General features: G+C 65.8%; 100 protein-coding genes, 1 tRNA gene and 3 pseudogenes (2 of these 104 only partly in view). 48 read left to right on the top strand and 56 right to left on the bottom strand.

The genetic code is table 11. From position 1 onward, the window contains the following. The 4 genes and pseudogenes from fdnG to ACSE4D_RS08555 all read left to right on the top strand — a co-directional run. Positions 1-898, top strand: a pseudogene (gene fdnG / locus ACSE4D_RS08540) (formate dehydrogenase-N subunit alpha) (its annotated part extends 2,270 nt beyond the left edge of the window); the annotation flags it as partial. A gap of 359 nt (positions 899-1,257) precedes the next feature. Then, positions 1,258-2,391 carry a 4Fe-4S dicluster domain-containing protein gene (locus ACSE4D_RS08545; RefSeq protein WP_205683295.1) on the top strand — a complete coding sequence of 378 codons (1,134 nt, stop codon included), beginning with the start codon at positions 1,258-1,260 and terminating at the stop codon, positions 2,389-2,391. Next, on the top strand, positions 2,388-3,632 hold the full coding sequence (nrfD, locus tag ACSE4D_RS08550) for an NrfD/PsrC family molybdoenzyme membrane anchor subunit (RefSeq protein WP_436327075.1): 1,245 nt from the start codon (positions 2,388-2,390) through the stop codon (positions 3,630-3,632). Before ACSE4D_RS08545 ends, nrfD begins: the two co-directional genes overlap by 4 nt. 257 nt (positions 3,633-3,889) lie before the next feature. Continuing rightward, positions 3,890-4,111, top strand: a complete 222-nt coding sequence (locus ACSE4D_RS08555) for a hypothetical protein (RefSeq protein WP_135537743.1) — start codon at positions 3,890-3,892, stop codon at positions 4,109-4,111. Between the two features lie 6 nt (positions 4,112-4,117). Here ACSE4D_RS08555 and selD read toward each other — a convergent pair whose 3' ends face one another. Both selD and ACSE4D_RS08565 read right to left on the bottom strand, forming a co-directional pair. Beyond that, the gene (selD, locus tag ACSE4D_RS08560) at positions 4,118-5,104 is read right to left on the bottom strand and encodes a selenide, water dikinase SelD (protein ID WP_426936911.1); all 987 of its coding nucleotides are present in this window, start codon (positions 5,102-5,104) and stop codon (positions 4,118-4,120) included. A gap of 81 nt (positions 5,105-5,185) precedes the next feature. Then, complete coding sequence (locus ACSE4D_RS08565; protein WP_426936912.1) at positions 5,186-8,980, bottom strand: phosphodiester glycosidase family protein; 3,795 nt, start codon at positions 8,978-8,980, stop codon at positions 5,186-5,188. 331 nt (positions 8,981-9,311) lie between these two features. Between ACSE4D_RS08565 and ACSE4D_RS08570 the strand changes: the two genes are divergently transcribed. The 8 genes from ACSE4D_RS08570 (at position 9,312) to ACSE4D_RS08605 (ending at position 17,345) form a co-directional block, all read left to right on the top strand. Continuing rightward, a tRNA-Sec gene (locus tag ACSE4D_RS08570) sits at positions 9,312-9,406 on the top strand. A gap of 92 nt (positions 9,407-9,498) precedes the next feature. After that, positions 9,499-10,896: an L-seryl-tRNA(Sec) selenium transferase gene (selA, locus tag ACSE4D_RS08575; protein WP_426936913.1), complete on the top strand. Its 1,398-nt coding sequence runs from the start codon at positions 9,499-9,501 to the stop codon at positions 10,894-10,896. Then, on the top strand, positions 10,889-12,793 hold the full coding sequence (selB, locus tag ACSE4D_RS08580) for a selenocysteine-specific translation elongation factor (protein ID WP_426936914.1): 1,905 nt from the start codon (positions 10,889-10,891) through the stop codon (positions 12,791-12,793). The genes selA and selB overlap by 8 nt, the downstream gene beginning before the upstream one ends. A gap of 203 nt (positions 12,794-12,996) precedes the next feature. Then, complete coding sequence (locus ACSE4D_RS08585) at positions 12,997-14,373, top strand: NAD-dependent succinate-semialdehyde dehydrogenase (protein ID WP_135537747.1); 1,377 nt, start codon at positions 12,997-12,999, stop codon at positions 14,371-14,373. Positions 14,374-14,499: 126 nt separating this feature from the next. Next, positions 14,500-15,279, top strand: a complete 780-nt coding sequence (locus tag ACSE4D_RS08590) for a helix-turn-helix domain-containing protein (RefSeq protein WP_436327076.1) — start codon at positions 14,500-14,502, stop codon at positions 15,277-15,279. Positions 15,280-15,400: 121 nt separating this feature from the next. Continuing rightward, a complete protein-coding gene (locus ACSE4D_RS08595) occupies positions 15,401-15,835 on the top strand; it encodes a PaaI family thioesterase (protein WP_167854337.1) in 435 nt (144 codons plus the stop codon). 439 nt (positions 15,836-16,274) lie between these two features. Continuing rightward, positions 16,275-16,712, top strand: a complete 438-nt coding sequence (locus tag ACSE4D_RS08600; RefSeq protein ID WP_135537750.1) for a helix-turn-helix domain-containing protein — start codon at positions 16,275-16,277, stop codon at positions 16,710-16,712. Positions 16,713-16,766: 54 nt separating this feature from the next. Next, the gene (locus ACSE4D_RS08605; protein ID WP_135537751.1) at positions 16,767-17,345 is read left to right on the top strand and encodes a PIN domain-containing protein; all 579 of its coding nucleotides are present in this window, start codon (positions 16,767-16,769) and stop codon (positions 17,343-17,345) included. Between the two features lie 38 nt (positions 17,346-17,383). On the opposite strand, the gene ACSE4D_RS08610 is transcribed toward ACSE4D_RS08605, so the two are convergent. After that, complete coding sequence (locus tag ACSE4D_RS08610; protein ID WP_426936915.1) at positions 17,384-18,256, bottom strand: aminoglycoside adenylyltransferase domain-containing protein; 873 nt, start codon at positions 18,254-18,256, stop codon at positions 17,384-17,386. Between the two features lie 15 nt (positions 18,257-18,271). Next, entirely contained in the window at positions 18,272-18,613 is a 342-nt protein-coding gene (locus ACSE4D_RS08615) for a cupin (RefSeq protein WP_135537753.1), read from the bottom strand. 190 nt (positions 18,614-18,803) lie between these two features. On the opposite strand from ACSE4D_RS08615, the gene ACSE4D_RS08620 reads away from it, so the two are divergent. Continuing rightward, the gene (locus tag ACSE4D_RS08620) at positions 18,804-20,177 is read left to right on the top strand and encodes a replication-associated recombination protein A (protein ID WP_436327077.1); all 1,374 of its coding nucleotides are present in this window, start codon (positions 18,804-18,806) and stop codon (positions 20,175-20,177) included. A gap of 259 nt (positions 20,178-20,436) precedes the next feature. Continuing rightward, positions 20,437-20,976, top strand: a complete 540-nt coding sequence (locus tag ACSE4D_RS08625) for a hypothetical protein (protein ID WP_436327078.1) — start codon at positions 20,437-20,439, stop codon at positions 20,974-20,976. A gap of 60 nt (positions 20,977-21,036) precedes the next feature. Here the strand turns inward: ACSE4D_RS08625 and ACSE4D_RS08630 are convergent, their stop codons facing one another. The 3 genes from ACSE4D_RS08630 to ACSE4D_RS08640 form a co-directional block, all read right to left on the bottom strand. After that, positions 21,037-22,302, bottom strand: coding sequence for a M20 family metallo-hydrolase (locus ACSE4D_RS08630; protein WP_436327079.1), 1,266 nt, complete (start codon positions 22,300-22,302; stop codon positions 21,037-21,039). A gap of 93 nt (positions 22,303-22,395) precedes the next feature. Continuing rightward, positions 22,396-24,090: a thiamine pyrophosphate-dependent enzyme gene (locus tag ACSE4D_RS08635; RefSeq protein WP_436327080.1), complete on the bottom strand. Its 1,695-nt coding sequence runs from the start codon at positions 24,088-24,090 to the stop codon at positions 22,396-22,398. A 74-nt stretch (positions 24,091-24,164) separates the two neighbouring features. Then, positions 24,165-25,496, bottom strand: a complete 1,332-nt coding sequence (locus ACSE4D_RS08640; protein ID WP_436327081.1) for an MFS transporter — start codon at positions 25,494-25,496, stop codon at positions 24,165-24,167. Between the two features lie 218 nt (positions 25,497-25,714). On the opposite strand from ACSE4D_RS08640, the gene ACSE4D_RS08645 reads away from it, so the two are divergent. Continuing rightward, positions 25,715-26,899: a PucR family transcriptional regulator gene (locus ACSE4D_RS08645; protein WP_436327082.1), complete on the top strand. Its 1,185-nt coding sequence runs from the start codon at positions 25,715-25,717 to the stop codon at positions 26,897-26,899. Between the two features lie 98 nt (positions 26,900-26,997). Here the strand turns inward: ACSE4D_RS08645 and ACSE4D_RS08650 are convergent, their stop codons facing one another. After that, positions 26,998-27,987, bottom strand: coding sequence for a DUF2332 domain-containing protein (locus tag ACSE4D_RS08650; RefSeq protein ID WP_240689578.1), 990 nt, complete (start codon positions 27,985-27,987; stop codon positions 26,998-27,000). Positions 27,988-28,182: 195 nt separating this feature from the next. Between ACSE4D_RS08650 and ACSE4D_RS08655 the strand changes: the two genes are divergently transcribed. Then, on the top strand, positions 28,183-29,547 hold the full coding sequence (locus ACSE4D_RS08655; RefSeq protein ID WP_135537759.1) for an MFS transporter: 1,365 nt from the start codon (positions 28,183-28,185) through the stop codon (positions 29,545-29,547). A gap of 97 nt (positions 29,548-29,644) precedes the next feature. Then, complete coding sequence (locus tag ACSE4D_RS08660) at positions 29,645-31,093, top strand: FAD-binding oxidoreductase (protein WP_135537760.1); 1,449 nt, start codon at positions 29,645-29,647, stop codon at positions 31,091-31,093. 28 nt (positions 31,094-31,121) lie between these two features. On the opposite strand, the gene ACSE4D_RS08665 is transcribed toward ACSE4D_RS08660, so the two are convergent. Further along, the gene (locus ACSE4D_RS08665) at positions 31,122-32,141 is read right to left on the bottom strand and encodes a siderophore-interacting protein (protein ID WP_436327083.1); all 1,020 of its coding nucleotides are present in this window, start codon (positions 32,139-32,141) and stop codon (positions 31,122-31,124) included. 236 nt (positions 32,142-32,377) lie between these two features. On the opposite strand from ACSE4D_RS08665, the gene ACSE4D_RS08670 reads away from it, so the two are divergent. Beyond that, on the top strand, positions 32,378-33,412 hold the full coding sequence (locus ACSE4D_RS08670) for an ABC transporter substrate-binding protein (RefSeq protein WP_135537762.1): 1,035 nt from the start codon (positions 32,378-32,380) through the stop codon (positions 33,410-33,412). Positions 33,413-33,444: 32 nt separating this feature from the next. Further along, entirely contained in the window at positions 33,445-34,797 is a 1,353-nt protein-coding gene (locus ACSE4D_RS08675; RefSeq protein WP_135537763.1) for a D-serine ammonia-lyase, read from the top strand. 10 nt (positions 34,798-34,807) lie between these two features. Here ACSE4D_RS08675 and ACSE4D_RS08680 read toward each other — a convergent pair whose 3' ends face one another. Beyond that, positions 34,808-37,996 (bottom strand): hypothetical protein, encoded by a 3,189-nt coding sequence (locus ACSE4D_RS08680; RefSeq protein ID WP_436327084.1) that lies wholly within the window; start codon positions 37,994-37,996, stop codon positions 34,808-34,810. Positions 37,997-38,169: 173 nt separating this feature from the next. Here ACSE4D_RS08680 and ACSE4D_RS08685 point away from each other — a divergent pair, with 173 nt between their 5' ends. Then, positions 38,170-39,057: a hypothetical protein gene (locus ACSE4D_RS08685; RefSeq protein ID WP_436327085.1), complete on the top strand. Its 888-nt coding sequence runs from the start codon at positions 38,170-38,172 to the stop codon at positions 39,055-39,057. 21 nt (positions 39,058-39,078) lie between these two features. Here ACSE4D_RS08685 and ACSE4D_RS08690 read toward each other — a convergent pair whose 3' ends face one another. Next, entirely contained in the window at positions 39,079-40,413 is a 1,335-nt protein-coding gene (locus tag ACSE4D_RS08690; RefSeq protein WP_135537764.1) for an APC family permease, read from the bottom strand. Positions 40,414-40,448: 35 nt separating this feature from the next. Then, positions 40,449-41,375 (bottom strand): LysR family transcriptional regulator, encoded by a 927-nt coding sequence (locus ACSE4D_RS08695; RefSeq protein ID WP_135537765.1) that lies wholly within the window; start codon positions 41,373-41,375, stop codon positions 40,449-40,451. A gap of 157 nt (positions 41,376-41,532) precedes the next feature. Between ACSE4D_RS08695 and ACSE4D_RS08700 the strand changes: the two genes are divergently transcribed. Together ACSE4D_RS08700 and ACSE4D_RS08705 are read left to right on the top strand one after the other, a co-directional pair. Continuing rightward, on the top strand, positions 41,533-42,882 hold the full coding sequence (locus tag ACSE4D_RS08700; RefSeq protein WP_346763069.1) for an aromatic ring-hydroxylating oxygenase subunit alpha: 1,350 nt from the start codon (positions 41,533-41,535) through the stop codon (positions 42,880-42,882). Positions 42,883-42,956: 74 nt separating this feature from the next. Continuing rightward, positions 42,957-44,180 (top strand): hybrid-cluster NAD(P)-dependent oxidoreductase, encoded by a 1,224-nt coding sequence (locus ACSE4D_RS08705; RefSeq protein ID WP_240689581.1) that lies wholly within the window; start codon positions 42,957-42,959, stop codon positions 44,178-44,180. A 383-nt stretch (positions 44,181-44,563) separates the two neighbouring features. On the opposite strand, the gene ACSE4D_RS08710 is transcribed toward ACSE4D_RS08705, so the two are convergent. Together ACSE4D_RS08710 and ACSE4D_RS08715 are read right to left on the bottom strand one after the other, a co-directional pair. Then, a complete protein-coding gene (locus ACSE4D_RS08710; RefSeq protein ID WP_135537767.1) occupies positions 44,564-44,821 on the bottom strand; it encodes a hypothetical protein in 258 nt (85 codons plus the stop codon). Between the two features lie 52 nt (positions 44,822-44,873). Further along, a complete protein-coding gene (locus ACSE4D_RS08715; protein ID WP_135537768.1) occupies positions 44,874-45,239 on the bottom strand; it encodes a hypothetical protein in 366 nt (121 codons plus the stop codon). Positions 45,240-45,276: 37 nt separating this feature from the next. Between ACSE4D_RS08715 and ACSE4D_RS08720 the strand changes: the two are divergent. Continuing rightward, positions 45,277-45,414, top strand: a pseudogene (locus tag ACSE4D_RS08720) (hybrid-cluster NAD(P)-dependent oxidoreductase); the annotation flags it as partial. Between the two features lie 502 nt (positions 45,415-45,916). Here ACSE4D_RS08720 and ACSE4D_RS08725 read toward each other — a convergent pair. Beyond that, positions 45,917-46,987, bottom strand: coding sequence for a proline racemase family protein (locus tag ACSE4D_RS08725; protein WP_240689582.1), 1,071 nt, complete (start codon positions 46,985-46,987; stop codon positions 45,917-45,919). Further along, on the bottom strand, positions 46,984-49,080 hold the full coding sequence (locus ACSE4D_RS08730; protein WP_135537769.1) for an FAD-dependent oxidoreductase: 2,097 nt from the start codon (positions 49,078-49,080) through the stop codon (positions 46,984-46,986). Before ACSE4D_RS08730 ends, ACSE4D_RS08725 begins: the two co-directional genes overlap by 4 nt. 163 nt (positions 49,081-49,243) lie before the next feature. On the opposite strand from ACSE4D_RS08730, the gene ACSE4D_RS08735 reads away from it, so the two are divergent. Then, entirely contained in the window at positions 49,244-49,921 is a 678-nt protein-coding gene (locus ACSE4D_RS08735) for a GntR family transcriptional regulator (protein ID WP_240689583.1), read from the top strand. An 84-nt stretch (positions 49,922-50,005) separates the two neighbouring features. Here ACSE4D_RS08735 and ACSE4D_RS08740 read toward each other — a convergent pair whose 3' ends face one another. After that, positions 50,006-51,337, bottom strand: a complete 1,332-nt coding sequence (locus tag ACSE4D_RS08740; protein ID WP_135537909.1) for an MFS transporter — start codon at positions 51,335-51,337, stop codon at positions 50,006-50,008. A gap of 405 nt (positions 51,338-51,742) precedes the next feature. After that, positions 51,743-52,684: a GlxA family transcriptional regulator gene (locus ACSE4D_RS08745; protein WP_135537772.1), complete on the bottom strand. Its 942-nt coding sequence runs from the start codon at positions 52,682-52,684 to the stop codon at positions 51,743-51,745. 107 nt (positions 52,685-52,791) lie between these two features. Here ACSE4D_RS08745 and ACSE4D_RS08750 point away from each other — a divergent pair, with 107 nt between their 5' ends. The 3 genes from ACSE4D_RS08750 (at position 52,792) to ACSE4D_RS08760 (ending at position 55,187) form a co-directional block, all read left to right on the top strand. Further along, positions 52,792-53,103 carry a putative quinol monooxygenase gene (locus tag ACSE4D_RS08750; protein WP_135537773.1) on the top strand — a complete coding sequence of 104 codons (312 nt, stop codon included), beginning with the start codon at positions 52,792-52,794 and terminating at the stop codon, positions 53,101-53,103. Between the two features lie 131 nt (positions 53,104-53,234). After that, positions 53,235-53,645 (top strand): GlcG/HbpS family heme-binding protein, encoded by a 411-nt coding sequence (locus ACSE4D_RS08755; RefSeq protein ID WP_135537774.1) that lies wholly within the window; start codon positions 53,235-53,237, stop codon positions 53,643-53,645. Positions 53,646-53,855: 210 nt separating this feature from the next. Further along, on the top strand, positions 53,856-55,187 hold the full coding sequence (locus tag ACSE4D_RS08760; RefSeq protein WP_135537775.1) for an ISL3 family transposase: 1,332 nt from the start codon (positions 53,856-53,858) through the stop codon (positions 55,185-55,187). Here ACSE4D_RS08760 and ACSE4D_RS08765 read toward each other — a convergent pair. Both ACSE4D_RS08765 and ACSE4D_RS08770 read right to left on the bottom strand, forming a co-directional pair. Then, positions 55,121-55,396 (bottom strand): hypothetical protein, encoded by a 276-nt coding sequence (locus ACSE4D_RS08765; RefSeq protein ID WP_135537776.1) that lies wholly within the window; start codon positions 55,394-55,396, stop codon positions 55,121-55,123. The genes ACSE4D_RS08760 and ACSE4D_RS08765 overlap by 67 nt on opposite strands. 312 nt (positions 55,397-55,708) lie before the next feature. Beyond that, positions 55,709-57,268 carry an aminotransferase class I/II-fold pyridoxal phosphate-dependent enzyme gene (locus ACSE4D_RS08770; RefSeq protein ID WP_135537777.1) on the bottom strand — a complete coding sequence of 520 codons (1,560 nt, stop codon included), beginning with the start codon at positions 57,266-57,268 and terminating at the stop codon, positions 55,709-55,711. A gap of 118 nt (positions 57,269-57,386) precedes the next feature. Here ACSE4D_RS08770 and ACSE4D_RS08775 point away from each other — a divergent pair, with 118 nt between their 5' ends. Then, on the top strand, positions 57,387-58,385 hold the full coding sequence (locus ACSE4D_RS08775; protein WP_240689584.1) for a LysR family transcriptional regulator: 999 nt from the start codon (positions 57,387-57,389) through the stop codon (positions 58,383-58,385). A 45-nt stretch (positions 58,386-58,430) separates the two neighbouring features. Here ACSE4D_RS08775 and ACSE4D_RS08780 read toward each other — a convergent pair whose 3' ends face one another. The 6 genes from ACSE4D_RS08780 to ACSE4D_RS08805 form a co-directional block, all read right to left on the bottom strand. After that, positions 58,431-59,816: a tripartite tricarboxylate transporter permease gene (locus ACSE4D_RS08780; protein WP_135537778.1), complete on the bottom strand. Its 1,386-nt coding sequence runs from the start codon at positions 59,814-59,816 to the stop codon at positions 58,431-58,433. After that, positions 59,813-60,235, bottom strand: a complete 423-nt coding sequence (locus ACSE4D_RS08785) for a hypothetical protein (protein ID WP_135537779.1) — start codon at positions 60,233-60,235, stop codon at positions 59,813-59,815. The genes ACSE4D_RS08780 and ACSE4D_RS08785 overlap by 4 nt, the downstream gene beginning before the upstream one ends. A gap of 48 nt (positions 60,236-60,283) precedes the next feature. Further along, on the bottom strand, positions 60,284-61,213 hold the full coding sequence (locus tag ACSE4D_RS08790; RefSeq protein ID WP_436327086.1) for a hydroxymethylglutaryl-CoA lyase: 930 nt from the start codon (positions 61,211-61,213) through the stop codon (positions 60,284-60,286). 2 nt (positions 61,214-61,215) lie between these two features. Further along, positions 61,216-62,490 carry a hydroxymethylglutaryl-CoA reductase, degradative gene (locus ACSE4D_RS08795; RefSeq protein ID WP_436327087.1) on the bottom strand — a complete coding sequence of 425 codons (1,275 nt, stop codon included), beginning with the start codon at positions 62,488-62,490 and terminating at the stop codon, positions 61,216-61,218. 216 nt (positions 62,491-62,706) lie between these two features. Continuing rightward, the gene (locus tag ACSE4D_RS08800) at positions 62,707-64,602 is read right to left on the bottom strand and encodes a helix-turn-helix domain-containing protein (protein WP_436327088.1); all 1,896 of its coding nucleotides are present in this window, start codon (positions 64,600-64,602) and stop codon (positions 62,707-62,709) included. Between the two features lie 117 nt (positions 64,603-64,719). Then, positions 64,720-66,018, bottom strand: a complete 1,299-nt coding sequence (locus ACSE4D_RS08805; protein WP_425120099.1) for a pyridoxal phosphate-dependent aminotransferase — start codon at positions 66,016-66,018, stop codon at positions 64,720-64,722. 269 nt (positions 66,019-66,287) lie between these two features. Between ACSE4D_RS08805 and ACSE4D_RS08810 the strand changes: the two genes are divergently transcribed. After that, the gene (locus ACSE4D_RS08810) at positions 66,288-67,112 is read left to right on the top strand and encodes an ABC transporter ATP-binding protein (RefSeq protein ID WP_436327089.1); all 825 of its coding nucleotides are present in this window, start codon (positions 66,288-66,290) and stop codon (positions 67,110-67,112) included. Beyond that, positions 67,109-67,843 (top strand): ABC transporter permease, encoded by a 735-nt coding sequence (locus ACSE4D_RS08815; protein WP_436327090.1) that lies wholly within the window; start codon positions 67,109-67,111, stop codon positions 67,841-67,843. Before ACSE4D_RS08810 ends, ACSE4D_RS08815 begins: the two co-directional genes overlap by 4 nt. Here ACSE4D_RS08815 and ACSE4D_RS08820 read toward each other — a convergent pair. The 8 genes from ACSE4D_RS08820 to ACSE4D_RS08855 all read right to left on the bottom strand — a co-directional run bounded on the left by ACSE4D_RS08820 (position 67,818) and on the right by ACSE4D_RS08855 (position 76,075). Further along, positions 67,818-69,296, bottom strand: a complete 1,479-nt coding sequence (locus ACSE4D_RS08820) for an amino acid permease (RefSeq protein WP_436327091.1) — start codon at positions 69,294-69,296, stop codon at positions 67,818-67,820. The genes ACSE4D_RS08815 and ACSE4D_RS08820 overlap by 26 nt on opposite strands. 206 nt (positions 69,297-69,502) lie before the next feature. Next, positions 69,503-70,078 (bottom strand): GNAT family N-acetyltransferase, encoded by a 576-nt coding sequence (locus tag ACSE4D_RS08825; RefSeq protein WP_436327092.1) that lies wholly within the window; start codon positions 70,076-70,078, stop codon positions 69,503-69,505. 82 nt (positions 70,079-70,160) lie between these two features. Then, complete coding sequence (gene phoA, locus ACSE4D_RS08830) at positions 70,161-71,954, bottom strand: alkaline phosphatase (protein ID WP_436327093.1); 1,794 nt, start codon at positions 71,952-71,954, stop codon at positions 70,161-70,163. A 165-nt stretch (positions 71,955-72,119) separates the two neighbouring features. Next, entirely contained in the window at positions 72,120-73,013 is an 894-nt protein-coding gene (locus ACSE4D_RS08835) for an LPXTG cell wall anchor domain-containing protein (protein WP_436327094.1), read from the bottom strand. After that, entirely contained in the window at positions 73,010-73,876 is an 867-nt protein-coding gene (locus tag ACSE4D_RS08840; RefSeq protein WP_436327095.1) for a hypothetical protein, read from the bottom strand. Before ACSE4D_RS08840 ends, ACSE4D_RS08835 begins: the two co-directional genes overlap by 4 nt. A 38-nt stretch (positions 73,877-73,914) precedes the next feature. Beyond that, the gene (locus tag ACSE4D_RS08845; protein WP_436327096.1) at positions 73,915-74,559 is read right to left on the bottom strand and encodes a SipW-dependent-type signal peptide-containing protein; all 645 of its coding nucleotides are present in this window, start codon (positions 74,557-74,559) and stop codon (positions 73,915-73,917) included. Between the two features lie 88 nt (positions 74,560-74,647). Beyond that, positions 74,648-75,238 (bottom strand): alternate-type signal peptide domain-containing protein, encoded by a 591-nt coding sequence (locus ACSE4D_RS08850; RefSeq protein ID WP_167854341.1) that lies wholly within the window; start codon positions 75,236-75,238, stop codon positions 74,648-74,650. 180 nt (positions 75,239-75,418) lie between these two features. Beyond that, complete coding sequence (locus ACSE4D_RS08855) at positions 75,419-76,075, bottom strand: signal peptidase I (protein ID WP_436327097.1); 657 nt, start codon at positions 76,073-76,075, stop codon at positions 75,419-75,421. Between the two features lie 149 nt (positions 76,076-76,224). Between ACSE4D_RS08855 and ACSE4D_RS08860 the strand changes: the two genes are divergently transcribed. From ACSE4D_RS08860 to ACSE4D_RS08875, 4 genes are all read left to right on the top strand, one after another. Continuing rightward, positions 76,225-77,205, top strand: a complete 981-nt coding sequence (locus tag ACSE4D_RS08860) for an ABC transporter ATP-binding protein (RefSeq protein WP_436327098.1) — start codon at positions 76,225-76,227, stop codon at positions 77,203-77,205. 1 nt (position 77,206) lies between these two features. Further along, the gene (locus ACSE4D_RS08865; protein ID WP_436327099.1) at positions 77,207-78,067 is read left to right on the top strand and encodes an ABC transporter permease; all 861 of its coding nucleotides are present in this window, start codon (positions 77,207-77,209) and stop codon (positions 78,065-78,067) included. Between the two features lie 61 nt (positions 78,068-78,128). After that, positions 78,129-79,355, top strand: coding sequence for a sensor histidine kinase (locus ACSE4D_RS08870; protein WP_436327100.1), 1,227 nt, complete (start codon positions 78,129-78,131; stop codon positions 79,353-79,355). Next, positions 79,333-79,938: a response regulator transcription factor gene (locus ACSE4D_RS08875; RefSeq protein ID WP_436327101.1), complete on the top strand. Its 606-nt coding sequence runs from the start codon at positions 79,333-79,335 to the stop codon at positions 79,936-79,938. The genes ACSE4D_RS08870 and ACSE4D_RS08875 overlap by 23 nt, the downstream gene beginning before the upstream one ends. Positions 79,939-79,941: 3 nt before the next feature. On the opposite strand, the gene ACSE4D_RS08880 is transcribed toward ACSE4D_RS08875, so the two are convergent. The 6 genes from ACSE4D_RS08880 to ACSE4D_RS08905 all read right to left on the bottom strand — a co-directional run bounded on the left by ACSE4D_RS08880 (position 79,942) and on the right by ACSE4D_RS08905 (position 85,360). Then, complete coding sequence (locus tag ACSE4D_RS08880) at positions 79,942-81,075, bottom strand: ABC transporter permease (protein ID WP_436327102.1); 1,134 nt, start codon at positions 81,073-81,075, stop codon at positions 79,942-79,944. Continuing rightward, on the bottom strand, positions 81,072-81,959 hold the full coding sequence (locus tag ACSE4D_RS08885) for an ABC transporter ATP-binding protein (protein ID WP_135537797.1): 888 nt from the start codon (positions 81,957-81,959) through the stop codon (positions 81,072-81,074). Before ACSE4D_RS08885 ends, ACSE4D_RS08880 begins: the two co-directional genes overlap by 4 nt. A 143-nt stretch (positions 81,960-82,102) precedes the next feature. Next, positions 82,103-82,771: a response regulator gene (locus ACSE4D_RS08890; RefSeq protein ID WP_135537798.1), complete on the bottom strand. Its 669-nt coding sequence runs from the start codon at positions 82,769-82,771 to the stop codon at positions 82,103-82,105. Beyond that, positions 82,768-84,132, bottom strand: a complete 1,365-nt coding sequence (locus ACSE4D_RS08895; protein WP_135537799.1) for a sensor histidine kinase — start codon at positions 84,130-84,132, stop codon at positions 82,768-82,770. The genes ACSE4D_RS08890 and ACSE4D_RS08895 overlap by 4 nt, the downstream gene beginning before the upstream one ends. A gap of 96 nt (positions 84,133-84,228) precedes the next feature. Continuing rightward, positions 84,229-84,651: a serine hydrolase gene (locus ACSE4D_RS08900; RefSeq protein WP_436327103.1), complete on the bottom strand. Its 423-nt coding sequence runs from the start codon at positions 84,649-84,651 to the stop codon at positions 84,229-84,231. Next, positions 84,632-85,360, bottom strand: coding sequence for a serine hydrolase domain-containing protein (locus ACSE4D_RS08905; protein WP_436327104.1), 729 nt, complete (start codon positions 85,358-85,360; stop codon positions 84,632-84,634). The genes ACSE4D_RS08900 and ACSE4D_RS08905 overlap by 20 nt, the downstream gene beginning before the upstream one ends. Positions 85,361-85,826: 466 nt before the next feature. Between ACSE4D_RS08905 and ACSE4D_RS08910 the strand changes: the two genes are divergently transcribed. Both ACSE4D_RS08910 and ACSE4D_RS08915 read left to right on the top strand, forming a co-directional pair. Continuing rightward, positions 85,827-86,498 carry a TetR/AcrR family transcriptional regulator C-terminal domain-containing protein gene (locus ACSE4D_RS08910; protein WP_167854343.1) on the top strand — a complete coding sequence of 224 codons (672 nt, stop codon included), beginning with the start codon at positions 85,827-85,829 and terminating at the stop codon, positions 86,496-86,498. Between the two features lie 87 nt (positions 86,499-86,585). After that, the gene (locus ACSE4D_RS08915; RefSeq protein WP_135537802.1) at positions 86,586-87,155 is read left to right on the top strand and encodes a TetR/AcrR family transcriptional regulator; all 570 of its coding nucleotides are present in this window, start codon (positions 86,586-86,588) and stop codon (positions 87,153-87,155) included. Positions 87,156-87,226: 71 nt separating this feature from the next. Here the strand turns inward: ACSE4D_RS08915 and ACSE4D_RS08920 are convergent, their stop codons facing one another. The 6 genes from ACSE4D_RS08920 to ACSE4D_RS08945 all read right to left on the bottom strand — a co-directional run bounded on the left by ACSE4D_RS08920 (position 87,227) and on the right by ACSE4D_RS08945 (position 93,345). Beyond that, a complete protein-coding gene (locus tag ACSE4D_RS08920; RefSeq protein ID WP_135537803.1) occupies positions 87,227-87,823 on the bottom strand; it encodes a class I SAM-dependent methyltransferase in 597 nt (198 codons plus the stop codon). After that, a complete protein-coding gene (locus ACSE4D_RS08925) occupies positions 87,820-89,073 on the bottom strand; it encodes an alpha/beta hydrolase (protein ID WP_425120084.1) in 1,254 nt (417 codons plus the stop codon). The genes ACSE4D_RS08920 and ACSE4D_RS08925 overlap by 4 nt, the downstream gene beginning before the upstream one ends. 76 nt (positions 89,074-89,149) lie before the next feature. Then, on the bottom strand, positions 89,150-90,091 hold the full coding sequence (locus tag ACSE4D_RS08930) for an anti-sigma factor domain-containing protein (protein ID WP_436327105.1): 942 nt from the start codon (positions 90,089-90,091) through the stop codon (positions 89,150-89,152). After that, on the bottom strand, positions 90,088-90,663 hold the full coding sequence (locus ACSE4D_RS08935) for a sigma-70 family RNA polymerase sigma factor (protein WP_135537806.1): 576 nt from the start codon (positions 90,661-90,663) through the stop codon (positions 90,088-90,090). Before ACSE4D_RS08935 ends, ACSE4D_RS08930 begins: the two co-directional genes overlap by 4 nt. Before the next feature lie 226 nt (positions 90,664-90,889). Next, positions 90,890-91,585, bottom strand: a complete 696-nt coding sequence (locus ACSE4D_RS08940; protein WP_425120081.1) for a fasciclin domain-containing protein — start codon at positions 91,583-91,585, stop codon at positions 90,890-90,892. A gap of 188 nt (positions 91,586-91,773) precedes the next feature. Then, positions 91,774-93,345: a molybdopterin-dependent oxidoreductase gene (locus tag ACSE4D_RS08945; protein ID WP_425120080.1), complete on the bottom strand. Its 1,572-nt coding sequence runs from the start codon at positions 93,343-93,345 to the stop codon at positions 91,774-91,776. Positions 93,346-93,454: 109 nt separating this feature from the next. Here ACSE4D_RS08945 and ACSE4D_RS08950 point away from each other — a divergent pair, with 109 nt between their 5' ends. The 3 genes and pseudogenes from ACSE4D_RS08950 to ACSE4D_RS08960 all read left to right on the top strand — a co-directional run bounded on the left by ACSE4D_RS08950 (position 93,455) and on the right by ACSE4D_RS08960 (position 95,563). Beyond that, positions 93,455-93,958 carry an OsmC family protein gene (locus ACSE4D_RS08950; protein WP_135537808.1) on the top strand — a complete coding sequence of 168 codons (504 nt, stop codon included), beginning with the start codon at positions 93,455-93,457 and terminating at the stop codon, positions 93,956-93,958. A gap of 21 nt (positions 93,959-93,979) precedes the next feature. Beyond that, entirely contained in the window at positions 93,980-94,672 is a 693-nt protein-coding gene (locus ACSE4D_RS08955; protein ID WP_240689586.1) for a trimeric intracellular cation channel family protein, read from the top strand. Between the two features lie 31 nt (positions 94,673-94,703). Beyond that, positions 94,704-95,563, top strand: a pseudogene (locus tag ACSE4D_RS08960) (PPK2 family polyphosphate kinase). A 64-nt stretch (positions 95,564-95,627) separates the two neighbouring features. On the opposite strand, the gene ACSE4D_RS08965 reads toward ACSE4D_RS08960, so the two are convergent. After that, positions 95,628-96,050 carry an OsmC family protein gene (locus ACSE4D_RS08965; RefSeq protein WP_135537809.1) on the bottom strand — a complete coding sequence of 141 codons (423 nt, stop codon included), beginning with the start codon at positions 96,048-96,050 and terminating at the stop codon, positions 95,628-95,630. Between the two features lie 26 nt (positions 96,051-96,076). Further along, complete coding sequence (locus tag ACSE4D_RS08970; protein ID WP_135537810.1) at positions 96,077-96,652, bottom strand: cysteine hydrolase family protein; 576 nt, start codon at positions 96,650-96,652, stop codon at positions 96,077-96,079. A 95-nt stretch (positions 96,653-96,747) separates the two neighbouring features. On the opposite strand from ACSE4D_RS08970, the gene ACSE4D_RS08975 reads away from it, so the two are divergent. Beyond that, positions 96,748-98,016, top strand: a complete 1,269-nt coding sequence (locus ACSE4D_RS08975; RefSeq protein WP_135537811.1) for an MFS transporter — start codon at positions 96,748-96,750, stop codon at positions 98,014-98,016. After that, positions 98,013-98,789 carry an MOSC domain-containing protein gene (locus tag ACSE4D_RS08980; protein ID WP_135537812.1) on the top strand — a complete coding sequence of 259 codons (777 nt, stop codon included), beginning with the start codon at positions 98,013-98,015 and terminating at the stop codon, positions 98,787-98,789. The genes ACSE4D_RS08975 and ACSE4D_RS08980 overlap by 4 nt, the downstream gene beginning before the upstream one ends. Here ACSE4D_RS08980 and kynU read toward each other — a convergent pair. Both kynU and ACSE4D_RS08990 read right to left on the bottom strand, forming a co-directional pair. Beyond that, positions 98,782-100,134 (bottom strand): kynureninase, encoded by a 1,353-nt coding sequence (kynU, locus tag ACSE4D_RS08985; RefSeq protein WP_135537813.1) that lies wholly within the window; start codon positions 100,132-100,134, stop codon positions 98,782-98,784. The two genes, ACSE4D_RS08980 and kynU, sit on opposite strands and share 8 nt — an antisense overlap. Next, positions 100,131-101,525 (bottom strand): APC family permease, encoded by a 1,395-nt coding sequence (locus ACSE4D_RS08990; protein WP_167854345.1) that lies wholly within the window; start codon positions 101,523-101,525, stop codon positions 100,131-100,133. Before ACSE4D_RS08990 ends, kynU begins: the two co-directional genes overlap by 4 nt. A gap of 150 nt (positions 101,526-101,675) precedes the next feature. Between ACSE4D_RS08990 and ACSE4D_RS08995 the strand changes: the two genes are divergently transcribed. Together ACSE4D_RS08995 and ACSE4D_RS09000 are read left to right on the top strand one after the other, a co-directional pair. Then, a complete protein-coding gene (locus tag ACSE4D_RS08995; RefSeq protein ID WP_240689587.1) occupies positions 101,676-102,161 on the top strand; it encodes an Lrp/AsnC family transcriptional regulator in 486 nt (161 codons plus the stop codon). 181 nt (positions 102,162-102,342) lie between these two features. Continuing rightward, positions 102,343-102,903: an OsmC family protein gene (locus tag ACSE4D_RS09000; RefSeq protein ID WP_135537818.1), complete on the top strand. Its 561-nt coding sequence runs from the start codon at positions 102,343-102,345 to the stop codon at positions 102,901-102,903. A gap of 88 nt (positions 102,904-102,991) precedes the next feature. On the opposite strand, the gene recQ is transcribed toward ACSE4D_RS09000, so the two are convergent. Then, positions 102,992-104,827, bottom strand: a complete 1,836-nt coding sequence (gene recQ / locus ACSE4D_RS09005; RefSeq protein WP_135537820.1) for a DNA helicase RecQ — start codon at positions 104,825-104,827, stop codon at positions 102,992-102,994. A 225-nt stretch (positions 104,828-105,052) separates the two neighbouring features. Continuing rightward, positions 105,053-106,276 carry an MFS transporter gene (locus ACSE4D_RS09010; protein WP_135537822.1) on the bottom strand — a complete coding sequence of 408 codons (1,224 nt, stop codon included), beginning with the start codon at positions 106,274-106,276 and terminating at the stop codon, positions 105,053-105,055. Between the two features lie 138 nt (positions 106,277-106,414). Between ACSE4D_RS09010 and ACSE4D_RS09015 the strand changes: the two genes are divergently transcribed. Beyond that, positions 106,415-106,876, top strand: coding sequence for a Rieske (2Fe-2S) protein (locus ACSE4D_RS09015; protein WP_167854346.1), 462 nt, complete (start codon positions 106,415-106,417; stop codon positions 106,874-106,876). Between the two features lie 80 nt (positions 106,877-106,956). Here the strand turns inward: ACSE4D_RS09015 and ACSE4D_RS09020 are convergent, their stop codons facing one another. From ACSE4D_RS09020 to ACSE4D_RS09030, 3 genes are all read right to left on the bottom strand, one after another. Further along, positions 106,957-107,331, bottom strand: a complete 375-nt coding sequence (locus ACSE4D_RS09020; RefSeq protein ID WP_135537826.1) for a hypothetical protein — start codon at positions 107,329-107,331, stop codon at positions 106,957-106,959. Beyond that, a complete protein-coding gene (locus ACSE4D_RS09025) occupies positions 107,328-108,488 on the bottom strand; it encodes a serine hydrolase domain-containing protein (RefSeq protein WP_167854347.1) in 1,161 nt (386 codons plus the stop codon). The genes ACSE4D_RS09020 and ACSE4D_RS09025 overlap by 4 nt, the downstream gene beginning before the upstream one ends. 68 nt (positions 108,489-108,556) lie before the next feature. After that, positions 108,557-109,165 (bottom strand): ArsR/SmtB family transcription factor, encoded by a 609-nt coding sequence (locus ACSE4D_RS09030; protein WP_436327106.1) that lies wholly within the window; start codon positions 109,163-109,165, stop codon positions 108,557-108,559. Positions 109,166-109,279: 114 nt separating this feature from the next. Here ACSE4D_RS09030 and ACSE4D_RS09035 point away from each other — a divergent pair, with 114 nt between their 5' ends. The 3 genes from ACSE4D_RS09035 to ACSE4D_RS09045 all read left to right on the top strand — a co-directional run bounded on the left by ACSE4D_RS09035 (position 109,280) and on the right by ACSE4D_RS09045 (position 114,113). Then, positions 109,280-109,999 carry an HdeD family acid-resistance protein gene (locus tag ACSE4D_RS09035; RefSeq protein ID WP_436327129.1) on the top strand — a complete coding sequence of 240 codons (720 nt, stop codon included), beginning with the start codon at positions 109,280-109,282 and terminating at the stop codon, positions 109,997-109,999. 27 nt (positions 110,000-110,026) lie between these two features. Beyond that, positions 110,027-112,672 (top strand): trehalose-phosphatase, encoded by a 2,646-nt coding sequence (gene otsB, locus ACSE4D_RS09040; protein WP_436327107.1) that lies wholly within the window; start codon positions 110,027-110,029, stop codon positions 112,670-112,672. Between the two features lie 382 nt (positions 112,673-113,054). Continuing rightward, positions 113,055-114,113: an endonuclease domain-containing protein gene (locus tag ACSE4D_RS09045; RefSeq protein ID WP_426936935.1), complete on the top strand. Its 1,059-nt coding sequence runs from the start codon at positions 113,055-113,057 to the stop codon at positions 114,111-114,113. Positions 114,114-114,265: 152 nt separating this feature from the next. On the opposite strand, the gene ACSE4D_RS09050 is transcribed toward ACSE4D_RS09045, so the two are convergent. Continuing rightward, a complete protein-coding gene (locus ACSE4D_RS09050) occupies positions 114,266-114,718 on the bottom strand; it encodes a MaoC family dehydratase (RefSeq protein ID WP_135537836.1) in 453 nt (150 codons plus the stop codon). Positions 114,719-115,154: 436 nt separating this feature from the next. On the opposite strand from ACSE4D_RS09050, the gene ACSE4D_RS09055 reads away from it, so the two are divergent. Continuing rightward, a protein-coding gene (locus tag ACSE4D_RS09055; RefSeq protein WP_135541717.1) for a DUF1990 family protein crosses the window boundary here: on the top strand, positions 115,155-115,343 show its 5' end (the start). 423 nt of this gene lie beyond the right edge of the window; 189 of the gene's 612 nt are visible here — the first part of the coding sequence; the start codon lies at positions 115,155-115,157; its stop codon lies off the right edge, out of view.

Consider the following 115,343-nt stretch of genomic DNA (forward strand, 5'->3'; position numbering starts at 1 on the left):
CTGGCCGGCGAACCGACGGATCCTCTACAACCGCGCCTCTGCAGCACCCGACGGCACACCTTGGTCGGAGCGGAAGAAGTTCGTGTGGTGGGACGAAGAGACCGGAAAGTGGACGGGCAAGGACGTCCCCGACTTCCCGATCGACCGGGCACCCTCGGCCCGCTCGGATCAGCCCTACGGCGGACCCGCCAACCTCGACGGGGACGATCCGTTCGTCATGCAGGCCGACGGCAAGGGCTGGCTGTTCGCGCCCAGCGGCATGGTCGACGGGCCGATGCCCACGCACTACGAGCCGCAGGAATCCTCGGTGGCCAACCCGCTCTACGAGCAGCAGTCGAGCCCGACACGACTGGTGATGCGCAGGGAGGACAACCTCTCGGCCCCGGCCGCAGGCAATCCCGGTTCCGAGGTCTACCCGTACGTGTTCACGACCTACCGCCTGACCGAGCACCACACCGCAGGAGGAATGTCGCGGTGGCTGCCCTACCTCTCGGAGCTGCAGCCGGAGATGTTCTGTGAGATCTCCCCGGAGCTCGCCGCCGAGGTGGGACTCGAGCCCTACGGATGGGCGACGCTGGTCTCCCCGCGCGCCGCCATCGAGGCCCGCGTGCTCGTGACCCGGAGGATGACGCCGTTGACGATCGGCGGGAAGACCATCCACCAGATCGGCCTGCCCTACCACTGGGGCGTCGGCGGAGACGCCACGGTCGAAGGTGACTCCGCGAATGATCTGCTGGGCGTGACGATGGACCCCAATGTGTTCATCCAGAACAGCAAGTACGTGGCCGGCACGATCATACCGGGACGCCGTCCACGGGGTCCGGAGCTCGTCGACTTCGTCGAGAAGTATCAGCGTGAGGCCGGTCTGAGCCCGGAATCGGGCAATCAGCTGGTCACGGTCTCCGAGGACGTCGTCGCCGAGTCCCTGGCCGCGGACTCTGCGGCCAGCAAGGGCGGGCATCCGCATCGCGGTGGGGACTCCGCCGTGGGTGTCACCCCTGGGCGCACCCTCGGAGACGAAGCCGTCGACAGTGCCGATGATCGCACGGGCCGGGTCGATCTTGGACCCACCGACAGCGTGGACCAGAACCCGACCGAGACCGTGGACGCGAACCGCGCGGACGATGGGGACCCGACCGATGGCGACCCCGACCGCGGTTACATCGGCAAGGATGCGGACAAGGCTCAGCAGGGCAACCTCGGCGAGGGTGCCCAGACGGATACGGTGGACAACACAGGAAACGAGGAGGAGGACTGATGTCGACATCGACCGTCGAGAACGATGCCGTTGCGGATGGGCACTGGCACGGTTCCGCGCACGAGCGCAAAGGGTTCTTCACCGATACGTCGATCTGCATCGGCTGCAAGGCCTGTGAGGTCGCCTGCAAGGAGTGGAACAACAATCCGCAGGACGGGACCTACGAACTCCTCGAATCCTCGTATGACAACACGGGCAGCCTCGGGGCGAACACCTGGCGACACGTCGCCTTCATCGAACAGGACTCCGAGCGGATCGAAGCCGCCCGCGAGTCGGGGCGGAAACTCGTCAACCTCGGCATGCCGACGATCCGTCCGCGCACGGATGAGTCGGCAGGTGCCCAGCCACTCGGCGGTGCCCTCGGTGCGGCAGCGGATGGGTCTGCCGGAAGCGGAGGACTGCCCTCGACCCCACCGATGGGCATCGATCTGCTGGCACCCGGCGCCCTGGAACCGAGCGATCCCGAGGACATCGCCAACCTCGATACGACGCCCCCGGACACGGCGGACTTCCGCTGGCTGATGTCCTCGGACGTGTGCAAGCACTGCACCCACGCCGGCTGCCTGGACGTGTGCCCCACGGGAGCGCTCTTCCGCACGGAATTCGACACCGTCGTCGTGCAGAACGACGTCTGCAACGGCTGCGGAACGTGCGTGGCCGGCTGTCCCTTCGGCGTCATCGAGCGCCGCGATGACGGCACGATCAACACACCCACCGACCGTGATCGCAGCGCCTCGGACATGGACGTGCCGGACAAGAACACGGCCAACAAGTGCACCCTGTGCTATGACCGCCTCGTCGATGGGCAGGAACCGGCGTGCGCGCAGACCTGCCCCACGGAATCGATCAAATTCGGCGACCATGACGACATGGTCGACAAGGCTCACGCCCGCGTGGCCGATCTCCATGCGAAGGGTCTGACCGAGGCTCGCCTCTACGGCGCGAACCCGAACGACGGGGTCGGTGGCACCGGATCGGTCTTCCTCATCCTCGACGAGCCCGAGGTCTACGGGCTGCCGCCGGATCCGCGTGTGCCGACGAAGGACCTGCCGAAGATGTACGCCAATGCCGGCATCGCGGCGCTCGGCATGGTCGCCGCCGTCGGACTCGCCTTCCTCGGGAGCCGCCGTTGAGCACGTCCGAATATGACTCCTACCGTCCACCCGAGCCGGAAGGCGGACGCAAGAAGCGCCGCCGAGGCGGTCGGCCCGGTGGCGGTCGTGGTGGACCGGGTGCCGGTGGTCGGCGAGGCGGTGGCTGGAAGAACCGCGGGGCTGACGGCAACCGTGAGATGCCGATGGTCGAGGACGTCGAATTCACCTCCTACTACGGTCGACCCATCGTCAAGGCTCCGCCCTGGGGCGATGAGATCGGGCTCTACCTGTTCCTCGGCGGTCTGGCCGGTGGCTCGGCCCTCTTGGGTCTGGGCGCACAGTTCAGCGACCGTCCCGGTCTGCGCATCGCTTCACGGATGACAGCGATCACCGCAACAGGAATCGGGGGAGCGGCGCTCGTGGCCGACCTCGGCCGGCCCGAACGGTTCCTCAACATGATGCGCGTGTTCAAGGTCAGCTCCCCGATGAGCCTGGGCACCTGGATCCTCTCCGGCTTCGGCGTCGGTTCGGGCGTGCTGACCGCCATCGAAGTCGATCGCCTGACCGGTGAGAAGCTGCTGCCGCTCGGCCCCCTGCGCCGCGTGCTCCACGCCCTCGAAACGCCTGCCGCCATCGAGTCAGCGCTCTTCGCCACACCTCTGGCCGCCTACACGGGCGCGCTGCTCGGCGATACCGCGGTTCCCACGTGGAACGCTGCCGGTCGCAACGGACTCTCATATGTGTTCGTGGCCTCGGCATCGATGGCCGCCGGGGGAGCGGGAATGGCGCTGGCTCCGATCCGCGAGACCGGTCCGGCTCGTCTTCTGGCGCTGACCGGTGCCGCCGGTGAGATGGTGGCGATGGATCAGATGAAGAAGGGCATGCACCCCGCCGAGGTCGATCCGATGGAAGACGGCGAACCCGGCCACAAACTCCACCGGGCCGAGAAGCTGCTCCTTGCCGGTGCCGCCGGTGCCGCCGCCGTCGAGGTGGGGGCACGAGTGTTCGCGAAGAAGCTCGCCGGTAAGACTGACGCATCGAGTGGTGCCTTCGGTGCCGGGGGCAAGCGGAGCTGGAAGACGAGGACGGCGCTGCGTGCGCTCTCGGTCGTCTCCGGTGCGGCACTCGCCGCCGCCTCGGCGTACACCCGCTTCGGGGTGCTCGAGGCCGGCATCGAATCGACGAAGGATCCGCGTCACGTCGTCGAACCCCAGCGCGCTCGCCTCGAGGAGCGTCGGGCCCGCGGCATCACCGACGACTCGATCACGACAGGGTGGTAGGGGCGCTGGCTGGCAGACGACGCTGAGGCCGATGCCGCCGGACCCCTCACCCGCAGCGACATAACCTCCCGGTGCACCGCTGCGCTGTGCCGCTAACGGTGTGTTGTGCCGCTATCGGTTCGCTGTGCGGTCAGCGGTGTGTCGTGTCGCTGACGGTGTGAGATGCTCCGGGTGTTGTGCGGGCAACAGCGTGGGATGCCTGCACGGCCGGCAAGACGGGTTGCAAAACACAGCATGTGCAGTAGCGTAGGAAATCTATGAAGAAGCTGCTCCAGGATCGTCAGAGCGTCAGACTCGGTGTGTTCATGGCGCTGCTTTTCCCGTTCATCTATTTCGGCATGAGCCTTTTGGGCTTGGGCAATGACGCCTTCTCCTGGTGGGAGGCACTGCTCGTCGGCCTCGGGAACGGTGTCCTCTTCTGGTTCTTCTTGTCCAGCTTCCGACAGTTCCGCGACGAGGACGTCACTCCACGCAGATGACCGGCGTCACCGCACGTGCACGCCCGAGCCGATGGTGATCTCGCCGATGATCGGGTGGCCGGGCAGTTCACCGACGACGAGCAGTCCGCCTGAAGTCTGCGCATCGGCGAGGAGGAACAGCTCGTCCTCGGTCACCGAGTCGTCGGCGGTGAGGTTCGGGCGCACCCAATCGAGATTGCGCCTGGTTCCGCCCGAGACATAACCATCGGCGATCGACTCATCGACTCCGTCGAGGCGGGGCACCGCGGCCGCGTCGATGACGGCACCGACCCCGGAGGCCCGAGCCATCTTGAACAGGTGTCCGAGCAGGCCGAACCCGGTGACGTCCGTGGCCGCTCGCACCCCGGCCGCGACAGCCGCCCGGGCAGCATCGGCATTGAGCGAGGTCATCGTGGCGATGGCTTCGTCGAAGTTCTCACCGGTGACTTTGTGCCGGTTGTTGAGGATGCCCACCCCGATCGGTTTGGTCAATGTCAGGGGAAGTCCCACCTCGGCGGCATCATTGCGCATGAGCTCATCGGGGTGGGCCACCCCGGTCACGGCCATTCCGTACTTCGGCTCGGGATCGTCGATCGAATGCCCGCCGGCGACGGGGCAGTTCGCCTGCGCCGCGACGTCGAGCCCACCGCGCAGGACCTCGGTGAGCAACTCCATCGGCAGCTTCTCACGCGGCCATCCCACGAGGTTGATCGCCGTGACCGGCGTCCCGCCCATTGCATAGATGTCCGAGAGTGCGTTCGCCGCAGCGATCCGACCCCAGTCGTAGGCGTCGTCGATGACCGGTGTGAAGAAGTCCGCTGTCGAAAGCACCGCGAGATCCTCGCGGATTCGCACCGCCGAGGCATCGTCACCGTCGTCGAGACCGACGAGAACATCCGGACCCGGCTGCCCGACCAACCCGCGCACCGCGTCCTCGAGCTCGCCCGGAGGAATCTTGCAGGCGCACCCTCCACCATGGGCGAATGAAGTCAGGCGGTCATGAATCGCAGTCATACCCGGAGACTAACACCGGTGGCGACGGGCGAGCACCTGCCGCCACCGTCTGAGGGCGTCGAGGTTGTCCCCGGCTGAGCCTCAGTGACTCCGGCTCGATCGGTTCGTTCTACGCGCCCGAGACATCCGGGCGATGAGGAGCCCGCCGATGACGAGCATGGCGCCGAGCCCGGCCGTCAGCAGGACCGGGCCACCGGTACGCGGAAGGTCGCCTCCGCCGCTGGCCTCCGAGCGGCCCCCGGACGTTCCGTCCTTCGCCGTGTCATCTGCGTCTGCGGAACCTGCGCCGGAGCCGCCATTGGCGGACGTGTTGTCGGAGCCATCGTCGTCAGAATCCTCGTCCGACCCGCTTGCAGTATCGTCGCCGTCCGCGTCTGCGCCGCTGACCTCGTCACCGCTGCCGTTCTCGGACCCATCGTCGTCTCCGGGACCGGGCGGCGGCTCCTCGCCGGCCACCTCGACTCTCGCCTTCGTTGTCTTGCCGTTGACGGTGACTTCGAGTACCGCGGTACCGGGGTTCTCTGCGGTGATCTCATGCGTGGCCGGGTTGACGCGGATGACAGCGGAAGCCGCCTCGGCGCCGGTGATCGACGTTCCCTTGGTCGCACTCTGCGCTGAAGCCGAGCCCGAGGAACTGCCCGTCGCCACCTGCATCGCCGTCTCTTCTCCGGAATCGATGACGACACCATCCCCGCCCCACTGGGCGGTGGCCGGCCAGCCGATGGGCACGGTGCGCTCGCCCTGTGTGAACTCGGCCGAAATGCCCGCGGACTGCCCGGGAGCCAAGGAGCCGGGGGCATCGAGGGAGATCTCATCGACGCGCGGTTTGGTCTCCGCGGCCAACCAGCCCACGCGATCGGCAGTGCTCGGGTTCTCGCCGACCTCGCCCGCACCGGGATCGATGCCGAGCATCGTCCAGCCGGTGAACCCACCGGTCGACGGAGTGCCTGCAGGACCCTTCCCGGAGTTGCCGTTGATGAGGTAGGAGACTCCTTCAACGGCAGAACCGTGGAAGGCGCCCACATGACCGTTGACCACCGCGGCGGACTTACCGCTGTCCCTGCGGAACTCGCCGAGCTTCTTCTCAAGCTCTGCGGCCTCGCGCCGATCGGCGAGCTGACTCGTCTTCGACGGCAGCGGATCCTGCGGCGGGTGGTGGAAGAACACGGAGATGCCGGTGAGGTAGTCACTGTCGGCCACCTCGTCGAGGGCGTCCTCCAGCTCCCTCAGCTGCGCATCATCACTGCCGTTGAGGGAGCCGGCAGACGAGTTGAGCGTGACCACCTTCGTCCGACCGAGGTTCCTCTGGGTCGTCGGTGCGCCGAATGCGGACTCGAAGTTCTCGATCTCACCGCCCATGATCTCGTGATTGCCGGGCACGTAGACGTAGGGGATCGAATCGTCCCACTCCGCATCGAGGATCGTCTCCGCCAGCTCGAAGTCGGCCGGCGAAGCTTCATCGACGAAGTCGCCGTTGATGACGAGCAGGTCGGGATCGGCCGCGCGAATCTCCTTCAGCGTGCGTCGGGCGCCCTCGACCGACTCCGAATCGGGGTCGGTGGCGACGAACTGCGCATCGCTCATCACGGCGACCTGCTGAGGGCGGCCTTCGACGGTGCCGCTGCTCAGCAGCGCCGGATCATGCGGGGCCTCGTCCGCAGGCTGCCGGCTCTCGGGAGTCGAGATCGCGCGCAGATCGGCGATGGAGATCTCGCCCTTGTACTTCTCGGCCGAGCGGGTCTCCATCAGCCGTATCCGCTCAAGAGTCAGCGGCTGAGACAGTCCTTCAGGGACCTCGAAGCGGATCTTCTGCCACCCCTCGAAGGTGATGTGGTCGCCGTCGATATTCGTGCTTGTTCCGTCGGCGGTGCTCACCTGCAGCCGGGGCCAGGGTCCTGTGCCATCGCCGCGGACCATCATCTCGAAGGCCACGGTGTCACCGTCGAGCTTCACCGGTTCCTTCGGGATGAGGTAATAGCCGCGAGTCGCCGAGGAGGTCGAGAAGTCATAGCTGAGATCGAGGCTCGGCTGACCGTCCTCGGTCGGCTCACCCACGGAGAACGAACCGGTCGCCCTGTCCACGCCATCAGTGAAGACCGAAGCTTCAGCGAAGTCGAGAGCCTGCTTCGACTCGGTGCCGACGGTGACGGGGATGGACGTGGAGACGTCCCCGACCGTTACCGTCACCGAGCCGGAAGCATTCGCGTCACGGCCGGAGATGACGAGTTCGCCCAGGCCATCGCTGTCGACCTCGATGCCCTCATCGGCGTCGACGTCGATGTCGGGGGTTTCGATGAGTGACCGTCGGCCTTCGGAGTCGTACCCGGTCAGGGACACCGAGGCGGAATCCTCGGTGTCCTGCAGGCTGATCGTGCGGGCACTCGGCCACAGTCCGACCGGATCGCCGAGCACGTCGAGATCGGTGCGTGCGGTGTGCCCGTCGACCGCGTAGCTCACCCGCCCGTTCCCGGTCTGATCTCCGGTGACGCGCGCAGAGGAGTCGTCCGATTCGGCGACAGAGACCCCGCCGTCGGCAGAGAAGCTGCCAGAGGCGGCGATGGGCTCGAGATTGGCGCCGAGTCCCGTGCCCTCCACGGTTCGGCCCAGGCCCTTGAGGACCGTGTTCTGACCTTCGAGGCTCGGCTCGATCTGCGCATCGCTGAGAGTCTGGGCGGGGGCATCGGAGTAGAAGACCAGCGCATTGCCGACGGTGCGCTGCTCTCCGTCTGAGGGCTCGTTCTGCACCACCGGTGCGTCCTTGCCTGCGGTGCGGGCCAGCATCGTCGTCGACCCGCCGCCGTCGAGGTTGACGGCATTGTGGGCGCCGATGTCGGCGAAGAACTCGCCCATGTCCTCGAGGCTCATTCCGCCGGAGTTCTCGGTGCGGCCGTCGATCGTGGTGACGAAGAGTTCGGAACCATCCTTGCTGATGCCCACGGCTGTGCGCGGGTGTGCGGTCTCCTCGAGGTCGCCTTCGCCGAGCTTCGGCACTTCGCCGTCCTCGAGAATCTGATGACTGCCGGCCAGGCCGAGGTCGACGTCCTCACTCGGGCTGATCTCCACATCGACCTCATCGCCGACCTCGAGTTCGGCCAGTTCCTTCGCTCCGGAATCTCGGCCCAGGAGCACCTGTCCGTCTTCGGGGATCTCGGGGTCGCCCGCCTCGTCGACGATTCCCGAGGTCTCCGTGACGGTGCCGTCGACGACGGTGACACGGGCGATCTCCGTCGCCATCGAATCGGGACCGCCCACAGGGCGGTCGAGCGTGTAGTCGCCCCAGGCTTCGTTGTAGACGCCGATCGCGTCCGGCGACAGATCCGGATTGTTGAGGCCGACGAGAGCCGTCTCTTCGCCGTCGTGGGTCAGTGTGCCCGCAGCCGACAGCATCTGCACGGCAGCTTTCTGCCCTTCGACGGTGAGCGCTGGCTGAGGTTCCTGAGACCCGATTCGCATTCCTTCCTTCGACACCGAGGTGTAGATGGGGGCATAGGAATGATTGATGTCGAAGAAGGTCCCGTTCACTGCCGCGACCGCCTTCTTCCCGTCCGGTCCCGTGCCCATGATCTCTCCGGTCGTGCCCTTGTCGGCCACGGTGCCGGGGTCGCGGACGTCGAGGGACAGCGAGTCGGTGGTGAGGTCGGCGGTGAGCACATTGCCGTTGTTCCAGCCCCCACTCTCAAGTCGCGAGAAATTCGTGAGCTCAAGCCCGGGTGCGACGCGTTTCGTCTCCGAGGAGCGCAGCGCCGAGTCGTCCCCGCCCAGGTCCTCGTCGCTGGGTGCTGCGGCGAATGCCGGCGCCGAGGCAGGGTCCGGCATTTCCGGAATCGCTGCCGTCGGAGCCACGAGAGCTGCGAGGATGACCAGAGTGGTCAGCATGCCCCGGATGGGGGAGAGGCGGGGGGCCTCTCGGAGTGGGGCGGGGGCCGTGCTGAAACGGGCGCAGTGACGCGATGAAGGCATGACGACTTTCCGGAAACGAGGTCGGGGACCTTGTCACCTTAAGTCGTTCATGACAACCGCTGAGCAAACCCTGAGTGAACTCAAGCCTAAGTTCCGCTCCTGGTCAGAGCGCTGCGGAAGGGGGTGTGCACCAGAAGCGGCGGACAGCGAGCGGTCGCGCCGGGAGGGCGACGTTCGCGGCGACCAGGCGGCCGTCAGCTCGCGACTCGGTGGGAGCGGGCGCACACCGCGGGGTAGGATTCTTCGTGGAGGCGTCCGTGTCCTGGTGGGCGCCCTGGTCTTCAAAACCAGTGAGACCGAGCATCTCGGTCTGGCGGGTTCGATTCCCGTCCGCCTCCGCCACAGTCCACCCGTTTCGCCGGCGGACGCGAAGGCAGGCGAGAGCAGCGCGCCACCGGTTCGCGCCCGTGCGTCGGCACACCCGAGGAGGCCCCATGGTCGAGTCCGACCCGCGTCGCAGCATACCGCGCACGGACCTCCTCCTCGCCTCACCGGACATCATCGCCGCAGGTGAACACCTCAATCAGGCGACGGTCAAGGCGATCATCACCGAAGTCCAGAACGCCGCCCGCAATGGTGAGATCCCCGTCGCCGAGGTGACCCCCACCCTCGTCTCCACGCTTCGTTCCCGTACGGCTTCCTCCCTGACTCCGGTGCTCAACGCCACCGGCATCCTCGTTCACACGAACCTCGGCCGCGCACCACTGTCACCTGCGGCAACGCAGGCCGTCACCGAAGCAGCCGGATACGTCGACGTCGAAATGAACCTGGCCGGCGGCAAACGCAGCAAACGCGGAACCGGGGCGAAGACCGCCCTGCTGCGAGCCTGCCCTGCAGCTGGGGACGCCCTCGTCGTCAACAACGGTGCCGCCGCCCTGCTGCTTGCGGTCACGGCACTGCGAGGCCGCGGCGCCGCATCCGGGACTGTCGGGTCGACTGCCACCGCCGGTTCAGCTGCCGGCAGTCCCGACGAGATCGTCATCAGCCGCGGTGAGCTCATCGAAATCGGTGCCGGCTTCCGTCTCACCGACCTCATGACCACCACCGGCGCCCGCCTGCGTGAAGTCGGCACGACGAACCGAACGCACCTCTCCGACTACGCCGAGGCGATCGACGCGACCACATCGAGTCTGCTCAAGGTGCATACGAGCAACTTTCGCGTCGAAGGATTCACCGCCTCCGTCGACGTCGCAGAACTGCGCACTCTCGCCGACGAACACGATCTGCCGCTCATCGTCGATCTCGGCTCGGGCCTCTTCACCCCCGATCCCTCACTCCCGGCAGAACCGGACATCGACACCGCTCTGCGTGCCGGTGCCGACCTCGTCATCGTCTCCGGCGACAAACTCCTCGGAGGACCTCAGGCCGGACTCATCCTCGGCCGCGCCGAAGCGGTGCGGGCGGTGGCGAAGCACCCCCTGGCCCGAGCGCTGCGGACCGACAAACTCACCCTCGCCGCGCTCGAAGCAACGATCACGCACACCGCGAACCCCGTCCACGACGCCCTCCACATCGACCCGGATCACCTGCGCAGACGCACCGATTCCCTCGCCGAGGCGGTCGGAGCGAAGGTCGTGGCCCACGACGGACGCGTCGGCGGCGGGGGAGCCCCCGGCGTACCGCTGCCTGGTTGGGCAGTGGAACTTCCCGAAGCCTGCGCCGCCGCACTGCGGACCGGAGACCCCGCGATCGTCGCTCGCACCCACCAGGGGCGCTGCCTCGTCGACCTGCGATGTGTGCCCGAGGCAGACGATGACCGCATCGCCGCCGTAGTCCGGCGGGTGCTGACCGCGGACCACCTCGGCGAAGAATCTCACGACAACGATGCCTGATCAGAATCCGCACCCCGACACCTTCGTCATCGCCACCGCCGGGCACGTCGACCACGGCAAGTCCACCCTGGTCAATGCCCTCACGGGAATGGAACCCGACCGGTGGGCCGAGGAGCGCAAACGCGGCCTGACGATCGACCTCGGCTTCGCGTGGACGACTCTGCCCTCGGGTCGGGAACTCGCGTTCGTCGACGTCCCCGGGCATGAGAAGTTCCTCGCGAACATGCTCGCCGGCCTCGGCCCGGCACCCATCGCCTGCTTCGTCATCGCCGCCGACAAGGGCTGGCAGGCCCAGTCGAGCGACCACCGTGACGCGATCGCCGCGCTCGGGATCACCCGCGGCCTCGTCGTCATCACCCGTGCCGACCTCGCCCCCGACACCATCGAGACCACGAAATCCCAGGTCAGCGCCCAACTGCGCGGCACTCCACTCGAGCACGCCCCCATCGTCACGGTCTCCGCCACGACCGGGGACGGTCTGCCCGAACTCATCTCCGTCCTCGACGAGGTCACGGCCGCGGCCGAGCCCGCGGACACCTCGGCGCGGGTGCGGCTGTGGGTCGACCGCGCGTTCACGATCAAGGGCGCGGGTACCGTCGTCACCGGTACGCTCACGGCCGGGACGCTGCGCACGGGCGACACCGTCGATCTGGTCGGTGAGACGATCGGCCGGACCGTGACCGTGCGCGGACTGCAGTCGAAGAACTCCACCACCACCGAGGCGGTCCCGCAGGCCCGCGTCGCCGTGAACCTGCGCGACACCCCCGCCGAGGATCTCCACCGCGGCGACGCCCTGCTCACCCCCGATGCGTGGCCGGTCGTCGACGTCATCGACGTCCGCCGCACCATGGGCGAGGACCTCGACGCGGGTGTCCGCGAACTCATGGCCCACATCGGCACGGCCGCCGTTCCCGCCCGACTGCGAGGCTTCGACGCCGACCACGCCAGGCTCACCCTGGAACGGCCTCTGCCGCTGCGGCTCGGTGACCGGATCGTGCTGCGCGCGCCGGGCAGCCGCAACGTCTTCGCCGGCCTCGTCGTCCTCGACGCCGACCCGCCCGAACTCTCACGCCGGGGCGCCGGTGCCCGCCGCGGACGTCAGTTGGCCGAGCGTCCGGTCGAGGGGGACATCCTCGCCGAGGTGGCCCGCCGCGGGGCCGTCGAACGCACCGTCCTCGTCCGATTCGGTCTGGAAGTGTCGAGTGATTCCCGGCCCGAGGAGGTCGAAGCCGTGGGCGGATGGCTCGTCCACACTCCCGCGCTCGCCGCCTGGGTCGAAACCGCGAGGACCCTGGTCGGCCGCGAACTCACAGCCCGACCGATGGCCGCTGGAGTCCCCGTCAAAGCCGTTGCCGAAGCACTGCGGCGAGGCGTCGAGACAGCCGACAGCGCTCGCAGCGCCGCAGCGAAGACACCGACGAAAGCACGCCTGCCCCTGCCCGAAGGCGCGGCCGCGGCGACTCGCACCCTGCTCGGCGAGATCATCTCCCGCGCCGGCCTCGAAACCGTTGACGGCATGGTCCGGCCGCCCGGCCACGCGGCGGATCTCGGACCCGCCGAAGCCGGACTCGTCGAACTCGAACGACGTCTCGCCGCCGATCCGTTCTCCGCCCCGGAAGCCGATGACCTGCGCGAACTCGGTCTGGGAGCGCGGGAGCTCGCGGTCGCCGAGAAGGCCGGACGGGTGCTGCGCCTCGGCGACGGAATCGTCGTCTCCCCACGCACCCCCGCCCAGGCGATGCGTGAACTCGCCGGTCTTGAGCAGCCGTTCACAACGAGTCAGGCCAGACAGGCGCTGGGCACGACGCGGAGGACGGTCATTCCGCTGCTCGAACACCTCGACTCGCGCGGGTGGACGCGTCGTCTCGACACCACTCACCGCGAGGTCGTGCGCTGAACCCGTGACCCATGCGGTGGTGGGCCGCCTCGGTGAAAGTCTGCGATCTGTACTACGATCATTTCGGAATGATCGTTCGCGTCCCTTCGGGCGCTTCTGTCGATGGTATGGGTGATAACAGACCGCGGTGATGGAGCCGCGGTGCCGCTTGATCTTGCCTTGACCCCACCATGCCACCATTCGAAACCACCACAGGAGCAACCATGTCGAACTATCGCGTCCAGAATCCCGCCACCGGTCAGACCGTCGAAACCTTCGCCGAGGCGACCGACACCGACATCGACAACACCGTCGCTGCCGCCCACGCCACCTACCTGACCTGGAAGGACACCGACATCCAGGAGAGGGCGGGAATCGTCCGCCGCGCGGCCGAGATCTTCCACGAACGCAAAGACGAACTTGCGCGCACGATCTCGACGGAGATGGGCAAGTCCTATGAGGAGTCCGTCGACGAGGTCGAGTTCGCCGCCGACATCATCGAGTACTACGGCGTCCACGGCCCCAGCCTGGCCACGGACTACCAGATCCCGAGCACGATCCCCGGAACCGCCCGCATCGAGGCCCTGCCCATCGGCGCGCTGCTCGGCGTCATGCCCTGGAACTTCCCGTACTACCAGGTGGCCCGCTTCGCGGCCCCGAACCTCGTGCTCGGCAACACGATCATGCTCAAGCATGCCGATATCTGCGGCCGTTCGGCTCTGCTCATCGAGGAGATCTTCCTCGCGGCGGGTGTGCCCGAAGGCGGCTACTCGCACCTGTTCGCCAACCACGACCAGATCGCTTCGATCATCGCCGACCCCCGCGTCCAGGGCGTGTCACTGACCGGTTCCGAGCGGGCCGGAGCGATCATCGGCGCGCAGGCGGGACAGAACCTCAAGAAGGCCGTGCTCGAACTCGGCGGCATCGACCCGATGGTCGTCCTCGACGCTTCGGATGTCGCCGCGGTGGCTCGTGAAGCCTGGGAATTCCGCACCTACAACGCCGGCCAGGTGTGCAACTCGAACAAACGGCTCATCGTCATGGACGACATCTATGAGGAATTCGTCGACGAACTCGTCAAGCTCGGCACCGGTCTCAAGCCCGGAGACCCGGCGAAGCTCGGTGACGACGAGTACGTGCCGCTGTCATCGCGGACGGCGGCCGAGACGGTCGACGCCCAGGTGAAGAAGGCCGTGTCCGAGGGCGCCCGGGCCCTCGTCGGCGGGGAGCTGGGCGAAGGACCGGCCGCCTACTATTCGCCGACGGTGCTCGTCGACGTGCCCCGGGACTCCGAATCCTATGGCGAGGAGATCTTCGGACCGGTGGCCACCGTGTACAGGGTCTCCAGCGATGAGGAGGCCCTCGAGCTGGCCAATGACTGCGCACTCGGGCTCGGCGGATCGGTCTTCTCCACCGACGAGGCGCGCGCCGATCGGGTCGCTGCAGGTCTCGAGGTCGGCATGACGCATGTCAACACCATCGCCGCCGAGGCCGCCGAGATCCCCTTCGGCGGGGTCAAACGCTCCGGCTTCGGCCGTGAGATGGGCCCGATCGGCATGGGCGAATTCGTCAACAAGCGCCTCCACTTCGTCGCGAAGTAGGCCGCGGCCGATTCTCCGCGGTCTCCTAACTGTGGTCACCTATGCCCTAGGTGCCTACAGTTAGGAGACCGCCATGCTTGTCATCACACCTCGGTAGAATGATGGGCGTGACGGCGACGGGGGCGGGTGACGGCCATCAATTCGATATCATTCGGTGAGCTTCTGCGAGAGTGGCGAACCAGACGGCAGCTCAGCCAACTCCAGCTGGCCACGCGCGCCAGTGTGTCAACGCGCCACCTCAGCTACCTCGAGACGGGACGGTCACAGCCGTCGCGCACCATGATCGAACGTCTCGCAGGCTATTTGGATGTTCCGCTGCGCGAACGCAATCAGCTGATGCATGCCGCAGGCCTGGCACCGACGTACCCCGAGCGTGGACTCGACGCGCCCGAATCGCTGGCAGTCAGCAGAGCACTGCAGTCGATCATGGATGCGCACTTGCCCTTTCCCGCACTCCTCCTGGACCGCTGGGGGGATGTCGTCGACCGCAACGCTGCGACCGACTTCCTGCTCCATGGCTGTGCGGCTCACCTGGTTGAACCCCCGATCAACGCGTTGCGGCTGACCCTGCATCCTGACGGTCTGGCCCCTCGTATCACCAACCTCGGCCAGTGGCGCTCGCACCTGCTCACCCAGGTACAGAGCAGGTCCGAACGTGATGGTGATGCCCGGCTCCATGAGCTTGCGGCGGAAGTGGCCGCCTACCCAGGTGATGACGTCGGTCGTCCAGTGCTCACCGATGTCGTCGTCCCACTCGAACTCAGAGTCGGTGGCGCAGAGCTGCGCTTCTTCAGCATCTCCGCCGCGGTGGAGTCAGCAATGGATGTCACCGTCGACGAACTGCGCATCGAGGCCTTCTACCCGGCCGACGAGACCACCAGAAATGCCATTCTCGGCATGTCATAAAGGCAGAGGCCCCTGTTGGCTCCTGGATAAATGACCTGTGAGGTTATCGACAACGGCCGCTAGAGGGACAACGCTTAGATGACCAAGGCGGCCATCGCCTCAACCATCAAGGATGTCCACCATGCACTCGCTTGCACAGCACTGGATCACGAATGTCATCCTCCACTCACCCGTCGCACAGACCCTCGCAATCTCGGTGCAATCGGCGGAGATCGATCACGTCACTCTCGCGATGCCGTATTCCGAAGAACTGACGACTACACCCCAAGTCCTTCACGGAGGCGTCATCGCGACTCTGATCGATACCGCAGGAGCCGCCGCCTTGGCATCCGGAATCTCACCCGATGACAACGCTTCCGGTGGCGCTACAGCAAATCTCACGGTGAACTATCTCGGCGCGGCCAAAACTGACCTCACTGCGACGGGAAAGGTTGTGCACCGGACTCGTTCGGCGACTCTCACCGAAGTGCACGTCACAGATGCGCAAGGGACTCTGGTGGCAACCGGACAGGTCAACAGTCGGGTCTTTCGGGATCGGTCCGCAGCGTCTCGGTGATAATGTCCTCCATCGCCGAGGCGGTCAGTTCCCTCCACTGCCGATGTGGCGGTGCGGACGGGATTCGCGCTCCGCGGACCTTGGCCAGGGCCAACTCGGTGATGGGAGAATGCTGAGGGAACGTGTCGAGGGCTCGGAGCCGACGGATGAGGTCCGGACTGCGACACCATTCGTCGGCGATGATCGCCACGGAGACCCCGGCGGGCGGCGTTGCGATCATCAAGGATGCGCAGGTCATCATCTGATTCGGCGGAGTCAAGCGCTCGCGCTTCGGCCGCGAGATCGGCCTGATCGGCATGGGCGAATTCGGCAACAAGCGCCTCCACTTCGTCGCGAAGTGGACAGGCTAGTGCGTCACTGATCGCCTAGTTGCACTTATAAGTGAAACGTTGGTATCGTTGTTCTCTAGATATAGAAGTGAACCCGGGAAGGGGTGACTATGTCAGCACTAGCTTCTTCCGAGCGAATTGCAATCAGCGATCAGACTGTGAAGGATGCCCAAGATACTGTCATACCCAGTGAAGCGTCGCTTGTGCTTCGTTTCGCAGGTGGAGAAGAGGCGGAACTTCCGGCCAGTATCCAGAGGACACTATTGCATGCTCTGAAGCTGATCGCGCAACAGGGCTCCGTTTCTATTGGGCAGCTTCCGACGGAGCTGACCAGTACAGTAGCAGCGGATCTGCTCAGCATTTCACGGCCGACCCTGATGAAATGGGTCGGTGAAGGCCGAATCAGTTCGTTTAAGAAAGGCTCACATACGCGTTTCAGCAGAGACGAGGTATTGGATCTTCGAGAGCGTAACGTGGCTGCTCGCCGGTCTGCTTTCGACGAACTGCGTCAGCTGGATGAGGAGCACGAAGAGTTCCTCACTGACTGAGACGAATCACTGACTAGCTGGAGGGGGAGTATCCACTCCAGCTAGTCTGTTTCTATGCCCCAGCGAGTGTTTGTCGATGCCAACATCTTCTTTAGTAAGACCCTCCTTGATTGGATGTTTCATTTGAGGCAGGCCAACGAAGGTATGTTTCAACTTCATTCGACCGAGGATGTTTTTGCCGAGGTGCTGGCAAATATGCGCAAAGAACAGCCCGAAGCGCCTGGGCATCGGACTCGTCACCGTCTCGAACTCATACGAGCTTGTGTCGACGAGGTGGTACAAGACTTTCCGGGCAATGTTGAGTTCACAGGTGAAGACCCAAATGATTACCATGTTCATGCGGCGGCGCTGGCAGCCCGCTCTGACCTTGTAGTCACGTCCGACCGTCCGACCGGAATCACGACTACACCGGATTCCCAGCCATATGAGGTCATTTCTCCGGATGATTTCTTCATGCTCGTGGTCGACTCTGCGCCTTCATGCCTTCGCCCGATAGTCCGTGACCAGTTCGAGTACTGGAAATCCAAGCCGAAATTCCGACAGCTGGACGAGGCTCTTGACAGGGCTGGATGTCAGCAGTTTGCACTGCGCGTTCGTGAAGCATTGAGCAACATAGCGCAAACCGCCTATTGAATCTCGTCAGTGCAGAACGACATCATCACGTAAATGGATCAGTTCTTGCCCGCGGTCTGTGCGTTCATGAGTATGTCCTCCATTGCTGAGGCGGTCAGTTCCCTCCACTGCCGATGTGGCGGTGCGGACGGGATCCGCGCTCCGCGGACCTTGGCCAGGGCCACCTCGGTGATGGGGGAATGCTGAGGGAACGTGTCGAGGGCTCGGCGACCTGCCTCCTCCTTGCCGATGATTTCGCCGGTCATCAGCGTGTGGTGCATGCGGGCGGGGCCGAGCACGCACCACACGACGGTGCTGGCGGCGAGTCCCCGCGGGGACGTGAGAATGCGGCGGACCAGAGCCCGAACACTCCGTAGCGGCCGAGCGCGGAGCCGAGCCGCCAGGGGAGACCAGTACTCTCGCAGATTGTCCGTGACCCATGGACGCAGTCGATCCGGTTCCGGGTTGAGGCACCACTCGGTGAACGCGCGGCCGCGGACGACGATGCCGCCGTCGACGAGTTCCTTCCAGACGACAGGGTTGACGTCGAACGCCCGGTTCGCCTCGAAGATCTCACCCGTATGCGAAGCGATCGGACGGATGCCGGTGACGGGCCGCGTGAGGTCGGACTTCCAGATGAACGAGACGTTGCAGCAGGCGCTGAATCCCCGACCACGTGCTGCGCGCAGAGCCAGTCGCGGAAGCTGCGAGAGGTGGAGAAGCCGCAGCCGGACGATGAGATCACGCCGATCCCGCCAGTCATCACCGATCACGGCGACGATGTCGATATCACTGCGATTCGGTCGATAGGCCCCCAGGGCAACCGACCCGGCCACTGCGGCCGCGATGACCGCGCCGGGAAGCAGACGGTCGGCCACCCCGAGATACGACTCGATCGCGCGGGAGACCTCGGTGGGCAACGTCATCGCCATGGGGCAACGGTGCTGTCAGGAATAGGAGGGTTTGTCGACGCTGGTCACCGTGGTCAGCAGGAAGGCGCAGTCCTCCAGCGCCAGCACCGAGTGGCGCTCATGGGTGAGGATCCACAGTTCGCCGGCCCCGAACTCCCCCTGCATCTCCTCGCCGAGTTCGACCCGGATGCGTCCGCTCAGCACCTGGATGCTGGCGGCAGGAGGCGAGTTGTGAGCGGGAAGTCGCACTCCGTCTGCCAGAGCGATCACTGTCTGGCGCAGCTCGCCATCGTGAGCGACGAGTTCGGCACTGCGCCCGTTCTCGTTGTCCCGTGCCTGGGCCACATGGGTGTCGGTGAGCTTCTTGAGATCAGCCACGTCAGTCCTCCGCGTCATCAGAATGTGATCCACGATACCCGACCGACCCGTCAGGGCACCTGAGAGCAGCGCAATCGTCACTCGGTGGTCTGTTCGACCGCGAGGGGAATGTGTACGGTGGGACGCATCGGCGAGGGACATCCGCTCACCGAGCATCTGGTCTCCATCGGGTTGGGAAGGAGATGAGCTGATGAGTGAGGATTCGCCCGCACTGTTCGGGGCCGATGAGTCCACGCGCCCCCTGGCCGACAGGCTGCGGCCGACGACTCTCGCCGAGGTGGTCGGCCAGGAGCATCTGCTCGCCCCGGAGAGCCCGATCGGACGGATGGTCTCCGAACACCGACTCGCCTCTATGGTGCTGTGGGGGCCTCCCGGGTGCGGGAAGACGACGATCGCCCGCCTCCTCGCCGAAGGAACCGATCTCGTCTTCGAGCCGCTGTCGGCCACCTTCTCCGGAGTCGCCGATCTGCGGAAGGTGTTCCTCGCCGCGCAGAAGCGGCGCGAAGTCGGACAGGGCACGCTGCTGTTCGTCGACGAGATCCACCGATTCAACCGCGCCCAGCAGGATTCCTTCCTCCCGTATGTCGAAGACGGGACGATCGTGCTCGTCGGGGCGACGACCGAGAACCCGAGCTTCGAGCTCAACGGCGCACTGCTCTCCCGCTGCCAGGTGTTCGTGCTCAAGAGGCTCGATGAGACCGCCCTGACGACGGTCTTCGAACGAGCCGAAGAGGCGATCGGCAACGCACTGCCGCTGGATGCGCAGGCGCGGCAGTCCCTCCTCGCCATGGCCGACGGAGATGGACGCTATCTGCTCAACCTCATCGAGATGCTGTCGACCGTGCACGAGCCCCTCGATCCGGCGGGCCTGGCTCAGCTCGTGCAGCAGCGCGCCCCGCAGTACGACAAGTCCCAAGAGGGGCATTACAACCTCATCTCCGCCCTGCACAAGTCGATGCGCGGTTCCGACCCCGACGCAGCCCTGTACTGGTTGGCGCGGATGCTCGACGGGGGAGAGGACCCGCTCTTCATCGCCCGGCGCCTCGTCCGCTTCGCCAACGAGGACATCGCCATCGCCGACCCGCAGGCCGTCCACCAGGCACTGGCCGCATGGGACGTCTATGAACGCCTCGGCTCACCCGAAGGGGAACTCGCGATCGCCCAATGCGTCGTCTACCTGGCCACCGCACCGAAGTCCATCGCCGTCTATCGCGGGATGAACCGGGCGATGCGCGCGGCCAAGCAGTCCGGCTCGCTCATGCCCCCGGCCCACATCCTCAACGCTCCGACGAAGCTGATGAAGGACTTGGGATACGGGGAGGGGTACGAATACGACCCGCACACCGAGGCGGGCTTCTCCGGCCAGAACTACTTCCCCGACGACATGCCGCGACAGACCTTCTACGAACCGACCGACAGCGGTGAGGAACGGCTCATCGCCGAACGGATGCGCCGCTGGGCCCGACTGCGCCACGACTCCGCAGGTGATGGTCCCGACCCTGGCGATGACGGTCCGCGCTCGACGGACGGTTCACGCTCGACAGGCGGATCCAACGGGGACTGAGCGCGGTGCCGCGTCGAGAACACCGGCTTGGCACTCATCGAATTCGGCGCACATGTTCACTCCTCACTGACGTTTCGTTGCAGGGAGACTGAGCCACCTATGAGTCTCTATGCATTGAACCGGCGCGGTGCGTCCGACAGGGTTGTGATGGGCCATTTCCAGCCCCTTCTGTGCCGAACGCAGCAGGCGCGGCTGTGCCCATCACAGTGAGGACGGTCTTTCAGGCTGCCGGCCCACACCTACAGGAAAGTGAGAACAGATGAATCGTGTACGCACACTTGCGGTGACCGCACTCTCCGCTGCCGTCATCGCGGGAGGCGTCTCCCTGTCGACGGCGACCTCGGCTGCCGCCGACCCGACCGGAGGCATCGACGACCCCGACGAGCTGACCTCCGAACAGATCGACAATGCGCGCACGATCATCGGCGTCGGAAAGGGCGCGGACCTGTCGAAGGACGCGCAGACGATCGCCGTGATGACGGCACTGCAGGAATCGAGCCTGCAGAACCTCGACGGTGGAGACAGGGACTCCGCCGGAGCGTTCCAGCAGCGGCCCTCCGTGGACTGGGGATCGACCGATGAGGTCACCGACCCGGTCTACTCCTCGAAGGCCTTCTACGGAATCAACCCTGAAAGCCCCAATCCGGGTCTCACCGAGATCGACGGCTGGGAGAGCAAGGATCCGGGTGCCGCCGCGCAGGACGTGCAGGCCTCGGCCTACCCCGACGCCTACGCGAAATGGGAACCGCTGGCCGAACAGCTCGTCGACGAGAACCAAGACGTCGACGACATCGAGTGAGGCCCGCACCCGGCCCGTGTCCGGACCCGGCACGCATCCGGGCCACTCCCGGACCCGGCCTCAGGCCAGCGCGCCGGCGGCGAGGCGCCGGACCACCTCGGTGAGGTGATGCAGTCCGGAGACGAGGTCCTCGTCCTTGGTGAACTCGGACAGACTGTGTGAGATCCCGTCGACGCTGGGGATGAAGAGCATGACTGTCGGCACTGCATCCTTCATGTTCGTCGAGTCATGCCCGGCCACCGTCATCACCCGCGCCGAGGTGAGCCCCAGGTCATCCGCGACCGTGCGGGCCAGCTCGACCCCGTCCTCGGAGTACGGGTTCTGATCCCAACTGTGCTCGGCGACGATCTCGATATCGACCCGATCCTCCTCGCACACCGTGGCGATCGTGGCCATGAGGGACTCATGGGCGGCGGCGATCACCTCGGCGCTGGGAGAGCGCAGGTCGAGCAGCAGGCGAACCTCGCTGGCGACGACGACCGGGGAATTCGGATAGACGGTGAGCTGACCGCACGCGGTGTGCAGGGCTCCGGGCTCGAATTCCTCGGTGAGCTCACGGGCGGTCACGACGAGACGCGCCGCACCGAGCAGAGCATCCTGACGGTCGTCCATGAGCGTCGACCCGCTGTGGGCCTGTGCACCGGTGACGACGAATTCGTACTTGTGCGCCGCCCACGTGGCACCCACCAGCCCGATCGTCACCCCGTCCTCCTCCATGCTGCGGCCCTGCTGAACGTGGATCTCCGCATAGGAGGCGATCTCGGGGAAGGTGAAGTCCCCGCGCTCGCCGAGGGCATCGAGCGCCTCGGCGACGGTGATTCCCTGCGCATCGGTTGTCGCCAGGGCGGACTCGAGTTCGGCCTTGCCGGTGAAGATATTGCTGCCCATCATCGAGGGCTTGAACCGCGATCCCTCTTCGTTGAACCAGTTGACGACGGCAAGATTGAACCTCGCCTTCGAGGGGTCCGCGCGCAGTTCATCGGCGACGGCGAAGCAGGCATGCGCCGAGGCCATCACCCCGTAGGCACCGTCGAAGCGACCGGCCGTGGGTTGGGAATCCATATGCGAACCCGTGAGCACATAGGGGGCACCGGGCACGAGTTCGAGCAGCCCGAACTGGTTGCCGATCGCATCCCGATGCACGCCGAAGCCGTGCTCGACCAGCAGCTCTTCGAACCATTTCCGCTGCTGCCCATCGGCCGCGCTGGCCGCCTGCCGGTCGACACCGTTCGTGCCCTCCACCGCGCCGAAGCGTGAGTGGACGGCCCAGTCGGCGAGGAATTCGGCCTCACGATCCGCGCTGATCAGAGAGGGTGTGACGGTCATGATGGGTCCTTTCGAGATGGTTCGGCCACGGGTGGGCCCCGCGGAGTCGCGGTAAGGATGCGGAAGAGGGCTGCGGTGTCGGCAGGGTCGGTGTCAGGAGGTCTCGTCGGCCGCCGGCGGCATCGTCGCCGGATCGATGAGCACGTGGATGAGCGCGGGGCCCTCCGCTGCCAGGGCTCGGTCGAGCGCGGGCCCGAAATCCTCGGTCGTCTCGACGCGTTCGCCGTGCCCGGTCAGCCCGGACACCGAAGCATCAGCCCCCGGCGAGGCGGCCCCGGAGCTGCTCATATCGAACGCCGTCATCCACTCTGCGAAGTTCGGGTTGACCATCCGTGTGCCCGAGGGCCTGCCTGGATAGTGGTTCTCCTGGTGGGAGACGATCGTTCCGTACACGCCGTTGTCGACGACGATGATGAGCGGTCGGGCCCCATGAGCGAAGGCCGTGGCGATCTCTTGGCCATTCATGAGGAAATCCCCATCGCCGCAGATCGCGACCGCGCGCCGGTCCGGGAACGCCAGGGACGCGGCGACCGCGCCGGGCACGGCGCTTCCCATCGCCCCGTTGCGGGCACCGACGAGACTGGCCGGCCGATTGTGACGGATGAACCGGTGTCCCCAGATCGTCGCATTTCCCGCCCCGTAGGTGAGGATCGCCTCCCCGCCGAGGCGGTCGTCGAGGATTCCGAATGCCACCCCGAGATCGACCCCGGGAACCGCCGCTGCGTCGGCGCGGTGAGCGGCGAACCGGGACTGCACCTCCGTGCAGCCTCGCATCCACTCATCCGAACGTTCGCCGCGTGCACCGTCGGCATCGAAGCCGGTCAGCGCCTCGGTGAAGGACTGCGGTGAGGCGAGGATCTGCTGGTCGATACGTCCGGCATGCTGGGTGGCCTCCGGGTCGAGGGACACGAGCACGGTTTCGGCATCGAACCCGATCGTGTACCCGTCGCTGGCCACATCGGAGCGGGTGCAGCCGACGAAGACGAGCAGGTCGGCCTCGGCGAAACCGGCGGCCACGGCATCGGCGCGACCATAGCCGAGCCACCCGGCCCACGCCGGGCAGCTGTGCGGCAGCGCATCGTAGGCTCGCCAGTCGCAGAAGATCGGAATCCCCGCCGAGGCGGCGAACGCCGCAAGGTCGGCACCGCAGCCCGAGTGCCAACCGTCTCCGCCGAGGACGAACGCGGGACGCTTCGCTGCGGCGAGACGGGCCCTCAAGGATTCGATCTCAGCGGTCGCCGGGGCCGGTGGGGCCGCCTCGGCGAGGGTCGGGGCGGTCGATTCGGTGAGGCGGACGAGGATGTCTTCGGGCAGGCCGACGACGACGGGTCCGGGCCGGCCGGCCGCGGCGATGCGCAGGGCATCGGCGGTGAGTTCGCCGGCGCGGTGCTCGTCGTCGATGGTGATGACACGTTTGGCCGTCGAGGAGAACCACTCGGGCAGACTGAACTCCTGGAAGGACTCGCGGGCTCGGTCGGTGAGCGGGACGAGGCCGACGAAGAGGACGAGTGCGGTCGCATCCTGCCATGCGGTGTGGATGGCGATCATCGCGTTCGCCGCCCCGGGCCCGCGGGTGACCATGGCGATTCCGGGGCGGCCTGTCAGTCGAGCCTCGGTGAGGGCCATGAACCCGGCCCCGCCCTCCTGGCGGCACACGATGGTCTCGACCGAGGAATCGTAGAGGCCGTCGAGGACGTCGAGGTAGGACTCGCCGGGGACCGCGTAGACGCGTTCGATCCCCGCGTTCTCCAAGGTGTCGACGATGAGGTGGCCGGCCGAGTGCGACATGGTGTTCGTCCTTTCGAGGGGTGCTACCTGACCCCGGCGGGCAGGGGTGCGGTTGCGCGGGTCCGGAGACGGGCTCAGTGTTTGAAGCCCGGCAGGTCGACGCTCAGCTTCGGGGCGATGATCCCGGCGAAGGCGGTGAACAGCGACAGGAAGGCGAGCATCGCGGCGGCCGGCCACCAGTGATCTCCCGCCGAGGCGATGAAGCCGGTGGCCAGCAGCGGAATGAATCCGGAGAGCATACCGGCGGCGTTCTGCGACATTCCCACGCCTGTATAGCGGGTGTTGGCCGGGAACAGGCCGGTCATCACGGTCCCCGAGGCGGCGTAGGGCAGCGACAGGGTGCCCACCGCCAGGGTCATGGCCAGGATGATGAGCACCGGCTGACCGGTCACGAACAGCAGGAACGCTGGGACCGAGACCAGCGCCGAGGCGACTCCGCCCCAGAGGACGACTTTGCTGGCACCGTACTTCGCCCCCAATGCTCCGCCCCAGATGAGGACGAAGATCTCGACGAAGGCCGCGACCATGCTGCCCAGCAGCAGGAGCGAATCGTCATAGCCGAGGATGTTGACGCCGTACCAGACGCAGAACGCGGTGACGAGGTAGAAGCCGCCGACGCCGAGGAGAGCTGCGGCCATACCGACGATGACCTGCTTCCAGCTGTCACGCAGAGTCGTGCTGATCGGGCTCTTCTCGACCTCGCCGGACTCCTCGAGCTGACGGAAGACCGGCGACTCCTCGAGTCGAGAACGGAGGTAGACGGCGACGATGAGCAGGGGCAGGGCGATGAGGAAGGGGATCCTCCAGCCGAAGGAATTGAAGTTGTCCTGCGAGAAGACGAGCGTCATGATGAAGAAGCCGCCGGAGGACAGGATGGTGCCGATCGGGGAACCGATCTGCGGGATCGCCGCGTAGCGGGCGCGCAGGTGCAGGGGTGCGTTCTCGACGACGAGGGTCATCGCGCCCGACCATTCGCCACCGACGAAGAGGCCCTGGAGGATGCGCAGGAGCACGAGCAGGGCGGGGGCGGCGAAGCCGATGGCGGCGTAGGTCGGCAGCAGGCCGATGAGACCGGTGACGACGCCGATGCCGATGATCGTGATGAGCAGGACCCGGCGGCGACCGAGCTTGTCGCCCATGCGGCCGAAGACCAGCCCGCCGATGGGGCGGGCTGCGAGTCCGACGCCGAAGGTGGCGAAGGACGCGAGAGCGGCGGCGGTGGCGTTCTCGTTCGTGAAGTACTGGACATTGAAGATCAGGGCGGCCGCGGCGCTGAACAGGAAGAAGTCGTACCACTCGAGGGCGGTGCCGATCAGCGCCCCGGCGGCGACCTTGTTCGCATCCTTGATGCTCAGCTCAGTGGTGGCGTTGAACTCGGCGGCCGCCGTGGTGTTCTGCTCGCTCATGGTTCTCTCCGTTGAGTCCGGGGGATGCGGCCCGGTTCGGCCGCATCTGTGTGCGGGTGAGGCACCGGGTGCTGCGTGCGCATGCAGGAGGAGTGCCCCGGCATACGCTGCGTTGGCCCGGCAGGTACCGACCTTACAGAGTGCCACATGCCATGCTCCAGGCGCATTTGCCGCCGAATATCGGTCACAACTTGTGCATATGCACATATCCTTGAGGGATGGTGAATGAGCAGAAGGGCAATGTCGACGACCGGCAGCTGCGGGACCGGCCGGCGCCCGGGGACGAGCAGCGATGGCTCGAACTTCTCGACGCGCTCGACCTCGATGAGTTGACCGAGAGGTTCATGTCCCGCGTTGTCACCGTCTCCGGATACGACCCCGCGCCGATCCCCGTCTCCGAGCTGCGCCGGACCGGACGGCTCTCCTTCAGCACCTTGATCGAGGGACTGCGGGCCGGCGGCTTCGATGGACCGGTGGCGATCTCGACGGAGGTCGGCGTCTCGCGAGCCCGGGCGGGCATTCCCCTGGAGGCGCTGATGACCGCAATCCGCCACGACTTCAATGTGCTCTGGGAGGTGCTCACCCGGGTGGCGAGTCAGGACGATGCGGAGCTCGTCATCCGCCACACGGGCATCGTGCTCAGCACCGTCGACGAATACGTCTCCCAGGTCCAGCAGGCCTACACGGCGGAGCTGGCGCGGATGCGCGCCGAAGAGTATTCGGTGCAGACGGGACTGATCGCCAGCCTCTTCGACGACCCCGACCCGACCAGTGAGCGCCTGTCGACGATTGCGTCCGGTCTCGGCCTCGAGGCGGACTCACCGCTGCTGGTCATCGCCGCGGCCGGGGAGGATCTGCGAGCGCTGCGCGTGCTCATCTCCGATTACGCCCGCGCGGGCGGGACCATGTTCACGCACCACCTCGGCGAGGTGCTCATTGCGTTCACCCGCGATTCGGAATCTCGCGGTCGCCCCGGCGAGGCGTTCGAACGCCGGGTCGCTGAGGCGCGGGTGGGATACGTGCGGGCCGCGGGTATCGGTGCCCTGCGGAGGTCGGCACTGACGGCTCGCGATCTTGCCGAAGTCATCGCCCCTGATGAGACCTCGGCGATGACATGGCGACGCGGGTGGGCGCGCCTGGCAGCCCGGTCGCTCAACGCTGCCGGCAACCCGATCCTCGGCGATGTCGATTCGGCGCTCGCCGACTGCGGCCGGGTCGAACGCGAACGCCTCATCGAAGCGGTGCGGGCCTACCTGGCCTCGGGAAGCATCGGCGCCAGTGCGACCGAACTGTTCTGCCACCGCAACACCGTGGCCAATCGTCTGCGCCGTTTCGCCGAACTCACCGGGGTCGACCCGACGGTCCCCGCCGAGGCGGCCCGCCTCGTCGTCGGCTGGGCGTGAGGACAGCCGGCCATCACCGATGACGGACTCAACGAGGTGGGAAAGTGCGCTGAGGAATGCATCAGGGTGCCTTCCGAAGGCAGTGCACGGGCTCTGCCCTACATCAGCCCCTCATAGCTCTGCCCGTGTGGACCGGTCAGTGCCGTGGCCCTGCCGTCGACGGCAAGGACGAAGCGACCGTCCGGCTGGACGCCCAGGTCGCTGACCTGCGCGAGAACGTCAGGCAGCACCCCACCGCCCTCATTGCTGATCCACACGATGTCCTCGCGCTCGCGCATGAGGGCGGCGAACCGCTCGCGTACGGCGGGCTCGACATAGGCGAGCACGGCGCTGTGGAACACGACGGTCTGCGTGTTCGCAGGAGCCTCGGCCGCCAGCGACTCGACGGTGTCGAGCAGATCCCCGGGGACCAGCCTCGGCGGATCCGCCCCGACGAGCTCTGCGGCGGCACTCAGCCGAGCGCGTCGTCCGTCGTGCTCGGGCCAGATCAGCGACTGCAGCCATTTCTGCTGGTCAGTATCGGCGATGTCGATCGGATTGAGGTCGATCCCGGCGCGCCAGGCGACTTCGGGGACACGCGTCGGGGGCGCGGCATGTCTGAGCTCGCAGTCCAAGGTGACGCTGCTCGGACCGGTGACTGGGTCGCACCGGGTGATGCCTGACTCGCTGCGATACGTGTAGCTGTACCGATCGGGATACAGGCACAGCCCGGCCGAGGCGCCGACCTCGATGAGCGACAGCGGGCCGGAGAGCTGAGCCAGGGCCGGTAAGAGCACAGCGCAGCGACCTGCCTCGTTCGTCTGAGTCGAACGCGCAAGCATGAGTTCGCGGGTTGGCCCCCAGTTCTTCAGCAGCCATTCCCTCAGGCTCGAATAGTCACCATTTCCGGCGCCGAGGTGGCGGGCCGCCGCGAAGAGCAGGTTCGCCTGACGTTTCGGTGTAGGAAGCTCGAGGAGCCGAGCGATGATGACCTCATCCTCGGCCACGCCCCGAGCCCACTGAGTGTAGATCGGAGAGCTCTCGGCGGCCTCCAGGAGAGCGAACTTCCTGTAGTACTCACGCAGGCTCGCGGCATCGAGTTCGGTCATCGGCTGCATGGTGTCCCCCTTGTCGCTCTGCTCCAATCGTAGTAGTCCGCAGTCGTCCCGGTATTCGGCACTTCCGCCGCGAACGCTAGGCGAGGCGGGCGAGCTGTCGTAATGTGTTGCCGTAGTGCGCAGAGAGCCGTCATCGCGGCGAATCCCGAGCCACCACCGTGGCCGGACCAGATCGAAGGAGATCCTATGTCATCCGAGGTGAGCCCGTCCGCAGCCGGACAGTCACCGTCCGGCACCGTGTTGGAGAAGCGGACCATGCGCAAGGTCCTCATCCGGCTCATTCCGTTCATCATCGCGATGTACTTCATCAACTACCTCGACCGCACGAACCTCGGCATCGCCGGCCCCGGCGGAATGAATGAGGACCTCGCGATGAACGCCACCCAGTACGGGTTCGCCGCGGGCGTGTTCTTCTTCGGCTACCTCATCCTCGAGGTGCCCTCGAACCTCGCGCTGCACAGATTCGGGGCGCGCATCTGGCTCGCCCGCATCCTCATCAGCTGGGGGATCATCGCCGCCGCAATGGCGTTCGTGCCGAACCACGGCTGGCTCTATGTGCTGCGGTTCCTCCTCGGAATCGCCGAGGCGGGATTCTTCCCCGGTGTCATCCTCTACCTCACCTACTGGTTCCCGACCACGATGCGTGCCCGGGCGACTGCGCTGTTCATGCTCGCGATCCCCCTGTCCAGCGTCGTCGGATCGCCGCTGTCGTCCTGGCTGATCTCGAGCGGCAATGCCATGTTCGACAGCTTCGCCGGTTGGCGCTTCATGTTCATCATCGAAGGCGTCCCGGCGGTGCTGTTGGGCATCATGTGCATCGTCTACCTCACCGATCGTCCCCGCGATGCCAAATGGCTGACTGTCGAAGAGCGCAACTGGCTGCAGGCGACCATGGACGCCGAGGAGAAGGACAAAGAGCAGACCTTCCACTACCCGGTCCGCCGCTCCCTCCTCCAACCGCGTGTGTGGGCCCTGTCCTTCGTCTACTTCGGCATGGTCTACGGCCTCTATGCGATGAGCTTCTTCCTGCCGACGATCATCTCCGGGTTCCAGGCGACCTTCGGCGTCGAATACTCGATCGTTGAGATCGGCTTGATCACCGCCATCCCCTATATCTTCGGTGCACTGGCCATGTACTTCTGGTCCCGCCACGGCGACCGCAGCGGCGAACGGGTCTGGCACGTGGCCCTCCCGCTCTTCATCGGCGGTGTGACGATCCCGATCGCGCTCTACCTGTCCTCACCGTTCACCACGATGATCGCAGTGACGATCACGTGCATGGCGATCTGTGCGGCCCTGCCGACGTTCTGGCCGCTGCCGCAGACCTTCCTCGCTGGTGCCGGAGCCGCCGCCGGTCTTGCGCTCATCAACTCACTGGGCAACTCGGCCGGATTCTTCGCCCCCTACATCACGGGCTGGCTCGCCGACCTCACCGGGACCCAGAACGCGGGGATGTGGGTCGTCGGCGCCGCGATGGTCACCGCCGGCATTGTGACCCTCATCCTCAAGGCGGCACCGGCGCCCGATAGCCTGGAGGCGAAGCTCAAGTAGAAGGCTGCACGACCGTCGACACCCATCGCCGAGGCGGACGACCGCGACGTTGCGACGCCGACCTTCGCTGCCGCCACCGATGAACCGAGGAGCACGCATGTCGACCCTTCCGACCGCAGCCGCGAACCCGACCACCGACTTCCCCACTCTTGATCCGGCCGTGCTCGCTGACCTCGCCGCCCGTCTGAGCCCGGGCGCACTGACGACCGACCCCGACGTCATCGACGCCCACTCCAGTGACGAAGCCCTGTTCTGTCCACGCGAGGGTGCGATCGCCCTGGTCAGGGCCGCCTCGGCGGGGGATGTCCAGGAAGTCATGCGCTTCGCCGGCGAACATCGGGTCCCCGTCGTCCCGCAGGGCGCACGGTCCGGAATCTCCGGCGGAGCGAACGCCTCACCCGGGGCGATCCTGCTCAACGTATCGAAGATGAAGGACGTCGTGGCCGTCAACGAGGCCGAACGACTCGTCACCGTCCAGCCGGGCATCATCAACCAGGACCTCAAGGATCACCTGGCCCCGTACGGGCTGTCCTACCCGCCCGATCCCGGATCGGTCGCGCTGTCGTCGATCGGTGGGAACATCGCCACGAACGCAGGCGGCCTGTGCTGCGTGAAATACGGTGTGACCAGGGATTACGTCCGGTCGCTCAAGGTCGTTCTCGCCGACGGGAGCATCACGACGCTCGGCCCGCAGACGGCGAAGGGCGTGGCCGGACTCGATATGCGCCACCTCTTCATCGGCTCCGAAGGCACCTTGGGCATCGTCGTCGAGGCGACCCTGCGCCTGGTGCCCGCTCTGCCTGATCCGTTCACCGCGATTGCGACATTCCCCGATGAGCGCAGCGGACTGCAGACCGTCGCCGACTTCGTGGCCGGAGGAGGGGTGCCGAGTCTGTTCGAGTTCCTCGACGGGGCAAGCCTGCGCATGCTCAACGACTACGGCGACTTCGGTCTCGACGGCGATGCCGGGGCGATGCTCATCATGCAGGTCGACGACAACCCGACGGATGCGGAAGCCGCGATGTCGACCTTCACCGAGGTGGCTCAGCGCTGCGGTGCCCTCGACGTCGCGTACTCCGACGACCCGACGGACTCCGCGGCCCTCATCACCGCCAGGCGGATGATCCAGCCGGCCTACGAGAAGTTCGCGAACGCCCACGGCGGTGGGCAGCTGCTCGACGATGTGTGCCTGCCGCGCACGGCCGTTCCCGAATTCTGCGACCGGCTGGCCGAGCTGCGGGCATCCTCCGGACTCGAGATCGCGCTCGTCGCTCATGCCGGTGACGGCAATATGCACCCGTCGGTGTTCTTCGACTCTGCGGATGCGGCCGAGACGGCGAAGGCCGAAGAGGTGTTCGAAGAGATCATGCGCGTCGGCCTCGAGCTCGGTGGAACGATCACCGGAGAGCACGGGGTCGGCTTCCTCAAACGCGCGTGGCTGCCGAACGAACTCGACGAAGGATCACGACGGATCCAGCTGGCCGTGAAGAACGCCCTCGACCCGCAGGGCATCCTCAACCCCGGAAAGATGCTCGCCGAGATCTGAGCGCGCTGTCTGCTGAGGGGCCGAGTGCTCAGCCCTCGGCCTTGCCCTGCCGCCAGTAGCCCATGAAGGCGATCTGCTTGCGGTCGACCCCGACCTCCTGGACGAGGTAGCGGCGCAGACGCTTGACCGGCCCGGCCTCTCCGGCGATCCAGGCATAGAAGGGACGGGCGTCCTTGTCCGTCGCACTCGAACTGTCCTGGGCCGCCTCGGTGAGGGCCGCGGGAACATCCCAGAGGATCTCCTCGTCGATGTTGACATCATCGAGTTCCCGCACCTGGCCAAGTGGCCCGCCGGCCGACACTGCCGATCCGGCCCCCATTTCGGCGGGGATCCGGGTCTCCGAACGCACCGCCTCACGGACGGCGGGTTCGAGCAGCTGTCCGAAATCGGCGTTGCCGCGCGGCAGCCATTCGATCTCGAAGCCGGCGGGAGCAGTCATGTCGATGATGTCTTCGGCTCTCGGGACCTCGAGCACGGCCTTGCCTTGGGCCTGACTGTCCTTGAGCGAATCGAGGATCGAGGCGATCGCGGGCACGGCGGTCTCGTCGCCGGCGAGCAGGATCTGGTGGGCATCGCCGGGGGCGAACTCGATCCCGGCGCACGGGGTCTCCGAGGCACGGGAGGGGCCGATGATGTGGAGACTGTGCCCCACCTCGGCGGATTCGGCCCACTGAGCCGCCGGGCCCGAATGACCGTGTTCATCGGTGTGGAGGACCATGTCGATGACGAGTCTGCGGTCGGCATCGTTCCAGTCCCGCACCGTGTAGGTGCGCATCGCGCCGCGAACCTCGGGATCGACTTGCAGCCAGGCCCGGTACCAGGACACCCCGGCGGCTTCCTGCTCGGTGAGGAACGCGGGCAGGTCGAACTGCGGTGTGGCCGCTCCGGCCGGAGGGATGACGAGTTTGATCCGCAGGTCACGAGGGTGCGTGTTCGGACCGAATTCCTCGAGTCCCGCACCCCCGAATGTCACCCGACGGAAAGACGGGCTGAGGTCTTCGACGGCGACGACCTCTGCTTCGAAAGCACCGATGGGGGCTCGTGACACTGATTCTCCTTCGCATCCCACGACCACAGGGTCTTGGGTGCGTCCCCGCGGGGACGCGTTCCGTTCGTGTGTGCAGCTGTCGAGGACGTGCGAACATCCACAACACTGCTCTACTCTAATTCAGTAAGGCTAGCCTTTCCAAATAGTGTTACGGTGGTCCCGGCGTCGCCAGGCCTTATCAACAAGGCCGGCTGAGCAGCGCGCTGACCAGCACTTCCACCGTTCCACCTCGTCCAATGTCCCCGCGGGGACGTGCCCGATCCGTCCTCGCCGGGACGCTCACCGAAAGGCTCTCGATGCGTCGTCGTCAGCTTCTTGCCCTCTCCGTTCTCGCCCCGTTCGCCCTCGTCGCCTGCGACGGTTCGACGACCGATGACGCGCCGTCTGCGGCCTCCGGAGGCGGCGGCACGGAACAGAACTTCCGCTACTCGCCCGAGGGCTATGACGGGCTGACGATCGAACTCGACCGTCCGGCCAAGCGCATCGCCGCGGACTTCTACTCCGCGGCCGGTCTGGCACAGTACGGGATCACCCCGGTCGCGGTCTTCGGATTCGGGCAGAACGAATCACCGGGGAAGGCCTTCGACTCCACCGGGGTCGAGGTCGTCGGCACCGAGATGGAACTCGATATCGAAGCCCTTGCGCTGACCGAGCCGGACATCCTCGTTGCTTACGGCAATGACGAGGGCGACGGCTGGACCTGGTGGGACGACAAGGTCAAAGACCAGGTCAACGACCTCGTCGACTTCGTTCCCGTCAAGCTGAGCGAGCAGAGTCCGGATGCGATGTTCGCCCAATACGCCGCGATCGCAGAGGCACTGGGCAAAGACACGGAATCCGGTGCCGTCGCCGAGGACCGCAAGGCCTTCGAAAAGGCGCGCAAACGCATCCGCACCGTCGCCGAGGACAATGATTCGCTGACCGTGCTGCTCGCGAACTTCAGCGCCGAGATCAACTACGCCTCAACCTCGCTGGGGATCGCGCAGATGCTCAGCGAGGACGGACTCACCCTCGTCGGGCCCGAATCCCCGGCCGACAGCGCCTGGGCTGAAGTGTCCTGGGAGAAGATCTCCGACTACCCGGCCGACGTCCTCCTCGTCCACGACGCGTCGGCCGACTACGAGGACAATCCCGTCTACCGACGGCTGCCTGCCGTCAAGGCCGGACAGCTGGGCACCTGGGACGACAAACGCGCCTACACCTATGACGGCTACGCAACCTGGCTGAACGAACTCGCCGACGTGCTCGAGGATGCGAAGAAGATCGTCTGATCCTTGCCCGAAAGTCCGGCTACGATCGGGGCATGACTCAACTTCCCACCGATCTTCGCGACGACGACGTCATCCGATCCTTGGCATCAGCCCAGGCGACCACATGGGTCCGGCGAACTCCCGCCGAGGCGGCCCTGCCCGATCTCGCCGACGTCATGGATTCCGCGGCGGCCCGGTTCGACCGCTTCGCCCCTTGGTTCGCCGAGACCTTCCCGGAAACGGCAACGGTCCCCGTCGAACTCGCATCGGCCTTCCCCGAGGCCCGCGGCGGACTGATCGAATCGCCGCTCGTGCGGGCCGCCTCGGCGCAGGAGCGACTCGACGCGCTCTTCGGAACCGAACTCTCCGGTCAGCTGTGGCTCAAGCGTGATGACTCTCTGCCGGTGAGCGGGTCGATCAAGGCGCGTGGCGGTTTCCACGAGGTGCTCGAATTCGCCGAGGCGGTCGCCGCCGATCACGGCCTCGACGCTCATGATCCCGCCACCTACTCGAGCCCGCAGTTCCGGGAGATCGCTGCAGACCACCGGATCGTCGTCGGCTCGACGGGCAACCTCGGACTGTCGATCGGAATCCTCAGCGCACGGCTGGGATTCGCCGCCTCCGTGCACATGTCCGCCGACGCCCGCGAATGGAAGAAGACGACGCTGCGCGACCACGGAGTCGACGTCATCGAACACGCCGGTGACTTCGTCGAAGCCGTGGAGGCCGGACGCGCCTCGGCGGAAGCCGCCGCGAACACCCACTTCGTCGACGACGAGGACTCGGTGAGCCTCTTCGCCGGGTACTCGGTGGCCGCACTGCGGATCAGACGCCAGTTCGACGCCGCCGGAGTGACCATCGATGAGCAGAATCCGCTCACCGTCTACCTGCCGTGCGGAATCGGCGGAGGGCCCGGGGGAGTGACGTTCGGGCTCAAGCGCGTCTTCGGAACTGCGGTGCACTGTGTCTTCGTCGAACCGAGCCAGGCACCGGCGATGTTCCTCGGTGTGCGCACCGGTCGGCACAGCGACATCTCCGTTCAGGACATCGGACTCTCCGGAGCCACCGCCGCCGACGGACTGGCCGTCGCCCGGCCCTCACGATTCATCGGACCGACGATCGGGCCGCTGATCTCCGGTTTCGCCGCGGTCCCCGACGAAGTCATCCGGGCCGGAGTCGGTGTGCTCCACGAGACCGAAGACATCGACGTCGAACCCTCGGCAACCGCCGGGCTGACCATTCCGTGGCGGATGGGTGATGCGGCGGCTGAGTCTCCGGCGGGCGTCCACCTGGTGTGGCTCACCGGCGGGGCGATGGTTCCCGAGGGAGAGCGGGCTGCCTACGTCGAGGAAGGACGAGGGCTGGTGGAGAGGATCGGCGACACCTCGGCGATATTCGTCGACTGAGGTTCGTCGGTCACCAGTCCCAGGGGTCGTCGGTGACGGTGATGACGACCTTGTCGTCGACGATCTCAGCCGTGCCGGTGAGGTCGAAGGTCACGGTGTCATCGAAGGGTTCGGACTCATCGAACATGTCGTAGCTGCCGGTCACAAGCGCCTCACCGGAGGTGTCCGAGGAGATCAGCCACGCAGGTCCGCCGTTCGGACCGGTCGCATCCGCGGGATCCGAATACTGGTCGGCGCCCATGGAGTCATCGGCGACGGTCACCGTCGGATACGACGAGATCGACCACTTGAGGCCGGTGGCATCGTAGCTCTCCGCCAGCGAGGAGCCGAACGGGCACCCGTCAGGCTGCGCGACGGTCTTCTTCGCGCAGCTGTCGATGAGGGTCTTGACCTGCTTGTCGACCTCACTGCGGAACGCGTCCGAGGGGTGGGCGGCGAGCATCGGTGTCTCCTCACCCTCCATGTCCGCGTCATCACCGAGGAACGCTCGCACCTCGACCTCGTCGGCAGTGATGAGGTCGGACTTCTCAGCCACATCGATCGTGTAGAGACCGGGGAAGGCCGGCAGGGACAGCGTCGACCCGTCGCTGTCGACGTCGATTCCGTTGACCTTGACCTTCTTGAGGCCCGGAGTGTCGACGGTGAGGGTGAGCAGATCCGGACTCTTGAGCGTCCAGTCGTCGAAGAACAGAGCCTTCTTCCCGGCCCGGTGCAAGGTCAGGGTGCTGTGGCCCTTGGACCCTCCGACGTCATAGGTGACCGCGACCGTCGCCGTGTCGCCTGAGATCTCGGCATCGTCGACGGTGACATCGTCGGGCAGCGCCTTGGATCCGCCGAGCACATCGTTCGTCAGCAGGGTCCGTGACTCCTGTGGAACATCGACGTCGGCGACCTTGAGCGCCCCTTCGGCGTCTCCGTCGGAGAGTTCCGCGAAGTACTTCTCCACTGTCGCTTCAGGACCGAACATGTGCCCATTGACCTGGGTGACGACGATGAGCGCGGCGACGAGGAGGAGGACGGCCCCTCCGGCCACGACCGATACGAGAGTCGTCTTCTTCTTGTCGAAGGGTCTGGCCGGACCTGCAGACGGCTGCGCGGCGTACATTCCCTGCGGCACCGGGTGCGACTGCTGCCCGGCCGAACCCTGTGGCGCCGAATAGGCCTGCTGGCCGACCGAACCCTGCGGGTAGGCGTAAGGCTGCTGGTCTGACGGTGTCGGATGCTGCTGCGGGCCGACCGGGGCGGAGAACTGCTGCGGACCCTGCAGGTGGCCCCGCGAGCCGAACGCTTCAGGCGATGCGGGCTGACCCTGATATCCGCCGGGCCCCTGTGGCCCGACTTCGCCGGGTCCGGGGGCGACCGGCGGCGGCGTCGGAGCGATTGTCTGAGCCAGATCGGGATGAACGAAGGCGAAACGCGGTTCGCTCATGCCCAGGTGCGGTCCCCAGTGCGGATGCACGGTCCGTCCGGCGGCGATCCGGGCCAGGGCCGGGAAGGTGAGAGCGAGTCGTGGACCGAGGGTGCGGGAGAGCACCTCGATGATCCCACCCCAGACGGCGAAGATGAGGAACGTCCAGGCCAGGGGGCCGATTCCGGCACGGGCAGCACCGGAACCGCCGAAGTACATGGCCGCCTCGGCGGATCCGGACATCGACAGGTGCGCAGGAATCGCCAGCAGCGACAGCAGACCCCACACGAGGCAGAACGCCACCGGCAGCTTCCAGGCACTCGACCACTGCTGCTTGTCCTGCTCGACGACGGTCCAGGCCGGACGTCGGGTGACGGTGGCGACGACCGTCGCGATCAGCACCGCGACCGCAACGACGAGCAGTCCCAGCCACAGCAGGCCGGGGGCGTCGCGGCTGAACAGGGTGAGGCTTTCGCTGAAGGTGTCCGAGTAGACGCCGAAGTCACCTTGGGCGGTGGCGCTGATTCCGCCGAGGTGGGTCAGCGAGGTGAGGATGAGACCCATGTTGATGAATGTCAGCGGTACCAGCTGGCCCGGCATCTCGACGGACAGCGGCAGGACGAAGAGCGCGACGATCGAGAACACGGCGGTGCAGAGGGCAAGGTGGACCCAGGTCACCAGCAGCGGTGGGACCGCCCAGCGCAGAAACGGTGCGCCGATCGCCTCGGTGCCTTTGAAATGTCCGGCGATCCGGCCGGCGATGCTCGTGATGAGGATGACGAGCAGGGGCAGGAAGAACGACCGGACGGTAACCGCCGAGTAGGAGAAGGTGAGCGCACCGTCTTCTTCGAACGAGGAGAAGCGCGCGGCGAAGATGACCTGGAGGAGGAAGAGCACGAGCGTCATCGCCAGGGTCGAGACCCCGATGCGGATCCACGTGGACACCCGGTTGGGTGCAGGGGAGCGGCGTTCGCTGATCTTCGTCATCGACCACAGCAGGCCGACAATGATGATCGTCACGACCAAGGGCGCCCCGGTCGTGAAGATGCTCAGCTGGGCGTTGAAGCTGTCAGGAGCATTGATATCGAGACGCAGCGCCGCCGAACCGAACAGGGACAGTGCCATGAGGACGAAGGGCAGAGCGTAGCTGAGGCTGTCGAGGTTGAAGCCGGTCTCCTCGGTCAGAGCGCTGAATTCTGACATCGACGTGAGGATGACGGTGAGGATGATGGAGACGATGATGCCGCCGAGGAGGGCGATCCCCGGCGGGATCAGGGCCGTTCTCCACGTGGAACCCTTCGCCAGCGCCGAGGCGAACTTCGACTTCGGGACATGTGCTGGGTAGCCAGGCGGTGCGGGATACGGCACGGGACCGGATTGGTAGGGTCCTTGCTGATACGGCCCCTGCTGATACGGCCCCTGCTGATACGGCCCCTGCTGATAGGGGTCTTGCCGATAGGGATCGTGCTGATAGCGACCCGAGCCTTGAGGGTGGGCGCCCTGCTGGTGGGAAGCGGACCCTTGAGCCTGCGGCCCACCGGCGTGCGGAGGGGCACCGGGGGCTGGAGGGTACGGTCCGGCTGCTTGCTGATAGGGGTCGACTGTCTGCGGGGAGGCGGGCATCCCGTCTTCCGGCGGCGCCCAGCGAGCAGTCTCTTCGGTGGAATCGGGCCGATCGTCGGCCGTGGGCTCGGGCTCGGGCCCGGGCTCGGGACTCTCCTGGTCCTCGATATCCCGATCCTTCGGATCCTCGGCGGCGGTCGGTGTCGTCTCGTCGGATTCCTCGTCCATACCCAGTCCTCAAGTGCAGTTGCTCGACAGCTCCGCGATGTAGTTCAAACCGAAACAATCAACTGATCAGGTCAAGCATGTGTAGTTCACAACTTATATTAGGCTGTTAATGCAAGAGAAGTTCTCTATCGGGACTTTTTCTGAAATACGGCGTGATCGATCTGGAGTTGCGGATGAGTACGAACCCTCCCGGGCGCGGGGATGAGAACGAATGGGACGTCAACGACCAGTCCGACAGTCAGTGGACGTCGCAGCCCCGTCCCCAGGGGAACACCGGCTGGGGCGCGCCTCCGCAAGGGCAGCCACCCTATCCGCCGCACCCGCCGGCCCAACCCCCTCACCAGCAGAGCGGTCCGGCCCACCCGCAGGCCGGGCCGCAGCATCCGCACGGTCAACAGGCCTACTCGCAGAATCAGTACCCCTATCCGCAGGGACCGGGCCCTTATCAGCAGCCGGCGGCAGCACCGAAGAAGCGCGGGCCAATGATCGCCCTCTTCGCCGTGATCGTCATCGTCCTCGGCGTGGGCATCGGCTGGGGTGCTGCGACGCTGTTCCCACGCGATTCCGATGAACAGTCCACCGTCGCCGCAAGTGAGGAACCGACGGCCGACGAGACCGGCAGTGACGGTTCGGCCAGCGCTGAACCAGAACCCACCGAGGAAGAGACGCAGCTGCCCGACGACCCGAAGAAGGCACTCAAGCAGCTCGCGGATGCGGACGGCAAGGAGGCCACAGACGACCTCAACGGCAAATGGGTGCCCCAGCTGAGCTCGAAGAAGGTCGGGCTCAAAGCCGAAGGCAGAACCTGGGACGAACAGGCGATCCTCGACGAGCATCAAGAGCTGCGTGAGGAGTTTCCTCGCGTCAAACTCGTCTGGAGCGGTGACTTCACAAGCTTCAAGGAAGGCAATTTCTGGGTCACGGTCGTCGGAATCGGCTACAACGACCCTGATGATGCCCTGTCCTGGTGCTCGTCGAACGGACTCGGCCCCGACAGCTGCTACGCCAAGCAGCTGAACACCTCAGGCGGCCACGAAGGCACGACTCGTCTGCAAGACTGACGGTCCACTCCCCGAGGCGGCTCAGCCGCGGATTCGCCGCCGGTTATTCACCGCGAACACCGCAATGCCGATGAGCAGCCAGATTCCTCCGATGAGGAGCGCCAGAGGATTCGCGCTCACGAGCACGGCGATGAGCAGTCCGGCACCGATGATCGGAACAACACCGTGTTTGAATCGATCCGGTGCCTCGCTGCCCTGTTTCCTGATGAGGAAGAAGCCGACCACCGAGGCCTGAAGAAGCACGAACGCGCTCAGCGCTCCGACGTTGACGATCGAGGTGAGCTGGTCGAGGCCATCGGCACGGGTCGCCGCCCACCCGGCCACGATGACATTTCCGCCCGCAGCCACGAGGATGCCCTTCCATGGCACACCGGTCCTCGGGGCCACCTCGGCGAGGAATTTCGGGACCTGCCGAGCCCGGCCCATGTCCATGAGGATGCGGGAGCCGGCCGCCTGACCGATCATCGCGGAGAACGCCGCGCCGACGGCCTTGGCCAAGGCGAGCAGCCAGTGCAGCCACGGACCGACCGTCGCATCGACCGCGTTGTAGTACGCGGCGCCTTCCAGCGAGGGATCGGCCTGCAGATCCGCCGGTGACAGCGGTGACAGGAGACTGCCCACCCAGGTCTGGGCAACGAAGAGGACTCCCGCCAGGATCAGGCAGATGAGAGTGGCACGTCCGACGATGCGCGGTCCGCCCTTCGCCTCCTCGGAGAAGGTCGCGAGCGAATCGAAGCCGAGATAGGACAGCACCGCCACGGACACAGCCGCGAGCACCGCCGTCATCGAGAAGGCGTCGACCCCGGTCAACGGGGTCAGCCACCCGCGGGTCGGACCATGCGAGACCAGATAGGCGATGCCGAGGACGAGGACCAGCGCGAGGACGGCCACCTCGGCGAGGACGACCCCGGTGATCACGCGCGAGGCGATCTTGACCCCGGCGAGGTTGAGGCCGGTGGTGAGGACGACGGCCACGGCCACGAACACCCAGACGGGCAATGCCGGGAAGATCGAGTTCAGCGCGATTCCGGTGAACAGGTAGGCGACCGAGGGGATGAAGAGATAGTCGAGGAGGATCATCCACCCGGCGATGAAGCCGGCCGGCTTCCCGATGCCCGCCGAGGCGTAGGCGAAGACCGTGCCCGCGCGCGGGACCTCGCGTGACATGCGCATATAGCTGACCGCGGTGAAGGCCATGACGACCGTGGCGACGATGTAGACGAGCGCGACAGCACCTCCGGAGCGGGCGTCGAGGGTGCCGAAGACCCCGACGGCGGCCGCCGGTCCGATGAAGACGAGACCGAAGAAGACGAGTTCGCTCAGTCCGATCGTCCGCCGCAGCTGCCCAGTTTCCATGATTCTCCTCGTATCCGATGCGCCTGGTCAGTATGTCATTTCGCCCGTTGGACCACGTCGGCGGACACCGACTCGAGGGTGGCCAGTGCCGCGGCGATGATCGGCTGCGTGCCAGAGCCGGATCGGATGCCGGTGAGGATCTTTCGCGAGGGGACGGGGTCACCGCGCAGCGGGACCCGCACGACGTCGAATCCGTCGGGCAGCCTGGCCAGACGCGGGATGAGTGCGACGCCGAGCCCCGCCGAGACCAGGGCCGCGCCGGTCTCCCACTCCCGCGATTGGTGGGCGTGATCCGGCTGGAAGCCCGCCGCCGCGCAGGCCGTGCGCACCAAGCGGTGATACGGCGAGCCGGGGCGGTCGAGGATCCACGATTCTTCGGCGGCTTCACTCAGCGGCACCGCTGCCCGGTTCGCCAGGCGATGACCCGAGGGGACGAGGAGATCGAGCTGATCGCTGAAGAGCGCGGACTGTTCGAAGCGAGAGTCACCGCGGGGCGGCAGCGGGTCGGTGGCCACGACGACGGCGACATCGGCATGATCGGCAACGAGCAGATCGAAGCACTCCTGGGGTTCGGCTTCGCTGATCGTCACCTCGGCGCCGGGGAACCGTTCCAGCACCGCCAGGGCGGTCGGCGGCAGCAGGGTCGCCGCGGCAGTGGAGAACCCGCACAGACGCAGCCGCCTGCTCCGCGTGTCGAGCCCGGAATCGAGACCGTCGAGTTCGCCGCGGATCTCCTCCCACCGGGTGAAGAGTTCCTGCGAACGCTCGAGCAGAACTTGGCCGGCGCGGGTGAGGACGAGGCCCCTGCCGCGAGGTTCGACGACGCGTACGCCGAGATCTTTCGACAGGGACTTCAGCTGGTGGGACACGGCCGAGGGCGTGTACCCGAGGCGGTGCGCCGCCTCGGTGAGGGTGCCGACTTCGGCGAGGACCCGAAGGACGTGGAGACGCGGATCGATCATGCAATAGTATTGCACGTTTCGGATGAAGAAGATTCGCTTTTCTTCAGCAAACCTCTGGCGGACACTGGGGGCAAGGAGCACAGACTCCGGGGCCGCGGCCGGCGAAGGGGCCGGCAGGAGAAACGGCCGAGACGATCACGACGAGGTGGTGGACGAATTGACTCTGGCCCCAGAGCAGAAGAGAACCGATTCCGGAGTGAGCGGCCCGGGCATGGCCGCTGGATCGGGCGGGCACGGCAGGACCGACATCGACCGACTCATCGACGAACGCGTACCCGGCTACTCCTTGGCGGCGCCGTTCTACATCAGCCCGGAGTTCTTCGCACGCGACATCGAGGCGATCTTCGCTTCGACCTGGATCTTCGTCGCCTCGACCGCCGAAGTGCCCGAAGCCGGTGACTACCTCACGATCGACATCGGCACCTACTCGGTCATCGTCATCCGCGATGACGATGAGGAGATCCGCGCCCACCACAATGTCTGCCGTCACCGGGGCACTCGGCTGCTGGGCGACCTGTCCGGTTCGGTGGGCAACATCGTGTGCGGCTACCACCAGTGGACCTACACCCCGGCAGGCGAGCTCATCTCCGCGGGCGTCCAGGCTCCTGGTTTCGATCGGACGTGCTTCTCGCTGCGCTCGGTGAACGTTCGCGTCATCGGCGGGCTGATCTTCATCTGCCTCAGCCCCACCCCTCCCGATGACATCGACGAGGTGGCCAATGTCATCGAACCCTATCTGGCAGGGCATGACATCGCCGCGACGAAGGTGGCCGCGCAGAGCGACCTCATCGAGGACTCGAACTGGAAGCTCGTCATGGAGAACAACCGCGAGTGCTACCACTGCGAAGCCGGCCACCCGGAGCTGACCTGCACATTCTTTCCCACCTACGGTTACGAACCCGAGGAGATCCCCAAGCGTCTGCAGCCGGCCTACCAACGCTACCTCGATGCCGAGGAGCAGCTGCGTGCCAACTGCGACCGCAATGGACTGCCCTATGCCCTCGTCGAGGAACTCAGCGGACGGCCGACGGGCTTCCGGATCGAACGGGCCGCTCTCGACGGGTTGGGCGAGTCGTACACGATGGACGGTTCGGCCGCCTCGGCGAAATTATTAGGTGACCTCGACACCTTCGTCCTCGGTCGGGCCTCGCTGCACGTGCAGCCGAACATGTGGTTCCACGCGATGGGCGACCATGTCGTGACGTTCAGCCTGCTGCCGCTGGCCGAGGACAAGACGCTGGTGCGCACGACCTGGCTCGTCCATGCCGATGCGGAAGAAGGCGTCGACTACGATCTCGACAACCTCACGAAGGTGTGGATCAAGACAAACGAACAGGACGCGACCTTCTGCGAACGCGGGCATCTGGGAATCTCGTCGCCGGCGTATGAACCCGGCCCGTACGCACCGACCGAATCGCAGGTGGATGACTTCGTCACCTGGTACATCGAACGACTCAAGGTGCATAAGGAGCTCAAGGCGCACAAGGAGAAGGGGGCGCAGCGATGAGGTACCGTCACTCGACGCTTGCCTCCAGGCTCGTCGACGCAGCATCTGCGGCGGTCACTTCGGCAGGGGGTCCGGTGGCAGAATCACCGGCAGGCAAGGCGACCTTCCGTGTGCCCGCGAGGACCGGGCGGGCATGGGCCGACTGGCCCGTGCAGGCGGGACTGGCCGCTCCGGCGGTCCCGCCCGCCCAGACCGGCCAGCTGGCCGTCGTGGCGGAGCCGCTCGATCCGGAACTGCTCACTGGACCCGTCGAGGTCACCGGCATCACTCAGGTCACCCATGACGTGAAGACCTTCGAGCTGCGGGCGGGGTGGATGTCCGCTGTCGACTTCGCCCCCGGACAGTACGTGACGATGCGCTTCCCCGAGCTCGGATGTGAGCGCTGCTATTCGATCTCCTCGGCACCCTTCGGCACGAACATCTTCACCATCACGGTCAAGCGCGTGCCCGGGGGAGTGGTCTCGACTTACCTGCACGACAGCGTTCAGCTCGGCGATCATCTCCACGTCGACGGGCCCTACGGGCTTTTCAGCACGAGGTTCCACCAGGCCGAACGCCACCTCTTCCTCTCCGCGGGCTCCGGGATCACCCCGATCATGTCGATGGTGCGCAGCCTGCTGGCCCGCCAGGGAGGGTTCGGCACCGACATCGTCTTCGTCCACAGTGCCTCGACGCCGGCCGACATCATCTTCCGTGCCGAACTCGAACAGCTCGCCGAGGTCGCCGGGGTCAGCGTGACCATCCTCTGCTCCCGGGACGCAGGGACGGAGACGTGGACGGGTCGGCGCGGGCGGATCGATGCGGCCGCCCTCGCAGAGGTCGTCCCCGACGCGGCCGAGCGTGAGACCTTCGTCTGCGGCCCAGGTCCGTACATGGACGCGGTGCGTCCCCTCCTCGCCGAGGCGGGAGTGCTGCAGGCTCGGACGCATGAGGAGTCGTTCGTCTTCGCCACCTCACCGGCCGATCGTTTGGCCGGGGCCGAAGCGAGGGCGAGGGCCGCGGGAGCCGGGGCCGGCGCATGCGGGCCCACCGGTGTGAGCCATGCGGTCGAATTCGCGGTCTCGGGGCGCGTGGTCGACTGCGATGAGTCCACGACCGTCCTTGACTCCGCTTTGGACGCTGGACTGTCGGTGCCCTCATCCTGCTCGGAAGGCGCCTGCGGAACCTGCAAGTCCGTGCTGGTCAGCGGTGAGGTCGAGATGAAGCATGCCGGAGGGATCCGCCCCAAGGAGATCGCGGCCGGAAAGTTCCTGCCCTGCTGTTCGACTCCCTTGACCGACCTCGTCGTCGAGAGGTGAGTGAGTCCGTCGTTCAGTGCTTGAGCTTCGTCTCCTTGAGGCCGTAGGTGCCGCGCACATAGGGTCGGAAGCCGACGACGTCCTTGCTCACCCCGTCCAGCGCCTTCTGGTAGGCGACGGGGACGATGGGGGCGTCGTCGGCGACCTGCTGCTGGATCTTCGCGTACAGCGCGTTCTTCGATCCATCGCCGCGGCGGGCGCATACGCGGAGAGTGCTGGTGTCGGTAGTGGGTTCGACGGTGATGGAGTGGAGCGTGCCGCGTCGGCATCGACAGAGCGCTGCAAGGGTCGGCAGGGTGTCGATCTTGCTGAGGTCGCTTACGTTGAGGTTCGCTGTATTCGGGCGCGCACTGACTGTGCACTAACGGTGACGCACCATATCGTCAGTCAACGACGAAGTTGCTCAGTCTGGCGAGTTTGAGGATGAACGGTGCGATCGACATCAATACTAGGAGCGAAGCGACGACCCAGAGCCACACCATTTTCGTTCTGTGCGTCCTGACGCTCGTGCTCAAAGCGAACAATGGGCTAAGCAGCGGAAGGCCATAAAAGATAGGAGTCAGCAAGAAAGCGAGAACGAGGAAGCCAATGAATTTCCACTCTGACGCCGACATGAATCGCTCACGCTGTTCGGTCGCCATGTCTTTCACCTGCATCCGTCTCGTCCTGACTGCCTCCAAAAGTGATTCAATCTTAGCCGCCGACCTGCCATGAGCCTTCTGAGTGGCAAGTGTGGTACCCAGTCTTACCTTTATATTTCTTCACCCAAGCCTGAGAACCGTTCCAGTATGTTCTGCCAGCATGCTTCTCGTAATTGGAGCCACCCCAGTAGGCATGCTTCCATTTCCGGCTCTTGATCTTTCCAGCTTTGGCCGCTTCGACGACTTGAGCAGTTTCGTGCTTGCTCATGTCTTGGGTAGCAGCGAGTGCTTTGGCCTCTCCGACATCGACTGTCTCAGTAGATCCTTCTTCGACGGTCACATTCCCTTTACAGATCTCGAGGTCGTCAGCACTCGCCTCTTGCCCGACCTTCTCGTAAGCCTGCTTGACTTCTTTCACGCAGGATTTGTCAACGAAGCTCGTGCTAGAAACCTTGTGCAAAGTGGTAGGCACATCTGCTTGCGCTGAGGTCGAGATGAAGCATGCCGGAAGGATCCGCCCCAAGGAGATCGCGGCCGGAAAGTTCCTGCCCTGCTGTTCGACTCCCTTGACCGACCTCGTCGTCGAGCGGTGATCGACGGCGCCAGTTGACATGTGCCCATGCAAGATGCCGGAGATGCCGAGCACGGCGGCTGCATCGACGGTAAGGTTGCTGACGATCGAGATCTTTGGTCAGAAGAGCGGCTTCTGCAGCGTGCGGATACGCGAACGTGGGCGGTGAGTCCGTGACGACGGCAGGCAGCTTCAACTGGGGGTGAGGGTGATATGTCGAAGCCATATGCACTGGCTGGTCTCATATTCGGTTTGGCAGTGTTTTCAGGAATCTTCATACTGCTGCTGCCCGGTCTGTTCGACAATGCTTCTTCTGGACGAGTCTGGGTCACCTGGGTGATATTCGGCATTGCCGTGACGTTCGGGTCAGGATTGGTCTTGGCACGGCGGCGGTTCGAATAACTCGGTCAGCGATTCTGCAACGGGTCAAGCAGGCATTGTTTTGAGCGCAGAGGTCGCGAGGAGATTCAGATCGGGGCGCTGGATGTTCTCAACTTCGAATCGACGAAGTAGTCCAGGACGGCTCACCGCAGCACGAACCCGGGCACGAGGTCATCGAGCGGGTCGATCTCGAAGGTCGCGGTGCCCACGCGGTGAGCACTGCCGCTGACGACCGGAACGACGCCGTCAGCGGTCTCCTCGAGCACTCTCGCCCGAAAACGCGTGCCGACGATCGACTCATGGACCAGCGTCTGCCCGGGTCGAAGCTCACCGGTGGCATGGAGAGCGGCCAAACGAGCCGCTGTTCCCGAACCGCAGGGAGAGCGGTCCACCTGACCATCGGCGAAGATCGTGACATTGCGCTGGTGCAGCGCCCCGTCGGGCACGGTCCCGAATCGGTCGACGAAGATCGTGCCGTAGACGCCGGAGAGGCGATCGTCGTCCGGATGCACGGTCTGCGGGCGACCGGCCAGACCCGCCTTGATCTCACGGCCGAGCCCGATGAGCGCGGTGAGATTCTCCGACAGAACCACACCGCTGCTCCCGCCGCCTGTTCCGCTGTCATCTGAGCCTCCCGGTGGCGCCATACCGAGCTGCGCGCCGTCAACGAGGGCATAGATCGCCCCACCCCAGGCGAGGTCGATGCTCACCGGTCCTCGGCTCGTGGGAACCGAAATGTCCGTGCCGATGAGCCTGCTGGGCACATTGACGAAATCCACCGCGGCGGCCCGTCCCTTGCCGTCCGTGTGCACATGAGCCTGCACCCTCCCCGAGGGCACATCAATCGTCACTGTTGTAGTCCCGGACGGGTTGACCGCAACGAGCCCAGTCGACACCGCCCACGCCCCGAGCGCCATCGTCCCGTGGCCGCAGGCCGTGGAGAACCCGTCCTTGTGCCAGAAGAGGACCCCGAAATCGGCACCGTCATCATCGGGGGCGGTGATGAAGCCGCCGTACATGTCCGCATGACCGCGAGGTTCGAAGCACAGCAGCCTGCGCAGATCATCGACCTCCGAGCCCGGCACGGCCAGTTCCCGCCGCTCGGCCACGCTCCCGCCGGGGGCTTCGACCGGAGGTTCGGCGACGATCCGGAACGGTTCGCCGGCAGTATGGAAATCGATGCTTGTGCAGATCGTCGTCACTGGGCCACTCACAGCCCCATTCCCACTCTCAGTCCTTCCAGCACGGCCGCATGCACATTGCGGGAGGCGACGGCGTCACCGATCCGGTAGAGCGCGAACTTCGGCCCCGCCTCGGAGCCGGTGGATGTGCTCTGCGGGTCGGCGCCGGAATCCGGCTGCGGCTGTCCCCGCACCCACGCCTCAAGGTCCGTCGCCCCGTGATTCGACGACTGTGATTTGAGCTCGAAGTAGACCTCATCGTTCGGTGTCGTCCCGAAATCGACGACCACGGCATCGGTGATGACCTCGGTCTCCCGATCCGAATAGTCGTTGCGCAGCCTCGCCACGATCTCCTTTCCCTCGATCCGCGGTTTCTCCGTCAGGCGCTCGCCGAGGCGGACCTCGACTCCGAATTCGGAGAACACCTGAAGATAGGCGGGGGAGTTCATCGACCCCACATCGATGCCGATCGTGCGTTCGGGGCTGACGTAGGTGACCTGCTGACCTCCCCGAGCCAATCGTTCGACGGCGTCGAGGGCAGGGTAGAACCCGTGGTCGTCGAAGACGAGCACCCGCTGCTTCGATTTGAGCCGGTCGTCCATGACATCCCAGACGTCGAAGCTTGGGCCCTGCTCACGGAAGGGATACCCGGCGTCAGGAACCCCTCCGGTGGCGACGATGACGACGTCGGGGTCGAGCGCGAGGATGTCGTCCGCCTCGGCGAAGGTGTTCAGCCGCAGATCGACCCCGTGCTTCTTACACTGCTGGACGCGCCAGTCGATGATGCCGATGAGGTCGCGGCGTCGCTGCGAACGAGCGGCGATGCGCACCTGCCCGCCGGGTGCGTCATCGGCCTCGAGCAGCGTCACCCGGTGCCCGCGGACGGCAGCGACACGGGCGGCTTCGAGCCCGGCCGGGCCGGCACCGAGGATGACGACATGCTTCGGAGCCGCCTCAGCGTCGTGGGGGACCTCTTGCGGCAGTTCGGCTTCGCGACCGGTGGCGGGATTATGGATGCAGGTCGCCGAGCCTGAGGTGTAGATCGAGTCGAGGCACATGTTCGCGCCCACGCAGGGGCGGATGTCGTCCTCCCGCCCCTCGGCGATCTTGCGTGCGAGATGCGGATCGGCCAGCTGCGCGCGGGTCATACCGACGAGGTCGAGGCACCCGTCCTCGAGGGCGAACCGGGCGGTCGCGGCATCGGCGATGCGGGCGGCGTGGAGGACCGGGATGTCGATCGCGGCCCGGATGCGGCGGCAGGTGTCGAGCCACGGTGCCGCGGGTGTGCCCATGCCCGGGATTGCCTCGGCGAGTTCCCGGTCGGAGCTGATCAGCCCGACGTTGAGGCTGAGGAAGTCGATGCCATGCGCGGTGTAGGTCTGGAGGACCTCGGTGGCCCGGGCCTCGTCCATGCCATCGTCGCGGCGTTCGTCGACGGCCATGCGGATGCCGACCTGGAAGTCTTCGGGCACGGCCGCCCGGACCGCGTCGATGACGCGCAGCGGGAACCGCATCAGGTTCTCGAGTTCACCGGAGTACTCGTCGTCGCGGTCGTTGAGCCACGGAGCGAGGAACGCGTCGAGCAGGTGCCCGGCGTGCATGACCTCGAGGCCGTCGAGACCGGCGGCGGCGACGCGGGCGGCCGCGGCGGCGAAGTCGGCGACGATGCGATCCATGTCGAAGTCTTCCATGGCCTTCGTGAACGAACGGTGCGCTGCCTCTTTCGTTCGCGAAGTCGAAACCAGGGGCAGCCAGTCACCCGCGAAGTTCGAAGAGCGATGCCCCAAGTGGGTCGTCTGAATCATGACCGCTGCGCCCTCGTCGTGGCAGTCTTCGGCGATCGCTGAGAGCCAGGGCACCACCTCGTCGGTGGACAGATCGATGTTGCCGAAGGCGGCCGGGGAATCCTTGGACACGACGGCCGAGCCGCCGATCATCGTCAGCCCGACTCCGCCGCGAGCCTTCTCCCGGTGATAGAGCCGGTAACGGTCCTTCGGCATGCCGAGCTCGGTGTAAGCGGGCTCATGCGAAGTCGAGACGATGCGGTTGCGCAGGGTCAGGCCTCCGAGGTCGAAGGGCTGGAGCAGCGGATCGGCGGACGTGCCGAGCTGGGGATCGGCGGTCATGGGTTCCTCCTTCGTTGCAGGAACGGCTCCGACAGGGGAGCGACACTGGGTAATCGGTTACCGATTACCTGCCTCTATCGTGCGATCTCGCGGTTATGCTGTCAATAGCCGATGGAAGCCGATTGTGCACAGTGAGGTGAGGGAGGGAAACGTGATGGAGCGAATGAGACCGCAGACCGAGTCGCTGCGCGAGCAGGCGCTGGCGATCATTCGCGATGCCATCATCTCCGGTGAGCTCGCCGAAGACCGGATCTATTCGGCCGCCCGGCTGGCCAAGCAGCTTGGCATCTCTCTCAGTCCCGTTCGTGAGGCGATGATGGCGCTCGTGACCGAAGGAACGGTCGAGGCTGTGCCCAATCGGGGCTTCCGTCTCGTCCCCGTCACCGAGGCGGACCTTGAGGAGATCATCCGCATCCGTGTCCTCCTCGCTGTTCCGGCCGCCCGCGAGCTCGCCGAATCAACGGCGAAAGCCGGCGCGGTCAACCGTCTGCGCGAACTCGCCGAGGCGACCGTGGCGGCGGCCGAGAGCGGTGAGATCGCCGAGTTCTACACCCAGGATCGCCGATTCCACGAAGCTCTGCTCGAACACGGGCTCGGTGCGCGCGCAGCCGCGATCAGCCTGCGACTGCGTGATCAGTCGCGCCTCTACCGACACCAGGACCAGATCGGGACCATTACCGTCGACTCCGCCCGTGAGCTGCCGAGGATCGTCGACCTCATCGAGGCGGGCGATTCCGCCGAGGCGGCCGAACTCGTGACGTCGAACCTCTACTTCTTCAAGCGCTTCCCCGCTCACCCGGACTCTACCTTGCCGTGTCAGGTGGAATCGGCACGGGAGTAAAGCGACACCGGGTCGCCCCTGTCGGGACGGCCCGGTGTCGCTGTCTGTGATCAGATCGAGTACCCGATCGCGTGTGGATCTCGATCAGGCAGGTGCCTTGTCGGGGTCGATGTCGACGATCGGCATCGCCTCGATGTCCATATCCGGGTTCTCCGCCTGGGTCCGAGCCAGCTCTTCGGCCTCCTCATGGGTGGAGACGGTCGGGAACGACCCCGGCAGCGGTTTGTGCGCGGATTCCTTCATGAGGAGCACGGCGACGAGCGCGACGACCGAGAAGAACAGGATGTAGAACGCGGGCATGAACGAGTTGCCGGTGGCGTCGATGAGTGCCTGGGCGACCAGCGGCGTGGTGCCGCCGAACAGGGAGACACCGAGGTTGAACGTCAGGCCCATCGCGCCGTAGCGAGATGCGGTCGGGAAAAGGGCGGGCAGCGTCGAGGCCAGGCAGGCGATGTAGAACCCGGCTGGCAGGGCGACCATGAACAGAGCGACCATCACCGCCCACATCTCACCGATCTGCATGACGGCGAAGGCGGGAATGATGAGGATGATCGTCATGATCGCGGCCGCCATGAAGACGAACTTGCGTCCCAGTCTGTCTGAGAGCTTGCCGATGAGCGGCAGGCAGGCAGACATGACGACGAGGACCGGGATCGTGGCCGCAGCTGCCTGGACGTTCGAGACCTTGACGGTCTCTTCCAAGTAGGTGGGCATGAAGCTCGTGAGCGCATAGCCGACAGTCTGCGATCCTGCGACGACGGCGATGCCGATGAGGATCTCTTTCCAGAAGTGGCGAACGACGCCGATGAGCCCGTGGCGAGCGTACTTGTCGTCCTTGACCTTGATGTCGCGGCCGGCTTCTTCGCTCGACTCGAAGCTTGGGGTCTCGGGGATCTTCAGGCGGAACCAGATGGCGACGGCGCCGAGCGGGATGGCGATGAGGAACGGGATCCTCCAGCCGCCGTCGAGCATGGCGTTCTCGCCGTTGATGGACGTGGTGACGACGGTCGTGATGGCCACGGTGCCGGCGCCGGCGGCGAATCCGAGGTAGGAGCCGACATCGAGCCACGACGCCCAGTAGCCGCGAGACTTGTCCGGGGCGAACTCGGAGACGTAGGTGGTGGCACCGGCGTATTCGCCGCCGGTGGAGAAGCCCTGGATCATCTTGAGCAGGTAGAGCGGGATGATGACCCATAGACCGACCTGGGCCGCGGTGGGCAGCGCGCCGATCAGTGCCGTGGCGGTGGCCATCGTGGCCATCGTGAAGAAGAGGACCTTCTGGCGACCGATCTTGTCGCCGAGTGGTCCGAGCACCATGCCGCCAAGAGGACGAACGAGGAACGAGACCGCGAAGCCGAACAAAGTGACGAGCAGGCCCATCTGCTCGTCCATGCCTTCGGTGAAGACGGTCCTCATAGTCAAAGCGGCTCTTCCCAGATGAGGGTGTAGGTCGGCCGGGCGCGTCGGTCCGCAGATAGACGTCGAGGTCTCCCGACGATGGAGGTTCCTACGCCATCCATCCGAAAGACCTCGACGTGACCGACGCTACCCCGCCGGCCGGCTTCGGCCGCCCTGACCTGACCGCCTTCGCGTCTCATCCCAATCGACCCTGATCGAGTCTGCTGACCCCCTCGACGAGAACGCAGCGACACATCACAGCCACCCGACCCCGACCGTCCGGGAAGCCGGGACACGTCACATGGCCTGTGCTGCGGGCGTGTCGAGTGGGTCGTCCAGGGGCGACGCAGTAGCGTCGACGCGACGTGCTGAGAGGTGGTTCCAGTCGAGCACTAGCACACCGGCTACAGGCATGGCGATAGGTCAGGAACGGCGTCGCTCCCTACGCAGGAGGGAGCGCAGAGTCTCGGCGTTCGCGTAGCCGACCCGTAGCGCGATCTCGGCGGAGGTGAGATCCGTGGTTGCTGAGAGGTGCCGAGCTCGTTCGATGCGAAGCCGTTGGACGAACCCGAGCGGAGTGAGGTTGAGCGCCGCACGGACTCGTCGTTCGAGGGTGCGCCGGCTGGTGCCGAGCGACTGCGCGACGAAGGCGACGTTGAACGGTTCGTCCAGTCGGGCGCGCACGAAGCGTTCGAACTCGACGACGATCGAGTCCTCGTGCCGGAGATTTTCGTAGGCGACGAAGGCCGCCTGCGACGGACGCTCGTCGATGATGAGGAGCTTGGCGACATGTTGGGCCAGGTCGGGGCTGATCGATCGCACGAGTGAGAGCGCGAGGTCGATGTGGGCGAACGCGGCGCCGGCGGTGACGAGGTTCCCGTCGACCACGACCATGGTGTCGAGATCGAGGGCGACGCTCGGATAGCGCTTCAGGAACTCCGGCCCCAGGAACCAGCTGGTCGTCGCCCGCCGATGATGCATCCGTCCGGTCTCGGCGACAGCGAACACGCCGGTGCACGCCGCGGCGATCCGGGTGGTCGCCTCGTCGAGGCGCCCGAGCGAGGCGATGACCGAACGAGCATCTCGGCTCTGGAGGGCGTCGTTGGTAGCGGCGGCCGTAAGGGTTCCAAGCGCAGGGACGACGACCACGTCGAACTCTGCGGACTCCGACAGCGGGTGGTCCACCGACAGGGTCATCGATGCCGTCGTGGTCACTCGCCGTTTCGGTCCGAGGATGGCGAGTTCGATCGGGTCGATCCGCGGGTCGACATCACCGCGGGCTCCGTCGGCTACCCGCACGATGTCGATGATCGACGCGATAGCCGAACCGAAGCAGCCGTCGATCGCGATCAGTCCGATACGCATGACGTAAACAATAGCAATACTGCCGTATACGCCACTACCCACCGGCCCTCGCTCGTCATACGCTGAACTCGTCACACGAAGAATCACGACTTCAAGGAGAGTCCCTCATGTCAACACCCGCATCACTTCCGTATGCCTTCGTCGCCAAGATCGTCGCGGCCGATGGACAGCACGACGCGCTCGCCGATCTGCTCGCCGGCGCTGTCGCACTCGCCAACGAAGAAGTAGGAACGATTGTCTGGTTCGCGGTCAGGACCCACGCCGACACCTTCTGGATCTTCGATGCATTCCACGACGAGGCCGCTCGCGACGCCCACGCCAACGGCGCCATCGTCGCAGCCCTGACGGCCAACCAGCACCTCCTCAGCGCAGCACCCGAGATCCTGCCGGCCGACGTCCTCGCGTCCAAGCTCCCGTAGTCCGCTCACGCACGTTCGCAACGCGAACCACAACACGAGCGCTGTCGGTCACAAACTCAACAGGCAAACCAACGGGCGGCTCTGGAGCGGCTCGAGCCACAAAGCGCACGCCACATTCGAAGGAGCAATTGATGCTATCAATTCCTACATTGTCGTTGGACGACGCCAAACGTGTCATCGCGGCAGCAGAAGCTGAATCCAGCACGCAGGGTCAGCCCAGTAACATCGCCGTCGTCGATGCCGGCGGCAATCTCGTCGCTCACGTACGGATGGACGGAGCGTGGCTGGGCAGCATCGACATCTCGATCAACAAAGCCTTCACGGCCCGCGCGTTCGACACAGCCACCAAAGACCTCGGCGACCTCGCCCAACCCGGTGAGCAGTTCTACGGCATCCACGCCTCCAACGACGGTCGGGTGATGATCTTCGCCGGTGGCATCCCGCTCGAGCGCGACGGCCAGGTCGTCGGCGCCGTCGGCGTCAGCGGAGGAACCGGTGACCAAGACCAGGCCGTCGCCGAAGCCGCCGCCAGCGCCTTCTGAGACCGACCCGCACCGAACCCGGCCCCCGGCCGGCAGCCCACCCACCGAAGGAGCCGCACCATGCGTGCTCTCGTGTACCACGGTTGTGAAGCGCCATAGGGGCTCATCCCGGTTGTGGGTGTAGCAGGCGTTGGCGTGGCGGTCCCGGGATAGACGTCGAGGTCTCCCGAGGATGAAGGCTCCTACACGCTCATCCTGAAAGACCTCGACGTGCCCGACGCTACCGCCGGCGACCGCTCACGCGCGTTCGCCCACCCAGATCTGACCACCTTCTGCCGACTCGACGAGCTCGGCCTCGTCGTCACCGGCCAACGCCTCGAGTCCGACCGTGCGGTCGTCGCGTGCCGGGTCGCCGAAGCCGACCAGTGGTGCCGCCGATGCGGCTGCGAAGGAACCCCGCGGGACACGGTCACCAGGCAGCTGGCCCACGAACCACTCGGCTGGCGACCTACCACGCTGCTGCTCACCATCCGCCGCTACCGATGCGCTGGCTGCGGGCACGTGTGGCGCCAAGACACCTCCCGGGCGGCCGAACCTCGGGCGAAGCTCTCGCGTCGCGGGCTGCGGTGGGCACTTGAGGGGATCGTGATCGCTCACCTCACCGTCGCCCGGGTCGCCGAGGGTCTCGGGGTTGCCTGGGACACCGCTAACGACGCCGTCGTGGCCGAGGGCAAGCGGGTCCTGATCGACGACCCGGCACGGTTCGAGGGTGTCCGAGTCGTTGGCGTCGATGAACACGTGTGGCGCCACACCAGGCGTGGCGACAAGTACGTCACCGTGATCATCGACCTCACCCCGATCCGTGATGGCACCGGCCCGGCACGGCTCCTAGACATGGTCGAGGGTCGCTCGAAGCAGGTGTTCAAGACCTGGCTCGCCACCCGGAGCGACACCTGGCGTGACGGCGTGGAAGTCGTCGCGATGGACGGGTTCAGCGGCTTCAAGACCGCCACCACCGAGGAGCTCCCCGACGCTGTCGCGGTCATGGATCCCTTCCACGTGGTCCGGTTGGCCGGCGACGCGTTGGACCGGTGTCGACGCCGGGTCCAGCAGGCCATCCACGGTCACCGCGGCCACAAGGGTGACCCGCTCTACTCCGCACGGCGAACGCTGCACACCGGTGCTGGGCTGCTCACTGACAAGCAGGCCAGCCGACTACGGGCACTGTTCGCCGGTGATGAGCACGTGCAGGTCGAGGCGACCTGGGGGATCTATCAGCGGATGATCGCGGCCTACCGCCACGAGGACCGACGCCAGGGCCGCGAGCTCATGACCAAGCTGATCGAGTCGGTCAGCGACGGCGTCCCGGCCGCGCTGATCGAGGTCATCACGCTGGGCCGGACGTTGAAGAAGCGGGCCGCCGACGTGCTGGCCTACTTCGACCGCCCCGGCACCAGCAACGGGCCTACGGAGGCGATCAACGGCCGGCTCGAACACCTCCGCGGCTCAGCCCTCGGGTTCCGCAACCTCACCAACTACATCGCCAGGTCCCTGCTCGAGACCGGCGGCTTCAGACCGCGACTACACCCTGGAATCGGATGAGCCGTCAAAGCGAGGTAGCCGTAGACGCCGAAGTCGAACCATTCCATGAAGTTGCCGACCGTGGTCCCGCCGATGGCGGTGCGGATCGATTTGGTTTCGACGACGATGCAGTCATCGGCTTCGAACCGTCTCTGCTTCTTGATTGCACGCCGTTCCTTGCGCGACGGCTTCTTGTCCTTCTGCGCGAATCTGTCGTGGCCTTCTGGCATCAGAGGTTCCTCGTTTCAGCTGCTGCTAGGCAAGTTGCAGGGCCGAGTCGCCGGAATGGTGCGAACTCTGCGCGGCAGTTGCTGTCGGATTTCGACAATGCAGAACATCCTTACGCGGCACGAAAGGCATGTCAATAAAAATTGTGACACAGTTCACGGCAGATGTGTCCGATGGCAGAAGTGTTCGTTGAAATCTGTCCAGTGGTCCAGAAAATACGCAAAAAAGATATAACTTAATTCGCAGGGTCAATTGTCCAGTGGCGTTGTCGGCTGAGGCCGACGAGCACGGTGCGGACGGTGACTGCGCGCAGATCAGTTCCTGATGACGCGATAGGTCTCGAGACCGGGGTCGACGGCACCGCGGACGTGACCGGAGGGGCTCGCTGCCACGGCCTGGAGGAAGCCGATGGTCTCGACGGTGATCTCCTCGCCGGGCAGGACATTCGGAATGCCGGGAGGATAGGCAGCCAGCGAACTCACACTCACTCGTCCGACGGCTTCGGCGGCTGAGACGAGTTCGGAGTCAGCGAAGAATGCTTCACGCGGCGTCATCGCCAACCGGCCGGCTGTCGGCAGCGGAGGCAGTGCCGTGCGCACGGAGACTCGTCCGTCGCCGACGGCCGTGCCGGCGTCCGCGGTTTCGATGCGCAGTGTCTCCAGGGCATCGATGAGGCGGCCGATGTTCGGGGACTTGCCGATGCCGATGAGAGCGACGAGAGTCGTCGCTGTCGACATCTCGGGGAAGATGTCGAACTCTTCGGCCAGGCGTTTGCGGACGGTGTGTCCGTCGAGGCCGGTGGCGGTGATGTCGATGGGCAGGCGGAACGGGTCGATGTCGACGACGTCGGGGTGGCCGAGGAACTCGCCGGACAGCAGGTGATAGCGGTCGGTCGCCTCGATCTGCGCGCGGATGTGGCGGATGTTCTCCAGCGACTCCGTGATCGCCTCGGTCGAGGTCATGAGCTCACGGCGCGCCAGGTCGATCGAGGCCATCAGATGCGCGTTCTCGCTCGTCGAAGCGGTCATCATGAACGCTCGGGCCAGCGCCGGTTCGAGCCGATCGGCGAATTCGGTGTCGCCGAGGTGAAGGAGCGCGGATTGGGTGAGTGAACCGGCGAGCTTGTGAGTGCTCATGATGACGATATCGGCACCAAGGGTCACCGGGGACGCCGGCAGGTCCGAGTGGAACCCGAAGTGGGCGCCCCACGCGGCATCGACGATGAGTGCGGCACCGGCTTCATGGGCCACCTCGGCGAGGGATTCGACATCGGCCACGGCACCGAAGTAGCTCGGGGTCACGAGGTAGACGGCGCTGACCTCATCGGGGTGGTTGCGGATCGCCCGGCGCAGCGAATCGGGGGTCACGCCATGGGCGATGCCGTTGACCTCGTCGACATTGGGGTAGACGAAACCGGGATTGAGGCCGGCCAGCACGATGCCGTCGATGAAGCTCGAATGCGCACTGCGCTGGGTGATGACTCCGCGGCCGAGGGTGCCGATGGCCAGTGCGGCCATCCGGTTGCCCTGCGAGGAGCCGTTGGTGAGGAACCAGGTGCGCTTGGCGCCCCAGGCCTCGGCAGCCAGGGCGAGAGCTTCGTCCTTCGGGGTGTCGGCACCGAGGTCGATGCCGTCGAAGAGTGGGGGGATGTCCAGGGAGAGGGTGTGCTCGCCGAAGAATTCGGCTTGACCGGCAGAGATTCCCGTTCGGGTGCCACCGTGTCCGGGGGTGGACAGGAACAGCGAATCGCGATTCGCTGCCTGTGCCAGGGCCTCGGCGTAGGGCGCGCGGGCCTGTTCCGGGTTCGCTGGGCCGATGGGGGTCGACGACGCTTCCGGAGCCGGGGACATGGGGGAATCATGTTGGACGGTCATAGTCCCAGAGTAGGAAGCCGACCCTTGCCGGGAGAATAGCAACTTTCCTAAACTGCTCTATACACACTATTGAGCTGTTTGCGGGAGAATGATGGATCCACTGGATACAAGAGGACTCGTGGCTCTCCGTGCCATCGCCGATTCCGGCTCAGTGGCGGCTGCGGCCGCTGCCCTGGCCTGGAGCCAACCGACGGTCAACCATCACCTGCGCAATCTCGAGCGGACGTTGGGATCGACGCTCATCGTGCGCAGTCCCCGCGGTTCGCATCCGACCGCAGTGGGCAGCCTCGTCGTGGCGCGGGCGACGGAGATCCTCGGACTGTGCGATCGCCTCGGCACCGAAGTGGCCCTGTGGAGGGAGTCCCAAGCAGTGCCGGTCAAGATCGGGGCGGTGCCCACAGTCGGCGCCAGGCTGATCCCGCCGCTCTACCATGACCTGCAGAAACGGCCTCGTTGGCAGACCCGCGACGAGGCGGTGGCCGGAGCCGACGGAGGAACCCAGGGCACTCACCCCGAGGCTCCGACCGCGGCTCTGGACGTGACGATGGACGAGCACGCGGAACTCGTCTCGCGGCTCGAGGCCGGTGACCTCGACCTCGCGCTGCTGGTCTCCACCGACATCGACAAGACGTGGATCCCCGTATCGCTCTCCGCCCGTCCCCTCTATTCGGAGCAGCTGAGCCTGTGCGTGCCGAAATCCATCGGTGCCATCGCCGTCGATGACAACGGTCTGCCCGATCTCACGGCCCTGGTGTCCCAGACCTGGGCCTTCAGCATCGACCCGGGTGACGCCATCGACGAGGTGGTCCGCTCCTTCTGCGTCGCTGCCGGGTTCGAACCCCGGGTGGGGATGCGTATGGACGACTATGCGGCCATCAATCGGATGATCTCAGCCGGACTGGCGGTGGCGATGATCCCCGAATCCTCACTCTCGACCGACCCGGACATCGAGATCATCCCGATGCCCCTGAGCGCCTGCCGTCGCGACGTGCTTCTCGTGTCCCGGGCCGCCCAACCGCGGACGACGTCCCGCCGTGATCCGATCGTCGCCGCTCACGATTCCGCCATCGCCGAGGTGGTCGCCGTCATTCGTCGGGTCACCGCCCAATATCGGTGACCGGTGGACCCGCCTCGGTGAGGGAAGGAGAGGAAGGCGCGGTCTTCACAGCGCCAGCAGGGCGGGCACGGTGAGGGCGGCGACGTAGTAGCCCATGAATTGGACTCCTGCGTGCATGCCGATGAATCGGTTGAATAGGCCCCCGACGAGTCCGACCGTGAGCGTCACTCCCAGGGCCAGCAGTCCGCCCTCATAGAGGCAGATGACGCAGATGAGCGAGGCGAAGCCGGCGATGATCGCTTCGTGGGAGACGGATCGCATCACCCAGGTCGCTGCCCGGTGGGCGTTTGTCATGACGAAGGGGTAGGCGATGACGATGGCGATGATCGCCGCGATCACGGCGAAGAGTGCGAACTGCCCGGTCGTGAGCAGGTCGTGGAGATTGTTCGTCTCTCCCGTCTCGGCGTCGAGCGTGTACACCGGCGGAGCGTTGAACAGCGGCGCAGCCGGACCGGCGGCCATCGGCGAAAGCGGCAGACCGATTGCGATGAGCGGAATGAGGGTCTCCGCGATGTAGGTCGACTCCGTAGTTCCATTCCTGACAGTGACGACAGTCGTCAGACGTTCGTAGCCGTTCTTGATTCGGCTGCCGACGATCTCGCCCATGAGCACGGCCATCGCCACAGGTGAGAACACGAAGGTGGCACTGGTGATCGCCGCTGAGCCGCTGGTGTAAGCGAGCTGCTTCCCACTCAGCGTCTTGAAGGGGTTGGGCAGACGCTTGCCGTCTCTCGAGCGCACGTCGGGAGCGAGGTTGAACTCCCGCTTTCCCTCCTGTCGCATTGCCCGGCGGCCAACAGGCGAAAGCGCTGAGAGGAGGTCGAAGATGAGCGGGCCGGTGGCAATGCCGAGGAAGAACGAAGTCGTGAAAGTCGCTTCCTTCTGCTCCATGATGAACGCCTGCAGGCCGACGATGATCAGAACGAAGGGAATGAGGGCGACGACCGCGGCCAGCTTTCCCTTCGAGGTGTAGGCGACTAGGACTGCAGCGGCGATGAAGATCCATGGGGCGGCGGCACCGATCGCGTCGGCGAAGGGGGTGAGCACGAGCGCAAAGACGATCGAGAGCGGAACTGCTATCGCAACCGAGATGACACCACCGGAGATCGCTTTTCGCAATGCGATATGAGGGACACCCAGGGACCGCAGAAGTTGAGCTTCGCGCAGCATCGGCACGGCGGTGGTATCCCCCGGTATGCCGAGCAGCGTCGTGGGCACGGCGTGGGAGATGTGTTTGGCGATGATCGCCGCGAGGAAGAACGCGATGACGCCGGCCGGAGGAACGCCGATGAGTATCACCAGCAGCGCCAGTGGGGCAACGATCGCGGTTTCATCTGTGCCGGAAATCAACCCGATGCCGGTGAAGAGCACTCCGGCGAGGACCGCCATCCCGATTGCCCACAGAATGGGCTCGATGAGTTCTGCGCTCACTTGTGCCCGCCCTTCTCCTGAGCTCGCGTCTCGTGGTTTTCGACAAGAGCGTCGAAGAGGCCGAGGGCACGGACTTCTTCCTGGACCGAAGGGCCGAGTTCTCGTGGGTCACCGAGATCCCCGTATTCGTCGACGATCTCGTTGATGATCTCCTGGCGATTCCGAGTGTCGGCGCCGGCAGTCGTGATCACGCGCTTCGGTTTGAATAGGAACCCGGCGATCACTGCACCGACGATGCAGCCGACGATGCCGACGAGCAGCGCATACGAGTGCCCCAGAGTTCCATCACCTCTGGAAGCAAAGATCTGATCAGCGATTAGGTAGGCCGGGACAGCGATCCCGACTCCGATGGCTATTCCACCGGTGAGGTGTTTGGGATCGACGGTGTCATTCCACACCTCGAGCAATTGCGGCATCATTGCCTGCCTTCTGTCGGCCGACGGTTGTCGGGAACGTGAACGGTGGGACTACCGGCTGAGGACAGCCGAGGGCGTGGCAGATGGGAGCGGGGTGCCGAGTTCGTCGCTCAGCCACTGACTGATGGCCGCCACGGCTTCGATATCGACTCCGGTCGAGATGCCGAGCCCGTTGAGCATCCAGAGGAGGTCTTCGGTGGCGAGATTGCCGGACGCACTGCGTGCGAATGGACATCCTCCGATTCCTCCTGCCGATGCATCGAACTGTCGTACTCCGGCCTGGAGCGCAGCGTAGACATTCGCGAGCGCCTGGCCATAGGTGTTGTGGGTATGCAGGGCAACCCGGTCGATCGGAATCCCGGCGTCGATCAGGCTATCAAGGACGGCGGTCACATGACCGGGAGTAGCGGTCCCGATGGTGTCGCCCAGGCAGATCGTTGAGCAGCCCGCGTCGACCAGCCGTCGAGCGGCGGCGGCGACATCTGCCGGGTCGACCGACCCCTCCCAGGGATCGCCGAACACCATCGAGAGGTACCCCCGCACGCGAAGACCCGCGGAAGTCGCGGCTCTGGCTGTTTCGAGACTGCGATCGGTGGTCACCTGAAGCGAATCGCCCAGATTGGCTCTCGAGAACGAATCCGTGACGCTGATGAATACCGCGACATCTTTGGCTCCGGCCGCCACGGCATCATCGAGACCCCTCCGGTTCGGGACGAGAACCGGGAAAGCGAGGTCGGAATCCACATCCAACCCGTCGAGAACCGATCGAGTATCAGCCATCTGGGGAACGGCTCGAGGAGAAACGAAGCTTCCGGCTTCGATGACCTTCAGGCCCGCACAGGCAAGACGCTGTATCAGCTCGAGACGGACCGTTGCAGGAAGTATGCGTGATTGCGACTGCAACCCATCTCGGGGGCTGACTTCGCAGATGCTGACTTCGGGCGGCAGGTCCGATTGGGTGATCTGCTGTGGAAGCTCCATCGTCACCGCGAACCACCCGATCGGAGTTCTTCGAGGATGGACTGGACCCGGTCGAAGCGGAATGCCTTCTCCTCGATGAGCCGATCCACGATGATCGCGGCTTCTTCGGCGTTCGCTCCGGCAGAGGCGGCGAGGTTCTTGGCGTGCAGCGACATATGTCCGCGCTGAACTCCTTCGGTGGCGAGCACTCGCAGTGCGGCAAGGTTCTGAGCCAAACCGGTGGCGACGATCATCTCGGCGAGTTCTTGGGCCGTCGAGACTTCGGCGATCTGCAGAGCCGTGCGTGCAGCGGGGTGCACCTTGGTGGCTCCTCCGACGAGCCCAACGGGCATCGGCATCTCGAGAGTCCCGACCAGGTCGCCGTCAGCGTTCTTCTCGAAGGTCGAAAGGGATGTGTAACGGCCGTCGACGACCGCGTGGGAATGGGCGCCGGCCTCGACTGCACGAGTATCGTTCCCGGTTGCAAGCACGACGGCGGAGATGCCGTTCATGATGCCCTTGTTATGCGTGGCGGCACGATAGGAATCGGCTGCGGCGAGTTCGTAGGCGTGGAGGATGTTGTCGATGACGCCTTCACCGCCGAGCAGCTCCTTGTCGAAGACCGCGCGGGCGCGTGACAGTCGACGGTCGGCTTTGTTGGTGAGGATGCGCAGAAGTGCCTCGCCTTCGGCGATGGCTGCGACGGAGCCGGAAACCGCTTCGGCCATGGTGTTCACAGCATTCGCCCCCATCGCATCTCGCACATCAACGAGAAGATGGACGAGCACGTAGGTCGAAGTCCGTGCTTCGACGAGACGAACCGTGAGGCCCTTGACCCCGCCACCAACTTCGACGAGCTTGGGGTCCTGAGCATTGGCCAGGTCGATGATCTCCGATTCCCGTTCAAGGATTCGGGTGCGCGCGGCGTGCGGATCCGACACATTGATGAGCTGGATCTGCGCCTGCATGATGGGCTCACTCGAACTCGTGAAGAAGCCGCCCTGCGGGCGTGCCATTCGTGCAGCATTGCTGGCAGCGGCGATCACCGATGCCTCTTCGGTCGCCATGGGGACGAGCGCGTCGGTGCCGTTGATCGTGAAGTTGGTGGCCACGCCGAGAGGAAGCGAGAACACTCCGAAGATGTTCTCACTGAGATCGGCCGCATCCTCGGGGCCGAAGGAATTCGCATCGAGCTGCTGGAACAGTTCAGTGTCGAGCCCGGTTGTCTCTGCGACGGCCGTCCTGCGTTCGCCGACCGACATGTTTCGGAAATCGGCAATTCGGCTGTTCTCTGCCATCGTATGTCTCCAGTCAGGTCGTCATTGGCCGACAACGGCTGTCGGTCGGAGTTCCTCCGCAGAGAACAGTCAAGCATCGCAGCACGACAGTGACCATGGCCGTTTCGGCCCGAATCCAGGACTGTCCATGTCTGTTTCGGACAGGGTGCTGCTGTGCTCGCATCGTGTGGAGTCCGCTCCCGCCGCGTGGAGTCCCTCCCGCCGCGCGAAGCGCGCTCACCTCGGATGTGCGAGTCGGTCCAGACGCAGCGCCACTTGCAGACGGAAGGCGAACTCCGGGGCTCTCCACCCCTCGCCGAGGACCTGATCGACGCGCTCGAGGCGCTGCTTGACGGTGTTGATGTGCACCGACAGTGCGGCAGCGGTCCTGCTGATGCTCCCGTTGCTCTCGAAGTACACGCGGACTGTGTCGGTGAGCTCGGCGGAGTGCTTGCGATCCCAATCGCGGAGGGGCCCGAGCAGACGGTCGATGAATCTGCCCACCTGTTCCGGGGCCGTGCCGAACATCGCGGTATAGGGAGCGAAGTCCGCGGCCGGATGGATCCCCTCGTCGATGCCCAGAGAGTTGAGGATCCGCACACACGACCACAGCTCGTCTTCGACCACGGCCAGCTGCGAGCGGTCGCAGTCGGAGTCGGAGGCGACGACGAGGCACCCGCCCAGGACGTCCGGCTCTGCGCTGAGCCGCTTCAGGGACAGGCGAGAATCCGCGACAGAGCTGGGAATGAGGACGGTGAGGCCGGGGGAGCGCTGGGTGAGCAGGATGCGCGGTTCGATCCGGGCCAAGCGTGCACCGAGGTGCTCGTCGACTCCGGGACCCGCCTGGATCGTCATCATCCGCCACGGCCCGGCGAGACTGAAGTCGTTGAGCCGAGCACGGGCCTCGAGCTCGTCGAGGGACCGGGTCCCGGCGATGAGATCGACGGCGAGCTCCCCTCTGACCCGGTTCTCGGCGTCGGCCCGTGCCTGCGCGTTCATGTGGATGAGGGCCAGCGACTGCGCGGCCTGAGCGACGATGTTCGCATCGCCGGCGGCGGGGGCGGTGTGGAAGCGGACGAAGAGCCCGCTGTGCTGACGTCGGTGTGAGGCCACCGAGGCGACGAGCAGGTTCTCGGCTCTCGGCACCTCGGCGCTGCGCCCGGTCTCCCTGCTGGTCTCCAGCGCAGTGAGCATGTCGGTCCTGTCCGCCTCGAGGTCGGCGAAGAAGCTCGCCTCGTCGGAGAAGACGTGCTCGTGATCGGGGAAGTCGGGGGACTTCAGACGCGCGCTGTCGATGACGAGCACCTCCGCGCAGAGCATCGTGGCGACGGCGTCGGTGACCGCGGAGCCTCCCCGACCCTGGAGGACCAGTCGAGTCAGATGCTCCTCGACCTCGACGAGGCGTCCCAGCGTCGCGGCCTGAGCGGCGGCCGATTCCTCGGCCTCTGCGGAGCTCCGGGCGGCCTCGGCGAGCTCTCCCATGAGTCGCGCCGTCTTGAGCACCACCGAGGCGTGGTCGGCGAGGGCCGAGAGCAGAGTGATCTCATCTGTGGTGAATTCGTGCGCATAGCGGTTGGCGGCGAAGAGGGCACCGAGGACCTCCCCGTCGACGACCATCGGCACCCCGAGGAGCGACTCCATGCCTTCGGCTCTGACCGCGGAGTCGACCTGTCGCTCGTGCGGCAGCTGGGTGACATCGTAGTTCGAGGTCCACTGGGCGGCCCGGTCGCGCACGACCCGACCGGCCAGGCCGATTCCAGGAGGGACGTGCAGGGTCGTGAGCTGGGAGGAGATGGCTCCTCGACTGGCCTTGACGCGCAGCTCATCGGTATCCGGATAGTACTGGGAGAGATAGGCGATATCGCATCCGATGAGCGATCGGGCTCGGTCGACGAGCTTCTGGAGCAGCCGTGTCGTGTCGCGAACCCGGATGAGCTCTGAGGCGCTTTCGAGCAGGGCCGCTCGTTCGCGGTCCTTCTGCTTCCACCGGGTCATCGTGGCCGACAGGTCGACGAGGGCCTCGATGAGCTCAGGCGACTCACCGCACTGCTGTTCGAGGGCACGCCGGTCGATGGGATTGCCGCGGGACAGCCGGCCGATGACCTCGGCGACGGAATCTGCGGAAACGGTCACTCGCCCACCTGTGTCCTCCACCATGGGCTCATTGTCTCAGTGCCTCTCAGTTCACTCGCAGCTCGTCGAGATCGGCGGTGGTGACCATGACAGTGCTGACTGAGCTTGGTCGCGGCCTCAACCCGCCGCGGCCGAGGTCGTGCGCATCGAGTGACCGGCTTCCGTCCGTTCCCGCACGATCGGCAGCTCACACGTCGAATTCGCGACCTGACGGTAACCGGACAGGAACGTGTCGAGCCGTTCGATCGCCTCGCTGAGCACCTCGACCGAAGGCAGGGTGACCAGACGGAAGTGGTCGGGCTTCGGCCAGTTGAAGGCCGTGCCGTGGGAGACGAGGATCTTCTGCTCGCGCAGCAGATCGAGGGCGAACTGCTCATCGTCGGTGATGCCGAACTTCTCGACATCGAGCTTCGCGAACATATACAGAGCACCGTCGGCCCGGTGAGCTGAGACCCCGTCGATCGAGTTGAGCCCTTCGTGGGCGACCTGCATCTGCGCACCGAGGCGACCGGTCGGCAGGACGAGATCGTCGATCGACTGCTTCCCGCCCAGTGCCGCCTGGATGGCATGCTGGGCAGGCACGTTCGAGCACATGCGCATATTCGCCAGCAGCTTGATCCCCTCGAGGTAGCTGTGTGCCTCCTCCAGCGGTCCGGTGATCGCGAGCCAGCCGGAGCGGTACCCTGCGACTCGGTAGGCCTTCGACAGTCCCGAGAAGGTCAGGCACAGCACATCGTCACCGGTCAGTGTGGCCATGTTGACCAGCTCGACGCCGTCGTAGGTGATCTTCTCGTAGATCTCATCGGCGAAGATCATGAGCCCGTGACGGCGGGCGATGTCCGCGATCTTCTTCAGCGTCTCCTTCGAGTACACCGCACCGGTCGGATTGTTCGGGTTGATGACGACGATGCCGCGGGTGCGTTCGGTGATGCGGGATTCGAGGTCGGCCAGATCCGGCTGCCAGGCGTCCTCCTCGGCGCACCGGTAGTGGACCGGTGTGCCGCCGGACAGTGCCACCGAGGCGGTCCACAGCGGGTAGTCGGGTCCGGGCACGAGGATCTCGTCCTCGGGATTGCATAGAGCCTGCAGGCTCAGAGTGATGAGCTCGCTGACGCCGTTGCCGAGGAAGACCTCATCGGTGCTGAGATTGTGGATGCCGCGGGTCTCGTAGTACTGGACGACAGCGCGGCGGGCGGAGAGGATTCCCCGCGAATCCGAATAGCCCTGCGTGACCGGAAGGTTCGCTGAGATGTCCTGGACGATCGCCTCGGGGGCTTCGAAGCCGAACGGAGCGGGGTTGCCGATGTTGAGCTTGAGGATCGTGTGACCGGCGGCTTCCATCGCCTGGGCCTCTTCGAGAACGGGTCCCCGAATGTCATAGAGGACATTGGCCAACTTCGACGACTGCCTGAACATGTGAATCGTGGAACCTTTCATCCGATTGCTGCTACACCCACGCTAGGCCCCTCGCCGAGGCGGTTCTGACCACACAGAGGCCCGTTTCCCAGACCTTTGCCGGTGCCGGCGGATCGTTGTGCAGACCTTTCGGGGCTCGGTCTCACGATACTCCGGGGCACGTCGTGGATTCGGGCCCGGTGTCCCCTGCGCCAGACGCACCCCGGGTGCGGCACCAGTGACTGTTCGAACTGTTGACCTCAGACGGCTCCGGGTGTCTCATTCAACAGATGATGAACAATTCGGTCGAGGTGCGCAGTCTCACGGTCCGCCGCGGTCGCAAGACCGTCATCGACGCCCTTGACCTTGACGTGCCCCGCGGAGCGATCGTCGGGCTCCTCGGACCCAGCGGCAGCGGGAAGACGACGCTCATGCGCGCCATCGTCGGTGTCCAGATCGTCTCCGGCGGGAAGATGGACGTGCTGGGCCGTCCGGCCGGGTCCGCTGCGCTGCGCCACCGGGTCGGCTACATGACTCAGGCGGCCAGCATCTACGACGATCTGAGTGTGCGGGCGAACCTGCGCTACTTCGCACGTGTGCAGGGAGCGCCGAAATCCGAGGTCGATCGCGTGCTCGAACGCACCGACCTCACCGGCCAGGCCGATCAGATCGCCCGCACGCTGTCGGGCGGGCAGGCCAACCGGGTGTCTCTGGCCGCGGCGATGCTCGGTTCTCCGGATCTGCTCGTTCTCGACGAACCGACCGTGGGACTCGATCCGCTGCTGCGCGCCGATCTGTGGGAGCTCTTCCGTAGGCTCGCCGAGGAAGGGACGACGCTGCTGGTCTCGAGTCATGTCATGGACGAGGCGACGCGCTGCGATCGACTGCTGCTCATGCGGGAGGGCGCGATCATCGCCGATACGACTCCGCACGATCTGCTCGCCGGCACGGGGGCCGCCTCGGCGGAGGACGCCTTCCTCCGCATCATCGACAAGGACATATCGGCACCGGGTGCCTCTGGGCGCGGGGGCGGTTCCGGCACTCGTCTGCTCTCGCGAGAGGGCCGAGGTCGCACCGGCCGGGGACATGGCGCGAAGGCAGGAGGGCGGCGATGAACCCGCTGCGCACCCTGGCGACGACGGGACGCGTCCTCGTCCAGATCCGCAACGACCCGCGCACGATCGCTCTGCTGCTCATCGTGCCCAGCCTGCTCATCGGTCTCGTGGCCTGGATCTTCGACGAGACCGAGGTGTTCTCAACGATCGGGCCGGCGATGCTTGCGCTCTTCCCGTTCATCGTCATGTTCCTCGTGACGAGCATCGCGACCCTGCGCGAACGCCGCAGCGGAACCCTTGAACGGCTTCTGTCGATGCCTTTGGGCCGCGGGGACTTCATCCTCGGCTACACTCTGGCGTTCGGTCTGCTCGCCATTGTGCAGACGGCAGTGGCCGTCGGATATGCGACCATGATCTGCGGACTCGAGATCGAAGGTTCGGTCGGGCTGCTCTTCGTCGTCGCGATCGCCGATGCTCTGCTGGGGACGGCCTTGGGACTGTTGGCCAACGCGTTCGCCCGCACGGAGTTCCAGGTCGTGCAGTTCATGCCCGTCTTCGTCTTCCCGCAGATCCTGCTCGGCGGGATCTTCCTCCCGCGCGACCAGCTGCCCGAGGTGCTCGAGACCATCGGTGACTGGCTGCCGCTGTCGCACGCGATCGATGCGCTGAATGCGGTTTCGACCGGCGGTGAGGATGATGCCTACATCTGGCTGCGGGTGCTCTTCATCGCCTGCTGGATCGTCGGTGCGATCATCGTCGGGTCGCTCACTCTGCGCCGTCGGACGCCGTGATCGGTTCGGTGCGGTCGCTGAGTTCGTAGTGTCGGCGACCCTCGCCGCGGATGAAGGCGAGGTAGCACAGCCCCAGCGCAGCCACCCACAGCAGGCCGACCCAGAGGGCCGGACGTGAGTCGGGGACGATGCCGACCATGACGACGACGAAGACGATGAACGCCACGGTGATCCACGAGCCGAGCGGCCACAGGGGGATGGGAAATTCGCTGGGCAGGCGGTTCTCCTGGGCGATCACGCGCTTCATCCGCAGGTGAGCGGCGAGGATGATCAGCCACACCAGCAGCGTCGCGAAGGTGGCCAGTGCTCCGAGCAGGAACAGTGCCTGGTCGGGATAGAGGTAGTTGAGGGCCACGCCGACCAGCAGTGCGACGATCATCGTGATCACCGTCATCACGGGCACGCCGTTGCGAGAGGTGCGGGCGAACGATCGCGGTGCCTGACCTTGTTCGGCCAGACCGTGGAGCATCCGACCGGCACCGAAGACATCGGCATTGATGGCCGACAGGGCGGCAGTGATGAGAACGACCTGGAGGATGGCCGCCGCTGCTGTGAAACCGACGGAGTCGAAGATCGCGACGAAGGGACTGGTCTCCGACGTGATCTGGTTCCACGGCAGGATGCACATGATCACGCCGAGGGTGAGCACGTAGAAGAGGAGAATGCGCACCGGCACCGAGTTGATGGCGGCGGGGATCACCCGCTTCGGGTTCTGCGCCTCACCGGCGGTGACTCCGATGATCTCGACGCCTCCGAAAGCGAACATCACGATGGTGAATGATGAGAGCAGCCCCCAGAACCCGTGCGGGAGGAAACCGCCATGATCGACCAGTGCCTGCGGTCCCATCTGGTCGTGGTCGGCGATGCCGAAGCCGAAGACGATGATGGCCACGCCGGCGGCGATGAGGACGATGATCGCGATGATCTTGATCAGCGCGAACCAGAATTCCAGCTCACCGAAGATCTTGACGCCGATCATGTTGATCGCGGCGATGAAGAAGACGACGGCCAGCACCCAGATCCACCGCGGCACGTCGGGGTACCAGAACCCCATGTACACGCCGATCGCTGTGGCGTCGAAGACGGCGACGAGGATCATCTCGAAGGCGAAGGTCCACCCGACGAGGAAGCCGGCGAAGGGGTGAAGATAGTGAGAGGCATACTGGCCGAAGGAGCCCGAGACGGGGTGCCGGACGACCAATTCGCCGAGGGCGCGCATCACCATGAAGACGGCGGCGCCGCCGATGATGTAGGCGAGGAGCACTGCCGGGCCGGCGGACTGGATCGACTCCGAGGAGCCCATGAAGAGCCCCGTGCCGATGGCTGAGCCGAGGGCCATGAATCTGATGTGGCGGGCAGTCAGGCCTCTGCGCAGACCGACGTTCTCTCTGCCGCCGTCGGTGTGTTCATCCGTGGGCACTGCCTCGCTGCGATCCTTGTCGGCTGGAGCCATCGGTGTCTGCTGTCCTCTTCTCTCGACTGCCCGTGGCCACCTGCCCGTTCGATCGACGGGCCAGGCTTCACGGCCACCTCAGATTCTCACACCGAGAGGGCCGCAGAGTACGCGCCCTGGAGCAAAGAGTCAGAGATCTCAGAAACTCGAGTCGGACAGCCGGTGCCGGCGAAGTCCTCGGACCGGAGGTGACGCTCTCGGTGCACTCAGGCCGTCTGCCGATCGCTTGAGAGCATTCCGAAGACGAGGGTGTCGGTCCATTCGCCTTTCGACCACCAGTCCCTGCGCAGGTGCGCTTCCTGTCGCATGCCGATCCTCTGAGCCAGTTTCGCCGAGGCGGTGTTTCGGGCATCCATCTGCGCGAACACCCGGTGGAGTCCGTAATGGTCGAAGGCGAGGTTGAGGACCGCGATGGCCGCTTCGGTGGCGAAGCCGTGACCGGCGGCGGCCGGATCGAGGATCCACCCGACCTCGGCCTTCTCCTCGCTGTCGTCGGCGAGCCAGATCGCGATATCGCCGATGACTCGTGACCCCTCGAGCGAATCGAGGCCGTCGGCGGTCTCGATGACCAGGGCCAGGGCACGCGAATCTGTCTCGAGCCCCGTGCGGGGGAGGCGTTTGTCGATCTCGGTCTCGGCCACCTCGGCGGTCCAAGGCTCCTGGAGGAGGAACCGGGAGACATCCTCGCGGGAGTAGATGGGAAGGTGCGTCCTGGCATCGGACTCGCGATACGCGCGCAGAACCAGTCGGTCGGTGGTCAGGGGCAGATCCAGCGGGTCCATGAGCTCACTGTGCCAGGCGAACCTGTGAGTGGGACGGACGATGCCGGACGCTTCGCTGGGAGCGTCCGGCCTCGTGCGCGGTTCAGGCGGGGAGGATCCCACGGCGCTTGGCCATGCGGATCAGAGCCGATCCGCCGATGATCGCGGCCACGCCGAAGAAGACCGCGGCACCGATCTCGACGCCGGTGCGCGGCAGGGTTCCGCCGCCACCGCCGGCCAGCCCCGGGCCTTCGCCTCCGCTGCCGGAGCCGGCATTGCCTTCGCCGCCTTCGGAGCTGCCATTCGCGCCGGTTCCGCCACCGGCGGCATCGTTCGAGCCGTTGGAGTCCTCGGATGCGTTCGAGTCCTGAGAGCCTGCCGAACTGTCATCGCCGCCGGTATCGGACGAACCTGAGGCAGTGGCAGAACCGTTCGCGTCATCCGTGCCCGCCGAGTCGTCATCGCCGTTCGCATCGTCGCCCGGGTCGCCGGGCACTTCGGCCTCGGGGTCGAGTCCCAGGCCGTCGGCGATCGTAAAGTGCATGTCCGTCTGATCGGTCAGTCCGACGACGTTGGCGGCACCCGGTCCGTAGGCGGCGATGCGCAGCTGCGTGCCCGTGTGGCCCTGCGACTCCTCTTCGTCCGCGGTCGCGTAGTTCATCGTCATATCGGTGCCGTCGGCGGTGGTCAGTGTCCGGGTCAGACCCGGAGTGTCCGAACCGGCGGAGACGATCTGGCTCGTGTGGGCGTGGTCGGCGGTCGTGATGACGAGAGTCTCGCCGTCCTCCTTCGCGAAGTCGAGGGCGGCCTTGACCGCTTCGTCGAGGTCGACGGTCTCACCGATCTGACCGCACGGGTTCGCGGCGTGATCCTCCTTGTCGATGCTTGCTCCCTCGACCTGGAGGAAGAATCCATCGTCGTTGTCGAGCAGGTCGACGGCCTTGTTCGTCAGCTGATCGAGCTTCGGCACATTCGAGGTGCGCTCGGGGTTGTTCTTGCATTTCACGGCCGGTTCGGTGCCGCCTCCGTGGGTGGCCTTCGGGCCCTCCCAGCGAACGGGGAAATTGCCCTCTGTGAAGAGTCCGAGCACCGGCGAATCCTGGTTCGCCTCGGTGAGGGAATCGAGTGAGTCGGAATCATCGACGAGCTGATAGCCGCGATCTTCGGCCTGCTCGAGCAGCGTCTGGTCCTTCCAGTCACCGGCGGTGGCATTCTGTTCGAAGGAGGCCGAGCCGCCGCCGAGGGTGACATCGGCACGAGCGTTGATGATCTGCTCGCTGATTGAACCGAGCCCACCGTTCTCCAGCGCCTCATCCGAGCAGTCCTCGCTTGTCTCTTCCGGCCCGTAGCAGCCGCGGAGGCTGATGTGGGTCAGCTGCGCGGCCGGTGTCGCGTCCTGGATCTCCGCGGTCGAGACGTCGCCGGTCTTCATTCCCTTCGCACGGGCCATTTCGATGAGGGTCTTGTGCGGGTTGCCCTTGCGGTCGATACCGAGCGCCCCGTTGTAGGTCTTCGTACCCGAGGACCAGCCGGTGGCGCTCGCAGCGGAGTCGGTGACGTAGTCCGGCTTGCCGGTGTCCTTGTCCACCGCATAGGTGGTGTACTGCCCGGTCATCGGCAGTGCGTCGAGACCGTCGAAGCGTCCGTGGGCGCCTTTCGCATAGTTGCGGGCGGCGGTGATCTCGGAATCGCCCATGCCGTCGCCGATGAGGAGGATGACGTTCTTCGCGCCGGAGTCCTCGACCGCGTCGCGGATGGCGTCGGTGTTGTCACCGTCGAGCTGGCGGGCTCCGCCGGGTTCGTCGATTCCCGAAGCCTGGGCGGGGCTTGCGACTCCGAAGAGCGCGAAGCTGAGAGCGCCGGTCGCCGCAGCGATTCGCAGGGTTCTCCTGGCCATGTGCCGTCCTTTCGTAGAGAAGCACACAGACGTTCACCGAAGATGCGGTCCGAGCCGTACCGACGGCAGGGCTCGGACGAGCGCGTGAGCGTCTGTGTGCGAGCAGACGGCTTCCAACTTACTCAGCTTTCTCACAAAGTGAGTGGAGGGAATGTGAAGCCTGAGTTAACTCGCAGTTCTGTGTCGGCGACGCCGAACAATGGCGATCACGATGACGCCGAGGAGCAGCAGACCGGCGCCGGCGAACAGCATTGACAGTGATCCGAGTCCCGTCCGCGGAAGCGACCCGTCGGCATCGGACCCCGCATCTGCTGTTGTGTCTGACGTTCCGAGATTCGTGCCGCCGGAGTCCGATTTGCTGCTGACGTCCGAACCGGCGCCGGATTCCGAGCTGCCGTCGGCTGCGGTGTTCTCCTCACCTTTCGACTTCGATCCTGAGGCGGCAGTGGTTCCGCTGCTGCTGTCTGCAGAGGAGTCGTCATCCTGATCTGAGGCAGAGGCATCCGCTTCGCTCGATGCACTGTCGTCGGAATCCGCCGCGGAGTCCTTCGGGGGATCGGTCGGCGGAGAAGTGGGGCCGACACCGTCACCTTGGGCTGTGACGATGACGCGGAATCGCGCCCGTTCTCGCTTGGTGTCGTTCCCGGCCGAAGCGGGCAGGCGGACGGATACGGTGATCGATTCCTTGTCCTCCGGACTCAATGTTCCGAGCCAATAAGGGGAATCGGCATCGAGTGCTTCGCCGAGGGGAGCAGATACCGAATTGCCGAAGCCGCTGATGGTGACCTCAGCCGAATCATGGAGTGGGCCGTGTGGGGAGGTGGCCTCGAAGCGAATACCGGTCGAGACGTCCTCATCTGTCGTCTGTGTGACGACGAGTTTCTCCGTCTTCGTATCGCCGGGCACGAAGGTGAGGTCGGTGAAGAGCTTGCCGGGTGGGCTGCCGTCGGGTCGGGTGACGACGATCTGACCTTCGGCGCTCGCCGCTGCGGGTGCGACGATCACCAGGGCCAGGCCGAGGACTGCGGCCAATACCGAGACGACAAAACGGCGGGTCATCGCACGAACACCTCAAGGACCATGTCATCACTCGGTGCGGTCGCGCCCCACCATTCGATGACGACCCACTGGACCTGGCGCCCGTCGGTGCTGGTGATGTCATTTTTGTAGGAAACGAGATTGACCGGCTGGGCAGTGGGCGGTGAGAGGAGCCCACCAGACCATTCCCCGGATCCTTTCCAAAATGCCGTCGCGAGGTACTCCACCGAGTTGCTGACCGTTCGAGTTCCTGAATCGTCGGATTTGAACCCACTTGAGAACGTCGGATGAGGATCAATATTGAAGTTGTGAACGAGGAGGGAATACGACGGCGAGGCGTTCGTCGCAGTCTTAGTACGCCCCGACGACATGATCCAGGCATATTTTGCGCGATCATCTCCGCCGAGTCGAGCACCGACGAGCCCAGATGTACCTTCGCGATGGAGCTTCGTGAGCTCCTGTCCCAAACCGCTCGACGGGTTGAGCCGACGAGAGGGGAGGCCGCTTCCATTGACTGGCTGGAGCCAGTTGAGCGCCGGAGAAGCGGAAGTGTTTCGCCACGAGGTGACTTTGATGTTGGAGCCAGTCGTCAGCGAGCTGCTGCTGCATGCCCAGGCTCGGACTCCGAGTCGACCGTCTCCGCCTCCGGATCCGAACTCACCATTGCGGACAGCAGGGACGATGATCATCGACGAACCGCTTGATGAATAGGTGGGAAAGTCCTTCAGTCGATACACGTTCGGCTGCTCGGCGGGGTTCGGGACCGAGCACCAGCGGCCGACGCCGCCTATGGTTTGGCTGGCAGTGCTCTTACTGGTCAAGTATGCCGTCGTAGCGCCCACCGGGACGAGCAGGAAAAGTGCAGCGAGGATGGCGGTGATCATCCACGCCTTGCGTGTCGCAGGTTTCGAGAAGCGGCGGGTCACGGCTTCCCCGCTTGCTTGAGTTGAGCCGAATTCTTCATCGTGAAAATTGACTGCACGTCCAGGTTCGCGCTGCGACGATTGAGGAGCTCGACGGCGACGTCGACTTTCTTTCCAGCCGAATTTGTCGCAGTCGCCGGCATGGACAGGTCAAGAATGATGTCCAGGGAATCGCCCGGCTTGAGTGTCTTGCCCAGATCCACTGAATAAGAGAATCCGCTGGACGAGAAAGCGGAATCGGGAATGTTCTTCTTCGTGCCGTTGATTGTGGTTGAGGCACGGAGATAGGGGCGCATGACGGCGTAGTCGTCGGTGCTCGACGGCGTTCCGGCGATGTCGAGCGTGCCGGTGGCTGCGGTCGCCGAATTCGCTGAGTTCGTCACCGTGTACGTCCACCGTTGTGCCTGTGCGCCCGGGATGATTCCGTTGCTGCCTGAAGTCACGACGATGCTCGGATTCGACCCGATCGATTCGTTTGTCGGACCCTTTTGGGCGATCGTTGCGGTCAGTGTCCCCGCCTGGACCGTCGTGGATTCCGATTCCGCGGAATCGGACCATGCCGCATAAGTCACGCCGCCGCCGATCAGCAGCGCGCCGGCCGCAGCAGAAACTGCGGCAGCGAACACTGCGCGACGGAGAGACATTCTCGTGCTCCTCATGTGGAGGCGGGGATTGAGGACGAGCCGGAGGGTGGGTTCGAGTCAGTCGAACCCACCCTGAAAACGAAAGGGGTCAGTTCCCGGGGACCTGAGTGAGGGTGTAGTCCACGGCGAAATTGAGCGAGCCGAGCTTGGCGTCGTTGTACTGCCCCTCGGTTCCCCAGGGGAAGGTGATGGTGGTCGTCACTTCGACCGAGCCGTCACCTTCACCGGCGAGCGTCTCTCCGTCGAGGGAGAGGTCGCCTGTTGCGCCGGTCAGACCGGTGGCGGCGAGATCCTCGGATTCGATGGCCTCAGACAGGGCCGTATCCGCGGTGCCATCGGTTGAGGGAGTCACGTCAATGCTGCCGTTGAACTCCGCCTTGATGTTCTCGCCTTCGAGGGTGACGGGAATGGACTGTGTGTAAGAGAGCACGTCTCCGGGAACGATCTGGTCCGCGCTGGGGTCGAATGCCACCGGTTCGGTGGCTGTTCCGCTGCCGTCGCCTTCGTGGCTGATCTCCCAGCCGCCGCCTGCGGGAGAGCCGAGATCGAGTGTTCCAGCCGAGATCACTCCGTCGCCGCCTTCAGCTTCGTCCGTCCAGAACGAAACGGTGCCGGCTCCGCCGACGAGGAGAGCGACGCCGATGCCGCCGGCGATGAGTGCCTTCGTTGATTTCTTCACGTGTGATCCTGTTTTTACTGGAGAGGGGTGGTTGTCGACGAGCGAAGTCATGAAAAAATCACATATTCAACTTCAGCCATGTCATATGCAGATAATCTGCATTCACAATTAATGATAACTGCAAATATTACAACAGGCAATGTTGATTATTCGATAGAGAGGTGATCTTCAACTCAGAGATCATTCTGCGGAGTCGTGCGTGGATGAAAGCCGTCTTTTTCGGCGCTGGTCAACGAGGCTTCGGGTCAACATGATGACGGCATAGCCGATGAGCCCGATGCCGATGACGGTTGCGATCGTCTGTCTGTTGCCCATCGGGACCAGTTGCCCCAGATATCCGACGAACGGTATGTGATAGATGACCACTCCGCGGATCTGCTCAGGGCGGACCGGAAGCGGATCCTCAGCGTTGTTCGCATCTCCTTGAGTCCGATAACGAGTCTGACCTTCGACGATGTCGACACCGACGACTCGGTGCGTGACAGTCAAGGGCTCTCCCGACTTCAGTTGGTAGGTGATGACATCACCGAAGGCGACGTCATCGGCTCCGACGTGTTGGGACACGACGATCGAGCCCGTCGGAATGGTCGGTTCCATCGATCCCGAGATGACGGTGTAGGGCTCGGCCCCGATGACTCGCGGAACCAGCACGGTGAGCACGATGATCAGGGCGAAAAGTCCCGCAAGCGTCCAAGCGATCACCTGCAGAGCGATGCTCAGCCCCCGCTTCCACGGTAAGCGTGGTTGTCCGGACTCTTCCTCTCGGCGCTGCCGTCTGCTGACATACGAGGAGACGGCCTCCTCGGCCTGAAATTCATCGGAAGAATTTTCGGACATATCTGACAGTTTGCCAGTTTGCGGCAGATACAGTTGCCAGCACGGTGGAATTTCCATTCTTTCGTCGTGAGATCCAGTGACAAATGGCACCCCGCACTCGGTGACAAATGGCATCAGCGCACGCGAGCACTGATTTCTAGTGTGTGAACATGACTTCACAGACAACGTCCCACACACCCGCTTCGGCCGTTCCGGTCCACCGCGGAGCCGTCACCGCCTCCGCGGTCGCCCTCAACCATCTGACGAAGAGCTTCGGCGGCATCACAGCCGTCGACGATCTCGACCTGACGATCCGCCCCGGCGAGGTCGTCGCCTTCCTCGGACCCAACGGAGCAGGCAAGACGACGACGATCGACATGCTGCTCGGCCTCAGCCGACCCGATGCAGGAGACGTCGAGATCTTCGGCATGCCGCCTCGGCGAGCCGTGTCTCTCGGCTACGTCAGCTCGGTCATGCAGACCGGCGGCCCGCTCGATGACCTCACCGTCCGCGAAACCGTCGAATACACATCCGCGATCTTCGCCTCTTCCCTCGACACCGATCTCGTTCTCAAACGTGCAGGAATCGCCGAAATCGCGAACTCGGTCGTGAAGAAGTGCTCGGGCGGGCAGAAGCAGCGTCTGCGCTTCGCCATGGCGCTCCTGCCCGACCCTGCCCTCATCGTCCTCGACGAACCGACGACCGGGATGGATGTCACCGGCCGCCGCGACTTCTGGCACCAGATGCGCGCTGATGCGCTGACCGGCAAGACGATCCTCTTCGCCACCCACTACCTCGAGGAGGCCGACGAATTCGCCGACCGCGTCATCCTCATCGCAGACGGGAAGGTCGTCGCCGACGGTTCGGCCCATGAGATCCGCGGCATGGCCGCAGCGAAGACTGTGAGCGCGACCCTGCCGCTGACCGACGGCGAGCCCACCGCCGAGGCGGGCGTGGCCGAACTGGTCGACCTCCTCGGCGGCCTGGCCGGAGTCGAATCCATCGACGTGCAGGCCAGGCGCCTGAGAATGCGCACCACCGACTCCGATGCGGCCGCGAAGATGCTGTTCGACAACGCCTGCACCGACCTCGAGATCACCTCTCACTCCCTCGAAGACGCCTTCATCAGTCTCACAGCGAAAGGGGCATGACATGTCCACCCAGCCATCGACTCAACCGCCATCGACCCAACCGGCCGGATCCTCGAAGGTGCGCACGGCACCAGGGGCCGCCTCGGCGAGGTTCCTCTCCTCTCTTGACGACCGCAGGATCCCCCGCTTCGGCGGATTCTCGGCCACCCTGCTCCGGCTCGAGCTGCTGCGGAAGCTGCGCAACCGGCGCACGCTCATCTTCACGATGATCATGCCTGCGGTCTTCTATCTCATCTTCGGCCTGACGAACAAGGACGAGATGCTCGGCAGCACGAATGCCGCGCTCTACATCTCCGTGTCCCTGGCGACGTACGGAGCGATGATCGCCACGACCACCGGCGGCGCCCAAGTCGCGATCGAACGGGCCCTCGGATGGAGTCGCCAGCTGGCGCTGACGCCGCTGCGCCCGGCGGCGTACATCCTCATCAAGGTGATCGTGTCCATGGTCCTCGGCGCGGTGTCCGTCATCGTCGTCTTCGTCCTCACCGCGATCACCGGCGTCCATGCGCCCCTGACAACGCTCGTCTCCTCCGGACTTCTCGTCATCCTCACGTCCTGTGTCTTCGCGGCCTTCGGCGTCATGCTCGGTTATCTGCTGCCCGCCGAGAACGCGATCCAGGTGGCCAGCATGGTCCTCGGCATCCTCTCCCTCATCGGCGGACTCTTCGTCCCGCTGGAGATCTGGCCGGACACCCTGCAGACCATCGCCCGCTTCACTCCGGCCTACGGAGTCGGCGAAATCGCCCGCGCACCGCTGGGCGGGGGTTACGATCATTGGGCGATCGTCAGTGTCCTCGTCTGGCTTGCGATCTTCGTCGCAGGATCGGCCCTGGCCCTGCGCCGGGACACCTCGCGGGTGTGACGGCCGACCACGTCACGGCCTGCAGGGGACGCGCGAACCCAACGATCACGTCAGGAGCACAGTGACCGCGAACGACACCACCGGCGGGGCGAGGGCAGGGTCCTCGCCCGCCGGGCTGCGCCCGCTGAACTTCATGAGCTGGTTCTTCCCGTTCTTCTGGCTCGTCTTCCTCTCCTATCCGCTGGCCGCCTCGCTGCGGCTCGATGGGGCACAGCGGTTCTGGGGCGTGAGCCTCACGGTCGCCTTCGCAGTCGTGTTCTACCTCGGCATGATCGCCGGCGGCATCGGTCTGGGCACCTTCGTCCGGACGATGCGCGACCCCCGCGCTCACCGCACACGACAGGCCCTGATCGTCGTCAATGCGGCGCTCATCATCATGATCGCCATCACCGTCGTGGCCGTTCCCCTCGTCGGCGAGGCGGCACTGTCGTATCTGGCCTATATCTCTGTGATCGCTGTGGTGTCCGTGCGGCGGGTGATCCCCGGACTCGTCATCGCGGCCTCGACGCTCATCGTCGCCGAGGTGGCCCAACGTCTCGTCCCCGGGTGGAGTCACGACTGGTCGGCCACCTTCGGGATCTCGATCTCCGGGTTCGCCATGGTGATGGCACTCATGGCCGGTGACCGGTCCAGAGCGGCCCGGCAGGCGGAGGAGGAGAACCGCCGTCTGGAACGCGAGACCGAACGACTGCGCGTGTCCCAGGTCGTCCACGATGTGCTCGGCCACTCCCTGACCGTCATCGCGCTCAAAGCGCAGCTGGCGGCGAAACTCGAAGCCGCAGGGTCCCCCGATGCGGCCCGGCACATCGCCGAGATCGAAGAGCTCGCCCGTGGTGCGCTCGCCGACGTTCGCACCACGGTGCAGGGAACGCGCACGATCTCCTTGGCCGAGGAACTCGTCGAAGCAACCCGGGCGCTGCGGGCCGCCGACATCACGGTGGAGGCTCCGACCTCGGTCGATGTCGTCGATCCCCGCCTGCGGGAACTGTTCGCGTGGAGTCTGCGCGAAGGCAGCACGAACATCCTCCGGCATGCCCGAGCGCAGCGGGCGACGATCACCCTCGAAAGGCACCGTCTCATCATCAGCAACGACACCGCCGGCCGCGGCGACCCCACTCACCCAGCCACGACGCTCGACCTCGGCGAAGTGGGGGCCGGAACCGGGCTGCGGGGCCTGCGGGAGAGAGCTGCGGGCGTGGGGGCGCGAGTGCGCACTCGGAAGACCGATGCCGGATTCGACCTTGACGTCGACGGAGGTGAGGCCCGTGACGACGCTGCTCATCGCTGACGACCAGACCATGGTCCGCGAAGCGCTCGCCGCCCTGCTCGGCATGGAATCCGACTTCGAAGTCGTCGCGCAGTGCGCCCGCGGCGACGAAGTCCTGCCGGCGATTTCGAAGACCCGTCCGGACGTGGCGCTGCTCGACGTCGATATGCCCGAACCCGACGGACTGAGTGTCGCCACCACGTTGCACAAGGAGTTTCCCCGGGTCAAAGTCATCATCGTCACGACCTACGGACGTCCCGGATGGGTCAAACGGGCCTTGGACGCCGGGGTCAGCGGGTTCATGGTCAAGGACGCTCCGGTCGACCACCTCGCCGACGGCATCCGCCGCGTCATGTCCGGAATGTCGGTCATCGACCCCGAACTCGTCGTCGAATCGACGATGCATGGGTCCTCCCCGCTGACCGCCAGGGAGACCGATGTGCTGCGCACGGCCGCGGACGGGGCCAGCGTCGACGAAGTGGCCGCGACGCTCCACCTCTCGACCGGCACCGTGCGCAATCGTCTGTCCTCGGCGATCGGGAAGACGAATGCCCGCAACCGTGCCGATGCCGCGCGGATCGCCGAGGAGAACGGTTGGCTGTAGGCCTCAGCCCCGTGGACGGCGCAGCGCCTGCCCCCAGGACAGCTTCGGGCCCGACTGCAGGATCGAGCGTTCGAAGATCCGGGTCGCCAGCAGCAGCGCCAACAGCGTGGTGATGACGAGGATGAGCAGGGAGACCAGCGGCTCCCACCAGGCGATCGTGCCGAGGAAAACGCGCATCGGCACGGCCACTGCCGCCGAGAACGGAATGTAGGACAGCACCGCCATCACCGTTTCGTTCGACGAGAAGATGATGACGCCCATGTAGGGCAGGAAAATGAGCATCATGATCGGCATACTCGTCGACGGCAGATCCTCGGTGCGCGAGACCAGTGAGGCGGCGGCCGCATAGAGGGCGGCGACCATGACGAAGCCGATGATGAAGAGGGGGACGAACCAGGCGATCGGTTCGGCCACCGATCCGAGCACGAGGTCGTTTCCGCTGATCGCGGCCCCGGTGAGAACCGCGACGGCAGTGAGGCCGATCTGGGCGAAGGCGAGGATCGTGCACGCGATGACCTTGCCGAACATGAGCACCCGCGCCGAGGTGGACGCGAGCAGAATCTCGACGATCCGTGACTGCTTCTCCTCGACCACGGACGAGGCGATCGTGTTTCCGAACGTCATCGCGGCCATGAAGAACACGAGCCCGAGGCCGAGCCCGATGAGGTACGTGAGCGTGGGATCCGGGGCATCGGGGTCGAGGAGCTCGACCTCGGGGGTGAGGCTGAGTGCGCCGATGAGCGACTCGGGTGCCGAGCGCAGAGACAGGACCGCGACCCCGGTCGGCGAGTCCTTCGACTCGACGACGGCCGCGTCGACCTTCTCGGAGGTGACCAGGGCCTTCGCCTCATCCGCGTCATCGACTGAGACCGTTTCGATGCCCTCGATTCCGTCCACGGCCTTCGCCCCCGCCGAGGTGACCGCCACCTCGTCGGTGGAGGAGAAGAGAGAGGGCAGCGCCCCGGAGACCCCGACGAGGACACCGAGGATGACGATGCTCAAGATCGTCGAGACCATGAAGGCCTTGGACTTGAGGCGGACCATGATCTCGCGTTCGATGACGAGTCCGATGGCGGTGGTGAAACCTGCGCGGTGCGAGCGGGCGCTGGCGGCGGTGTTCGTGTCTGTCGTGCTCATGCCTGTGTGACCTCCTGGAACAGACGGTTGAGGGCGACTTCGTGCGGCCCGAACGACGTCACCGAGGACACGGTGAGCGCGTGGCGCAGAACCGCCTCGGCGGTGTCGGAACTCGGGGCGGTGAAGCGGGCCCAGCTGCCGTCGAGTTCGACGACGGAGACATCGGGCATTCCGCGCACCCAGCCGAGGTCGGAGTCGGTCTGCAGGGTCCATTCGGGCAGGCTGCGCTGGCGGCGCAGCTCTTCGGTGGTGCCGGCGGCGACAAGGTGGCCGTCGTTGATGATGACGATGTCGTCGACGAGTCGTTCGACGAGGTCGAGTTGGTGGCTGGAGAACAGCACCGGGGCGCCGGAGGCGGCGAAAGAAGTGAGCACGTCGAGGGTGCGTTCGACGGCGGCGGGATCGAGGCCGGAGAACGGTTCGTCGAGGACGAGCGCCTGCGGATTGTGGATGAGGGCGGCCGCGATCTGGACCTTCTGCTGGTTGCCCAGGCTCACTGATTCGAGGGTGTCGGTGGGTTCACCCTTGAGGTCGAGCTGGTCGAGGAGCTCGAGACCGCGCTTCTTCGCCGCTTGGCGGGTCAGGCCGTGGAAGCGGGCGAGATAGATGAGCTGATCGATGATCGGCATCTTCGGGTAGAGGCCGCGCTCTTCGGGCATGTACCCGATCGCACTGCGATGGCTCGGGGTGATCGGGGCGCCGTCGACGGTGATGTGACCGGAATCGGCGGCGAGGACTCCGAGGAGGATTCGCATGGTCGTCGTCTTGCCGGAGCCGTTCGAGCCGACGAAGCCGGTCATCCGACCGTCGCCGATGTCGAAGCTGAGATCGTGCAGCACCTGCTTGCTGCCGAAACTGCGGTTGATGTTCTCCAGGGTGATCATGCCACAACGCTATACGGAGACCAGCCGCCTGAGATCCGCCGTGAGGGTGAGTTCGAGCCCCTGCCTGCGGGGGAGATTCGACGCACTTCTCAGCGATTCGACACCGATCACATTACTGCCGTTGTCGCTTCGGTGGTCTCATCTCAGCCCTTGTCGTGCTGACCGATCGCCACGACCCCGTTCTCATAAGCCCAGATCACTGCGTGGATGCGGTCGCGGATGCCGAGCTTGGACAGCAGATTCGACACGTGGGTCTTCACGGTGGCTTCGCCGACGAAGAGGTCACCGGCGATTTCGGAATTGCTCGATCCCGTCGCGACCAGTCTGAGCACTTCGAGTTCTCGTTCGGTGAGCTGGTCGAGCTCCGGTGCCGCGGGGGTCGTCGGTTCGGGGGTGGACACCGAGCGTTCGATGACGCGCCGGGTCACCTCGGGGGAGAGGAGCCCGTCCCCGTGTGCCAGAGCCGTGACGGCATCGATGAGCTGTTCGGCCTTGGCGGTCTTGAGGAGGAAGCCGCTGGCCCCGGCGGCCAGCGCCTGGAACAGGAAGTCATCGCGGTCGAAGGTCGTGAGCATGAGGACCGCTCCGGCCGCGCCTCGGCGGACGATCTGGGCGGTCGATTCGAGGCCGTTCATCACCGGCATCTGCACGTCCATGCAGATGACGTCGGGGGAGAGCTCGAGGGCACGATCGATGGCGATCTGACCGTTCTCGGCCTCTCCGACGACGGCGATGCCGTCCTCGCTCTCGAGGATCGTGCGGAAACCGGTGCGGACCATCGACTGGTCGTCGACGAGGAGAACTCGAATCATCTGGTTGCCTTCACTGAGTTGTCGGGCCCGGGGGAGTCGGAAGCCGATGCGGTCGCCACTGGGTCGGTCGCGGCGGCCGGGTCGTCGGCCGCGGGTTCGGCGTCGCTGTGAGGATAGGGGAGGCGGGCGCGGACGAGCCAGCCGCCGCGGGACTTCGGCCCCGCTTCCAGGCTGCCGCTGAGTGCGTTCATACGCTCTCGCATACCGATGATGCCCAGGCCCAGGCCTTCCCCGGCCGACCGGTCGGCCGCAGCGCCGGAGCGGGCAGACCCTTCGCCGGTCGGGCGGGAGTCGCTGACTTCGACCTCGAGACCGGTGGTGCCGTATCGCAGCCGCACATCCACCTCGGCGCCGGCACCCGCGTAGCGGGAGCAGTTGGTCAGGGATTCCTGGATCACGCGATAGATCGACAGTTCGGTGATCGGGGTCAGTGGTCGGGGGCTGCCGATCGTCGTGAACTCGACGGTCTGCCCGGACCGCTGTGCGGATTCGATGAGTTCGGGCACATCGCCGAGGCCGGGGTTGCCCTGCGCAGGCGCTCCTTCGGTGCTCGATTCGTCCGAATCGCGCAGGGTGTAGACGAGCGCGCGGAGTTCCTCGACGGTCTCCCTTGTCGAGGATTCGATCGTCGCCAGCGATTCGGCCGCCTTGTCCGGATTCTTCGTCAGACTGCGTCGGGCCGCCGCTGCGTGGATGCCGACTCCGGCGATGTGGTGGGCAACACCGTCGTGGAGTTCGCGGGCGATACGCACCCGGTCGAGTTCGAGAGCCTGCTGGGTCAGACGCTTCTCCTGTGAGCGGACCTCGTCATTGGCAGCCCGAAGTTCGGCCAGCAGCTGCCGCTGCTTCCACGCCCGATCGCCGAATACCCAGGCACCGCCGAAGTAGGCGACGTTCGTCAGCAGATTGACGCCGAAGCTTGCCGCGACCTGCATTGCGGTCATATCGGACAGATCGTTGAACTGGAGGCCCAGCGCGAGGACTAGGTAGACGAGGATGCCGAGGCAGTAGAGTGCGCGGGAGATGAAGGCGGCTCGGCGGTTGCTCTGCCAAGCTCCCACCGAGTAGAGACCCATGAACAGGATGATCTGGGTGACGCCGGGCTCCATGGCACTGGACACCTGTGCTCCGACGAATATGATCACTTGGATCCAGGCGACCTGGCTGGGGTAGCGTCGCCGCCAGATCAGTGGCAGGGCGACCGCCGTCGAGGCCAAACACAGCACCCAGAGCGGCGCCTCGAATGGCCAATATCCACCAGCCGTGTACAGCACCGCGAAGATCATCGAAGCGACCGCTAGGGCGACGACCAGATAGACATCACCCCGCGTGGGTCTCAAAGACGTCGCGTTCTCTGCCATTCCTCCAGCTTAGTCAGTCCGCTGATGCCGCGGTATCCGTCCGAGTGGGGAACCGTCCGGGCCCGCCTCCGGCACAGGGCGGAGACGGGCCCGGCATCAGCCCAATGCCAAGCTGTACAGGTGCTCGAGAGCTCCGTCGATGGCATGCGGCACGGGACGGCCCGAATCATCCAGCTCATTCCACCGCTGCCGATTCACCAGGATCGTCATCTGACGTCGGCCGTCGGCACGTGTCATGGTGATGGCGCCGCCTCCCCACACCGAACCGTCGTGGCCCCAGAACGTTCCTCCCGCCTCATTGCGGCGATGCAGTCCCAATCCGTAGTCGATCATCGTTCCCTCGAAGGAGCGGACGGGGGCCGTGCGCTGCATCTGCGCAAGCGACTCCGCCTGGAGCAGCTCGCCGCCGATGAGGAGGCCGAAGAACCGATTGAGATCGGCAGCGGTCGATACCAGGGAGGCCGCCGGCCCGACCCACGACATGTCGAACTCACTGAAGTCACGGGGCGGATCGGCCATCGAGAACCACGACTCGTAGAGTCGCGAATGCGGTCTGGCCAGAGCCGTGTCCGTGGGGAAAGTAGGTGTCATTCAGACCGGCAGGCACGATGACCTCGGTGGTGATGTGGTCCTCGGCTGCACTCCCGGTGACCAGTTCGATGAGCTCGGCCAGCAGCAGGTAGTTCGTATTCGAGTACATCCCAGGGGGCTGCCCCGGTGTTCCGAGCATGGGTGCCTCAACCCCGGCTGCGATGAGTTCCCGGCGGGTGAACCGGGTGAACCTGTTCTCCTCGAGGCTGCGGGGGCTGGTTCGCGCGAGATCCGGGAACGCACGCAGGGAGTCGTAGATGGACGGCAGATATTCGGCCAGTCCGCTCGTGTGGTTCGCGAGCATTCGCACGGTGACGGCGTGGCCACGCTGACCGGGGACGAGCTCGGGAAGGTAGTGGCCGATGCTCTGGTCGAGATCGACGAGCCCGGTCTCTGCCGATCGCAGCAGCGCGAGAGTCGTGAACGTCTTCGCGATGCTCCCGACCCGATGATGCAGATCGGGGGACATGGGAACTTCGGTGGTCACCTCGGCGAAACCGGCGCTGCCGCGCCAGATCTCTCCGTCATCGGCCACCTCGGCGGCGATTCCGGGCATGCCTGCATGATGAACCTCATCGAGGGCATTCTGCAGGCGCAGCGGGTCGAGGGACATGCTCGTATGAAGACTGGTTGTCATAATGCTGCCTTTCAGGTGGTTTGGCGGCGGTGTGTTCGCCCCGTCGAGTTCGCGTCTGCCCCCGCCGAGGTCGTCCGTGCCCTGAACATCAGGACCACGGCAATGAGGCCGGCCACGGAGGGCAGGAGGCCGATCCCGCTGATGAACGGCGGCAGTCCGGTCTCACCCGAGGTGTCACGGACGAGGAGGGCGAAGCTCGCGCCCGAGGTGTGCGCTGACCGTGGCCACGATGGTGAGGGCGAGGCCGCCCCAGAGCGCGAGGAACGTCGAATGCGAATAGTGCATGGTCATGGAGTCCTTTCTCCTGTGATGCTGTTGCGGGACCATTCCGCAAGTGGTGTCGCCGGCCCGCCAAGCGAGCTGCGCGACTAAGAGTTATACGACGTAAAACTCTGTGTCTATACTAGTTTTACGTTGCAGAACAGGTCAATGGAGGAAAACCGGAGCTCATGCAGGAAGACCGGCCATGGTGAGTCGCAGGACTGCTCGCGCTCGCGGACAGCACGCGGGACTCACCGCCGAGGCGATCGTGGCGACCGCGATCCGCCTCGCCGATGAGGAGGGGCTGCCCGCACTGTCGATGCGCCGGCTCGGTGCCGAACTCGACGTCGAGGCAATGGCGCTCTACCACCATTTTCCGAACAAAGGCGCACTCCTCGACGCGATCGTCGAAGACCTTGCCACCTCGGTGCCGATCGTTGACCTCGCCGGTCATGGCTGGGAGGACGGGCTGCGCACCTATGCCCGCGCTCAGCTCGAGACCCTCAGCGCACATCCGAGGCTCGTCGAGCTGGTCATGTCGCGCCCGGCGGTGACCACCGGAAACCTCGCGCTCATGGAGTCCCTGCTGACATTCCTCCAGGCCGACGAGTTCCCGCCGGCTTCGGCCCTCGATATCGTCTACTCCCTCAACGAGCTGGTCCTCATTCACGCCGTGCTCGAGGCCGGAGACGACACGGCGCCGGGGCCGCATGGGGAGGAGAGGTGGAGGCGCCACCTGGCTGGAGTGTCCGCCGAAGACTTCCCGCTCCTCGCCGAGGCGGTCGAGGCGAACGCCGATCGCGCTGCCCATGCGCGATTCGAGTTCGCGCTCGACGCTCTCATCGCCGGATTCGCGGACCTTCGCCGGAAGAGATGACCGCCCGCCTAGAATGGTCCTGACCGCGCCGCCAGGAGCGAGGCGGTCGTGAGTCGATGGTCCGATTCCGGCGGCCGAGGAGGATGAGTGGATCGACGTGAGGCCATTGCCCGCACCGGGATGGAGCTGGTGGCCGAAGGTGGCAGTCATGCTCTCACCCACCGTCGAATCGATCAGCGCCTCGACCTGCCGCCGGGAACGACGTCGAACTACGCGCGCAACCGACGCGCTCTGGTCATCATGGTCATCGACCAGATCGCGGCCATGGCCGATCTGCGCGGGGGCGACCGTGACCGCCCTCTGCCGAACACCGTCGCCGAGGCGCTCGAACAGCTGGTCCCCACGCTGGAGGCGACCATCGCCCGCGGGACCGATATCCGGGCACGGATGTCACTGTCTCTCGACTACTGGCAGGACCCCGAACTGCACACCCTGCTCACCACCGAATCTCCCATCCGGCTCAAGCTGGTTGCCGAGGCCGAGCGCATGCTCGCCGGTCTCGGGGTCCCCGAGCCCGAGAAGCGAGCGAACGACTTCATCGGTGTGATGAACGGCCTGCTGTTCGACCGGTTGGCAGGCAACGGCGTGCGCGGAGCTCGGGTCGATCCCGCCTCGGTGCTGGGCGCCTGGCTCATCGGCATCGGCGCCAGGCGATGACCGCGGTGGTGTCGATCGCAGCAGTGTGCTGACGATCCCGGCCTCGAGCCGACGCAGCTGCGTATGCGGGGTCAGCCGAGATGGACCTTCTGCGCGACGATGACGGCGAGATCGCGGTGCTGCCAGTGCACCCGCGGGTGCAGGCCTGTGGCCTCGAGCCAAGCCAGTTGGTCCTTCAGCGAACTCGGGGTGTCCTCGATCCCATCGATGGGCGTGATGACATCGGCCGGGTCGACAGGAACGACGAGATCGGCGAGGACGAAGCGCCCGCCCTCATCGAGGACGGCCGCGACCCGTGCGAACAGATCCGCCTTGCCTGATCCGTCGAGGTGATGGACGGCCAGGGTCGACATCACGAGGTCGAAAGGCCCGCTCGGCAGCGGGTCCTCCAGTCGGCTCTGCTGCAGAGCAGTCCTGGTCGGATCGAGAGCTTCTTCGGCCGCAGCGAGCATCTCGGCGCTGTCGTCGATGCCGAAGAGGTGCGCCTCCGGCAGTGCCCGGGCCACCTCGGCGGCGGTGAGGCCGCTCCCGATGCCCAGATCGAGGATGGTGCGAGGGGCGTCGGCTGCGACGGCTGCGCTCAGTTCGGCCTGCAGACGGGGATAGTCGGGGATCTCCTCGGCCATGAGCGCGCGGTAGGACTCCGGGTCCCAGGCGAATTCGGTCATGACTCTGCTCCTTCGCCGATGCGATGGGTGCTCGGCTGCTGTGTCGGAAGTGCCTGCGGCTGCGGAGGGTTCGGGTGCGGCTGCGGAGCGATGCCGATGTGGGCAAGGAAGCGGTCGAATCCATGGACGACGGCGGCGAAGCGCCAGGAGAAGAGGGAGTCGAGGCCGTGCTGTCCGCCCGGAAACTCCGCATACCACGTGGGCTGGCTCGACGCGGTTGCCACCTGCTTCGACAGTTCCCTCGCATCATCGATCGGGGCCCAGGAGTCATTGTCGCCGTGGACGAAGAACATCGGCGGTGCCGCCGAGGCATCCATCGCCAGCGGGGTCGACACGGGGTGCTCGTCCTCGCTGCGGCCGTAGTACCGACCGTAGTAGCCGTAGAGGCACAGCGCGGCGGCGATCCGCGGGGTCGTCAGCTCGTCGTGGGTCAGTTCGGCCTCCTCGCTGAGCGGCGGGCCCACGTCCGCGCCCTGGCCGAGTGCAATGAGCGAAGTCAGATGTGCTCCGGCCGAGCTGCCGGCCATGACGATCGTCGAGGCGTCTCCGCCGTGGAGCACCCCGTTGTCGCGTGTCCAGCGCAGCACGGCTCGTGCATCGTCGAGGTGATCGGTGAAGTCCGCTTTCGGGCGCAGCCGGTACGTCGCGCTGATGCAGACCCACCCGCGGGCCGCCAGATGGTGAAGCAGTGCGCGGGCCTCACGGCGGTTTCCGCCGGAGGAGTATCCCCCGCCGTGGAAGTACACGAGCACCGGGCCGCTGAGGGTCTGGTTCCGGAACCGATAGACATCAAGGCGCTGTCGTCGATGCTCGCCGTAGGACAGACCGCCGATCCGCATGACCGAACGGGGGCGCAGCGGGACGGGGAACAGCAGCGGACGCAGCCAGGTCCACCTCGGTGGGGGCGCCGAGCTCGTGCTCCCGCGCCGAGGTTCGGTGTGTGCGCGGATCAGCGCCGTGACCACCGATCGAGCCAGAAGGCAGCGCCGCAGCACCACGAGGAGGCCGAGGAGGATGATTGCCGACAGCGCAAGGAGCACCGTTCCCACGGGGCCGTCCAGGTCTCCCTCGCTGAGAGCAAGCGCGGTGGAGAGGATCAGCCAGAGTGCCCCGAAGTGGGGCACTTCGCTGATGACGACCGCCAGGAAGCAGCTGATGCGACCTGCGCGGCCATAGCCAGGCGGCGGGATGAGGGCCGCAGCCGTGCACACGCCGAGGAGTCCGATTGTGAAGAGGTAGCCGATCGGCATGTGGGTCTCCTTCACCGTTGATGGACATGCCGGTCACATCACGGTACCACGACCATCGTAGTGGTTGAATCCCTTCCTACAGATCGAGTGCGACGATCGGGTCCGTGGTCGGCTGCTCGGACCCGCCCGCGGGCTCCACGGTGATGCCGAACAGGCTGCCGTCCGAGAATTCCCTGCCGGCGATGGTCACCGGTTCATCGGTCATGAGACCGGCGCTCTCGGGTCCGTCGTCACCGATCACCCACATCTGCATCGATTTTCCTGCCGGTGGGTCTCCGACATCGCGCGGGCTGAATCGGATGAGCTGCTCGCTCTCCGAGGACAGCACGGTGACCGAACCGCCCTCGGGCAGATCGGCCGTGCTCGTGCGAAGATCATCTGCCTCCATGAGTCGCGCGGACTCGTCGAGCTGCTGCTGGGTTGCGGCCAGCTGCTCCTCGAGCTGGTTCTGATGCTGAGTCTGCTGCCAGATCGTCACTCCGAATCCGCCCACGACGATGACGGCGGCCGCGGCCGCAGCATAGGGCAGCCAGGGCCGCTGCCGACTGCGGCGGGCACGCTGATCACGAATGTCGCTGACTCTGCTGTTGCCGCGACGATCACCGCGTTCACCAGGGTCGATTCGCTCGCCGCCCTCACTATCGTCCTCGTGGTCCTGCGACTGACGATGCTCCGACGGTGAGGTGGATGGAGCTGCCGCCGCAGATTCCGAGCCGACGGGACCGGCTGGATCCTGAGACCCCGGGTCGACCGGTGGTGCGGTCTGGGCGAGCCAGTGGTCACCGGGAGGTTCCTGCGCATGTGTCGACGGAATGTTGAGGATGGCCTCTCGTGTCTTGTCGCTGACCTCCTGCGGTTCCTCGTCCTCCGCCATCAGCGCCATCGTCTCGGCGTAGGCGTCGACTTCGGAGCGGAAATCTGCGTCGGAGTCCGCGAGGCGCTGCGCTTCGGCGAGTTCGGAGTCACTGAGCCCTCCGAGGGCCAGACCGGCAGCCAGATAGTCACGATCGGCGTTCATCGGCTTGCCTCCAACTCTTCTCGCAGCTTCTTCATTCCGTCCCTGATCCGTGACTTGATGGTACCCAGCGGCACCTTGAGGTTCTCCGAGATCTGGGTGTGGGTCATGCCCTGGTAGAAGGCCATGACGATCGGTTCGGCCTGCTCCTCCGGCAGGACCTGCAGAGCCGAGACCGTCCGATCGGACTCTGCGCGGGCAATGACCGTCTGCTCCACCTGTTCACCAGCTTCGGCGGTCGTCCGCAGACCGTCCGCGAGATCCCGGTTCTGTTGGGCTTGGACGCTGCGTACGCAGTCGATGGCTCGTCTGCGGCACAGGGTGATCAGCCAGGCTCTTCCGGTGCCGCGGTTCGGGTCGAAACCCGAACATCGGGTCCAGACCTCGGTGAAGCATTCCTGCAGGACCTCCTCGGCGAGCGATCTGCTCTTGACGATCCGCAGGATCACGGCCATGAGGATGCGGGATTGGGTGGTGAACAGCTCGTCGAAAGCGGACCGGTCGCCCTCGGCGATGCGGATCAGCAGCGCACCGCCGGGATCAGCGGAAACCGCTGTCTGGTCATCAGAGCTCATTGCCCAATCATGCCATCTGCGCAGAATCTGATCACCCCGGTCCGTGATGAGAGAGTCGTGCATGTCATGTGTGAACGGTGAGCCGAGCAGGGCGGGAGCAGCGACGCATCGCTCACGTGAGATCGAACGAGTCGCAGGGAATGCAGAAGCGGCCGGGCGCCGATCGTCTCGCTGCTGATCGGTTCCCGGCCACTTCATCGTGGTGCACTCTCGTGGCGAACTCCGGTCACTTCTCCGGCATCATCACGCCGTCGACCATGTAGACGGTGGCGTTGGCGGTCTTCACGCCGCCGCAGACCAGTCCCGCATCGTCGAACTTCATGTCTTCGCCGTCACCGGAGATCTTCACCTTCGAGCCTTCGACGGTCTCGTGTTCGCCGGCGATCTCATCGGGTGAGAGCTGACCGGGGATGACATGGTAGGTGAGTACCTTCGTCAGCATGTCCGAGTCCTTGGCCAAGGCGTCGAGGTCGTCCTTCGGCACGTCGGCGAAGGCATCGTCGACCGGGGCGATGACGGTGAATTCATCGCCGTTGAGGGTGTCGACAAGGTCGACATCGGGGTTGAGCTCGCCCGAAACCGCTTTGGTCAGGGTTGTGAGCATCGGGTTGTTCGAGGCCGCTGTGGCCACGGGATCCTGTGCCATTCCCTCCACGGATCCACCGCCGTCGGGGTTCTCGTCGGCATAGGCTGCACAGCCTGAACCGACGAGGTCGCTGTCGTCCATCGAGGAGTCGCCGGATTCTTCGGGCATCTCGGATTCGCCCGAGTCAGCCGACTGGGATTCCGAGCTGTCGGAATCCGAGCCGGATTCCTCGCCTCCCGAATCCGAACCCATGCCCGAGCAGCCGCTCAGTGCGAGGAGGCCGATCGCGCCGGCCGAGAGGATGGTGGCGGTACGTGTGCGAAGCAGTGTTTTCATCGTTCTTCTCCTAATCAACAGTGATGTGTATCAGCGCACAGCCGTGGAGTTGACTCCATTGCTCGCTGTGTACTGGGTATTCGCAGCGGAGGCGAATGCGGATGGGTGGATGGCAAAGAAATCTGAAAGATTCTTCGCCGAGGCGGGATCACCCAGCCCGAGGGCGGGAGCCTCGGCGCAATCGGCGCTCACTCGACGCGGAACTGGATGTGGTGGTGGCCGGTGGCCGAGTTCGGGATCGCATCTCGGCGCTTCGCAGTCTGGACTGTGCCGTCCTTGTCCGTGGCTCGCACGGTCAGCGTGTGCGAGCCCGGCTCCACCTCGGCGAAATCGGTCCGCCACTGACGCCAGGTGTCGATCGTGACCTCTTCGGCCAGATCGGCCTCTGTCCACTCGCCGTCGTCGAGTCTGACCTCGACGCGGTCGATGCCCGAACGCTGCGCCCACGCGGTGCCGCCGACCTGAAGACTGCCGGCAGAGACCTTCCCCAGCGGTTTGGGCACTTCGATGCGGGAGGCGACGAGGATGGGCGCCTTCGCATCCCACCCACGGTCGGTCCAATAGGAGGTCTTCTCATCGAAACGGGTGACCTCGAGCTCGGTGACCCATTTGGTTGCGGACACGAAACCGTAGAGCCCCGGCACGACGAGGCGTGCGGGAAATCCGTGTTCGGGCGGCAGCGCCTGACCATTCATGCCGACGGCCAGAAGGGAATCGCGGTCATCGGTGAGAGCCGTGATCGGCGTCGAGGCGGTGAAACCGTCGAAGGAGTGGGAGAGGACCATATCGGCGTCTGCGCTCGGCCGGGCACGTTTGAGGAGCTCACGAACCGGGTAGCCGAGCCAGGTCGCGTTGCCGACAAGATCGCCGCCGACCGGATTGGACACACAGGTGAGCGTGATGTGGTGTTCTTCGAGAGGGAGATCGAGCAGCTCGTCCATCGTCAGGGTCACCTCCTCGGCGACCATGCCGTGGATGCGCAGCGACCACTGTTCGGGATCGACGACCGGAGGGGCGAGGACCGTGTCGATGCGGTAGAAGTCCTGCGGGTCGGTGAGAAAAGGGGCCGTGCCTGTCACATCGGTGCTCGCCTTGGCGGGGATCGGTTCCGCCTTCTTCGCCGGGCGGGGCAGGACCAGTTGAGCCACCGCAGCTCCCGCATCCTGTGCAAGAGAGGCAACGGTCTGGCCGGCGGCGATGGTGACCGCACCGATCGCACCGAAGGCTCCTGCCAGGGTGAAGAAGCGACGGCGACTCAAGGGCTCCGGCGTTCGTGACCCGTGCTCTGCGCCTCGCCGATCGGAGCCGGGTGCTCCTGAGCCGCCGAGACGCAGGAGCACCACGAAGACCGCGATGCCGAGCGCAAGACCGATGAGCGTGGGAACGATGTCCGAAGCATTCGCCTCGGGACGCAGCACGATGACCACCGCGGGCACGAGCCCGGCGATGAGCAGAAACAGTGTGGCCAGACGTCGGTGGGACAGGGCGAGGATTCCGATGAGTCCGCCGAGGACCAACGCCCCGAGTCCCGTCGAGAGGACGAGGACAACCTTGTCGTTGTCTCCGAACAATGCGATGACGGGTTTGATCGCCGCCGGCGGGGCGAGGGGGATGATCGCCTGGCCGAGGGTGAGCAGCGGTGCGGCACTGGGACTGAATGCGCGCGCGATGAGGTCGGCGAGGCCGAACATCACGAGGGTGGCCGCGATTCCGACCAGAGCGCCTCGGAGACGGCGGCGAGCGCGAGGATATGGGTTCATGGGAATGATTCGGAGACCGCGGGTCTTCGGATGGGATCATCCGGCCGCGTCACATTCCATTCACCGAAACCCCAGTGACCATGGCACGTGTCTGTCGTAGCATGGAGCAATGACTGAGAACCCCGGATACGCCCAGCCGCAGGCTCCGAGCGCCGATGCGGATGAGCCGAAGAGCCCGACCGCGCCCATCTACACCGCTAAGGTCGAGAACCTCGGCGGCACCTCCGGAGAGGTGCGCGTCGAAGACGGCCAGACCCTGACCACGGCCCCGACTTCGCACGTCGAACAGGGCAATAACCCCGAACAGTTCCTTGCGATGGCGTGGTCGACGTGCCTCGGTGAGACCCTCAAAGTCGTGCTCGCCGTCAACGAACTCGACGTCCTCTCCCGGGTGCGCGTCGAGGTCGAACTGCACAAAGAGCCTTCGGGCAACGGCTTCTACTTCGCCCCGCGTGCCTACATCTCCATCGACGGGGTCTCGGACGAGGACGCCGAGAAATACGCGGCCCGCGCTCACGCACGCTGCCCGATCTCCAAACTCCTCATGGGCAAGGGAACTCCGGTCGTCGAGATCGAACAGTACAAGAACCCGGATAACTTCCAGCTCAGCTGACCGAGCGGGCCGGGAGCCGATGTGGAACTGAATCTGCAGGAAGTCCTCTTCCTCGCCCTCGACCTCACCGGCACCTTCGCCTTCGCCGTCTCCGGTGTTCTGCTGGCGGCCCGCCGCAATTTCGACATCACCGGCGGACTCGTGCTCGGCACGCTCACCGGCATCGGCGGCGGCATGATCCGCGACGTGCTCCTCGACCGGGTGCCCAACGCCATCGCCCAACCCATCTATCTCGCCCCGCCGGTGATCGCGACCCTGCTCATCTACATGATCGGCTCGCACATCTCCCGGGCACGGATCTGGATCGTCGCCTTCGACGCGATGGGACTCGGGCTCTTCAGCGTCACCGGAACGACGATCGCGCTCGCCGCCGGAACGAACTACCCGGCCGCGCTGCTCATGGGCGCGCTGACGGCCTGTGGCGGCGGGCTCATGCGCGATGCCGTGGCCAGCGAGGACCCTGCGATCTTCCGCGGCACCGACCTCTACCTCATCCCCGCCCTGCTCGGATCGGGGCTGACGATCCTCGCCGAGGTGACCGGACTGCTGGGCGCCATCTCCTCGCTCATCATCGCGGCCGCCGCCTTCGCCTTCCGCATGCTCGCGTGGAAGCTGCAATGGCGGGTCCCGCAGCCGATGCGGCAGTGGTCGTACCGCGAGACCCGCCATCGGGTGAAGAAGAAGCTGCCGTCGGTGTTCCGGAAACCGGACTGAGGCGGGCCCTCCTGTCTGCAAGGATGATCGCATGAGCGAGCCGAAGAGCAACTGGACGACCGACCCTGCCCCTCTGCTGCGCGTTGGGGAGGGATTCCGCCTCGGCGAGGTCGATCCCGACTCCACTCCCGGCTACGCCGGGGACAAGAAGAGCGGGAAAAAGGATCTCGGGGCGCTGTCGACCGAGCTGAACGACCTGCAGGAGAGGCTCTTCGCCGCCCACCACGACGACGACACCGGGCCAGCCGTCCTCCTCGTCCTGCAAGCCATGGACACCGCCGGCAAGGGCGGAATCGTGCGCCACGTCGTCGGCGCCGTCGACCCACAGGGCGTCGAAACCGCGAGCTTCAAGAAACCGACGGATGAAGAACTCGCCCATGATTTCCTCTGGCGCATCCGCCCACGGGTACCCGGGCCCGGCATGATCGGTGTCTTTGACCGCTCCCACTACGAGGACGTGCTCATCGGCCGCGTCCGTGAACTCGCTGACGCCCCCGAGATCGACCGCCGCTACTCAGCCATCAACGACTTCGAAGCCGAACTCGCCGAGGCAGGAGTGCACATCGTCAAGGTGATGCTTCACCTCTCCCGGACGAGCAGAAGGAGCGGCTGACCGAACGCCTCGACCGGCCCGACAAGTACTGGAAGTACAACCCCGGCGACGTCGACGAACGACTCCTGTGGCCGGATTACATGGACGCGTATCAGACCGTGTTCGATCGCACCTCCACCGAGGCCGCACCCTGGTTCGTCGTCCCTGCTGACCGGAAATGGTACGCGCGACTGGCCGTGCAGCGACTGCTGCTCGACGCCCTCCACGACATCGATCCACAGTGGCCTGCCGCCGATTTCGACGTCGAGGTCGAGAAGAAGCGGCTCGCCGAGAGCTGAGGTCCACGTCTGCACGGAACGTCGGGCCGCCTCGGCGAGGTAGGGGCCCGAGCGCATCGCGACGTCAGTCGCGGCGGATGCTGAAGTCGACCTTTGTGGGGTGTTCGACGGTGCGCGAGACCGTGCAGTACTTGTCGTGGGAGAGGCCGACGAGGCGTTCGATGCGGGCATCGGCCTTCCGCCCGTCCTCATCGTCGGGGAACGCGAGGTCGAAGTCGAGGTGAACGTTGTCCAGGCGGGAGGCGCCGTCCTCGTCGACCTTCTCGGCCTGTGCGTTGACCTCGAAGCGGGTCGGTTCGGTGTGGCGGCTGGTCACGGTGTCGACGTCGATCGACGAGCAGCCGGCAACGGCGGCCAGGAGCAGCTCGACCGGGGACATGAGGCCCTCGCCGCGACCGAATTCGATGCTCGCCCCGCTCGGAGCGGTGGCGCGGTAGTGGTTCTCGGCGATGCGGGTCAGTTCGATGCTGCGGGTGTCTTCACTCATGGACCCATGATGTCAGACTCCGGGTCTCAGGGGCGGGTGAAGTCGACCTCCCCCGATTCCTGTACCTGTGCCGTGCGGCCAGGACCCGATTCGAACTGCCAGTACAGGTTCGTGTGAGAGACGACCTGCTCCGGCGGGGGAGCTCCCCACTCGGTGAGGTCCTCGGTGGTGTGGGCGTCGGTGACGAGGGTGACGTCGTAGCCGCAGGCGAAGCCGCCGTGGATCGTCGAGCGCACGCAGGCATCCGATTGGGCGCCGGTGACGACGAGGTGGCCGACATCCTTGCCGGCAAGCACCTCCGCGAAGTCCGTTTCCTCGAAGGTGTTGCCATGGGTCTTCTCGATGATCGCCTCGCCTTCGGCGGGGGCGAGCGCATCGACGATCTGCCACTGCGGCGAACCCGACGGCAGCTCATCTGAGCTGTGCCGGACCCACACCACCTCGGTGCCGGTGTTCCGGGCACGATCGACGAGAGAGGCGATCGTCGAAATGACCCCGTCTGAGTTCCACGAGGCTTCCATCACCGCGTTCTGGACGTCGATGACGATGAGGGCGGAGTTGCTGCGAGCGGATGCGGGCAGTGCGTCGGTGCCTGTGGGCATGATGATCCTCCTTGATCGCCATTCATTATTCTCTGCCGAGTCCCGGCAGACAAGAGCGTATGTCGGTATTTCGGCGGTGGTGTGAGAATGAGCGGGTGAACGATATCTCTCCCGGTTCCGGCGACGCCTCGGCCGCCCCACGCCGTTTCAGTGTGCTGCGCAGCTGGAAGACCGCGCCGTACCTGGTGGGCTCGGGCACGGCGATGATGGGCGACAACATCGAGCACGTCATCACCTATTGGGTGCTGTGGGAGAAGTTCGAGTCCCCGGCCCTTGTCGGTTTCCAGCTCATCAGTCACTGGCTGCCGTTCCTGCTCCTGTCCGTCTACGCCGGCTCCTTGGCCGAGCGCTTCGATTGTCGCCGCCTCATCCAGATCGGGCAGATCATGTTCATGGTCGTCTCCCTGTGCTGGGGCATCCTCTTCCTCACCGACTCGCTGCAGCTGTGGCAGGCCTGCGTGCTGCTCGTCATCCACGGACTCGCCGGATGCCTGTGGGGCCCGGCCGAGCAGATGATGCTTCATGATTTCGTCGACCGGAAGGAGCTGCCGAGCGCCGTGAGGCTCAACGCGACGTTCCGCAGCCTCGGCATCCTCTTCGGGCCCGTCGTCGGCTCCGCCCTGCTGCTCGGGGTCGGGGCGACCTGGGGCATCTTCATCAACATCGTCTTCTACCTGCCGCTGACACTCTTCCTCATCCGCACGCCCTTCACCGGACATCTGCGCAGCGGCAGTGTGCGCACGGCGCGGACGACGCTCATGCAGTCGCTGCGGGTGCTCATCGACGTCCGCCACAATCGTGCGATCCTCGGCATGCTGCTGCTGGCCGCGCTCGCCTCGATGACGATCGGTGCGGTGCTGCAGACCGCGATGCCCGTCTTCGGCGGGATCCTCACCCCGTCCGGCGGAGACAGTGACTTCACCTACGGGGTGCTGCTCTTCGCCATGGGTGCCGGAGGGGTGCTCGGTGGGTTCGGGCTCGAGGCGACCGGATGGATCAAAGCCGTCCCCACGGCTGCCGCGCTGGCCGCTGCCGCGATGGGGCTCAGCGCCGTGTTCTTCGCCCTGACCTCACACCTGTGGGTGGCGATCGTCATGCTCGTGATCGCCGGAGTCTCGAAGATCACCGCCGAGTCGACCGAGATGGCGATCATCCAACTCGAGGCGCCCGCGGAGATCCGTGGGCGCGTCATCGGATCCTATGCGATGTTCGGCCCCGGGATGCAGACCTTCTCCGGAGTCACGGTCGGGGTGCTCGGCACGATCGCCACGATCCCCGGGGCGGTCATCATCGGCGGCACGGTCCTCGCCATCGGGGCAGTGGCCATCGGCGCCTATGCCGTGACCGGACGGAGGCACACATGACCCCGCGGCCCGGGGTGAGCCTCGAAGTCGTGTCGGTCGGGTTCGCTCCGGTCAAGGGCACACGGCACATCCGCCGGCCGGAGGCGCAGTTCGACGCCGAGGGGCCCGTCGGCGATCGCCGATACTGCCTCGTCGACGTCGAGCGTCGTCAGGTCCTCAAGACCGTCCAGCACCCTAGCCTCATCGGGGTCACGGCCGAACTGCGCGGGGAGGAGCTGGCGATGTCGCTGCCCGACGGCCGGTCCGCCTGCGCCGTGCCCGCCACCGATGGTGAGGTTCTCACCTGCGACTACTGGAAGCGGAAAACCGATCTCAGCCTCACGGACGGCCCGCACGCCGCACTGCTGTCGACCTGGCTCGGCCGACATGTGCGTCTGGCCCGTGCCCCTCGTGGAGACGTCGTCTTCGGTGCGCCGGTCTCCATCGTCACCACGGCCTCGCTCGGCGACCTCACCGATCGGGCGGCCCGACCAGGACTCGTCGACGAGGCGGCCCGCTTCCGTGCGACCTTCGTCGTCGACACGGATGTCCCATTCGCCGAGGAGGCCTGGCAGGGCCGGGAGGTCGGCCTTGTCGACTCCGGCCTCGGCGAGATCCGGGTGCGCATCGGGGCACCGATCCCGCGGTGCGCGGTGATGGACCTCGACCCGGTCACCGGCGAGCGGAATGCGCGCCTGCTGAGAGCGCTGGCCGGCTATCGACCCACCAACGAGGTCGGCGAACCCCTCTTCGGGGTCTATGCGGAGATCGACAGCCGGTCCGAGCTCAGGTGACGGCGCCGCGGACCTTGTGCTGCGGGACGTCCCATTCTCGGTTGTCGAGGATGTCACGCAGCGCCTCGACGGTGTCCCAGACATCGGTGAACCCGACATAGAGCGGAGTCAAGCCGAACCGCAGCACCTCGGGCTCGCGGTAGTCGCCGATGACGCCGCGCTCGATGAGCGCACTCATCACCGCGAACCCCTCGGGGTGGGTGATCGAGACCTGCGAACCGCGCTGCGCTTGCTCGCGCGGGGTCACGACCTCGACGGGATGATGCGACAGACGCGAATCGACGAGCTCGATGAACAGATCGGACAGAGCCAGCGACTTCTGCCGCACGGCCGCCATGTCGGCCCGGGAGTGGACGTCGAGACCGACCTCGGCCACGGACATCGAGATGATGCCCTGCGTGCCGGTGAGATAGCGCCGGATGCCGTCGGCCGGCGTGTAGTTGGGCTCCATCTCGAAGGGCTGCTTGTGGCCCCACCATCCCGACAGCGGTTGGGTGAACCGTGTCCGCAGAGCCTCGGAGACCCAGACGAACGCGGGTGAGCCCGGACCGCCGTTGAGGAACTTGTACGTGCAGCCGACCGCCATGTCCGCGCCCGAGCCGGCCAGGTCGATCTCGAGCGCACCGGCCGAATGGCAGAGGTCCCAGATCGCCAGTGCCCCTGCCGCATGGACCGCCGAGGTCGTCGACTCCATGTCGAAGAGGCGACCGGTGCGGTAGTTGACGTGGGTGAGGACGACGAAGGCCACCTCGTCGGTCAGGGCGGTAGGGAATCCGGCGGCCACTTCGGCGTCATCGACGAGGCGGACCTCCCAGCCGTCGCCGAGCTGCTCGGCCAGGCCCTCGAGCATGTAGATGTCGGAGGGGAAGTTCTCCCGCTGAGTGAGGATGACGCGGCGTCCCGGAGCATCGGCGGCCTGGATCTTGCAGGCGGCCGAGGCGACCTTGAACAGGTTGATCGAAGTCGTGTCGGTGACGACGGTGGCCCCGGCACCGCCCCCGACGAGGCCCGCGACCTTGTCGCCGAGCACGGCGGGCAGGTCGAACCAGCCGGCGTCGTTCCACGAGCGGATCAGACCGGCCCCCCACTCCTCGGAGATGACGTTCTGGGCACGCTCTGCGGCCCCCTTGGTCCGGGCTCCGAGGGAATTGCCGTCGAGGTAGATCGTCTCCGGCGGGAGGACGAACTCCTCGCGGAAGCCGCGGAGAGGATCGTAGGCACCCCGCTGGGCGCAGGCCGCCCGATCGAGCGCACCTCCGCCGGCACGGGCGGGCTGCTCGGAAGCTCGAGAGTCAGCGGAGTCAGTGATCGGTTCGGCGTCGCGTCCGTCGTCGAGAGTGGTCATGGTGTCGTCCTTTCGGTGCTGTTGTCGTTCAGTGTGGCAGGTTCGTCGGCGGCTGTGTCGGAGGCTGTCGCGCGGGCGGCGAGGATCCGGCCCACCGTCGGGTACCGGAGAACCGCGATGAGGACTCCGATCGCCAGCCACGCTGCCAGGGCGATCCACACCACCGGTGTGAAGTCGGCTGCGAGCAGCGTGATCTGGTAGAGGTTGACCGCTGTGCCGATCACCGTCAGTGCCCAATGCAGCCAGAGGGGGATCGTGAAGGGGGCCCGGGCGTGGGTCTCGGGCATGACATAGCGCATCCGCAGCGAGACGAGCAGGATGACGATGAGCATGACCTGCACCAGCGCCGAGGCGGCCGTGCCGATGACCGAGATGTCGAGACCGGCGATCGCTGGGACGATGCCGAGGACGAAGAGCGCGGTGAGGATCCAATGCGGAGTGCCGAACCGGGCATTGACCCGTCCGAACGCCGCCGGCAGCCAGCCGTCGTCCGTGGCGGCGAGCAGACCCTTCGACCCCCACAGGAGCTGGGCGTTGAGCGTAGAGACGATCGCGACCATCGCTCCGCCGAGGATGAAGAACACCCACCAGCCGTGAGACATGATCTCTTCGGCCACGACCGAGAGGGGCTGATCGGCGACCTCGGCGATGGGAAGGACACCCACGGCGGGGATCGCGATGAGCACGTAGAGGAGTCCGACGACGAGGGTGCCGCCGATCATCGCCAGAGGGATGTCGCGAGAGGGGTTCTTCATCTCGCGACCGAGCTCGGCGACGCCGAAGCTTCCCATGGTGGCGAAGGTGAGCAGCGCCGCCGCGGACAGGAGCTGGGTGAAGCCGTGCGGCAGCGGTTCGGGGTAGGCGTTCCATTCGATGTGGCCGAAGCCGTTGACGATGAACACGGAGAAGCCGATGAGCATGAGGACCATGAGCCAGACCCCCACCCGCGAGGAGAAGGCGGCGCCCATGAGGTTCGCGACGTAGAAGATGCTGACGATGACGACCGCGACGATGATCGGGTCGAAGAAGTCCGAGAGCGAGTGCAGATAGATCCCGGCAGAGAGGCCGTAGAGGCTGAGCGCGCACTGCTGCATGAGCGCCATCCACATATTGACGAAGCCGAGCCGCGGATCGACGACCCGCGCAGGCCAGGTGTAGGTCCCGCCGACCGCGGGAAGGGCCGAGGCCATCGCGGCATAGGGGATCGAGACGAGGATGATCGTGACCACCGCGATGAGGTAGGCCCAGGGCGTTCCGCCGCCGGTGATGCCGATGGCCACGCCCGTGAGCGAGACGATGCCGCCGCCGATCACCTGATTGATCGTCACGCTCAGCGCACCGGGCAGTCCGATCGTGCGTTTGAGCTGGTCCTGGTTGAGCTTGGCTGCCACGAGAGTCTCCCGAGTCGTCGTCTTCGCCGATCCGTTCCGCCTCTGCGATGAGGGGCGCGGCGAGCGTTCGCGTATGCTCCTCATCCTGGCATGGCATTCGGATATGATGGGCAGAATCCGAACAGAATTGAGTCACTGAGAGGAATATTCGTGAATGATTCGACGCTGATCGCCGATCATCGCTCCGATTCGGCGGATGTTCGGCTCGCCGAGGTGGACCTGGCGATCCTCCGTGAGCTCAGTGCCGACGCCCGGACCTCGAACAAGACCCTTGCCGCGCGGGTGGGGTTGGCGCCATCGACCTGCTCGGGCCGCGTCAGCGCCCTGCGGCAGAGCGGGGTGCTGCGCGGCTTCCACGCCGACATCGACTACGAGAAGCTCGGACTGAGCGTGTTCGGGATGATCTCCGTGCGTGTCACCCCGGTCGGCCGTTCGCAGCTGCGCAGTGTCATCGACCGGCTGCTCGAGGCAGCCGAGACGCTCGAGGTGTATCAGGTGTCGGGGGAGCGGGATCTCCTCGTCCACGTCGCCTGTGACCATCCGACGGGCCTGCACCGATTCATCGAGCAGAACCTGTCCGATCCGACGATCGCGCACACGCAGACGAGTCTTGTGTTCGGCCATCATCGGAAATGACGGTCTCGCACATACTGATGACGGCGTAGACGATGACTCGTGTCGGCAGATGACGCCGGATGACCCGAAGATGTCGGCGGGAGTCGGAAGCCGACGGAGTCAGGGCGGCCCGCCGGCGGAGATTCCTAGGCTGGGGTCGGCAATCACCCAAGCAACAGCACCGACACCGGGAGGCCCCGTCATGACTGCATCCGCCACTAAACTCGACACCATCGCCGACATCACTGCTCAGGAGCGCGCCGAACGCCTCGCCGCGGCGGGCAGCGCCTGGAATGAGCGTCTGGCCGCCTCGGCGACGAACGGCCGCCTGAAGTTCTCGGCCTCCGGCACGGCCCGCGGGTCCGTGTCCTCGGTGATCACCGCCGGGCAGCACACCTTCGCCGTCGACGAACCGACCCCGCTGGCCGGCGATGACGCGGCACCGAACCCCGTCGAATACGCGCTCGGAGCGCTCATCTCCTGCCAGATCGTCGTCTATCGCCTCTACGCCCACAATCTCGGGCTGACCATCGACGAACTCGATGTCACCGCCGAGGGCGACCTCGATGTGCAGGGACTCTTCGGAGCCGATGAGACCGTCCGTCCCGGGTTCTCCACCGTGCGGGTGTCCGTGAACGTCTCGGGACCCGACGACGCCGAGGACTACCGCAGGCTGCAGGAGACCGTCGACGCCCACTGCCCGGTCTTCGACATCTTCACCAACCCGACGCCGATCGACGTCACCGTGACGAAAGTCGACTGAGGACGAGAGCCGTCACGGTCGGAGGGCCGGCTGATGCGTGTCCGTCGGTCGGAGGATCGGCTCACGAGTATTCGCCGGCCCTGTCTGATCAGCCCGAATGCGCGGCGAGGACCTCGAGGACGGACTCTCCGTAGCGGTCGAGCTTCTTCAGACCGACACCGCTGACCTGTCCGAGCTCGCTGACCGAGCTCGGCCTGACCTCGACGATGCCGTAGAGCGTGGCATCGGGGAACACGACATAGGCGGGCACGCCCTGCTCCTTCGCCTGTTCACCGCGCCAGGCGCGCAGGGCTTCGAACAGGGAGGCATCGGCCGGGTCGAGTTCGACTTCGGGACCGGACCGGCGGCGGGATCCCGCCTTCTTCGCACCGGACCTCTTCACCGGGTCGACGCGCAGCGAGATCTCCTCTTCACCGCGCAGCACGGGACCGGCCGCCTCACCGACGACGAGGACCCCGTAATCGCCGTGGGACTCCAGCAGTCCTCGGGCGAGCACCTGACGGATGACGGTCTTCCACTGGCTTTCGGACAGGTCGTCGCCGACGCCCCAGACGCTCAGGCTCTCGTGGTCGGACGCCCGGGAGCGGTCGTTGTCGTTGCCGCGCAGCACATCGATGACCTGCCCGGATCCGAAACGCTGTCCGCGTTCGCGGTCGAGACGGATGACCGCCGAGAGCAGCTTCTGCACGGCCACGGTCGCATCCCAGGTCACCGGGGGTGTCATGCAGGTGTCGCAGTTGCCGCAGGGCTCGGACTCCTCATCGAAGTAGCGCAGCAGCTGCACGCGCCGACAGTCGACGGTCTCGCACAGGGCCAGCATCGAGTCGAGATGGCTCATCGCACGGCGTTTGAACACCTGGTCGCCCTCACCGGATTCGATGAGGCGGCGCTGGGAGACGACATCGCCGAGGCCGTAGACCATCCAGGCATCCGCGGGCAGCCCGTCACGGCCGGCACGGCCGGTCTCCTGGTAATAGCCTTCGACCGATCTGGGCAGATCGAGATGGGCGACGAAGCGGACGTCGGGTTTGTCGATGCCCATGCCGAAGGCGATCGTGGCGACCATGACGATCCCGTCCTCACGGAGGAACCGAGCCTGGTTCTCCGCCCGCACCTCGGCGGGAAGTCCCGCGTGATAGGGCAGGGCGGTGATGCCACGGGCCACGAGCGCCTCGGCGAGCTGATCGACGCCGCGCCGGGACAGGCAGTAGACGATGCCGGCGTCCCCGGGGTGTTCGGTGGTGATGAAGTTGAGCAGCTGGGACCGGGCCGAAGCCTTCGGTTCGATCCGATAGGTGATGTTGGGCCGGTCGAAGCTGGCGACGAAGTGCTCGGCCTCCTGGAGGTGGAGGCGTTCGGTGAGCTCGGCATGAGTCGCCGGGGTCGCCGTGGCCGTCAGCGCGATGCGCGGGACGTCGGGGAACCGTTCGGCCAGCACCCCGAGCCCGAGATAGTCGCTGCGGAAGTCATGGCCCCACTGGGACACACAGTGGGCTTCGTCGATGGCGAACAGTGAGATCTGCGCCTGTTCGAGCAGCCGCATCGTCCGCGAGAGCACGAGGCGTTCGGGCGCGAGGTAGAGCAGGTCGATCTCACCGGCGAGCAGCTGCTGCTCGACCTGCTGCGCGGTGTCGAAATCGAGAGAGGAATTGAGGTAGGCCGCGCGCACACCGAGGTTCTCCAGAGCCGCGACCTGATCGGCCATGAGCGCGATGAGCGGGGAGATGACCACGCCCGTGCCCGGCCTGACCAGGGACGGAATCTGATAGCACAGAGATTTTCCGCCGCCGGTGGGCATGAGCACGACCGCATCCCCACCACCGACGACCTGGTCGACGATGGCCGCCTGCTCACCCCGGAACTCCTCATAGCCGAAGACATCGTGAAGGACATCGAGGGCGGAGGTCGTGGCTGCGGAGGTCATGGATCCCACCCTAGTTCACGGCACTGACTCAGAACCTCCGGGGCGTTCAGTCGTTTGAGACCGTGCAGGAGAGGCGACGGAGGACATCTGGCGCCGAGTTTTGGTCGCAATCGGACATTCGCGCCGAAATTGAGGTCGCAATCGGATACTTTGCTGCCGCCAAAATGTCCGAAGGTGACCTATGTTTCAGCGAACTGTCCGAAAGTGCCCGGCCCGGACCGTCCCTCACCGGGCAGAGAACCTCCGGGCCGCGACGAGCCCGAACACGCAGACCGCGGCCACCGCGACCGCGAAGATCGTCGTCGCATTCGCCAGTCCCACCTCGGCGGCGAGGAATCCGGCACCGATCGCCGGCACGGACATGAAGACGTAGGCGAGGATGAAGTAGGAGGTGGTCGCCTCGGTGCGGTGCTCCGGGGCGGTGGCTGCGGTGATCGCGCGCATCCCGGTCATGAACACCAGCCCCTGCCCGGCTCCGGCCAGCACGGAGGAGACGATGAGCACCGGCAGCGAGCCGATCAGGAGCGCGAGCACAAGCGCACCCATGCTCACGATCATCGTCACCGTCCCGCCGACGATGAGCCGACGGTCGCTCAGTCCCCGAAAGACCAGCTGCGCGCTCGCCGAGGCGCCGAAGAGGAGGAACACGACGGTGCCGGTGACCGCCGTCGACGTGAGGTGCAGGGTCTGCCCGATGAAGCTCGGCGCGACCGCCGAATACAGGCCACACACCGCGAATCCGGTGATCGCTCCCGGTGAGGCGGCGAGGAACATGCGCTTCGCCGAGGCGGGGATGCCCGGCAGCTGCAGCCGCACCGCACCCGGGGTGCCCCGCTGCTGCCTCCGCGTCCGGTCCCGAACAAGGAGCAGCGCGGCCCCGGCGATGATGAGCATGATCGCGTTGACGAGGAACGGTGTGAAGAGGGGCCCGGCGGCGAAGTGGGCGAGGAGTCCGGAGGAGAGGATCCCCAATCCCAGTCCGCCCATGTTCGCGGCCGTCGCGAGCGACCCGGCCAGCCGTTCGCGTCCGGCCGGGGCGTTCTCGAGCACGGTGACGGTGGCCGTGGACGTGAAGATCCCCGCGGCCAGCCCGGAGAGGACACGTCCGGTGAGCAGCAGTCCGACGTTCGCGCCGATGAGGAAGAGGACCGCCGAGGCGACCGAGAAGACCACCCCGAGGCTGAGCACCGGGCGCCGCCCGAGACCGTCGGAGAGGCGGCCGAAGACGATGAGTGCGGCGATGACGCCGAGTGCGTAGATCGCGAAGAGCTGAGTCGTGAATGCGGTGCCGAAGCCGAACCGCTCCTCGTAGAGGGGGTAGAGCGGAGTCGGCAGGGTCGTGCCCATCATGACGACGGTGAAGACATACGCCGAGGCGGCCAACCCCCATCCCGTGGCCGCATGCGACTGCGATGGGTCCGGGGTCTTCGCCTGCGATCCTTCGGACATCGCCACCGCCTTTCGCCTCGGGTGCCGTCTGCCCCCTGTACGTGTCGAACCGTCAGCGATTGTACGCTGGAGTCTCCGCACCATGCCGGGGCGCCGGCATGGTGGATTGTGCGCATCCGCGAGAAGGAGCAGATTCCGATGACCACGAGCCCGATCACCCCCATCCCGGCAGAGTCGACCGCGGCCGAGGCCCCGAGCCGGCGTCGGGTGATGAAGACCGTGGGCGTGGCCGGAACCGCTGCGGTCGTCGGCACCTCGGTGGCGGCCACCTCGGGGTGCTCACCCGAAGAGGAGGAGGCCGCGCCGACGCAGGATGCGAGCCTTCCGAGCTCCGATGTTCCCGTCGGATCGGGCACCGTCATCGACGATACCTATGTTGTGACTCAGCCGAAGAAGGGCGAGTTCTTCGCGTTCTCGTCCGTGTGCACGCACCAGGGCTGCCAGGTCAAGAGGGTCACCGAGGAAGCCATCATCTGTCCGTGCCACTCGACGAACTTCTCGGTCACCACCGGTGAGGTGCTCTCCGGTCCGGCCGAGGAACCGCTGCCGAAGTACGAGGTCACCGAGGACGGCGGGACCCTGACGATCACGGGCAAGTGATCCATCGCCTCCGGGTGAGGCGTCCGCGCCCGTCGGGGGCGCGGGTGGCCTGCATCCTGTGATGCTGCGTTCGCTGGGGCTCAGAGGAGAAGTCCGGGCAGAACCAGGGCTCCGGCGATGACGAGGGCGGCCACGACGGAGAAGCCGAGTCCGCTCACCTCGCTGCGACGGGTCTTTGCGTCTTCGGCCCGCCAGGGCAGGCCGGGCCAGACGAGAACTGCCCGGAAGACGGCGACGACGATGGTGGCCATGGCGGCCAGCCAGACCCAGACGAACCAGTCGGCCCAGCCTCCGAAGGGTCCGACGAGGCGGATGAGAAGCACGAACATCACGCCCGTGCCGATCCCCGAGAGCAGGCCCATCCGCGTCGCCGACCTGGATGCCCGCAGTGCTGCGAAGGCGCCCCAGGCTGCGATGATCGCACCGATGACCGCTGAGACGAATTCGGGATTCATGACCGTGCTCCCTCCTGTCTGACGTCGACCGGTCGCGCCGGCCCGGCGTCGGATGTGTCTGAGATCAGCGCTGCAGCCGCATCGACCCAGTTCGCGGAGTCGTTGAGCACGATGACACCCCGCCCGGACTGTGCATCGAAGCCGAGGAACGACGTGTAGCCTCCTGTACCTCCGTTGTGCCAGGTGAGGTTCGGCGCGCGGGTCTTCGTCGTGAACCAGGCCCAGCCGATGCGGTCGCCTTCATCGAAATCGGCGCGGGGCTCGGCGGCATTCGCGCCGGGAGCGCTTCCATCGCGTACCGCCCGCAGCCAGATCGACATGTCGTGGGCGGTCGAGCGGATCGCACCGGCGGGCGCGGAGCCGCCCATCACCCACGGGGCGGCGGACAGGCCCGAGGAGGTGCGGCCGTGGCTCAATCCCTCGGGGGAGTCCGGCACGAAGGTCTCCTTCATTCCCAGCGGTTCGGTGATCCGCGTCCGCACGAGCTCGCCGTAGTCCTCCCCAGTGACCTCGGCGATGGCCTGACCGAGGACGGCGAAGCCGAAGTTCGAGTACTCGGGCTCCTTCTTCCCGACCTCCGCCTCGTGCAGACCGGCCACGATGGCGGCGGCGTCACCGCGGTAGGGGTCCGCGCGGACGTAGTTCGCGAGGATGCCGGAGAGGCCCTCGCCCCACCCTGACCACGGCTTCTGCGAGGGCAGACCCGACCGCTGCTGGGCGATGGACTTGAGGCTCACTTCGGCGACCTTCCCGTGCAGGTCCGGCCAGACCTCGCCGAGGCGGGTGTCCGCGTCGATCTCGCCCCGGTCGATGGCATCGGCGAAGAGGGCGGCGGTGAACGTCTTCGTGATCGAGCCGATCTCGAATTCGGTGTGTTCATCGGCCCCGGTGCCCGCGAAGGTGACCTCGTCGCCGTCGATGCGGGCCGCGGCGATGTGCTGCCAGTGTTTGCTGCCGAGGGTCTGTGCGAGCTCGCTCATGAGCTCGGCGTCACCGGTGGGAGTTCCTTGGAAGCCGCGCGGCCACGGGGTGAGGACGGCGAGAGCGACGGCCGTGAGTGTCGCGGCGGCCAGGGCGATGATCCGGCGCCGAGGCGCGCGCCCGGAAGTCGCCTCACCGTCCGCCGGAGGCCTGCGGTCGGGATCGGTTTCGGTCATCGTTCCTCCTCGTGGTCGGGGGTGGGAAGTGCGGTGATCAGGGACGGAACGCTCGCCGCCCGTGTCGTTCAGTGCGTGCCGATGAGCACGAGCGTGAGCAGCGGGATGACCCGCGAGGCGGGGACTCGCCAGTGCCCGCGGCGGGCATTCTCGAGCCATCCGGCACCGGCGAGGGCATGCACATGGTGGTAGATCTGCCCGGACGTGCCGAAGCGCTCGTCCCGACCGAGCTCGGCCACGGTCGACGTGCCTTCGTAGATCGCCTGCAACAGCTGGAGTCGGACGGGATGGCCGAGCGCTGCCAGGGATCCGGCCGCCTCGGCGAAATCGATGTCGCCCAGTCCCGCAGTCGTCAGCCCCATCTGCCATGCCACGGGGCCGTCGGCGCCCGGGGGAGTGGTGTACCCGGTGTAGGTCACTCCGCCGTCCTCGCCGAGGCGGTCGACGAGTCCGTGCAGTGCCCAGAACGTGTCCGTGTCGCCGGGCAGCCCCGCGGCTGCCTCGCCCGAGGGCGCGGATCCCGTCCCGCCCGCAGCCGGGGACGATTCTGCGCTGCCCGTCTCCGCGGAAGCACCCGATGCCCTTGCCCCCGTCACGGGTGAGGCTCCGGCTTCGAGCTCGGCGACTCGGCGTTCGAGTGCAGAGAGGCGTTCCTCCGGTGAAGGCGTTGTTTTCATGGCTCGATAATACAATAAATACGTAATTACGTAAATACGTCTCGAAGGGTGCGTCCGCGCCTGAGTCAGGGCTGAACGGACAGACTCAGGCAGGCGACCTAGACTGGTGTCGTGATGAGTACCGAAGAGCCGCGCACCGAATCCACGTCCCCGCGTTCCGAGGCCTCCCCGCAGGCCATCGCCGCCGCGAAACGGCTCGGCACGCCCATGGTCGTCCGTGGCCTCCTCGGTGTGGTTTTCGGCATCGCCACCGTCTTCTGGCCCCGTGATGACAGCAACCCGCTGCAGCTGAGCATGCCGACCGACGTCGTCGACCACCTCGCCATCGGCTACCTCATCCTCTTCGCCCTCGCCCTGGTATTCGAAGCCGTGCGCGCACCGCTGAACGTGCGCACCGCGATCTACGGCCAGGCCGTCATTGCGATCCCGGCGATCGTATTCCTCTTCCTCGCCGACCACCCCGCCGAGCTGCGCGCGGCGCTGAGCATCTGGGCCCTGCTGCACGGCGCGCTCGAATTCTGGGCCTACAGGCAGCTGAAGTCCCAGCCGATGGCCTCGGACTTCCTCATCGCTGCGGGAACCCACGCCCTGCTGGGCATCATCCTCGTCTTCGGCGACGGTATGGAGGCCCTGTCGATCCTCGGCTTCACCGGCGCCGCGGCCCTCATCGCCGGCGTGATCTTCATCATCGGCGGGTACTCCCGCCTGAGCAAAGGTCGCCAGCTGGCCAAGCGCGGCGAACCGGCCGAGCAGATCGGCACCCCCGCCGAGGCGGCCACCTCCGACGACTCCGACGAATCAGATGACGGAACTGCCCCGAAGAACGAGCCCTGACCGGGCACCCGAGACACCCGAGGTGAGATGAGCACTGTCGAGCACGAGAGCGCGACCGAATCCCGATTGGCCACCATCGCCGCCTCGGTGAGGTCCTCCGAACTCCTCGGCGACCTCGCCGAAGCCAGCCGCGAACTCGACCCCGCCCTCTTCCGCCGCCTCTTCGAACTCTCCCGGTCCCCGTCTCTGCTCGTGGCCACCGATTACGACGGCACGATCGCTCCCATCGTCGACGTCCCCAGCGAAGCCTTTCCCTTGGAGAGCTCGGTCGACTCACTGCGCGCGCTCGCCCTCCTGCCGTCCACCTCGGCGGGGGTCATCTCCGGTCGCAGCCTGCGTGACCTCGCGGCGATGTCGCGCCTGCCGCGGGAGGTCCACCTCTTCGGATCCCACGGCGGAGAGACCGACACCTTCACCATCGCCAGCCTCACCGAGGCGCAGCGGGCGACCCTGGCCGACTTCCGCGCCGAGCTCACCCGCACCCTGCCCGGCGAGGTCATCGAGCACAAGACCACGGGCGCGGCCGTCCACCTGCGCGGACTCGACGAGACCGAACGCCGCCGGGTCGAAGCCGCCGTCGAACAGCTCGCGACCGCCCATCCGATCCACCCGACCAGGGGCAAGCAGGTCATCGACCTGTCCGTGGTGCCGTCGTCGAAGGCCGAAGCCCTGACCCGGCTGCGGGTGCAGACCGGAGCCGAGAACGTGGTGTTCATCGGCGATGACACCGCCGACGAATTCGCGCTCGAGACCCTCGGTGAGCACGACCTCGGGCTGAAGGTCGGCACCGAGCCCACGACGACGCACGCGGACTTCCGCCTGGCCTCCTCGGACGAGGTCTCCACCGTCCTCGGGGCCCTGTTCGAACTGCGCAAGTCCTGGCTCTTCGGCCGGCGGGCCACCCCGATTCAGCGGCACAGCCTGATCGGCAACGGGCAGTCGACCGCGCTCGTCGATCCCGCGGGCAGCATCTGCTGGATGCCGCACCCGCTGCCGCATTCTGCCTCGATGTTCTCCGAGATCCTCGGCACCGAGGCGGCCGGATTCTTCGCCGTCGCCCCCGTCGGCGGGGCGAGCCCGCTGACTCGGCGTTACCTCGGGCACTCCACGCTGCTCGAGACCCGGTGGGCCGGCCTCAGCTGCATCGACTACCTCGCTCCCGTCGACGGGCACAGCGACGACACGATCGTCGTGCGTGTGCTCACCGGCGATGCTCCGGCCCGGATCCGCTTCGCCCCTCGCCTCGACTATGCGACGGTGCCGACCCGCATGGTGACGACCGAGGACGGGGTGGCGGTGCTCGGGACCTCGGAACCCATCGAACTCCATGCCCCGGGACTCGACTTCGAGCTCGTCGAGAACGGCGACTCCCACACCGCCGAGGCGACAGTCGTGCCCTCGCAGCAGCCCGGCGGCAGGGTCGTGCTCGTCCTCGCCTGCGGTACGGGCACCGGCGACGCCGGCTATATCGCCACCGGCGGGGAGCACCATGTGCGCGAACGTGCCCTGAACTTCTGGACGAACTGGGTCGACTCGCTGCACCTGCCCAGCCATCACCGCGAAGAGGTCATCCGCTCGGCGATCACCCTGCGCGCCCTGTGCCACGAACCCACCGGAGGAGTCCTCGCCGCCCCCACGACATCCCTGCCCGAAGGCATCGGCGGCGTGCGCAACTGGGACTACCGGTACACGTGGCTGCGGGATGGGTCGATGACGGTCCGGGCCCTGCTCGCGCTCGGTTCGACGGGCGAGGCCGAAGGCTTCCTGTCGTGGCTGTCCGGGATCCTCTCCCGCACCGTCTCACCCGAACAGCTTCACCCGCTCTACGCCGTCGACGGTTCGGCGCTGACCACCGAAGCGGTGCTCGCCCACCTGCCCGGATACGCCGGCTCTCGGCCGGTGCGGGTCGGCAATGCCGCTGAACACCAGGTCCAATTGGACGTGTTCGGCCCGGTCACGGAGCTGCTCGACGAACTCAGCGGCCACCTCGGCGAGCTTCCCGAGAACTATTGGACCCTCACCTGTCAGATGGTCGAAGCCGTGGGCAAGCGGTGGTTCGAGGCCGATCACGGGATCTGGGAGGCCCGGCGCGCACCGAAGCACAACGTCTACACGCGGGTGATGTGCTGGGTGACGGTCGACCGGGCGCTGCGGATCGCCGAACGGTTCGATCGCGAACCGCCCGGGGCGTGGCGGCAGCTGCGCGAGGAGATCGCCCACGACGTGCTCACCCACGGGTACAACGAGGAGGTCGGGGCGTTCACCGTCGCCTACGGGGAGACGGACCTGGACTCGGCGGCGCTGTTCGTCGGGCTCTCCGGGCTCGTCGATGCCGATGATCCGCGGTTCGTCTCGACCGTCGACGCCGTCGAACGTGAGCTGCGGGTCGGGCCGACCGTGTTCCGCTACCGCTACGACGACGGGCTGCCCGGCCTCGAGGGCGGATTCCACATCTGCACGACCTGGCTCATCGAGGCCTTCATCGAAGTCGGTCGCATCGACGACGCGTGGGACCTGTTCCGGCAGGTCGACAACCTGCTCGGGCCGACGGGGCTGCTGTCCGAGGAGTACGACCCCGTCGCCGAGGCGCACCTGGGCAATCATCCGCAGGCCTACTCGCACCTCGGCTACATCCGCGTCGCCCAGTTCCTCGATGCCCACCGCCCGAGCTGACGCGCGCCGGGGCGGTCCGGGGCGCCTGCCCGCCGGTTGCGCCGCGCAGCACCGACCGCTGTTGCCTCGTCCGTGAGATGAGTGTGGCCAGATTGCCATTTTCGACGCAGAAATGTGCAATCTGACCCCACCCATCTCCGGCGTCTTCCTCCGTCCATAGCCGCGAGGAGCGAGCGGCGAGTCGTACGTACTCCGCCTGTGGATATCGCAACTCTGTCCACAGGCGGATATTCGCCTCTGGCATTCTTCGTCAAGGGTGAGGCAGTCTCATGCCGTGGATAATCAGGCGTCAGATTCGCGGCCACTCAACGCTACCCAGCGGTCCGGCCCGCAAAGCGGTCAGGCGACCAACTCACGGGCCGGTTCTAGGACCAGCTCGCGGATGAGCCCGCAGGCCAACCCGCTGCACGACAATCGGGCCGACGTTCCGGCTAACGCAGCTGGGGGATCGACGGCTCCTCCGCCGCCGCGCGACAGTACGAAGCCGCGGAAGCTGCGCGTCCGGTCCTGGTCGGAGAAGCCACGTCAGTTGTTGACCGCCGCTATTCCGTTCACGAGGGCGCAGGCCGCTTCGCGGGGAATCACGCGTCGCGCGCTGGACGACGGGCGGAAGTACCAGCAGCTCGACTACGGCGTATGGGTCGAAGCCGCTCCCACGACTCGGGTCGTCGCTCCGACTTGGGCGGATACCGAGTGGATCGAAGAGCGAGTGAAGCTGTCGGGTCTGGCCTGCATCGACCCGAATGTGGTCGCCTGCAATGTCACTGCGGCACGGTTATATGGCTTGCCGGTGCCGTGGAATGCCGATACACGGATGCATGTGGCCCGCGAAGACAAGTGCCTGTCCAGGTATCGGAAGAATGTTGTCTTCCATCGCTACGAATGGCTGCGGTCGGAGAACTTCTTCGGCCTGCCGCTCGTCACGGTACCGCAGTTATTCATCGAACTTGCGCGGGTGCTGACGGTCAGGCAACTCGTGGAGCTTGGTGATGCCGCCGTCGGCCGGTGGCACGGTGGACCGGTGACAACCATCGACGAGATCCGCGCTGAGCTTGCTTCCCGCCGCCGAGTGTACGGACGTCTCACCGCTGAAAGCGCGCTCGACTTGGTCCGGGACGATGTGGACTCTCCACCGGAGACGAGGCTGCGATTGCATCTCATCGACGCAGGTCTTCCTGAACCCCTGGTCCATCCGGCAGTCATGTGTGCGCTCATCGGGACAGAACTCCATCCAGACATGGGCTATCCGTCGATCAGGCTCGCCATTGAGTACGAGGGAGACCACCACCGGAGCTCGCCTACCCAGTTTGCTGAGGACAATCGCCGCATCTCAGCACTTCAGGCGGAGGGTTGGACGGTCATCCGAGTATCGAAAGGCTCGGACATGTCGGAGATCTGCCGTCTGATCGCCCACCACCTGCGCGCAGGCGGACTTATCTGAGGACGCCACCTGGCCGCTGCGCCGGTCGGCGAAAGATAGGTGTGGTCAGATTGCCCAATTCAAGCTCGATATTGGCAATCTGACCACACCCATTTCGCTGGCAGATGGTATGACCCCGCTGGCAGTGTTGCGCCGCCCTACCGGACCGAGCCTCACTCGACGAGGAGGGTGACCACCTCGGCGACGCAGGCGGGACGTTCCTGGTCCTCGATCTCGATCGTGTGGTTGAGGATGACCTGCGTGCCCTTCTGGCCGCGGATGACCTCCTTGACCTCGACCCTGCCGCGCAGGCGCGAGCCGACGACCACGGGCTGGAGGAAGCGGACCTTGTTGAGTCCGTAGTTGACGCGGATGGACACGCCCTCGATCGTGAAGATCTCGGCGGAGAACTTCGGGATGAGCGAGAGGGTGAAGAACCCGTGGACGATGGTCGCACCATAGGGGCCCTCGGCCGCGCGGGCTTCGTCGATGTGGATCCACTGGTGGTCATCGGTGACATCGGCAAAGGTGTTGATGGCGTCCTGGTCCATCGTCGTCCACTCGGAGGCTCCGAGTTCTTGACCGATGAGCGATTCGATCTCGTCGATGCCGTTGATGGTGCGCATTGAAGGTTCTCCTTTGATCCTGGCGACGTTCGATCCCAACGACGCCGATCCTCGCGAATCCGCCTCGCCGAGGCGGGGCCGGCGGCTGACCGCGACCCGACCGAGCGACTGAGCGGACAATCGATTGGAAAGCGTCGTTCCTGGCATCATACGTCTCCGGCCGCTCGCCGCCACCCGGTCGTCCGGACTGTGAGTCGCGGACCGAGCGTTGCGAGGTGAGCGTCGCGCGCTGAGAGTCGCGAGGTGAGCGTCGCGAGGCCGGGAACCGGCACGGGCGCGGGCACGGGTAAGGGCCCCGGCGCGGGTGCGAGCACGGGCACGGGGACGGACCCCAGCACGGGCACGAGCACGGACACGGGCACGGGTAAGGGTCCCGGCACGGGCGCGGACCCCAGCACGGACCCCAGCACGGGTACGGGCACGTTAGATTGGTGGCATGGCCGAAAGCGCACACGATCGTCCCGAAACGCTCACGCATCCCCTCTCACCGAGGTGGCTGGAGCGACCCGACGGCTACCGCCATTTCGAGACCGCGTACTTCGTCGGGCACGGGAAGGACACCTTCGAACGCTGCGCCGAGGAGCTGCTGCATTGGGAGGTCAAGATCCGCAGCGGCTTCGACATC

The organism is Brevibacterium sp. FAM 27836, from assembly GCF_051351055.1.
Classification (GTDB): Bacteria; Actinomycetota; Actinomycetes; order Actinomycetales; family Brevibacteriaceae; genus Brevibacterium.

Coding starts and splice junctions, on each gene's coding strand:
- otsB (WP_436327107.1), top strand. CDS start 110,027: ATGAGCACTGTCGAGCACGAGAGCGCGACCGAATCCCGATTGGCCACC.
- ACSE4D_RS08935 (WP_135537806.1), bottom strand. CDS start 90,663: ATGAGCTCTGATGACCAGACAGCGGTTTCCGCTGATCCCGGCGGTGCG.
- ACSE4D_RS08765 (WP_135537776.1), bottom strand. CDS start 55,396: ATGCCAGAAGGCCACGACAGATTCGCGCAGAAGGACAAGAAGCCGTCG.
- ACSE4D_RS08670 (WP_135537762.1), top strand. CDS start 32,378: ATGTCCCCGCGGGGACGTGCCCGATCCGTCCTCGCCGGGACGCTCACC.
- ACSE4D_RS08860 (WP_436327098.1), top strand. CDS start 76,225: ATGACTTCACAGACAACGTCCCACACACCCGCTTCGGCCGTTCCGGTC.
- ACSE4D_RS09020 (WP_135537826.1), bottom strand. CDS start 107,331: ATGAATCCCGAATTCGTCTCAGCGGTCATCGGTGCGATCATCGCAGCC.
- phoA (WP_436327093.1), bottom strand. CDS start 71,954: ATGGCCAGGAGAACCCTGCGAATCGCTGCGGCGACCGGCGCTCTCAGC.
- ACSE4D_RS08885 (WP_135537797.1), bottom strand. CDS start 81,959: ATGATCACCCTGGAGAACATCAACCGCAGTTTCGGCAGCAAGCAGGTG.
- ACSE4D_RS08750 (WP_135537773.1), top strand. CDS start 52,792: ATGTCAACACCCGCATCACTTCCGTATGCCTTCGTCGCCAAGATCGTC.
- ACSE4D_RS08810 (WP_436327089.1), top strand. CDS start 66,288: ATGATGAACAATTCGGTCGAGGTGCGCAGTCTCACGGTCCGCCGCGGT.
- ACSE4D_RS08900 (WP_436327103.1), bottom strand. CDS start 84,651: ATGGCCGATCCGCCCCGTGACTTCAGTGAGTTCGACATGTCGTGGGTC.
- ACSE4D_RS08675 (WP_135537763.1), top strand. CDS start 33,445: ATGACTCAACTTCCCACCGATCTTCGCGACGACGACGTCATCCGATCC.
- ACSE4D_RS09045 (WP_426936935.1), top strand. CDS start 113,055: ATGAGCCCGCAGGCCAACCCGCTGCACGACAATCGGGCCGACGTTCCG.
- ACSE4D_RS08655 (WP_135537759.1), top strand. CDS start 28,183: ATGTCATCCGAGGTGAGCCCGTCCGCAGCCGGACAGTCACCGTCCGGC.
- ACSE4D_RS09030 (WP_436327106.1), bottom strand. CDS start 109,165: ATGAAAACAACGCCTTCACCGGAGGAACGCCTCTCTGCACTCGAACGC.
- ACSE4D_RS08880 (WP_436327102.1), bottom strand. CDS start 81,075: ATGAGCACGACAGACACGAACACCGCCGCCAGCGCCCGCTCGCACCGC.
- ACSE4D_RS08650 (WP_240689578.1), bottom strand. CDS start 27,987: ATGACCGAACTCGATGCCGCGAGCCTGCGTGAGTACTACAGGAAGTTC.
- ACSE4D_RS09010 (WP_135537822.1), bottom strand. CDS start 106,276: ATGTCCGAAGGATCGCAGGCGAAGACCCCGGACCCATCGCAGTCGCAT.
- ACSE4D_RS08785 (WP_135537779.1), bottom strand. CDS start 60,235: ATGATGCCGCAATTGCTCGAGGTGTGGAATGACACCGTCGATCCCAAA.
- ACSE4D_RS08625 (WP_436327078.1), top strand. CDS start 20,437: ATGAATCGTGTACGCACACTTGCGGTGACCGCACTCTCCGCTGCCGTC.
- ACSE4D_RS08605 (WP_135537751.1), top strand. CDS start 16,767: ATGCCCCAGCGAGTGTTTGTCGATGCCAACATCTTCTTTAGTAAGACC.
- ACSE4D_RS08740 (WP_135537909.1), bottom strand. CDS start 51,337: ATGAGGACCGTCTTCACCGAAGGCATGGACGAGCAGATGGGCCTGCTC.
- ACSE4D_RS08910 (WP_167854343.1), top strand. CDS start 85,827: ATGGTGAGTCGCAGGACTGCTCGCGCTCGCGGACAGCACGCGGGACTC.
- ACSE4D_RS08545 (WP_205683295.1), top strand. CDS start 1,258: ATGTCGACATCGACCGTCGAGAACGATGCCGTTGCGGATGGGCACTGG.
- ACSE4D_RS08820 (WP_436327091.1), bottom strand. CDS start 69,296: ATGGCTCCAGCCGACAAGGATCGCAGCGAGGCAGTGCCCACGGATGAA.
- ACSE4D_RS08680 (WP_436327084.1), bottom strand. CDS start 37,996: ATGGACGAGGAATCCGACGAGACGACACCGACCGCCGCCGAGGATCCG.
- recQ (WP_135537820.1), bottom strand. CDS start 104,827: ATGACCTCCGCAGCCACGACCTCCGCCCTCGATGTCCTTCACGATGTC.
- ACSE4D_RS08905 (WP_436327104.1), bottom strand. CDS start 85,360: ATGACAACCAGTCTTCATACGAGCATGTCCCTCGACCCGCTGCGCCTG.
- ACSE4D_RS09015 (WP_167854346.1), top strand. CDS start 106,415: ATGACCACGAGCCCGATCACCCCCATCCCGGCAGAGTCGACCGCGGCC.
- ACSE4D_RS08920 (WP_135537803.1), bottom strand. CDS start 87,823: ATGACCGAATTCGCCTGGGACCCGGAGTCCTACCGCGCGCTCATGGCC.
- ACSE4D_RS08825 (WP_436327092.1), bottom strand. CDS start 70,078: ATGGACCCGCTGGATCTGCCCCTGACCACCGACCGACTGGTTCTGCGC.
- ACSE4D_RS08790 (WP_436327086.1), bottom strand. CDS start 61,213: ATGGAGCTTCCACAGCAGATCACCCAATCGGACCTGCCGCCCGAAGTC.
- ACSE4D_RS08945 (WP_425120080.1), bottom strand. CDS start 93,345: ATGAACCCATATCCTCGCGCTCGCCGCCGTCTCCGAGGCGCTCTGGTC.
- ACSE4D_RS08745 (WP_135537772.1), bottom strand. CDS start 52,684: ATGCGTATCGGACTGATCGCGATCGACGGCTGCTTCGGTTCGGCTATC.
- ACSE4D_RS08730 (WP_135537769.1), bottom strand. CDS start 49,080: ATGACCGCCGATCCCCAGCTCGGCACGTCCGCCGATCCGCTGCTCCAG.
- ACSE4D_RS08805 (WP_425120099.1), bottom strand. CDS start 66,018: ATGTTCAGGCAGTCGTCGAAGTTGGCCAATGTCCTCTATGACATTCGG.
- ACSE4D_RS08690 (WP_135537764.1), bottom strand. CDS start 40,413: ATGGAAACTGGGCAGCTGCGGCGGACGATCGGACTGAGCGAACTCGTC.
- ACSE4D_RS08815 (WP_436327090.1), top strand. CDS start 67,109: ATGAACCCGCTGCGCACCCTGGCGACGACGGGACGCGTCCTCGTCCAG.
- selD (WP_426936911.1), bottom strand. CDS start 5,104: ATGACTGCGATTCATGACCGCCTGACTTCATTCGCCCATGGTGGAGGG.
- ACSE4D_RS09000 (WP_135537818.1), top strand. CDS start 102,343: ATGACTGCATCCGCCACTAAACTCGACACCATCGCCGACATCACTGCT.
- ACSE4D_RS08895 (WP_135537799.1), bottom strand. CDS start 84,132: ATGGCAGAGAACGCGACGTCTTTGAGACCCACGCGGGGTGATGTCTAT.
- ACSE4D_RS08710 (WP_135537767.1), bottom strand. CDS start 44,821: ATGGCGACCGAACAGCGTGAGCGATTCATGTCGGCGTCAGAGTGGAAA.
- ACSE4D_RS08640 (WP_436327081.1), bottom strand. CDS start 25,496: ATGAGCGAGCAGAACACCACGGCGGCCGCCGAGTTCAACGCCACCACT.
- ACSE4D_RS08685 (WP_436327085.1), top strand. CDS start 38,170: ATGAGTACGAACCCTCCCGGGCGCGGGGATGAGAACGAATGGGACGTC.
- ACSE4D_RS08735 (WP_240689583.1), top strand. CDS start 49,244: ATGAGACCGCAGACCGAGTCGCTGCGCGAGCAGGCGCTGGCGATCATT.
- ACSE4D_RS09050 (WP_135537836.1), bottom strand. CDS start 114,718: ATGCGCACCATCAACGGCATCGACGAGATCGAATCGCTCATCGGTCAA.
- ACSE4D_RS08610 (WP_426936915.1), bottom strand. CDS start 18,256: ATGGCGATGACGTTGCCCACCGAGGTCTCCCGCGCGATCGAGTCGTAT.
- ACSE4D_RS08645 (WP_436327082.1), top strand. CDS start 25,715: ATGGTGAATGAGCAGAAGGGCAATGTCGACGACCGGCAGCTGCGGGAC.
- ACSE4D_RS08620 (WP_436327077.1), top strand. CDS start 18,804: ATGAGTGAGGATTCGCCCGCACTGTTCGGGGCCGATGAGTCCACGCGC.
- ACSE4D_RS08595 (WP_167854337.1), top strand. CDS start 15,401: ATGCACTCGCTTGCACAGCACTGGATCACGAATGTCATCCTCCACTCA.
- ACSE4D_RS09025 (WP_167854347.1), bottom strand. CDS start 108,488: ATGACCGAAACCGATCCCGACCGCAGGCCTCCGGCGGACGGTGAGGCG.
- ACSE4D_RS08970 (WP_135537810.1), bottom strand. CDS start 96,652: ATGCCCACAGGCACCGACGCACTGCCCGCATCCGCTCGCAGCAACTCC.
- ACSE4D_RS08795 (WP_436327087.1), bottom strand. CDS start 62,490: ATGGCAGAGAACAGCCGAATTGCCGATTTCCGAAACATGTCGGTCGGC.
- ACSE4D_RS08565 (WP_426936912.1), bottom strand. CDS start 8,980: ATGCTGACCACTCTGGTCATCCTCGCAGCTCTCGTGGCTCCGACGGCA.
- ACSE4D_RS08980 (WP_135537812.1), top strand. CDS start 98,013: ATGACCCCGCGGCCCGGGGTGAGCCTCGAAGTCGTGTCGGTCGGGTTC.
- selB (WP_426936914.1), top strand. CDS start 10,889: ATGCCTGATCAGAATCCGCACCCCGACACCTTCGTCATCGCCACCGCC.
- ACSE4D_RS08940 (WP_425120081.1), bottom strand. CDS start 91,585: ATGAAAACACTGCTTCGCACACGTACCGCCACCATCCTCTCGGCCGGC.
- ACSE4D_RS08585 (WP_135537747.1), top strand. CDS start 12,997: ATGTCGAACTATCGCGTCCAGAATCCCGCCACCGGTCAGACCGTCGAA.
- ACSE4D_RS08555 (WP_135537743.1), top strand. CDS start 3,890: ATGAAGAAGCTGCTCCAGGATCGTCAGAGCGTCAGACTCGGTGTGTTC.
- ACSE4D_RS08845 (WP_436327096.1), bottom strand. CDS start 74,559: ATGTCTCTCCGTCGCGCAGTGTTCGCTGCCGCAGTTTCTGCTGCGGCC.
- ACSE4D_RS08835 (WP_436327094.1), bottom strand. CDS start 73,013: ATGACCCGCCGTTTTGTCGTCTCGGTATTGGCCGCAGTCCTCGGCCTG.
- ACSE4D_RS08925 (WP_425120084.1), bottom strand. CDS start 89,073: ATGCCGATCGGCTACCTCTTCACAATCGGACTCCTCGGCGTGTGCACG.
- ACSE4D_RS08630 (WP_436327079.1), bottom strand. CDS start 22,302: ATGACCGTCACACCCTCTCTGATCAGCGCGGATCGTGAGGCCGAATTC.
- ACSE4D_RS08600 (WP_135537750.1), top strand. CDS start 16,275: ATGTCAGCACTAGCTTCTTCCGAGCGAATTGCAATCAGCGATCAGACT.
- ACSE4D_RS08770 (WP_135537777.1), bottom strand. CDS start 57,268: ATGACCGTCCAACATGATTCCCCCATGTCCCCGGCTCCGGAAGCGTCG.
- ACSE4D_RS09035 (WP_436327129.1), top strand. CDS start 109,280: ATGAGTACCGAAGAGCCGCGCACCGAATCCACGTCCCCGCGTTCCGAG.
- ACSE4D_RS08755 (WP_135537774.1), top strand. CDS start 53,235: ATGCTATCAATTCCTACATTGTCGTTGGACGACGCCAAACGTGTCATC.
- ACSE4D_RS08965 (WP_135537809.1), bottom strand. CDS start 96,050: ATGAGTGAAGACACCCGCAGCATCGAACTGACCCGCATCGCCGAGAAC.
- ACSE4D_RS08890 (WP_135537798.1), bottom strand. CDS start 82,771: ATGATTCGAGTTCTCCTCGTCGACGACCAGTCGATGGTCCGCACCGGT.
- ACSE4D_RS08660 (WP_135537760.1), top strand. CDS start 29,645: ATGTCGACCCTTCCGACCGCAGCCGCGAACCCGACCACCGACTTCCCC.
- ACSE4D_RS08840 (WP_436327095.1), bottom strand. CDS start 73,876: ATGATCACCGCCATCCTCGCTGCACTTTTCCTGCTCGTCCCGGTGGGC.
- ACSE4D_RS08635 (WP_436327080.1), bottom strand. CDS start 24,090: ATGTCGCACTCGGCCGGCCACCTCATCGTCGACACCTTGGAGAACGCG.
- kynU (WP_135537813.1), bottom strand. CDS start 100,134: ATGACCACTCTCGACGACGGACGCGACGCCGAACCGATCACTGACTCC.
- ACSE4D_RS08950 (WP_135537808.1), top strand. CDS start 93,455: ATGACTGAGAACCCCGGATACGCCCAGCCGCAGGCTCCGAGCGCCGAT.
- ACSE4D_RS08855 (WP_436327097.1), bottom strand. CDS start 76,075: ATGTCCGAAAATTCTTCCGATGAATTTCAGGCCGAGGAGGCCGTCTCC.
- ACSE4D_RS08865 (WP_436327099.1), top strand. CDS start 77,207: ATGTCCACCCAGCCATCGACTCAACCGCCATCGACCCAACCGGCCGGA.
- ACSE4D_RS08930 (WP_436327105.1), bottom strand. CDS start 90,091: ATGAACGCCGATCGTGACTATCTGGCTGCCGGTCTGGCCCTCGGAGGG.
- selA (WP_426936913.1), top strand. CDS start 9,499: ATGGTCGAGTCCGACCCGCGTCGCAGCATACCGCGCACGGACCTCCTC.
- ACSE4D_RS08695 (WP_135537765.1), bottom strand. CDS start 41,375: ATGATCGATCCGCGTCTCCACGTCCTTCGGGTCCTCGCCGAAGTCGGC.